The sequence below is a fragment of the Morganella morganii H1r genome (assembly GCF_000633515.1).
Classification (GTDB): Bacteria; Pseudomonadota; Gammaproteobacteria; order Enterobacterales; family Enterobacteriaceae; genus Morganella; species Morganella morganii_B.
The window spans coordinates 115,344-219,181 of the sequence record NZ_AYMP01000023.1 but is presented as its reverse complement, the minus strand read 5'-3'; the positions used below and the strand labels follow the sequence as shown (position 1 = coordinate 219,181).

Annotated in this window: 88 protein-coding genes, 2 tRNA genes and 1 other annotated feature (1 of these 91 only partly in view); of the genes, 66 read left to right on the top strand and 24 right to left on the bottom strand. The window is 51.9% G+C overall.

From position 1 onward, the window contains the following. Positions 1-300: 300 nt before the first annotated feature. Complete coding sequence (locus tag U868_RS0114360; protein ID WP_025153893.1) at positions 301-2,181, bottom strand: glycoside hydrolase family 3 protein; 1,881 nt, start codon at positions 2,179-2,181, stop codon at positions 301-303. A gap of 273 nt (positions 2,182-2,454) precedes the next feature. On the opposite strand from U868_RS0114360, the gene U868_RS0114355 reads away from it, so the two are divergent. Further along, complete coding sequence (locus U868_RS0114355) at positions 2,455-4,500, top strand: autotransporter outer membrane beta-barrel domain-containing protein (RefSeq protein WP_162817238.1); 2,046 nt, start codon at positions 2,455-2,457, stop codon at positions 4,498-4,500. Positions 4,501-4,560: 60 nt separating this feature from the next. Here U868_RS0114355 and U868_RS0114350 read toward each other — a convergent pair whose 3' ends face one another. Continuing rightward, positions 4,561-5,007: a PACE efflux transporter gene (locus U868_RS0114350; protein ID WP_025153891.1), complete on the bottom strand. Its 447-nt coding sequence runs from the start codon at positions 5,005-5,007 to the stop codon at positions 4,561-4,563. Positions 5,008-5,116: 109 nt separating this feature from the next. Here U868_RS0114350 and U868_RS0114345 point away from each other — a divergent pair, with 109 nt between their 5' ends. The 7 genes from U868_RS0114345 (at position 5,117) to U868_RS0114310 (ending at position 12,805) form a co-directional block, all read left to right on the top strand. Further along, a complete protein-coding gene (locus U868_RS0114345) occupies positions 5,117-6,013 on the top strand; it encodes a LysR family transcriptional regulator (RefSeq protein ID WP_025153890.1) in 897 nt (298 codons plus the stop codon). Positions 6,014-6,054: 41 nt separating this feature from the next. After that, positions 6,055-6,681 carry an ATP-binding cassette domain-containing protein gene (locus U868_RS0114340; protein WP_025153889.1) on the top strand — a complete coding sequence of 209 codons (627 nt, stop codon included), beginning with the start codon at positions 6,055-6,057 and terminating at the stop codon, positions 6,679-6,681. A 79-nt stretch (positions 6,682-6,760) separates the two neighbouring features. Beyond that, positions 6,761-8,341, top strand: coding sequence for an alpha/beta hydrolase-fold protein (locus U868_RS0114335; protein WP_025153888.1), 1,581 nt, complete (start codon positions 6,761-6,763; stop codon positions 8,339-8,341). An 83-nt stretch (positions 8,342-8,424) separates the two neighbouring features. After that, on the top strand, positions 8,425-9,861 hold the full coding sequence (gene phoA, locus U868_RS0114330) for an alkaline phosphatase (RefSeq protein ID WP_025153887.1): 1,437 nt from the start codon (positions 8,425-8,427) through the stop codon (positions 9,859-9,861). Positions 9,862-10,189: 328 nt separating this feature from the next. After that, positions 10,190-11,845, top strand: a complete 1,656-nt coding sequence (locus U868_RS0114320; RefSeq protein WP_025153886.1) for a Na/Pi cotransporter family protein — start codon at positions 10,190-10,192, stop codon at positions 11,843-11,845. Continuing rightward, a complete protein-coding gene (locus tag U868_RS0114315; RefSeq protein WP_240182722.1) occupies positions 11,817-12,365 on the top strand; it encodes a GNAT family N-acetyltransferase in 549 nt (182 codons plus the stop codon). The genes U868_RS0114320 and U868_RS0114315 overlap by 29 nt, the downstream gene beginning before the upstream one ends. Positions 12,366-12,544: 179 nt before the next feature. Beyond that, positions 12,545-12,805: a DUF1435 family protein gene (locus U868_RS0114310; RefSeq protein WP_004237051.1), complete on the top strand. Its 261-nt coding sequence runs from the start codon at positions 12,545-12,547 to the stop codon at positions 12,803-12,805. Positions 12,806-12,846: 41 nt separating this feature from the next. Here the strand turns inward: U868_RS0114310 and U868_RS0114305 are convergent. From U868_RS0114305 to rsmC, 3 genes are all read right to left on the bottom strand, one after another. After that, positions 12,847-12,933: transfer RNA gene (locus U868_RS0114305), tRNA-Leu, on the bottom strand. A 48-nt stretch (positions 12,934-12,981) separates the two neighbouring features. Continuing rightward, a tRNA-Leu gene (locus U868_RS0114300) sits at positions 12,982-13,068 on the bottom strand. A 102-nt stretch (positions 13,069-13,170) separates the two neighbouring features. After that, the gene (gene rsmC, locus U868_RS0114295) at positions 13,171-14,184 is read right to left on the bottom strand and encodes a 16S rRNA (guanine(1207)-N(2))-methyltransferase RsmC (RefSeq protein WP_025153884.1); all 1,014 of its coding nucleotides are present in this window, start codon (positions 14,182-14,184) and stop codon (positions 13,171-13,173) included. A gap of 91 nt (positions 14,185-14,275) precedes the next feature. On the opposite strand from rsmC, the gene U868_RS0114290 reads away from it, so the two are divergent. The 12 genes from U868_RS0114290 to deoD all read left to right on the top strand — a co-directional run bounded on the left by U868_RS0114290 (position 14,276) and on the right by deoD (position 26,903). After that, positions 14,276-14,686, top strand: coding sequence for a DNA polymerase III subunit psi (locus U868_RS0114290; protein WP_036411891.1), 411 nt, complete (start codon positions 14,276-14,278; stop codon positions 14,684-14,686). Then, entirely contained in the window at positions 14,655-15,107 is a 453-nt protein-coding gene (gene rimI / locus U868_RS0114285) for a ribosomal protein S18-alanine N-acetyltransferase (protein ID WP_025153882.1), read from the top strand. Before U868_RS0114290 ends, rimI begins: the two co-directional genes overlap by 32 nt. A gap of 100 nt (positions 15,108-15,207) precedes the next feature. Continuing rightward, positions 15,208-16,440 carry a flagellin lysine-N-methylase gene (gene fliB, locus U868_RS0114280; RefSeq protein ID WP_025153881.1) on the top strand — a complete coding sequence of 411 codons (1,233 nt, stop codon included), beginning with the start codon at positions 15,208-15,210 and terminating at the stop codon, positions 16,438-16,440. 124 nt (positions 16,441-16,564) lie between these two features. Continuing rightward, positions 16,565-18,154: a peptide chain release factor 3 gene (gene prfC, locus U868_RS0114275; protein ID WP_025153880.1), complete on the top strand. Its 1,590-nt coding sequence runs from the start codon at positions 16,565-16,567 to the stop codon at positions 18,152-18,154. Between the two features lie 101 nt (positions 18,155-18,255). Continuing rightward, on the top strand, positions 18,256-18,660 hold the full coding sequence (locus U868_RS0114270) for a BON domain-containing protein (RefSeq protein WP_029991189.1): 405 nt from the start codon (positions 18,256-18,258) through the stop codon (positions 18,658-18,660). A 32-nt stretch (positions 18,661-18,692) separates the two neighbouring features. Next, positions 18,693-19,757, top strand: a complete 1,065-nt coding sequence (locus U868_RS0114265) for a patatin-like phospholipase family protein (protein ID WP_025153878.1) — start codon at positions 18,693-18,695, stop codon at positions 19,755-19,757. A 4-nt stretch (positions 19,758-19,761) separates the two neighbouring features. Continuing rightward, positions 19,762-20,544, top strand: a complete 783-nt coding sequence (locus tag U868_RS0114260; RefSeq protein ID WP_029991187.1) for a TatD family hydrolase — start codon at positions 19,762-19,764, stop codon at positions 20,542-20,544. A gap of 359 nt (positions 20,545-20,903) precedes the next feature. Continuing rightward, a complete protein-coding gene (locus U868_RS0114255) occupies positions 20,904-22,187 on the top strand; it encodes a NupC/NupG family nucleoside CNT transporter (protein WP_029991185.1) in 1,284 nt (427 codons plus the stop codon). 447 nt (positions 22,188-22,634) lie between these two features. Further along, the gene (gene deoC / locus U868_RS0114250) at positions 22,635-23,414 is read left to right on the top strand and encodes a deoxyribose-phosphate aldolase (protein WP_025153876.1); all 780 of its coding nucleotides are present in this window, start codon (positions 22,635-22,637) and stop codon (positions 23,412-23,414) included. Positions 23,415-23,506: 92 nt separating this feature from the next. Then, complete coding sequence (gene deoA, locus U868_RS0114245) at positions 23,507-24,829, top strand: thymidine phosphorylase (protein WP_029991183.1); 1,323 nt, start codon at positions 23,507-23,509, stop codon at positions 24,827-24,829. Positions 24,830-24,891: 62 nt separating this feature from the next. Further along, a complete protein-coding gene (gene deoB, locus U868_RS0114240; RefSeq protein WP_025153874.1) occupies positions 24,892-26,115 on the top strand; it encodes a phosphopentomutase in 1,224 nt (407 codons plus the stop codon). Between the two features lie 68 nt (positions 26,116-26,183). Beyond that, positions 26,184-26,903, top strand: a complete 720-nt coding sequence (deoD, locus tag U868_RS0114235; RefSeq protein WP_025153873.1) for a purine-nucleoside phosphorylase — start codon at positions 26,184-26,186, stop codon at positions 26,901-26,903. A gap of 291 nt (positions 26,904-27,194) precedes the next feature. Here the strand turns inward: deoD and U868_RS0114230 are convergent, their stop codons facing one another. From U868_RS0114230 to U868_RS0114210, 5 genes are all read right to left on the bottom strand, one after another. Continuing rightward, a complete protein-coding gene (locus U868_RS0114230; RefSeq protein ID WP_025153872.1) occupies positions 27,195-29,981 on the bottom strand; it encodes a M16 family metallopeptidase in 2,787 nt (928 codons plus the stop codon). Then, on the bottom strand, positions 29,971-31,671 hold the full coding sequence (locus U868_RS0114225; protein ID WP_025153871.1) for an ABC transporter ATP-binding protein/permease: 1,701 nt from the start codon (positions 31,669-31,671) through the stop codon (positions 29,971-29,973). Before U868_RS0114225 ends, U868_RS0114230 begins: the two co-directional genes overlap by 11 nt. 42 nt (positions 31,672-31,713) lie before the next feature. Then, positions 31,714-34,485 (bottom strand): secretin and TonB N-terminal domain-containing protein, encoded by a 2,772-nt coding sequence (locus U868_RS0114220; RefSeq protein WP_080694366.1) that lies wholly within the window; start codon positions 34,483-34,485, stop codon positions 31,714-31,716. A 68-nt stretch (positions 34,486-34,553) separates the two neighbouring features. Then, complete coding sequence (locus U868_RS0114215; protein ID WP_025153869.1) at positions 34,554-35,513, bottom strand: FecR family protein; 960 nt, start codon at positions 35,511-35,513, stop codon at positions 34,554-34,556. After that, positions 35,510-36,052: an RNA polymerase sigma factor gene (locus U868_RS0114210; protein WP_025153868.1), complete on the bottom strand. Its 543-nt coding sequence runs from the start codon at positions 36,050-36,052 to the stop codon at positions 35,510-35,512. The genes U868_RS0114215 and U868_RS0114210 overlap by 4 nt, the downstream gene beginning before the upstream one ends. Before the next feature lie 191 nt (positions 36,053-36,243). Between U868_RS0114210 and U868_RS0114205 the strand changes: the two genes are divergently transcribed. From U868_RS0114205 to U868_RS0114120, 18 genes are all read left to right on the top strand, one after another. Next, entirely contained in the window at positions 36,244-37,020 is a 777-nt protein-coding gene (locus tag U868_RS0114205) for an energy transducer TonB family protein (RefSeq protein WP_025153867.1), read from the top strand. Between the two features lie 669 nt (positions 37,021-37,689). Further along, the gene (locus tag U868_RS0114200) at positions 37,690-39,285 is read left to right on the top strand and encodes an ABC transporter substrate-binding protein (protein ID WP_025153866.1); all 1,596 of its coding nucleotides are present in this window, start codon (positions 37,690-37,692) and stop codon (positions 39,283-39,285) included. Then, positions 39,285-40,253, top strand: a complete 969-nt coding sequence (locus tag U868_RS0114195; protein WP_025153865.1) for an ABC transporter permease — start codon at positions 39,285-39,287, stop codon at positions 40,251-40,253. Before U868_RS0114200 ends, U868_RS0114195 begins: the two co-directional genes overlap by 1 nt. After that, on the top strand, positions 40,250-41,056 hold the full coding sequence (locus U868_RS0114190; RefSeq protein WP_025153864.1) for an ABC transporter permease: 807 nt from the start codon (positions 40,250-40,252) through the stop codon (positions 41,054-41,056). The genes U868_RS0114195 and U868_RS0114190 overlap by 4 nt, the downstream gene beginning before the upstream one ends. Beyond that, entirely contained in the window at positions 41,056-41,844 is a 789-nt protein-coding gene (locus U868_RS0114185; protein ID WP_025153863.1) for an ATP-binding cassette domain-containing protein, read from the top strand. Before U868_RS0114190 ends, U868_RS0114185 begins: the two co-directional genes overlap by 1 nt. Positions 41,845-42,243: 399 nt before the next feature. After that, a complete protein-coding gene (locus tag U868_RS0114180; protein ID WP_025153862.1) occupies positions 42,244-42,546 on the top strand; it encodes an urease subunit gamma in 303 nt (100 codons plus the stop codon). A gap of 29 nt (positions 42,547-42,575) precedes the next feature. Further along, a complete protein-coding gene (locus U868_RS0114175; RefSeq protein ID WP_025153861.1) occupies positions 42,576-42,998 on the top strand; it encodes an urease subunit beta in 423 nt (140 codons plus the stop codon). 67 nt (positions 42,999-43,065) lie between these two features. After that, positions 43,066-44,784, top strand: a complete 1,719-nt coding sequence (locus U868_RS0114170; protein WP_025153860.1) for an urease subunit alpha — start codon at positions 43,066-43,068, stop codon at positions 44,782-44,784. Between the two features lie 87 nt (positions 44,785-44,871). Beyond that, positions 44,872-45,555: an urease accessory protein UreE gene (gene ureE, locus U868_RS0114165; protein ID WP_025153859.1), complete on the top strand. Its 684-nt coding sequence runs from the start codon at positions 44,872-44,874 to the stop codon at positions 45,553-45,555. A gap of 24 nt (positions 45,556-45,579) precedes the next feature. Then, entirely contained in the window at positions 45,580-46,266 is a 687-nt protein-coding gene (locus U868_RS0114160; protein ID WP_004237086.1) for an urease accessory protein UreF, read from the top strand. Positions 46,267-46,299: 33 nt separating this feature from the next. After that, positions 46,300-46,935, top strand: a complete 636-nt coding sequence (ureG, locus tag U868_RS0114155) for an urease accessory protein UreG (RefSeq protein ID WP_004237089.1) — start codon at positions 46,300-46,302, stop codon at positions 46,933-46,935. Continuing rightward, complete coding sequence (locus U868_RS0114150; RefSeq protein WP_025153858.1) at positions 46,932-47,897, top strand: urease accessory protein UreD; 966 nt, start codon at positions 46,932-46,934, stop codon at positions 47,895-47,897. The genes ureG and U868_RS0114150 overlap by 4 nt, the downstream gene beginning before the upstream one ends. Positions 47,898-47,990: 93 nt before the next feature. Beyond that, the gene (gene yut, locus U868_RS0114145; protein ID WP_025153857.1) at positions 47,991-48,983 is read left to right on the top strand and encodes an urea transporter; all 993 of its coding nucleotides are present in this window, start codon (positions 47,991-47,993) and stop codon (positions 48,981-48,983) included. 12 nt (positions 48,984-48,995) lie between these two features. Beyond that, the gene (locus U868_RS0114140) at positions 48,996-50,162 is read left to right on the top strand and encodes an NAD-binding protein (protein ID WP_025153856.1); all 1,167 of its coding nucleotides are present in this window, start codon (positions 48,996-48,998) and stop codon (positions 50,160-50,162) included. Positions 50,163-50,174: 12 nt separating this feature from the next. Continuing rightward, positions 50,175-51,257 (top strand): FUSC family protein, encoded by a 1,083-nt coding sequence (locus tag U868_RS0114135; RefSeq protein ID WP_025153855.1) that lies wholly within the window; start codon positions 50,175-50,177, stop codon positions 51,255-51,257. 40 nt (positions 51,258-51,297) lie between these two features. Next, entirely contained in the window at positions 51,298-51,681 is a 384-nt protein-coding gene (gene crcB / locus U868_RS0114130) for a fluoride efflux transporter CrcB (protein ID WP_025153854.1), read from the top strand. A 173-nt stretch (positions 51,682-51,854) separates the two neighbouring features. Then, positions 51,855-52,292, top strand: coding sequence for a hypothetical protein (locus U868_RS0114125; protein ID WP_025153853.1), 438 nt, complete (start codon positions 51,855-51,857; stop codon positions 52,290-52,292). 4 nt (positions 52,293-52,296) lie between these two features. Beyond that, the gene (locus U868_RS0114120) at positions 52,297-52,869 is read left to right on the top strand and encodes a hypothetical protein (protein WP_025153852.1); all 573 of its coding nucleotides are present in this window, start codon (positions 52,297-52,299) and stop codon (positions 52,867-52,869) included. A 149-nt stretch (positions 52,870-53,018) separates the two neighbouring features. On the opposite strand, the gene U868_RS0114115 is transcribed toward U868_RS0114120, so the two are convergent. Further along, positions 53,019-53,687 carry a YtjB family periplasmic protein gene (locus U868_RS0114115; protein WP_025153851.1) on the bottom strand — a complete coding sequence of 223 codons (669 nt, stop codon included), beginning with the start codon at positions 53,685-53,687 and terminating at the stop codon, positions 53,019-53,021. 101 nt (positions 53,688-53,788) lie between these two features. Here U868_RS0114115 and serB point away from each other — a divergent pair, with 101 nt between their 5' ends. The 3 genes from serB to nadR are packed head-to-tail and all read left to right on the top strand — an operon-like array spanning position 53,789 to position 57,455. Further along, a complete protein-coding gene (gene serB / locus U868_RS0114110; protein WP_025153850.1) occupies positions 53,789-54,766 on the top strand; it encodes a phosphoserine phosphatase in 978 nt (325 codons plus the stop codon). A 25-nt stretch (positions 54,767-54,791) separates the two neighbouring features. Continuing rightward, the gene (radA, locus tag U868_RS0114105) at positions 54,792-56,180 is read left to right on the top strand and encodes a DNA repair protein RadA (RefSeq protein ID WP_025153849.1); all 1,389 of its coding nucleotides are present in this window, start codon (positions 54,792-54,794) and stop codon (positions 56,178-56,180) included. Positions 56,181-56,192: 12 nt separating this feature from the next. Further along, on the top strand, positions 56,193-57,455 hold the full coding sequence (gene nadR / locus U868_RS0114100) for a multifunctional transcriptional regulator/nicotinamide-nucleotide adenylyltransferase/ribosylnicotinamide kinase NadR (RefSeq protein ID WP_025153848.1): 1,263 nt from the start codon (positions 56,193-56,195) through the stop codon (positions 57,453-57,455). Positions 57,456-57,799: 344 nt separating this feature from the next. Here the strand turns inward: nadR and ettA are convergent, their stop codons facing one another. Then, on the bottom strand, positions 57,800-59,467 hold the full coding sequence (ettA, locus tag U868_RS0114095; RefSeq protein ID WP_036411887.1) for an energy-dependent translational throttle protein EttA: 1,668 nt from the start codon (positions 59,465-59,467) through the stop codon (positions 57,800-57,802). A gap of 578 nt (positions 59,468-60,045) precedes the next feature. Between ettA and sltY the strand changes: the two genes are divergently transcribed. Both sltY and trpR read left to right on the top strand, forming a co-directional pair. Then, positions 60,046-61,971: a murein transglycosylase gene (sltY, locus tag U868_RS0114090; RefSeq protein ID WP_025153846.1), complete on the top strand. Its 1,926-nt coding sequence runs from the start codon at positions 60,046-60,048 to the stop codon at positions 61,969-61,971. A gap of 110 nt (positions 61,972-62,081) precedes the next feature. Then, a complete protein-coding gene (gene trpR / locus U868_RS0114085; protein ID WP_025153845.1) occupies positions 62,082-62,387 on the top strand; it encodes a trp operon repressor in 306 nt (101 codons plus the stop codon). 1 nt (position 62,388) lies between these two features. On the opposite strand, the gene U868_RS0114080 is transcribed toward trpR, so the two are convergent. Continuing rightward, positions 62,389-63,252, bottom strand: coding sequence for a helix-turn-helix domain-containing protein (locus tag U868_RS0114080; RefSeq protein WP_025153844.1), 864 nt, complete (start codon positions 63,250-63,252; stop codon positions 62,389-62,391). Between the two features lie 169 nt (positions 63,253-63,421). On the opposite strand from U868_RS0114080, the gene U868_RS0114075 reads away from it, so the two are divergent. Continuing rightward, complete coding sequence (locus U868_RS0114075) at positions 63,422-63,964, top strand: GNAT family N-acetyltransferase (protein WP_025153843.1); 543 nt, start codon at positions 63,422-63,424, stop codon at positions 63,962-63,964. A gap of 50 nt (positions 63,965-64,014) precedes the next feature. On the opposite strand, the gene yjjX is transcribed toward U868_RS0114075, so the two are convergent. Beyond that, positions 64,015-64,551 carry an inosine/xanthosine triphosphatase gene (yjjX, locus tag U868_RS0114070; protein WP_004237108.1) on the bottom strand — a complete coding sequence of 179 codons (537 nt, stop codon included), beginning with the start codon at positions 64,549-64,551 and terminating at the stop codon, positions 64,015-64,017. 189 nt (positions 64,552-64,740) lie between these two features. On the opposite strand from yjjX, the gene gpmB reads away from it, so the two are divergent. Further along, the gene (gene gpmB, locus U868_RS0114065) at positions 64,741-65,388 is read left to right on the top strand and encodes a 2,3-diphosphoglycerate-dependent phosphoglycerate mutase GpmB (RefSeq protein ID WP_004237109.1); all 648 of its coding nucleotides are present in this window, start codon (positions 64,741-64,743) and stop codon (positions 65,386-65,388) included. A 73-nt stretch (positions 65,389-65,461) separates the two neighbouring features. Here the strand turns inward: gpmB and robA are convergent, their stop codons facing one another. After that, complete coding sequence (gene robA / locus U868_RS0114060) at positions 65,462-66,382, bottom strand: MDR efflux pump AcrAB transcriptional activator RobA (protein WP_025153842.1); 921 nt, start codon at positions 66,380-66,382, stop codon at positions 65,462-65,464. Positions 66,383-66,592: 210 nt separating this feature from the next. Here robA and creA point away from each other — a divergent pair, with 210 nt between their 5' ends. Further along, on the top strand, positions 66,593-67,084 hold the full coding sequence (gene creA / locus U868_RS0114055; protein ID WP_029991177.1) for a protein CreA: 492 nt from the start codon (positions 66,593-66,595) through the stop codon (positions 67,082-67,084). 79 nt (positions 67,085-67,163) lie between these two features. Here the strand turns inward: creA and arcA are convergent, their stop codons facing one another. Beyond that, complete coding sequence (gene arcA / locus U868_RS0114050; protein ID WP_004237112.1) at positions 67,164-67,880, bottom strand: two-component system response regulator ArcA; 717 nt, start codon at positions 67,878-67,880, stop codon at positions 67,164-67,166. A 652-nt stretch (positions 67,881-68,532) separates the two neighbouring features. Then, positions 68,533-68,644: a sequence feature (Thr leader region), on the top strand. Positions 68,645-68,673: 29 nt separating this feature from the next. On the opposite strand from arcA, the gene thrA reads away from it, so the two are divergent. From thrA to thrC, 3 genes are read left to right on the top strand one after another with little or no spacing between them, the layout of a single operon-like run. Beyond that, positions 68,674-71,133 carry a bifunctional aspartate kinase/homoserine dehydrogenase I gene (gene thrA, locus U868_RS0114040; protein WP_025153840.1) on the top strand — a complete coding sequence of 820 codons (2,460 nt, stop codon included), beginning with the start codon at positions 68,674-68,676 and terminating at the stop codon, positions 71,131-71,133. A 3-nt stretch (positions 71,134-71,136) separates the two neighbouring features. After that, positions 71,137-72,069: a homoserine kinase gene (gene thrB, locus U868_RS25075; RefSeq protein WP_025153839.1), complete on the top strand. Its 933-nt coding sequence runs from the start codon at positions 71,137-71,139 to the stop codon at positions 72,067-72,069. Between the two features lie 9 nt (positions 72,070-72,078). Continuing rightward, a complete protein-coding gene (gene thrC, locus U868_RS0114030) occupies positions 72,079-73,371 on the top strand; it encodes a threonine synthase (protein WP_025153838.1) in 1,293 nt (430 codons plus the stop codon). 88 nt (positions 73,372-73,459) lie between these two features. Here thrC and U868_RS0114025 read toward each other — a convergent pair whose 3' ends face one another. The 3 genes from U868_RS0114025 to yaaA are packed head-to-tail and all read right to left on the bottom strand — an operon-like array spanning position 73,460 to position 76,349. Beyond that, positions 73,460-74,242, bottom strand: a complete 783-nt coding sequence (locus U868_RS0114025) for a hypothetical protein (RefSeq protein WP_025153837.1) — start codon at positions 74,240-74,242, stop codon at positions 73,460-73,462. After that, positions 74,239-75,510: an AAA family ATPase gene (locus U868_RS0114020; protein WP_025153836.1), complete on the bottom strand. Its 1,272-nt coding sequence runs from the start codon at positions 75,508-75,510 to the stop codon at positions 74,239-74,241. The genes U868_RS0114025 and U868_RS0114020 overlap by 4 nt, the downstream gene beginning before the upstream one ends. 47 nt (positions 75,511-75,557) lie before the next feature. Then, positions 75,558-76,349 (bottom strand): peroxide stress protein YaaA, encoded by a 792-nt coding sequence (gene yaaA / locus U868_RS0114015; RefSeq protein ID WP_025153835.1) that lies wholly within the window; start codon positions 76,347-76,349, stop codon positions 75,558-75,560. Positions 76,350-76,670: 321 nt separating this feature from the next. Here yaaA and tal point away from each other — a divergent pair, with 321 nt between their 5' ends. From tal to U868_RS0113980, 6 genes are all read left to right on the top strand, one after another. Next, a complete protein-coding gene (tal, locus tag U868_RS0114005; RefSeq protein WP_004237118.1) occupies positions 76,671-77,624 on the top strand; it encodes a transaldolase in 954 nt (317 codons plus the stop codon). 106 nt (positions 77,625-77,730) lie between these two features. After that, a complete protein-coding gene (gene mog, locus U868_RS0114000) occupies positions 77,731-78,315 on the top strand; it encodes a molybdopterin adenylyltransferase (RefSeq protein WP_025153833.1) in 585 nt (194 codons plus the stop codon). Between the two features lie 121 nt (positions 78,316-78,436). After that, positions 78,437-79,735, top strand: a complete 1,299-nt coding sequence (locus U868_RS0113995; RefSeq protein ID WP_025153832.1) for an MFS transporter — start codon at positions 78,437-78,439, stop codon at positions 79,733-79,735. A gap of 312 nt (positions 79,736-80,047) precedes the next feature. Further along, entirely contained in the window at positions 80,048-81,970 is a 1,923-nt protein-coding gene (gene dnaK, locus U868_RS0113990) for a molecular chaperone DnaK (RefSeq protein WP_025153831.1), read from the top strand. A gap of 102 nt (positions 81,971-82,072) precedes the next feature. Further along, positions 82,073-83,218, top strand: coding sequence for a molecular chaperone DnaJ (gene dnaJ, locus U868_RS0113985; protein WP_025153830.1), 1,146 nt, complete (start codon positions 82,073-82,075; stop codon positions 83,216-83,218). A gap of 131 nt (positions 83,219-83,349) precedes the next feature. Beyond that, positions 83,350-83,970, top strand: a complete 621-nt coding sequence (locus U868_RS0113980; RefSeq protein WP_025153829.1) for a hypothetical protein — start codon at positions 83,350-83,352, stop codon at positions 83,968-83,970. A 30-nt stretch (positions 83,971-84,000) separates the two neighbouring features. On the opposite strand, the gene U868_RS0113975 is transcribed toward U868_RS0113980, so the two are convergent. Next, positions 84,001-84,843 carry a DMT family transporter gene (locus U868_RS0113975; RefSeq protein ID WP_025153828.1) on the bottom strand — a complete coding sequence of 281 codons (843 nt, stop codon included), beginning with the start codon at positions 84,841-84,843 and terminating at the stop codon, positions 84,001-84,003. A gap of 258 nt (positions 84,844-85,101) precedes the next feature. Here U868_RS0113975 and nhaA point away from each other — a divergent pair, with 258 nt between their 5' ends. Together nhaA and nhaR are read left to right on the top strand one after the other, a co-directional pair. Then, entirely contained in the window at positions 85,102-86,280 is a 1,179-nt protein-coding gene (gene nhaA, locus U868_RS0113970; RefSeq protein WP_025153827.1) for a Na+/H+ antiporter NhaA, read from the top strand. A gap of 90 nt (positions 86,281-86,370) precedes the next feature. After that, entirely contained in the window at positions 86,371-87,300 is a 930-nt protein-coding gene (gene nhaR / locus U868_RS0113965; protein ID WP_025153826.1) for a transcriptional activator NhaR, read from the top strand. A gap of 61 nt (positions 87,301-87,361) precedes the next feature. Here the strand turns inward: nhaR and rpsT are convergent, their stop codons facing one another. Further along, a complete protein-coding gene (rpsT, locus tag U868_RS0113960; RefSeq protein WP_015422441.1) occupies positions 87,362-87,622 on the bottom strand; it encodes a 30S ribosomal protein S20 in 261 nt (86 codons plus the stop codon). A 351-nt stretch (positions 87,623-87,973) separates the two neighbouring features. On the opposite strand from rpsT, the gene ribF reads away from it, so the two are divergent. The 9 genes from ribF (at position 87,974) to U868_RS24130 (ending at position 101,099) form a co-directional block, all read left to right on the top strand. Next, the gene (ribF, locus tag U868_RS0113955; protein WP_036411881.1) at positions 87,974-88,918 is read left to right on the top strand and encodes a bifunctional riboflavin kinase/FAD synthetase; all 945 of its coding nucleotides are present in this window, start codon (positions 87,974-87,976) and stop codon (positions 88,916-88,918) included. A 27-nt stretch (positions 88,919-88,945) separates the two neighbouring features. Continuing rightward, positions 88,946-91,759, top strand: a complete 2,814-nt coding sequence (gene ileS / locus U868_RS0113950) for an isoleucine--tRNA ligase (RefSeq protein WP_025153824.1) — start codon at positions 88,946-88,948, stop codon at positions 91,757-91,759. Between the two features lie 3 nt (positions 91,760-91,762). Beyond that, positions 91,763-92,284: a signal peptidase II gene (gene lspA, locus U868_RS0113945; protein ID WP_025153823.1), complete on the top strand. Its 522-nt coding sequence runs from the start codon at positions 91,763-91,765 to the stop codon at positions 92,282-92,284. Between the two features lie 60 nt (positions 92,285-92,344). Continuing rightward, entirely contained in the window at positions 92,345-92,776 is a 432-nt protein-coding gene (gene fkpB, locus U868_RS0113940) for an FKBP-type peptidyl-prolyl cis-trans isomerase (RefSeq protein WP_025153822.1), read from the top strand. Between the two features lie 112 nt (positions 92,777-92,888). Beyond that, complete coding sequence (gene ispH, locus U868_RS0113935) at positions 92,889-93,839, top strand: 4-hydroxy-3-methylbut-2-enyl diphosphate reductase (protein ID WP_025153821.1); 951 nt, start codon at positions 92,889-92,891, stop codon at positions 93,837-93,839. A gap of 177 nt (positions 93,840-94,016) precedes the next feature. Beyond that, positions 94,017-94,832, top strand: coding sequence for a 4-hydroxy-tetrahydrodipicolinate reductase (gene dapB / locus U868_RS0113925; protein WP_025153819.1), 816 nt, complete (start codon positions 94,017-94,019; stop codon positions 94,830-94,832). 435 nt (positions 94,833-95,267) lie between these two features. Continuing rightward, complete coding sequence (gene carA, locus U868_RS0113920; RefSeq protein ID WP_025153818.1) at positions 95,268-96,407, top strand: glutamine-hydrolyzing carbamoyl-phosphate synthase small subunit; 1,140 nt, start codon at positions 95,268-95,270, stop codon at positions 96,405-96,407. Positions 96,408-96,421: 14 nt separating this feature from the next. Then, positions 96,422-99,649: a carbamoyl-phosphate synthase large subunit gene (carB, locus tag U868_RS0113915; protein ID WP_025153817.1), complete on the top strand. Its 3,228-nt coding sequence runs from the start codon at positions 96,422-96,424 to the stop codon at positions 99,647-99,649. 205 nt (positions 99,650-99,854) lie between these two features. After that, complete coding sequence (locus U868_RS24130; RefSeq protein ID WP_025153816.1) at positions 99,855-101,099, top strand: YadA-like family protein; 1,245 nt, start codon at positions 99,855-99,857, stop codon at positions 101,097-101,099. Between the two features lie 313 nt (positions 101,100-101,412). On the opposite strand, the gene dkgA is transcribed toward U868_RS24130, so the two are convergent. From dkgA to U868_RS0113895, 3 genes are all read right to left on the bottom strand, one after another. Next, positions 101,413-102,237: a 2,5-didehydrogluconate reductase DkgA gene (gene dkgA, locus U868_RS0113905; RefSeq protein WP_025153815.1), complete on the bottom strand. Its 825-nt coding sequence runs from the start codon at positions 102,235-102,237 to the stop codon at positions 101,413-101,415. Positions 102,238-102,265: 28 nt separating this feature from the next. Continuing rightward, the gene (gene yqhD / locus U868_RS0113900) at positions 102,266-103,423 is read right to left on the bottom strand and encodes an alcohol dehydrogenase (RefSeq protein ID WP_025153814.1); all 1,158 of its coding nucleotides are present in this window, start codon (positions 103,421-103,423) and stop codon (positions 102,266-102,268) included. Positions 103,424-103,556: 133 nt separating this feature from the next. After that, positions 103,557-103,838, bottom strand: partial view of a DedA family protein gene (locus U868_RS0113895; RefSeq protein WP_025153813.1) — the 3' end only. Its footprint extends 417 nt past the window's final position; only the last 282 of its 699 coding nucleotides appear in the window; the start codon falls outside the window, past its right edge; its stop codon occupies positions 103,557-103,559.

The following is a 103,838-nucleotide window of genomic DNA, read 5'->3' as shown; positions in this document are numbered from 1 at the left end:
CCAGGTTATTATTAAGTGAAAAAGCCACCCTTTGGGTGGCTTTTTTGCGTTTGGGCAAAAGAAAAAAGCACAGTCTGTGCTCATTTTTCGGATAATGAATTAACAACCGGCAATTCTCATCGTTAAATGCGTATGATACTCCGAACCTGAATAAATCATAATGAATCTTCCGCCACTGTATAGCAGAAAAACTGATGCTCAGACCGGCGATATCCGGTATTACAGCAGTACGGGATAAATTCATTTTTTGCTTTTTATTTCAATGCTGCCGGTTACAGAGGGAATTCAGCCGGTATCTTTTTAATCCTGCTTATCATAGGTTTCCCCTGTGCCATAAGGATATAAAATAATACCACTTTCCGGATCTTTAATATCCACGGGTAAACGTCCGCCGGGATAATTAAGCGGACGGGTATTTTTACCGGAAAACAATGTTCTCAGCCCGCTCCGGATATTGGTTTCTAATGCATTACGCTGACCATTTGTGATATCAAACCCGGTAATACCATAGATGGCAATATTGGCTTTTACATTGCCCAGACGCGCAATATCGTATGGATCCCGTGACGATATCACGACTACAGGAATGTCCGCATTATTGGCGGAGTCGATGATAATTTGTGCATTTGTATCGCGACTCCGCAGGTTGTAGGTCACCAGTAAAATAACATCCTGCCCGTTGATCATAGTGCTTACTCTCTTTTCAGAGAGTGTTTTCTTATCTGTTTTTATTTTTTGTGTAGTGACATGAATACGGGTTTCTGTTTCCTGTGCAATATCATTCAGATGTTTTTTAATTAACTGATTACGGGGATATTCATCAGAAATCACCAGAATTTTATTATCCGGTTTCAGTTGATAAGGCAGTATACCGTCATTTTTTATAATGGTAACAGCCTGTTCTGAAATCTTATTTTCCTGATTTTTATGTTCTGCTGATGCAACAATTCCTTGTGCTTTTACCGGATCCGCAGGTGCCCCGCTGAGGGCTTTATTCAGCTTGATCAGAACTACCCGTTTTGCTGATTCATCAATACGTTGCTGCAGTTCCGGTTTTTTTTGTGCCTGTTCATCCAGGTAGCGGTATAAATTATCAAGGCGCTTAACCGCGTCTTCATCCCACATTTTTACCGGCATCAGGATAATATCTGCGCCTGCGGACAGAGCGTGCTCAACGGCAAAATTGAGCTCAAAGTTATCAGTGATGGCTTTCATATCCATGGCATCCGTAATTATCAGCCCCTGAAAGTGAAGTTCATTGCGTAATATCCCGGTCAGGATAGGTTTGGATAATGTGGCGGGTGTACCCGCTTCTGAACCGTCACGGGTTTTAATTTTTGTGTCATCCAGCGCCGGTACAATAATATGTGCAGTCATAACTGCATCTGCACCATGTTGCAGTGCATAGATAAATGGCGGTAATTCTGTCTGCCGCCAGCTTTTTTCATCTGATGTGACAACCGGAAGAGCGACATGGGAATCTGCGGAGACATTGCCGTGGCCGGGAAAATGTTTCAGAGCAGAGATTAGCCCGTACTGATGAATACCACGGATATAGGCGGCTGACAGGATTTCTGTCAGCTCTTTTCTGTCAGAATAAGCCCGTACACCAATAACGGGGTTATTTTGATTATTATTGATGTCCACGACCGGGCCAAAATTCATGTTAAATCCCAGTGCGGATAACTCACTGCCGTGAATTTCACCGGTTAATCTTGCTGATTCCGGATCACGGGCAGCACCCAGAGCCATATTTCCCGGCATTTCTGTGCCGACCCGCAGCCGGGTGACATATCCGCCTTCCTGGTCGGTGCTGATAAATAACGGAAGACGATAACGGGATGATTGAATATCATTGATCAATTTTACTGTTTGCGGAGTATCAATTAAATTTTCCCTGAATAATACAACGCCGCCTAACCGGTAATGACAGATAATATCTTTGATATCGTTATTTATATTAATGACAGGGATAGAGACAGGACTCCGGAACATATCCCGGTAGCGAAAATCAAGCATCATCAGTTGACCGATTTTTTCTGTCCTGCTCATTGATGCAACAATTTCTTCAGCTGCCTGATCAGGATTTTTTATCAATATATTTAACTCCTGCGGTGTCAGGGGAGCAGCAATTCCTCTGAAACTAAATAGTATTGTAAATAACAGGATTGATTTTTTCATAATGACATCCTTTTCATGATGTTATTTCAATTATTTATTATTGCCGTTTATTTTTATTTTCTGAATTATCAGACTGCTAATAATTCCTTTTATCCTGATAGCGCTATCCGGCGAATTTTTGTTCTAATTTCTGTTTGTCAGCAGGATATAACGGATGAATAAGGAAATCAAAAAATGATGCAAAAGACAGTATTGGCAAATACAATCTGCGGTGTACTTTTAGTGAATTCAATGACTGCTTCGGCGGCGATAACCTATCAATATGAAAAGGACGTGACGAATAAGACCGTTATTGATAATCAGGTTGGCATTAAGCCGGGGACTGCTGATGACGGGAGGCAGACGATTGGTCAGGGCGGAAAGTCAATCAACAGCTGGATTTTTGATAGCGGCAGTGTTGATGTGGATGATGGCGGTATCCTGGATAAAGCTAAAGTGGGTGCCCCGAGAACGGCTTCTGAACTGAATAGTGAAAGTCGTTCAGACATATACAGTCCGGCACGCCGTGATGGTCAGGTTGATGTGTACAGCGGCGGAAAAGCGACAGATACGCAGATCATTGGTCAGGGAATTGTTAATGTTCATGAAAAAGGTGTTGTCAGTAATACATCTGTCAGGGATTTAGGGGTTCTGCGTTTTCATATCGGCGGTGAAAGTCGCAGTGCATTAAATGTTGAACGTAAAGCATCAGTCATTCTGGATAATAATCCGTATTATGGTTCAGGCAAAAATACATTTATAGAGCAGATGAATCTTGCCGGTACTCTCTATATTCAGGATATATCTACAGTAATAACAAACGATAACTCACCATTGAGATGGGAAGGGCGGGATATCGATGTTGATCCTGATAGTTATTTTCAGGTTTCAGAGATTAATAAACTTCATTTGGATCACGGCTCAGTTTACCTTAAACCATCTCTGGATAAGAAAAATGCAACGTTTAATCAGTTAGTGGTAAAGGATCTCAGCGGAGAGGGAACGTTTTCATTCCATTCTCAGATTGCTGATGATGTCAGTGATAAATTAGTGGTAACTAATAAAGCAACAGGGAAATTTAAAGTCAATGTTTATGATACCGGAAAGGATATAGCTGATCCGGATGAGACTGTTGAGCTGATTGAAATTAATAAAGGTAATGCGAGTTTTAAATTAGCCGGAAGGAATGGTGTGGTTGATCTGGGGATTTATAAATACCGGCTGATTAAAGGTATAAAGAGTAACGGGAAATCAACCTGGTATTTAGCGACAAAAGCAGACCATATTCCGTACCCGGATATTGATCCCGGCGGAGAAGTTCAGGGCGAACCGGATATTGATAAAAACGATGAGTATGTTCAGGAAATTGATGCGAAAACCGGAAAAAATGTTACTAATGATACCAGTACGCCTGAATTGCGGGAGGTATTATCTAATAGTGCGCTGGCCGGATTGTCGATGGCATCAGTGAATCGTCAGATACTGCGCAGTGAGAACATGTCCGGGCCGTCGCGACGCCATATTACAGACAGTTTGTCAGATAAAAAATACGGTGTATGGGCAAATTACCGCTATGACAATGCAAAGTTCAGTGACAGTGAAAGCCGTGCGTTCAGAAATCACCTGAATATTCTGGAAATCGGTTACGACAAGGTCAATAAAGCGCGTTACGGGGATATTGCATTCGGTTTATTTACCAGCGCAGGCAAAACCCGATCGACATTTGATTATACACCGGGACAGGGAAATACCGACAGTTTCGCTATCGGCGGATATACCCACTGGCAATATCAGGATTGGTATACCGCCGGCATGCTGAAAGGGTCACATTTTAAAAATCGTGTTAATACTCAAAGCAGTGGTGGCGGAGCAGTTGACGGTTCATTTAAGCAAAATGCGCTGACCGTCAGTGCGGAAGCCGGAAAAAAACTGCACATTACACCGGAAATCAGTCTGACGCCATACGGACGGATAGATTACAGCCGTTTCAGTGAGGCAAAATATCAGTTATCGAACGGAATGGATATTCATGAACATAACAGTGACAGTGTGAGAGGGGAATTGGGGTCACGCCTCAGTATGGATACACACATTGATGATATTAAAATCAGTCCTTTTGTGAATATTGGTGTTTCACATGAGTTTGTGAAAAATAATAAAGTGACACTGAATAAAAAAGATTTTTCCGCCGTAAATGAAACCACTACCGGTAAATATCAGATGGGGGCAACGATTGAACTGACACCGGATACCCGGATAACCGGCAGCCTGGGTTATCGGCATGGTGATAAAAATGAATCACCGGTCAGTGCTTATATCGGATTGAAAGTCAGTTTCTGATGTTTATTTTTATCAGATAAACAGCCATACCGTTTCTCCGGTATGGCTTTTTTAATATCGTTACTGATGTGTGGCGGTCTCTTCCCGGGGTAATGCGGAAACCGGCACCCCGAAAAGTTTGTCAAATGCCCAGTTAAAGAAAAATGTGTAAATCGGGATAAAAATAATCAGGGCAAAATCCAGCAGAAAAGCCTGTATTAAGCTGACCGATAACCACCATGCAATCAGCGGGATAAGGAAAACCACCAGTGTCAGCTGAAACAGAACGGCATGCACCAGTCTGCGGCGGAATGTCCGGATGCGGGACACCTGCCGGGATTCCCAGAACTCGAACAGCGTATTAAAGATAAAGTTCCAGCTGACGGCGATGGTGGTGATCACCAGTGCCAGCGGTCCGGTCACCCCGGCTGAATTACCGGAAAGTAACGCCAGTCCTAAGGATGAGATGATCCAGCCGATAATCTCATAAGTGGTGATAAAGACCAGTTTTCGTTTTAAACCCTGCATATTTGTATCCTGAGTGTATCGCTGAAATAGAGAAGGCTGGAAAGGTAAATCAATAGAGATGATAATAAAAGTCAGCTACTATCAGATTTTCTGACAGGAAGGAGGGGGAATGCCGTTTAACAGTGATAATTTACAGCTTTTTCTGACCGTGCTGGAGAAAGGCTCATTTTCAGCTGCCGCAAGGGCACTGCACCGGGTGCCGTCAGCGGTCAGTATGGCGGTCAGTAATCTGGAAGCGGAGCTGGGGTTTGCACTGTTTGAACGTTCTGGCAGAGCGCCGGTACCGACAGAAAGAGCCCTGGCGCTGGCACCGTATGCCAGAGAGATAACCGATAAAATTCATCAGCTGAATGTGTTTACCCGTGAACTGACACAGGGTGTGGAGAGTACACTGGCTGTCGGTGTGGCAACGGATGTGAACCCGGCGTGCCTGTTTGCTGCACTGCAGATCATTAATCAGCGTTATCCGTTGCTGAAAACGGAGATTTTGTCCGCACCGCAGGATGATATCCTGCCCTTGCTGCATCAGGGGCGGATCCAGCTGGCGCTGGTGTTCGGCGGGCTGCATGTGGATCCGCGTGAGCAGTTTCACTGTATCGGCTATGAATCCCTGGTGGCGACTATTTCAGCCACACATCCTTCACTTTCGCAGCAACAATCTGTTTATATTGAGGATTTGGTACAGATAAAACAAGTTGTGATTGCCAGCCATCACCATTCTCTCAGTGATGTCCGTTCTCAGGTGGCGACAAAAACCTGGCAGACCGATAATTTTTCGATGGCGCTGGGACTGGTTAAAGCGGGTATCGGCTGGGGGAATCTGCCGGAATCGATGATCCGGGCGGAAGTGGCGTCCGGGACACTGAAGGTGCTGTCATTCCGCAATACCCGCAACGGTCTGGTGCTGCCGGTGCATATTGTCAGCCGGAAAGGGGATGTGCTTAAACGTGGCGCGCAGGAGTGTATCGGGCTGCTGACGGAAAGCCGTGTGTCTGCGGGAAATTAGTTGTTATGATAACGGGATAAATCAGCAGAGAGGAAAAGCGTATGTTTGAAATCCGCGATTTACAGGTTATTCAGGGCGGAAGAACATTGTGGGACGGCCTTTCTTTCCGGCTGAATGCCGGTGAGCGTCTGGGGATCTCCGCACCCAGCGGGTTCGGGAAAACAACGCTGGGGCGGATCCTGGCACAGTGGCAGCAGCCGCATGCCGGGGAACTGCTGCTCGACGGCAAGCCGGTACCGAAAACCGGCTATTGTCCGGTACAACTGGTGCCGCAGCATCCTGAGAAGTGTTTTAATCCGTACCGTACGACCGGTGCAGGGTTATATGATGCCTGGAAACCGGATGCGGAATGGCTGGAAAAGCTCAGCATTGAGCCTCACTGGCTGGAACGCCGTCCGGATGAATTGTCCGGCGGGGAACTGGCGAGAATCGCGCTGCTGCGGGCGTTAGATCCGCGCACCCGTTTCCTGATCGCCGATGAAGTGACCGCGCAGCTGGATGCACATATTCAGGCGCAAATCTGGCAGGTGCTGATTGAAGAATCAGAGAAACGGCCGCTCGGGCTGGTGGTGTTCAGCCACAATAAGGCGCTGCTGGACAAGGTCTGCACATCGGTATGGGTTGCCGGGGAGCCGGAGGATAGCCTGCTGTCTGATGTGGCGGTTTGACTTTTCCGTCCTGTGGCATAAAAATACGAAGCTGATAAATAATAATGATAATTATTACTGATTTTGAAGGATCAGCGACGTGAAAAAAACTCTGCTCTGCTGCGCGGCATTCTCTGCATTTTCTGCGCAGGCCTCTGCTTCCTGCCAGTCGCTCTCAGCCCCGGATGAGAAACGGACGATGATGATTACCGGTACGTTTGATCACAACGGACAGGCTTGTGTACAGTTGCCGCTGTCTGAAAAACAGGTTGTGATCGCGGAAAGTGAGAATATCCGTGATTTGTCACTCTATGACAGTCAGATGACACCCCGCCGGGCGCTGCTTACCGACAATCCTGTCACAGAAATGCAATCTGTGACATTCACATTACCGTTTGATGACACCTGGACACTGACCTCACAGGGTGTACCCGGCTCTGAATGGAAGTTGGCGCTTACTAACTATCCGTATCAGCCGCTGGTTGAAAACATCTCTCTGCCGGTGGACAGTGTTCGCCTGCAGCAGCTGATAACGCTGGTTAGCGGGGGAGATACCTCGGCTTTCTGGCAGGCGGTGACAGAAACTCCGCTGGTTGAGGAGTATGACGAGCATCACAAACGGATCACTTTCCTCTGGCGAGGTGCGAAAGTGAATGCTTACATACTTGGCGCGCCTTCCGGACAGCATGACCCGATGGCCAGACTGAATGATACCGATATCTGGTATCGCTCCTACATTGTTCCCGCAGAGACTGTCAGCCAGTATAAAATCGCCCCGGATATTCCGCAGCTTGACCGTTCCGTTGAAGGTGCCCGCCGCAAAGCGCTGCTGAGCACTGCACAGGCAGATCCGCGTAACCCGCTGAGTGCGGGTGCAGACGGCGCGGATGAATTCAACCGCCATTCCATTATCGCGTTAGATAACAACAGAGTGTGTGATTTCCGGACGCCCGGACAACAACCGGTTTTTGGTACGGTGGCACTGCATCAGCTGCACAGCGATATCCTGAATAACCAGCGGGAAATGGCAGTGTATACCCCGCCGGAGCCGGGTGCTGATCCCTGGTTGCTGGTGCTGTTTGACGGGCAGATATACCGCAAAAACTATCATATCGTCACATTTATTGATCAGTGGGTGAAACGCAGGGAAATCCCGCCGCTGTATGTCGTGATGGTGGACAGTATCAGCAGTGAGCAGCGCGGCAAAGAACTGCCGCCGAATGAGCTGTTCCCGCAGTTTCTGGATAAAGAGCTGATGCCGTGGCTGGCACAGCAGGGTATTAATATCCCTGCAGCGCGGACCATTGTTTCCGGCAGCAGTTATGGTGGTCTTGCGTCTTCCTGGAATGCGATGAAATTACCTCACCGTTTTGGCAATGTGCTGAGTATGTCCGGTTCTTACTGGTGGTCACCGGAGGGAGAGCCGCCGGAATGGCTGATTCGCGAGTTTGCAGGTACTCACAAACTTCCGCTGCGGTTTTTTCTTGAGGCCGGTGTGTTTGAAACCCGTGCCGGTGCCGGCGGGATTTTGTATAACAACCGGGCGCTTCATCAGGTTTTACAGGAAAAAGGTTATGACGTCAGCCGTGAGGAGCGTCCGGGCGGACATGACTATGTCTCATGGTGCGAAACCCTGCATTCCGGACTGGTGCACCTGACTGACATAAAGAGGTCACAATAGTGTCACGCTGATGTCATAAGAGCAGATTAGGCTGTCCTGCGTTGATAACTGACTACGTTTTATTAATGACAAGGATTCTGCTCATGCTTCATGCGACGATGAAAACACGGGTTGCAGCAGCCGTTCTGGCACTGCTGACGGGCTCTGCATTACCGGCAGTTGCTGCGGGGAATGCAGATGCGATTCTGGCACAGGATCGCGCCGCCAAAGGCAATATCACGGAGTTCGGCGGTGCGCGCCGTTTGTCATCCGATCAGACTGAGGCGCTGAAAGCGGCTATCGGTCAGACCAAAGCAAAAAATGTGATTTTGTTTATCGGCGACGGGATGGGTGATTCCGAAATTACCGTGGCGCGTAACTATGCAGAAGGCGCGGGCGGCGTGTTTAAAGGGATTGATGCCCTGCCGCTGACTGGTCAGTACACCACGTATGCACTCGATAAAAAAACACAGAAACCGAATTATGTTACTGACTCCGCTGCCTCTGCGACGGCCTGGGCTTCCGGAGTGAAAACCTATAATGGCGCGCTGGGTATTGATGTTACCGGCAAACCGCACACCACCATTCTCGAGCTGGCAAAGAAAAACGGCAAAGCGACCGGGAATGTCACCACATCTGAAATTCAGGATGCCACACCGGCAGCCCTGATCTCACATATCAGCCAGCGTAAATGCTACGGCCCGGAAGAAACCGCAGAGCGCTGCAGCGCCGATGCACTGGAAAACGGCGGGCCGGGTTCCATCAGTGAGCAGTTGCTGAATGCCCGTGCCGATGTCACGCTCGGCGGCGGCGCGAAGAGTTTCCGCCAGACAGCCAAAGCCGGGGACTATGCAGGGAAAACCCTGGAAGAGCAGGCAGCGGCACGCGGTTATCTGGTTGTGAAAGATGCCAAATCGCTGGCGGATGTGAAAGCGGCAAATCAGGATAAACCGGTGCTCGGATTATTCAGTGACGGCAATATGGAAGTGGCGTGGGAAGGCCCGAAAGCCTCCTATCGTGGCAACCTCGATAAACCTGTCGTGGAGTGTAAACCAAGTTCAAAACTGGATCCGAATGCCCCGACACTGGCTCAGATGACTGAAAAAGCCATTGATCTGCTTAAAGATCATGAAAACGGCTTCTTCTTACAGGTGGAAAGTGCCTCTATTGATAAACAGGATCACGCGGCAAACGCCTGCGGCCAGATCGGCGAAACTGTTGCGCTGGATGAAGCTGTGCAGATCGGTATGGAATACGCGAAAACACACGGTGATACGCTGGTGATTGTGACCGCTGACCATGCTCATTCCAGCCAGATTATTGAAGCGGATGTGGTCTCACCGGGGCTGACTCAGGCACTGCTGACCAAAGACGGCAGCGTGATGGCAGTTAACTACGGTAACTCGGAATCAGATTCGCAGGAGCATACCGGTGCTCAGCTGCGTGTGGCGGCATACGGTCCGGGGGCGGCGAATGTGGTGGGTCTGACGGATCAGACCGATTTGTTCTTCACCATGCGGGACGCGATGGAACTGAAGTAATCTGCGGTACCTGATATTCACACTGTTCTGAAGTGCTTTTCTTCATGTTGATTGCATCATTTTGCTGATTTCAGCAGTGGCTGCCGCCGGTACTCTGTGCCGGCGGTTTTTTATTATTTTTTGTAACATGATGATTTTTGAAATATATTTACCATAAGGTATACTTATCCGATGTCCCGGCTCCGGGACAGATATCCTGTATTCCGTAAAACTGTGTGTTTTATGCGATTTTTTTCTTCTGATGGCGGCGGTGTTTATTACCATTATCACATTGCGGCACAGTGCCTGTGTGATATACCGTTGATCTGATCGTTTTAACGGGACCCTTATGCTGACATTACTCCATCTTCTTTCATCAGTTGCACTGCTGGTCTGGGGAACACACATTGTCCGGACCGGAATTATGCGTGTCTTCGGCGCGGATTTGCGGCGTCTTCTCGGAAAAAGCATCCGGAAAACCTCACGGGCATTTCTCGCCGGTCTGGGGGTAACTGCGCTGGTGCAGAGCAGTAATGCCACCGCATTGCTGGTGATCTCGTTTGTGGCGCAGGGCATGATAGCACTGCCGCCCGCCCTGGTGATTATGCTGGGGGCGGATGTCGGGACGGCGCTGATGGCACGGGTGCTGACGTTTAATCTCTCCTGGCTCTCACCACTGCTGATCCTGGCGGGGGTCACTACGTTTCTCAGTCAGAAAAAGAGCCGGACAGGGCAGCTCGGGCGGGTTGGTATCGGGCTGGGTCTGATTATTCTGGCACTTCAGCTGATAGTGTCCTCCGCAGAGCCGATTACACAGGCATCTGCGGTTCAGGCTATTTTCACGTCACTGAGCGGGGATGCAGTGCTGGCGCTGCTGGTGGGGGCGCTGTTTGCCATGATCAGTTACTCCAGCCTGGCGGCGGTGCTTCTGACGGCTACCCTGAGTGCCACCGGTCTGGTGCCGCTGCATATCAGTCTGGCGATCGTCATCGGCTCCAATCTCGGCAGCGGGTTCCTGGCCATGCTGAGCAGCCGTGGTCAGAATGCGGTTGCGCGTCAGGTGGTGCTCGGCAGTATGCTGTTTAAGCTGATTGGCTGTGTGCTGGTGCTGCCGTGGGTGAAACCGCTGGCGCTCTGGATCGGCCAGTACAATCTGCCGGCGGCGGAAGTCGTTATTTATTTCCATGTGGTCTACAACCTGGTCCGCTGTGTGCTGATGCTGGCGCTGGTAAAACCGATGGCGCGGCTGTGTCAGCGGCTGATCGCCGAACCGGAGGCGGAAGAGGGCAGCGCTGCCCCCCGTTATCTGGATCAGAGCGCGCTGGATACCCCGTCTCTTGCGCTGGCTAATGCGGTACGGGAAACCCTGCGGCTGGGGGATGTGATTGAGCAGATGCTTCAGCGTTTTGACAGCCAGCTCGCGGGTAAAGGTGAGCAGAAACGGCTGATCGGGCACCTGGAAGAAGAAGCGGAGCTGCTGCACAGCAGTATCAAGCTCTATCTGGCACAGTTACAGCAAACCGAACTGGGGGAAAGCGATTCCCGGCGCTGGGCGGAGGTGATTGATACCGCGATGTCGCTTCAGCAGTCTTCCCTGATTATCGGGCGGATGTCCCATGATGTGGCGAACCAGACAGCCGATCCGCAGCGTATCTTCTCGAAAGACGGCTACGGTGAACTGACCACCATGATGTCGCGGTTGCAGAATAACCTCAATCTGGCGATGTCAGTGTTTGTGTCCGGCGATGTGGATAATGCACGGCGTCTGCGCCGGGCAAAACACCGTTTCCGTCTGCTGAATCAGCGTTACTCTTTTGCTCATGTTGAGCGGCTGCATGTCAATAATCTTCAGAGCATCGGCAGCAGCCGGTTACATATCGGGCTGCTGGGGGATATGAAGCGTCTGAACTCTCTGTTTTGCTCTGTGGCTTATCATGTGTTAGAAGGTGTCGCAGAGATAAAAACAGAGACAACAAATGATGACACTTCTCACGAGACAGCTTGAACGGCAGGAAATACCGCAGGTCTGGTCAATCGACCGGACCGAACTGATTGAACACCTGTACCTGCATCAGCACGGGGAGCTGGTACTCTCCGCGCAGCGCTTTGATATGCGTGACTGGCCGGAGGGCGAGGCGGAGCATTACACGCCGATCCTGCTGGACAGTTTTGATCGCGGCGCGCCATTCTTCGGGGTGTTTGACGGAGAGATGCTGGCGGCAGCCGCCAGTGTTGATCCGCGTCCGGTGGCATTTGAGGAAGATGAAACGGCGCTGCGCCAGCTCTCCTTCCTGCATATCAGCAAGGCGTACCGTGGCAGAGGGATCGGCCGTCAGCTCTTTGCCTGCTGTGAAACGGCGGCAAAAGCGATGGGTGCAAAGGGATTTTATGTTTCCTCCATCCCGTCAGAAAATACCGTGCATTTTTATCAGCATCTGGGATGTGAACTGATCGCAAAGCCGGACCCGGCACTGTTTGCCCTTGAACCGGAAGATATTCATTTTGTGTTTCTTTTCCGGAACTGATCATTTAACACATTAATATCCGTTCAATTTATAGACGCATTAATTATAGGTGTATGATTTTCAGGTATATAATCATGCGCCTTTTTTGCATTTTATGCGAAAAAGCGGTTGCAACAGGCGGCAGATTATTTATGATAACAGGAATGATTCTCATTTCGTTATTGTAAGGAGTGGCTGTGATGCAAATCAAACACCCGCTTTCATCGTTTTTCTGGCAGCAGTTAACCGGGGTCGGTGGCATGATGCTGGCGCTGATACCGGTCGTGTTGTTTTTATCACAGGGGCATGAACAGGATGCTGCGCGTATTGCGTTAGCTGTGGTGATTCTGCTGACAATGCCGATGCTGTATAACCGCGTATTGCGCCATTTCCTGCTGATTCCGGCAGGTATTGCATTTGTTCTGGGAAGTCTGCTCTGGTTTGAGCATCTGAGGATGTGATATCCGGAAGTGAAAATTATTGCAGAAGATTGTCATAACAGTGGTGCGAAGGGGGGGACTTGAACCCCCACGTCCGTAAGAACACTAACACCTGAAGCTAGCGCGTCTACCAATTCCGCCACCCTCGCAGGTACTGTCATTCAATCTGCTGTCAGTTTTGTGTGATAAGATCTGACTGGTGCGAAGGGGGGGACTTGAACCCCCACGTCCGTAAGGACACTAACACCTGAAGCTAGCGCGTCTACCAATTCCGCCACCCTCGCAATTCAGAACTATCTTGTCACTGATAGCATGGAGGCGGATTTTAGCGGTTTTATCCGCGCCGTCAATAATTTTTTATCAAAATTGGTGACTTCGCTTACTTATTAGGCATTTGTGGCCAGGTAGACCTTAAATTTGCCGGTTTGCGCCAGAACCTGATGCCGGCCGAACGTGCTGTCCAGCAGATCCGGATACGGTAAAAAGGCGTTCGCCACGATGCACAATTTTCCGCCGCGGTTCAGGCGGGCTTTGGCACCGGAAATAAGGCGTTGTGCGGCACTGTAGCTGGTGTTTAGTCCGTCATGGAACGGCGGGTTGGCAACAATCCAGTCATAGCGGTCGCTGATATCCGAATACACGTCACTGGCGATCACACGGCCTTCCAGCTGGTTGCGGGCCAGGGTTTCGCGTCCGGCTTCAAGAGCGGCGGCAGAGACATCACTGAGCGTCAGGGTCAGCCCCGGATTACGTTTGGCCAGTACGGTCGCGATAACGCCACTGCCGCAGGCAATATCCAGCAGTGACCCGGTCACCGGCTGGTTCAGTGATTCCAGCAGCAGTGCACTGCCGGCATCAATATTGTCCCGGCTGAATACCCCCGGCAGCGTCACGATTTGCGTACCTTCCGCTGTATAACTGCCGATCCAGTCCTGCAGGGCAAAGTGTGCCGGGGTGGTCAGTTCGCCGTAATAGAGACCGCAGCGGCGTGCGCTGTCAATTTTGCGCAGTGCGGTGAACGGTTCTGTCATTTTTTCCGCGCTGCGGACACCACTGCGGTTTTCACCGGCAATAAAAATATTGCTGCCGACCGGCAGACAGGAAAAAATCTGCGTCAGCTGGAACAGCGCTTCCTGTTTACTCTTCGGCCAGAAATAGATCAGTGTGTCGCACTGTGCGGCGGCTTCCGGGCTGACGGTCAGCGCGAATGCGGCGCGATCACCCAGCGGGGCACGCAGAGCCTGCCACTGATGATACTGGCTGGTGCTGACATACACTGACTGCGCGGAAAGTTGTGCGGCGAGGGAGTCCTGAATGTCTCCGGCAAGCAGGACACGGCTCCCGGTAAATTCGTCTGCATGACGTAAAATCACTTCACTGGCCGGGGTAAGCATGGACATCCGTTAACTCCTGTAAATCATAATTCGGCAGCATTGGCGCGGGCAGCGCGCTTTGCTAAGATAGTGTCGTTTGTTATTTCAGGGATACATTATGACGCGACGAGACAGAATGCTGGCTCAGATGGGGATCACCCAATGGACGCTGCGTCAGCCGCAGCGCCTGAAAGGGGAACTGTCTGTACAGATCCCGGCTTCGGCACGTCTGCTGATCATAACCGATGAGCAGGCAGATCTCACCTGTGATTTACTCAGCGATATATTCCGCAGCCTGAATATTACGGCAGAGGATGTGTACTGCATCACCCCGGACAATGTACAAAGTATCCCGGCGCAGACAAACTGCCTGTGCTGGCTGCCCGGAACGGAAGCTGAACTGCCGCATTCACTGCCTTCATTACACTCGCCCCGTCTTGCCGACCTGTATCAGGATGCACAGGCAAAACGCGGGTTATGGACACAAATTTATCATTATGACCAGACTGTCACCGCTGCTTCCCGCTGATTTTGCCGCCGCATTCCGTATTGAGCAGGCCGCTCACGCTTATCCCTGGAGTGAAGCCACATTCCGCAGCAATCACGGCGAACGTTACCATAACCTGAAACTGGAAGCAGACGGGGAACTGGCCGGCTTCGCTATCAACCAGACCGTACTGGATGAAGCAACGCTGTTTAATATTGCGGTTTCGCCTGAGCATCAGGGGAAAGGTTATGGCCGTCAGTTGCTGGAAAAAGTGATTGAAGACCTGACAGCAAAAGCGATTGCGACACTCTGGCTGGAAGTCAGGGCATCAAACCGCCCGGCGATTGCGCTGTATGAATCGCTTGGTTTTAATGAGGTCTCGGTGCGGAAGAACTATTATCCGGCGGCACAGGGTAAAGAGGATGCACTGATTATGGCGCTTTATCTGAGTTTCGGAATGTAATAGCACGATAAGTCAGATAAAACGGTGTTTTTTCATCCATTTCCCGGATTTCTTTCCATGCTATTGTGATAATATACTTTTATCACAGGCGCTCTCCGTCATGTTTATCCATAAAATTATCACACCAATGTTTATCCGGCGCTTTGAATGCGTTGGTTCTGAGTGCTTGTCACACTGTTGCCAGGATTGGTTTATCAGTATTGATAAAAAAACGTATAAAAAATATCACAGTTCAGACAGTATTGAAATTAAACAAATTTCACAGGATTATGTACTAAAATCAGACCGCCCCGGGGCATACGCTTATGTCCGGCTGACGGAAAAAAAATTGTGTCCGTTTCTGACGGAAAAACGGCTGTGCGGGATTTACAGCAAACTCGGTCCTTCGGCAATGAGTCATACCTGCCGGGAATATCCGCGCAGTGCAGTAAAATATCAGAATGCAACGTTTAAACGTCTGTCACTCTCCTGTCCGGAGGTCGTCCGTCAGCTGCTGTTTTCCGCCGATGCCATGCAGTTAACAGAAGAAGATCAGTTCCTGAAAAAAATACCACAGGATGCGGCGCTGACTGACCCGAAATACCTGGTGTATCTCTGGTGTATGAATCTGGTGCAGGCACCGTCACCGGAGTTTGAGGATAATCTCTATGCCGTCATGCAGTTACTGACGTTTATCAGCAAACTCAACTATGATATTGAGACGAATTTTGATCGTATTCAGGGTGTGTATGAATTCCTGCTCAATGCAACGGAAAACGGGGAACTGACTGCAGAACGCAGAGCACTGCCGCATCCGGTCAGTTTTCAGACGGGGGTATTGAGTGTGTATGGCAAATTTATTCCGAAATTATCCCGTAACGGCCCTTTTTTGATTTCAGCCTATATCAACACGCTGAAACAGCTGGGGCTGGACGAGCAGCAGACGACAGCCCGCACGGAAGAGAATATGGCCCGTCTGCGGGCCGAATGGAAAGTGCAGCAGCAGGACAGTTGTCTGAGTGAATCGTACACGCTGCGCAATCTGTTTTCTTATCTGCTGTATCACAGTCAGTTTCCGCACGCGGATAATTTTGGCGGTGATGCTGCCGGTACCGATAATGCATTGTCTCACTTCAGTCTGCTGGTCATGGATTATTTCTATCTGCGCACCAATCTGGCAGCACTGGCGATAACGGAAAAACGGCTTCTGACTGAACGTGATGTTCAGCTTTTACTGGCAGCGTATTTTTCACTGAAAATGCATATGCGTGATATTAATACGGATTTACTGACACTGATGGAGAGTTGCCGGATGAGTGATGCACTCGCCTGTATCTGCCTGCTGGACAACTGACAGCGCCCGATTTTCAAGCTTTTGTTGTTTCACGGGGCAAACCGGGCGAAAATAAGCCCTATTAATGAGAAATCAGAGGCGGAAACCGGGTGTTTCTGCCTCACAGCCCCAGAAGAACGCTCAGATGTCAAATAATGCATTTTTACAGGAAGTGGCCAAGCGCCGCACCTTTGCGATCATTTCGCACCCCGATGCCGGTAAAACCACCATTACCGAAAAAGTCCTGCTGTTCGGACAGGCTATCCAGAAAGCCGGGACAGTCAAAGGGCGCGGCTCTAACCAGCACGCCAAATCTGACTGGATGGAGATGGAAAAACAGCGCGGGATCTCAATCACCACATCTGTGATGCAATTCCCGTATCACGATGCGCTGGTGAATCTGCTGGATACCCCCGGGCACGAAGACTTCTCCGAAGATACCTACCGTACCCTGACGGCGGTGGACTGCTGCCTGATGGTGATCGATGCGGCAAAAGGGGTGGAGGATCGTACCCGTAAGCTGATGGAAGTTACCCGTCTGCGTGACACGCCGATTCTGACCTTTATGAACAAACTTGACCGCGACATCCGTGACCCGATGGAGTTACTGGATGAAGTGGAAAACGAGCTGAAAATTGCCTGTTCGCCGATTACCTGGCCTATCGGCTGCGGTAAGCTGTTCAAAGGGGTGTATCACTTATACCGTGATGAGACCTATCTGTATCAGACCGGCAAGGGACACACCATCCAGGAGGTCCGTACTGTAAAAGGGCTGAATAACCCGGATCTGGATGCCGCTGTCGGTGAAGAACTGGCAGCACAGCTGCGTGATGAGCTGGAGCTGGTACAGGGTGCATCCCATGAATTTGATGAGGAACTGTTCCTCGCCGGTGAACTGACGCCGGTTTTCTTCGGCACCGCGCTGGGGAATTTCGGGGTGGATCATATGCTGGATGGCCTGGTTTCCTGGGCACCGGCACCGATGCCGCGTCAGACGGATGTCCGCGAAGTGACAGCAAAAGAAGATAAATTCACTGGTTTTGTCTTTAAAATTCAGGCGAATATGGATCCCAAACACCGTGACCGCGTGGCGTTCCTGCGCATTGTCTCCGGTGTGTATGAAAAAGGCATGAAACTGCATCAGGTACGTCTCAAAAAAGATGTGGTGATTTCTGATGCGCTGACCTTTATGGCCGGTGACCGTGCGCATGTGGATTGCGCCTATCCCGGCGATATTATCGGGCTGCATAACCACGGTACCATTCAGATTGGTGATACCTTCACTCAGGGTGAAATTCTGAAATTCACCGGCATCCCTAACTTTGCACCGGAACTGTTCCGCCGTATCCGTCTGCGTGATCCGCTGAAACAGAAACAGCTGCTCAAAGGGCTGGTTCAGCTGTCTGAAGAGGGGGCTGTGCAGGTTTTCCGTCCGCTGGCTAACAATGACCTGATTGTCGGGGCGGTGGGTGTGCTTCAGTTTGATGTGGTGGTTGCCCGTCTGAAAAGCGAATACAACGTCGAAGCGATTTATGAGGCTGTTAACGTCTCTACCGCCCGCTGGGTGGAGTGTAACGATGTGAAGAAACTGGAAGAGTTCAAACGTAAAAATGAACTGCATCTGGCACTCGACGGCGGCGATAACCTCTCTTATATCGCACCGACCATGGTGAACCTGAATCTCACTGCGGAACGTTATCCGGATGTGAGTTTCCACAAAACCCGCGAACACTGACAGAAAAATAACGCGCCGCCGGGCGCGTTTTTTTTATGGCGGAGTTAAGATACACTGACGGACAGATGATGTTCATCATGAAAATAAAGAAGGGGATGAGAATGCGTAATACCATGAAATCACTGGCTGTTCTGCTGGTCAGCGGCACACTGTTCAGTGCATCCGCCATGGCGGAGGAATCTCTGAGTCAGAAAGCAGGGCAGGCGTGGGACAGTGCTTCTCAGTCTGCGGAAGATCTTGGTAAGCAGGCAGAGCAGAAATTTGACGGCGCGGTAAAAGATGCCTCACTGCTGGTGGATGATAGCACCATTACCGCGAAAATCCGTGGTCAGTTGTTAAGTGCAAATGATATTGACAGCAATGATATCGCTGTAAAAACCATTAACGGTACTGTGTATCTTTCCGGGTTTGTCACCACTGATGCTCAGCGTACAAAAATCATCGATATTGCCAAAGGCATCCCCGGCGTCCGCGCGGTGGAAGTCAGTATCGGGCAATATAAATAACCGGCAGATAATCTGCGCCGGGGGAAGACAGGATGGGAACGTATATCCCGGTAACGCCCGGGAAAATCGCACCGCTGGCCTGGTTGCCTGATCCGCTTCAGGCACCCGGTAAACTGGCACTGGTCTGTGAAGGTGGCGGTCAGCGCGGGATTTTTACCGCCGGGGTGCTGGATGAATTTCTCAAAGCCGGGTTTAACCCGTTTGATTTACTGATAGGCACTTCTGCGGGAGCGCAGAACCTGTCGGCCTATCTGTGCGGTCAGCGCGGCTACGCCCGTCATGTCATTACCCGTTACACCACAGACAAACAATTCTTTAATCCGCTGCGTTTTATCCGCGGCGGAAATCTTATCGACCTCGACTGGCTTATTTCTTCAACCTCTGCAGAATGTCCGCTGGATATTGCGTATGCACTGCGGCGCTTTGAGAAGGGGCAGGAATTTTATATGTGCGCCAGCCGGGCGGATAATCTGAATGCCGCGTATTTCAGCCCGCAGGCGGAAGACTGGCTGGAATATATCAAAGCCTCCAGCGCCATCCCGGGATTCTACCGTGAAGGGGTGGAGATTGACGGTATCACATATCATGACGGCGGCATCAGTGATGCCGTACCGGTTATTGAGGCATGGCGGCGCGGTGCCACCCGGATTGTGGTGATCCGGACAGTGCCGTCACAGCTCTATTACACCCCGGAATGGATAAAACGGATGGAACGCTGGCTGGAAAAAAGCCATCTGAAACGGATGGTTGCCATGATGAAACAGCACGCCAAAAGTTATTACCGGACACAAAAGTTTATTCAGTCACCGCCGCCCGGGGTTGAAATTGCTGAAATTTATCCGAATGCACCACTGGCGAGTAATGCGCTCGGCAGCCGGGTTAAAACCCTGATGCAGGATTACCGGCTGGGCCGCCGCAGCGGGCGCTATTTTCTGGCAACGCTCGGTGAGCGCTGGGCATCATATCAGCCGGTACGACGTTCCGTACTGAGGGTGCCGCCCGCATCCAACGACAGCGATTCTCAGTTGCCCGTCACTGACGGCACCGCCGCTGTATTGCATTCACCGGAACGCTCACCGGAAAAGACGGCGGACTGAATAAATGCCATTTATTGATACCCACTGCCATTTTGATTTTCCGTTTTTTACGGATGATCTTACCCGCCACAAAGCCGCAGCGGCACAGGCCGGGCTGACTGATATTATTATCCCGGCGGTCAGTCATTGGAATCTCAGCACGGTGGCCGGGCTGTGCCGGTCATCCGGCGATACCTTTCCCCGCCTGCACGCAGCGTTTGGTCTGCATCCGCTTTATATTGCAGAACACACCCCTGAACATCTGGAACAGCTTGAGTCCCTTATCACCGGAAGCGGGGCAGAGTGTGTGGGGGTAGGAGAGATCGGGCTGGATCGCTATATGGCGGAGCCGCAGTGGGATAAGCAGCTGGATTTTTTTATTGCTCAGCTGAAACTGGCCGCGCGGACAGATAAACCGGTTATTCTGCATTCCCGCAAAACCCATGACACGCTTGCTGCGGTTCTGCGCCGTCATCCGGTGCCCTGCCGTGGAGTGGTTCACGGTTTTTCGGGCAGTTTTGCCCAGGCGGATGCCTTTGTGAAGCTGGGTTATTACATCGGGGTCGGCGGGACGATTACTTACGACCGGGCGCAGAAGACCCGGCGGGCAATCGCGCAACTTCCGCTCTCTGCGTTACTGCTGGAAACGGATGCCCCGGATATGCCGCTCAGCGGTTTTCAGGGTGAGCCGAACCGGCCGGAGCAGATTGTCCGCACTTTTGAGGTGCTTTGTTCACTGCGCAGTGAGTCTCCGGAGGAGATTGCTGTTCAGATTTATCGCAACAGCTGTACACTTTTTTCCCTGTAATCATCTGATTAAGATTCCTGAATCGATTTTTCCGAGATTTTGTCCTGTGCGGCCTGCATTCTGTGTGCCAAATCACCTGAAATCACTTACAATTGTAAGCGGATGTTATTTCATGTTCGTCATCTGGTTAAATACCCGCCAATTCCCGGTCTGTCAGCGAATTTTTCAGGGTAAAACAGTTGAATAATGTGATTATCATCATGTTTTTGTATTTTTTGTTACTTTTTTCAGTCGTTATTTGTGACGCAAGTTGATTGTTGACCGGACTGACCGGGTATAATCAGCGCCACAGGGTCCTGCTCTGAGCTGCATGCGGAACAGGACTATTACTCTACATTATCGTGAACAGGGATACTTCCATGCAACTCCTTATGAGTCTGGTCGGGATGGCAGTGCTGATCTTTATCGCAGTGCTGTTTTCAAGTGATCGCCGGGCAATCAAACTGCGGACTGTCACCGGTGCCTTTATTATTCAGGTGCTGATCGGGGCATTGGTACTTTACTGGGATCCGGGCCGTGATGCATTAATCTCCGTTTCAAACGGTGTCGCTAACGTGATTGATTACGGTCAGAAAGGGATGGACTTCATTTTTGGTGCTTTGGTATCAAATGAAAAAATGGAGCATGCATTTGGTAAGAACAATGGTTTTGTCTTTGCCCTGCGCGTTCTGCCGGTTATTGTCTTCTTCTCCTCGCTGATTGCTGTTCTGTATTATCTCGGCATTATGCAGCTTGTGATTAAAATTCTCGGCGGCGGCTTACAGAAGCTGCTGGGTACCTCCCGTACCGAATCCCTGTCTGCGACAGCCAACATCTTTGTGGGACAAACTGAAGCCCCGCTGGTGGTGCGCCCGTATATTTCAGGAATGACCAACTCAGAACTGTTTGCGGTGATGTGTGGTGGTCTGGCATCCGTGGCCGGTTCTGTTCTCGCCGGGTATGCGCAGATGGGGGTACCGCTGGAGTACCTGATTGCGGCATCCTTTATGGCGGCGCCGGGCGGCCTGCTGTTTGCGAAACTGATGGTACCGGAAACCGAGCATTTCGATGATCGCCGTGAAGCCATGGCCGGTATGGCAGAAGAAGAACGCCCTGCCAACATCATTGATGCGGCGGCAAGCGGTGCGTCTTCCGGTATGCAGCTGGCACTGAACGTGGGTGCAATGCTGCTGGCGTTTATCGCGCTGATCGCCTTAATCAACGGGATCTTAAGTGGTGTCGGTGGCTGGTTTGATTATCCGCAGCTGTCACTGGAACTGCTCCTCGGCTGGATCTTCTCACCAATCGCCTTCCTGATCGGTGTTCCGTGGAGTGAAGCAATGACGGCCGGTTCCTTTATCGGCCAGAAAATTGTGGTGAATGAGTTTGTCGCCTATATGAATTTCGGTGAATACCTGAAGCCGGATACGCAGGTGATTGCTGCCGGTTTACAGCCGCTGTCTGATCACACCAAAGCGATTATCTCCTTTGCCCTGTGCGGTTTTGCTAACCTGTCCTCCGTTGCTATCCTGCTGGGTGGCCTGGGCGGTATGGCACCTAACCGCCGTAAAGACGTGGCACGTCTGGGCATGAAAGCGGTGATGGCCGGTACTCTCTCCAACCTGATGAGTGCAACTATCGCCGGTTTCTTCCTGGCACTGTAAAGCGCTTTCTGCACAGGTGAACCCGGTTCACCTGTGCATTTTACTGATTCAGTGTACTTGTCTTTCTGTCTCTCCCTGTTTATCCCTTTCCTGCGTTATACTATGCCGTGAATATATGCTGTCATTTTGCGCATATCGGGCTATTAACGTGATTTTTATCACATAATCATATGTATTGATGTAAATGCTGTTATATAAACGTGATGAAAGGCACGTATTATAGCGCCGGGACATGCTCAAATACGGCATGGATACCCTGTAACGGATTCGGTGATTCTGTTTGTCAGGTCACCTGTATGACAGCGCGGTGAGAAGGATCTCAGCGTTAACTCTTATCTCAAGAGAAACAACGTCTTCACGGAACCAAGTCCCGCTCGCCAACACATTTTGCATCGTTCAGATATTGCGTCTGCCCGGTAACGGCGCAGGCATACGTTGGAGAGTTTTATGACCGATTTAACCGCCGCAGCGCAGCGCGCGCTGTCCTTAATGGATTTAACCACCCTGAATGATGATGATACTGACGCGAAAGTCACTGCGTTGTGTCACCAGGCGAAAAGCCCGGCCGGCCAGACTGCGGCTGTCTGCATTTACCCGCGTTTTATCCCGCTGGCCCGTAAAGTTCTTCGTGAGCAGGGTACGCCGGACGTGCGTATCGCGACAGTCACCAACTTCCCGTACGGTAATGATGATATTGAGATTGCACTGGCTGAAACCAATGCGGCGATTGCTTACGGCGCAGATGATGTGGATGTGGTGTTCCCGTACCGTGCGCTGATGGCCGGTAATACACAGGTGGGTTTTGATATGGTAAAAGCCTGCAAAGATGCCTGTGCGAAACACAATGTGCTGCTGAAAGTGATCATCGAAAGCGGTGAGCTGAAAGATCCGGCGTTAATTCGTCAGGCATCTGAAATCGCCATCAAAGCCGGTGCTGATTTTATTAAAACCTCCACCGGTAAAGTGCCGGTCAATGCCACGCCGGAAACCGCGGAAATCATGATGACCGTGATCCGTGATATGGGCGTTGGTAAAACCGTTGGTTTCAAACCGGCCGGTGGTGTCCGTACTGCGGAAGAAGCCGCACTGTATCTGGCGATGGCTGACCGTATCATGGGCGAAGGCTGGGCTGACTCCCGTCACTTCCGTTTTGGCGCATCCAGCCTGTTAGCCAGCCTGCTTAACGCACTGGGCTACGCAGACGCCAAATCTGACAGCAAGTATTAATCACGCTTTCCGGGCTGTTTTTGCCGCCCGGTGTTCTGATTAACCCCGCACCTCCGGTGCCGGGACGGATCCGGTATTTTAAGGAGATCACCGTGTTTCTGGCTCAGGAAATCATTCGCAAAAAACGGGACGGACACCCGCTCTCTGATGAGGAAATTCGTTTCTTTATTAACGGTGTGCGTGATAACTCAGTCTCTGAGGGACAAATTGCCGCGCTGGCGATGACGATATATTTCCATGATATGAACCCGCAGGAGCGTGTCTCGCTGACACTGGCGATGCGCGATTCCGGCTCGGTGCTGGACTGGAAAAACCTTGATTTACCGGGCCCGGTTGTGGATAAACACTCCACCGGCGGCGTGGGGGATGTGACCTCCCTGATGCTCGGCCCGATGGTGGCTGCCTGTGGCGGCTATATCCCGATGATCTCCGGCCGCGGGCTGGGACATACCGGCGGCACGCTCGACAAACTGGAAGCGATTCCGGGCTTTGATATTTTCCCGGATGATGAAACCTTCCGCCGTATTATTAAAGAGACCGGTGTGGCGATTATCGGCCAGACCAACTCACTGGCACCGGCGGACAAACGTTTCTACGCGACCCGCGACATTACGGCAACCGTGGATTCCATTCCGCTGATCACCGCCTCTATCCTCGGCAAAAAACTGGCTGAAGGACTGGATGCGCTGGTAATGGATGTGAAAGTCGGTTCCGGGGCATTTATGCCGACTTATGAATTATCGGAGCAACTGGCGCAGGCGATCGTGCAGGTTGCCAACGGCGCGGGCTGCCGGACAACGGCACTGCTGACTGATATGAATCAGGTGCTGGCATCCAGTGCCGGTAATGCGGTGGAAGTACGTGAAGCGGTGCGTTTCCTGACCGGTGAATACCGCAATCCGCGCCTGTATGAAGTCACTATGGCGCTGTGCAAAGAGATGCTGGTTTCCGGCGGACTGGCGGCTGACCGCACAGAGGCGGAAGCAAAATTACAGCGCGTGCTGGATAATGGTAAAGCGGCGGAAATCTTCGGCCGGATGGTCGCCGCACAGCGCGGACCGGCTGATTTTATCGAACGTTATCCGCACTATTTGCCATCGGCAGTGCTCAGTAAACCGGTCTATGCTGAGACAGAAGGGATTGTGGCCGCGATGGATACCCGCGCACTGGGGATGGCGGTTGTCTCGCTGGGCGGCGGACGCCGTAAGGCCAGCGATCCGATCGACTACAGTGTCGGATTAAGTGATATCGCCCCGATCAACAGTATGGCTGACGGACAGATGCCGCTGGCGATGATCCATGCCAACAATGAAGATGCGTGGAATGAAGCGGCTCAGGCAGTGCGTCAGGCGGTCACACTCAGTGAGAACCCGGTTACAGATACCCCGCTGATTTACCGCCGGATCAGCGAATAAGAACAATTTTGTTATTCACGCGGAGCCCTGCATCCTGACGTGATCTGACACAGGAGAGAAGTATGAAACGTACATTTATTATGGTGCTGGATTCATTCGGTATCGGTGCTGCACATGATGCCGCTGATTTCGGCGACACCGGTGCTGACACGTTAGGTCATATCGCACAGGCCTGTGCCTGCGGTGAAGCAGACAAAGGCCGTAAAGGGCCGCTGCATCTGCCGAATCTGTCCCGTCTGGGGCTGGGTAAAGCCGCTGAGGAATCCACCGGACACTTCCCGGAAGGTCTGGATAAGAATGCGGAGATTATCGGCGCATACGGCTATGCCGGGGAGTTATCCTCCGGTAAAGATACCCCGTCCGGCCACTGGGAAATTGCCGGTGTTCCGGTTCTGTTTGACTGGGGCTATTTCAGCGATCATGAAAACAGTTTCCCGCAGGAATTACTGGATATCCTTGTTAAACGCGCCAATCTGCCGGGATACCTCGGTAACTGCCACTCATCCGGTACTGTGATTCTGGATCAGCTCGGCGAAGAGCATATGAAAACCGGCAAACCGATTTTCTATACCTCTGCGGACTCCGTTTTCCAGATTGCCTGCCACGAAGAAACGTACGGCCTGGAAAAACTGTATGAGCTGTGTGAAATCGCCCGTGAAGAACTGACCAAAGGCGGTTACAACATCGGCCGTGTGATTGCCCGTCCGTTTACCGGCGAAAAAGCCGGTTCATTTGAACGTACCGGTAACCGTCACGACTACGCGGTAGAGCCGCCGTCAGCGACCATGCTGCAGAAGCTGGTGGAAGAGAAGCAGGGCGAAGTGGTCTCCATCGGTAAAATCGCGGATATCTATGCTCATGTCGGTATCACCAAAAAAGTGAAAGCGACCGGCATTGATGCGCTGTTTGATGCATCACTGGAAGAGATGAAACTGGCCGGTGATAATACCATCGTGTTTACCAACTTTGTTGATTTCGACTCCTCCTACGGCCACCGCCGTGATGTGGCGGGCTACGCTGCTGCACTGGAACTGTTTGACCGCCGTCTGCCGGAGATGCTGAAACTGGTGAAAGAGGACGATATTCTGATCCTGACTGCTGACCACGGCTGTGACCCGACCTGGCCGGGTACCGATCATACCCGCGAACATATCCCTGTGCTGGTGTACGGGCCGAAAGTCAAACCGGGCTCACTGGGCTACCGTGAAACCTTCGCGGATATCGGGCAGACTGTTGCATCCTATTTTAATTTATCCCCGATGGATTACGGCAAAAACATGCTGTAATGTGTCTCTTTTTTCGGGCAGGCTTTCAGTCTGCCCTTTCCCTTTGGATTGACTGAAAGGATTTTTTTATGGCTACCCCTCACATTAATGCCGAACGCGGTGATTTTGCTGATGTTGTTCTGATGCCCGGCGACCCGCTGCGTGCGAAATACATTGCAGAAAATTTTCTGGAAGACATTAAACAAGTCAACAATGTGCGTGGCATGCTGGGTTTTACCGGAACCTATAAAGGCCGCCGTATCTCTGTGATGGGCCACGGTATGGGGATCCCGTCCTGCTCTATTTACGCCAAAGAGCTGATTACGGAGTTTGACGTGAAAACCATTATCCGCGTCGGTTCCTGCGGGGCTATCAGCCCTGATGTCAAACTGCGTGATGTGGTTATCGGCATGGGTGCGAGCACGGATTCCAAAGTGAACCGCCTGCGTTTCAAAGATAACGATTTCGCGGCTATCGCGGACTTCGGGCTGGTACGTAATGCGGTTGAAGCGGCAGAAAACGCCGGGATCCCGGCTCGGGTCGGTAATATCTTTTCTGCGGATTTATTCTATACACCGGATCCGCAAATGTTTGACGTGATGGAAAAATACGGCATTCTGGGCGTGGAAATGGAAGCCGCCGGTATTTATGGCGTGGCTGCTGAATTCGGTGCGAAAGCACTGACTATCTGCACCGTTTCTGACCACATCCGTACCGGTGAAAACTTACCGGCAGAAGAACGTCAGACGACTTTTAATGAAATGATCACTATCGCGCTGGAATCTGTTTTACTGGGCGATAAAAAGTAATTTATTTCAGTCATTATAAAAACCGCTGCCGGTATTATTTTCCGGCAGCGGTTTATGTTGAAAAACGTAACCGGGGCTTTCTTCTGTCCGGAACAGGGAAAATATAGCCTGATCCGGACAGAATCAGGCACCCGCAGAAAATATAACAACTGTGTTTCTCCTTATCTCTGCCTCATTCGGGTGATAATACGGAGATATATCACAAAATATATTTTCACTCTCCGTTAATACAATGATCGTTATTTTCTGGACGGCTAAAAAATAAAGCCGCTGTTAAACGGCTTTATTTTGTTATGGCGGAGTGAGCATAAATAATTTTTCATTCTCACCGCTGTAGCGGGATAATGCCCGGTTTATATCCTCTGCGGTAATCTGATTAATTAACGCCTCTTCTGCGGTTATCCGGGTAAATTCATTATCGTCCCCGGCAATCTGAGCCAGTGATTCTGTCCAGAACGCGGCACTCTGGTAAACCTGCTGTTTTTCCAGTAACCAGTTGGCTCTGGCTTCATTCAGGGCATTATCACTGATACCGTCTGTTTTCAGGGTTTTCAGCACATTCCGGCTCAGTGCCGTCATCTCTGCGGCGCGCTGAGGATCGGTGGTGAAATTCAGCCGGGCGCTGTAATACGGTGACGGCAGTTTTGCCAGCATAGAGGAGAAACTCAGAGCATAAATACCGCCCGCCTGTTCCCGTAATGCACCGCGTAACTGTTTGCTGATGATGCTGTCGGCCAGTTGCAGTGTCAGGCTTTCTTTCTGTGACCACTGTGCCGGGGCGGCATACTGAATACTCACCATGGTTTTATCAGAGCTGGCTATCGGGTAAGTCCGGCTGAAGGATTGCATTTTGGGTGCGATAGCCGGATCCCGCCACTGCAGGCGCTGCCCGGAAGCAGGAAGGGTGGCGATCCACTTCTCAACTGCCTGTTTTATCTGTTTTTTATCTGCCGCACCACTGATCACCAGTGTCATATCCTGTACCGGGCTGACCAGGAGACGGTGATTTTGCTGTAACTGCGCGGCAGTAAACTGACGCCAGCCGCCGTTTTCATTTATTACCAGACGTTCGCCGTGAGTATGGCTTTCGCGGTTAATGGCATCCAGGAAGCGGCGCTCCACCGGGGTGCTGTTCAGGCTTTCCAGCGTCAGCTGCTGATTGCGGAGTAATTTTTCGCCGCTGAACTGTGGCTGTGTGATCTTCAGATGCAGCAGTTTCAGCAGGGTGTCCAGTTCTTCCGGCGGTGCTTCACCCCGGAATCCGTGGTTCAGCAGTTCGCTGTACGGGCGCAGGCTGAGACTGTGCTGTTTACTGAATAAGGCCAGCTCACGGGCGCTCAGCTCACCGTAGCCGCTGCTTTCCGGCAGTTTCAGTGCCCAGTCGGTCAGTCCTTCCTGTCCGGCAGGCTCCAGTGAACGACCGCCCGGAATGCGCAGATTGACCTGAATATTATCTTTCAGGCTTTTATCCTGATGCACAATCACCCGCAAACCGTTGGATAATTGCCACGATTCAGTGGACGGCAGCGGCAATGGCTGCTCCTGAACAATAGTACCGGCTGCTGCCGGGGTAACATTCAGCGCAACCTGCCGCACGGTCAGGGAAAACGGCCCGGGATCGGACTGCCGGATCTGCTGCCAGCGGTCAGTGAACGCTTTTTCATCAAAACGGGTCTGTTCGCTGTCCGGCCCGAGCAGGGCCAGCCGTGGTGAGGCCTGATTCAGGAATCCGTTCACATGGGTTTTCAGTGTATCCGGCGTGACCGGTTTAAGCAGTTCCCATGCCGTGGTGAGCTGCTGGCGTTTGTCCTGAACCGGCATCCGGTATTCCAGTGCGGTGGTGATGGTATCGGCGAGATAATCATTGCCGTAGCGGGATTCCCCGGCAGCCTGCTGACTGAGTTTCGCCAGCAGACTCTGCCGGGCATCGTCCAGCTCTGCCTGTGTGACGGGCTGTGTCGCCAGGCGCTGAATCTCTGTCCACAACAGGGTGATGCTGCCGAGATAATCGCCACCCTGAGGATGCACTATCATCAGTTGCTGAAGACGGCGGCTGTCCAGCATAGCTCCCTGCGGGTTGATACTGGCGGCAGGCAGTTGCCCGTTATCCACCAGTGCAGTCAGGCGCTGATTGAGAATTGTCACCCAGAGATTATCCAGCAGGTCGTCATACTGTCCGTCACGGGTGTTGAGCGGGGCACGGATATCTCTCTGCAGCGCGAACTGCATAATGCGCTGTCCCTGCTCTTTATCGAAAACAGGTTTTACCAGCAGTCCCGGCTGCGGGGCAAAACGCTGACGGGCAGGATCATCCTGTGCGGCGTCTTTTTTGGCAGGCTGATTAAAATACGCTTCCGCCAGATTGCTGACATCGTGGCGGTTAAACTGCCCGATAACCACCAGACTCATCCGCTGCGGCTGATACCAGGTCTGATAATAGTCTTTTGCTGTGCTGACCGGCGCATGGCGGATCACATCCAATAACCCGATCGGGTCACGTTCCGCATAGAGACTGCCCGCATAGCGCAGCTGCTCAAGGGCATTATTGATACGGAAACCGATGCCCTGGCGCAGCCGCCACTCCTCAATAATCACGGAGCGTTCTTTATCAAACGCAACAGGGTCAAAGGTCATGCCCTGTGCCCAGTCGGCGAGCACCTGTAAACCGGTCCGGATCTGTTCCGGGGTGGCCTGCGGCAGTGACAGTTTATAGACAGTGGAATTGAGGCTGGTGGCGGCATTGACATGGCTGCCGAGATTCAGCCCCTGTTTTTCCAGTTGTTTGAAACTCTGTGTGTCCGGGAAATGCGTGGTGCCTTTAAAGGCCATATGTTCGGTGAAATGCGCCAGGCCGCGCTGCTCTTCTGTTTCCTGCAGTGAACCGCTTTCCACCAGCAGGCGCAGCTCTGCGCCGGGCTGCGGGCGTGACAGAAGATACACATTCATGCCGTTTGCCAGGCGGATGTGCTGTAAATCACTGCGCTGCGGCAGCGGACGATTATCTGTGCCGCTTGTGCTGACAGCGGTACAGCCGGTGAGGATCAGCACCACACCGGCAAAGGTCAGTTTATAATGCATATCGGACTCCTGATGTGCAGGTGGCGGCAGGAGCGGACAGGGCGATCACGCGATCTGCCTCCTGCTGAAGAAAACGCTGGTGGCTGACCAGCAGAAGCGTGCTGTCCGGCAGACGCTGGCGGAGCAGACGGATCATACAGACCGCATTGTCATCATCCAGTGCGGAGGTAATTTCATCGAGCAGCATCAGCTTCGGCTGACTGAGCAGCAGACGGGCGATCAGCAACCGCTGCTGTTCACCACCGGACAGGCGCTGACGCCAGTCGGCATCGGTATCCAGCTGTGGTATCAGTGCGGTAAGCCCGGTGGCGTCCAGCACCTCGCGGTAAGCTTCCGGCGTGAACTGTGCGGCGGTATGCGGATAGGCGAGCAGGGATTTCAGTGTTCCGGATGGCAGATAAAGTGATTGCGGCACCCACATCACATCCTGTTCACGGCTGATATTGCCCCGGTAATAAGGCCAGTGGCCGCTGAGTGCGCGCAGCAGGGTCGATTTCCCCAGCCCGGAGCGGCCGCTGATAATGGCAAATTCCCCGGCGTGCAGAGAGAGTGAAAAACCCTCCAGCAGCGGACGGTTATCCGGCAGCAAAATATCGGCGCAAACATCCAGGCGCACTGCGGACTGGCGGGTTTCGGTGACATCAGACACCGCGTCATTTTCCAGCAGGCGGACGAAATGGTACAGACGGGTTACCGTCGCCTGCCAGGCGGCAATCTCTTTATAGGCAAAAATAAACCAGCCAAGTGACGTCGCGACACTGCTAAAGGCCTGACGCAGTTGCATTAATCCGCCCAGCATCAGTTCACCGGCGAGGAATTTCGGCAGGGCGAACAGGATCGGTGCCAGCGCGGTCACCTGCTGATAACCCACGGTATAAAAGGATAAATTCCGCTCGCAGCGGATCAGCTGATTCCAGTTGGCCGCCACCCGGGCAAATCGGGCCAGCAATTGCTGTTTATCCTGCAACTCCCCCCGCTGCCCGGCAATGGCATCACCGTGCTGTCTGCGGGTGATCAGTGCCGCACGGTAATCCGCCTCACGCTGCTGTTTTTCCATATTCAGTTTACGCAGCGGCCCGCCGATGAGCTGTGTCAGCGCGATACCCACGAGGGTGTAGGCGATACAGGCCCAGAACATATAGCCGTCGATGCGCCAGTCAGTACCGGCGGCAGAGAGCATAATACTGCCGGAAAGCTGCCAGAGGATGGCGGCAAAGGAAACCAGGGTCAGCAGCGAATGCAGGAAAGTGATCAGCAGACTGAGGGTGGATTCCACCAGCAGACGGACATCCTCGGCAATCCGCTGATCCGGGTTATCCGGCTCGCTGGCGGCCAGGCGCAGCAGGTAATGGCGGCTCTGCGGCGACAGCCAGCGGCTGAGGATCTGTTCTGTCATCCCCTCCCGCCAGCGGATAGCCAGTTTCTGCCGGAACCAGGTACCGAGTACCACCACCAGAATCAGCCCGCTGACCAGCACGACGAAAAATTTGATCAGCTGATACAGTGCCGCGCCGTCCAGCTTTTGCAGTGCATTATAAAAATCCCCGTTCCACTGGTTCATGCGGATATTGAACCAGACGGAGGAGAGTGTCAGCCCGAGAGACAACAACAGTAAGAACCAGCAAAACAGGGCGGCGCGCCGCCCCCAGAACGGCTTCACCAGCCAGAAAAATTGTTTTATCGTTTTCATTGATTATTCATAACGTTAAGAGACATTGCTCACATGCTCAGATTAAAAATCGTAATTCAGCTGTAACCAGAACTGACGGCCCGGATCATAGGCAATCACCTTGTTACCGGCATAGATAAAGGTATCCGCGACATTTTTGTTATTCAGGACGTTATTTACTTCCAGCGAGACAGACGCGCCGTAAGCAAATTCCGGTTTCCAGTTCACGCGGGTATCCCAGGTGAATTTGGATGCGAAATGTTCTTTCTGATAGACACGTAACTCGCCGTACTGCGGATCACGGACCACTTCGTTGTCATGACGGACAGCCTGATTACGTGCCCCCCACCATTGCAGGCGGTTGTACCAGGAAATATTGTAATTATCCCAGTCACTGGTCAGCTCGACGTTCAGCTTCAGCGGCGAGTTAAAGTTACTGGCAGGCAGATCACTGACGTCGATTACTTTGCCGCCGTACATTACTTTGTCGGAGTTAATGGCAGTGCCCGGCTCAAAGAAGGCATAGCCCTGGTCAGACGGGAAGTTGGTTTTGGTATCCTGCCAGACGATTGAGGAGGTAAAGACATGGCTTGCCTGCCCCCATTCCCACGGCTGACTGTTACTGACGGCCAGGGTGACGGAGTCATGTTTGCTGCGTCCGGCATTATCAAAGGTGCGGATGTTGCCTTTGTCGGAGTATTTGTCCGGGCCGGTCAGGTTGGTATATTTGGTGCGGCTGCGGACTTCATCGTAACCTTCACGGTGGACATAGGTCAGACGCCACGTTGTGCTGAGAATTTCCTGTTGCAGGCCGAGGGAAATTTCATCGTTATACGGCGTTTTCAGTGAATCCAGACCTTCAAAATCATTGCTCGGGATCCAGTTTTCTCCCCAGTTACACATATAGCATTTTTCCAGCCCGGCATTCTGTGCACCGTACAGGGCGTAGGTCAGCATGGAGCGGCCGTAATAACGGTTGGCACCGGCGATCAGCAGCGTTTCTTTATTGCCGAACAGATCATAAGTGGCGGCCAGGCGTGGTGCGACATTGGTGCGCTGAACAAAATCATCCCGATCCACGCGGATACCCGGACGCAGTGTCAGACGGCCAATCTCAATATTGTCATCGGCAAACAGCGCGTAGTTGTTATAACTGACTGAGGCGGTTCCCGGCAGGAAACGGTGGATATTGGTCATCTCCATGCCCATATCCGCATAAGTGGCTTTGTCATCACTGGTGTGATAATGCGATTTATCGCGGATATAGCGGCCTTTGGTATGGGTGGATTCCATCCCGAGTGTCGGGCGGTGTGTGATCCCGAAGCCTTCTGACGGCAGGAAACGGGCAACGGCTTTGGTGGTGACATTGTCCTGCTCTGTCCGCAGATCACCCAGTCCGCCCATTTTGGTGTTAATAATCGTTTTACCGTCCGGTAACCTGTCTTTCAGCTCATAAAAATGCTGCTCGTCATTCACGCGGTTATCTTTCAGTTTCTGATAACCCAGGGTGAATTCCAGATCAGCCAGGCTGGTCTGGTGCTTCAGAACACCGGTTACGCCTAATCCTTTGTGGTTATTGTCATAACCTGAGTTGGCAATATTGGAGGCGAATAAACGTGCTTTGTAATCGGAGTAATTCAGGGAAATATCCGCCGTGGTGACCGGCGAGAGATCCATTGCATACTTCACGAACAGGTTGTCTGAGGTACGTTTCTGGTTGCGTTTGCGCTTATCAAACTCATAACCGACCAGTTCTTCACCTTCCATCACCGCCATCAGTACTGAGGTATTGGCCGGAATGGTGGAGGTACGGCGGGAGGCAGATACCGTCAGGCCGCTGTTTTCGGTTACACCGACTTCAAACCAGCCGCCGAAATCGTGTTTGTTATATTCATTCTGGAAACGGGCCGGGTGGCTGATATCATTTTTGGATGAGTCGATCGGCTGTGAAGAATCCTCAAACAGATGATTCCAGGCGGAGCGGGTGGTGCGGTAATACATATGACCGCTGTTTTCGCCGTTCCAGCGGCGGCTGGTGACATCCACACTGCCGCCGGTAAAGCCGCCGAATTCCACCGGGATGTTGTTATCGTAAACCGTCACGCTGTCGATCAGACGGCTGTCGATATACATGCCCTGGTCGCCGCTGTCCAGACGGGTGGAGGTTTCTCCCAGGGTATCTTTTGCCGGGTCGAAATCGTTGTTAAAGCTGATGCCGTCGAGTTTATAGGCGTTCTGGAAACTGGATGCGCCGTGAATGGAAATCCGCGACGGTTTGATTTCGCCCTGGTTGAGGGACGAACTGTCATTACCGGCAAACTGTACGGCAGGGTTGGTACGCAGCAGTTCCGTGACGTTGCCGTCACCGGTATTGCGCTGGCGGATCTCCTCTGCGGTAATGTATTGCGGGGCCGACATGACATCGGTGGCCGGATGGTAAGCCAGTTCACCCTGAACCCGGGTTTCCGGGATTAAAATGGTTTCCGCTTCAGTGCTCAGCGGACGGATAACATAGCTGCTGCCCTGCTGTACCAGTGTCAGGCCGGAGCCTGCCAGCAGGGTCTGAATGGCGGTCTGCGCGGAATAGCTGCCGTGCAGAGCCGGTGCCCGCAGTGCGCCGAGTTGTCCGGCATCATACAGTAACTGGATTTGTCCCTGCTGTGCGATGGTGTTCAGCGAACGGCTCAGTGCCTGTTCCGGCAGATCAAGAGTGAGATCCGCGGCCCCTGCCGGTAGCGCTGTCAGCCCGAATGCCAGCACAATGGCTGAACTGACCGCCCTGATGCTGAATGGTGATGGTTTTATTGTCATTTTTATCATTTCCGGAAGTGTCATAGTTATCCCCTGTATCAGAAGACGCGGAAATGAGAACTATCCTCACCTGATAATTATTCTTTTTTTCATTAATTTTTATTTTTCTTCACAATCAACAGGCTGCCGTCATGCAGTTCTGTGACCTCAACCGGTAACAGCAGCGGCAGTGCGGTGAAAAAGGCATCGGTTTCGGAAAGGGTGACCCGGCCGGAGACGGTCAGATCCGCCGCATTGGCGGCAAGTGAGACGGGGCGGTTGCCGTATGGTGCGAGGCGGGTAATAACATCACGCAGCGGTGTATCGGTGAGGGTGATTTGTCCGTTGCGCCACTCCCCGGCCTGTTCCGGCGGGATGTGGCTGAGCAGCAGAGCCGCTCCCGGCGCCGGGCTGACGGCTTTATCCCCGGCACGCAGATACACCGGTTTTTCATCCGGCGCATCCCGCAGGGCGACAATCCCGTTTGCCACCGAGACCGCCACTTCCGTTCCCCGGCGGCTGACATCAAATTCCGTGCCGACAACGGTTATCTCTCTGCCGTCCGCGCGGATAACAAACGGCCGCCACGGGTTGGATTTCACCTGAAAAAAGGCGGTACCGCGCACGAGAGTGATGCGGCGGTGTGTCTGTTCATAGGCAATATCCGCTTCGCTGTCACGGCTGAGAAAAATACGGCTGCCGTCCGGCAGGATCATGGATTTGCTCTCTGCGGCGGTGGCGAGTGTCAGGTTATCCATCAGCAGGGCGGGTAACTGACTGTAGGGCAGAAACAGCATCACCAGGATAAACAGCCCGGCGAGGGTATGGCGCAGCGGACGCAGAAGCGGAAAAGCCCGTACGGGTACGGTCTCCGTGATTTCCGGGCGCGGCAGAGCCGACATCTCCTGCCACAGCAGCGCCATATCATCAAACGCCTGCCGGTTTTCCGGGCAGGCCGCCAGCCATGTCTGTAATTCCCGCTGCTGCTGTGCCGTCATGCTCTGGCTGTGCCAGCGCGTAAACCATAATGCGGCGGCGTCTTCCCGTTCGTCCTGCTCCCGCCGGTCTGTCATTCCCCGTCCTTCTGTTCTGCGGCATTCATGGCGCGTTTACATTGCAGCAGGGCACGGGCGATATGCTTTTCCACCATACTGACAGAAATATCCATCCGTTCTGCAATGTCACTTTGCGAAAGTCCGTCAAACCGGTAAAGCACAAAGGCTTCCCGCTGACGGGGCGGCAGTGCATTCAGCACGTGATACAGCCTGTCCAGGCGCTGCCGGTGTTCGAGCTGTACCTGAGGATCGGCTTCCTCCTGTGCCACGTCCGCCGCCGGTGAATCATCCCACTCACTGACACGGTCACGTCCCTTCCGCCGGCTGTGGCGCCAGTGATCGGTCAGCACATTATTGGCGATCTTAAACAGGAACGCGCGGGTTTCCTGCACAGATGTCTCGTTGCCGCCTTTGAGCCAGCGGGCAAACACATCCTGCGACAAATCCCGAGCATCCTGACTGTTGCCCAGCCGCTTATGGAAGAAGCGGACAAGCTGATGGTAGGTTGAGTGATAAGCGCCGGCGATAAGCCTGCTTACCGATTTTTCAGTCGTCATTTTTCTGGTGTGTGCCGAAGTCATCGTAATTGAAGGAGTCATTACGCATTGCTTAGAAAAATCCAAAAAATCTCATTGTTGTTATTTGAATTATTATTTAATAATAAAAAGAAATATCATTTGCGTTATCATTATGCCTGTAATTTTACAAATTGAAATACGTGAATAACGATTAAAAAGTGAGTTGAGTGATGTTGAATATGGCTGCGGCCTGTTGTCAGAACAGGCGATATTCAGTCTGCGGCACGGCTGCCAGTGTGGGTGCTCACGCGCTGCTGCTGGCATTGTTTCTGGGCTGGCTGAGCTTTTCAGCGGATGAGCCTAAAGGTATGCTGCCCCCGGCGTTTGTGCTGACAGCGGGCGTTTATCAGCTGGAAAGTGCACCGCCGGAAAAAGCGGAAGGCGTCAGACAGGTGATGTCACAACCGGCACCACAGCCGGTGGCTGAGCCGGAGCGGGAATCTGCTGTCGATAAACTGGCGGTTTCTGATCAGGGCACCTGGACGCGGAAAGCGGAGAAACCAAAGAAAAAAGCGGAACAAAAGCCGCTGACGGAAATCAAAATGCCGGAAACGGATAACCCGTCCCCGGTACTGGCAGAAAGCACTTCTGCGCCGCATCAGGGCGACAGTTCCGCGAGCCGCGCGGATTTTACCAGTCATGCACCGCAGCCGGTCAGCGGCAGCACCGGCTGGGAAAGCGCAGTACATTCGCACCTGGCGAAATACAAACGTTATCCGCGTGCGCTGCTGCGTTATAAGTCCACCGGTGTTTCTCATGTGAAAGTAACACTGAACATGCAGGGAAATGTCATCTCTGCGGAGCTGGTCAATTCATCCGGCACAAAATTGCTTGATAAAGAAGCACTTGCCACCGTGCAACGGGCATCCCCTTTTCCGCTGCCGCCAAAGGAACGCGGCAGAAACGGCCATATTGAGATAGTCACCCCCATCGGTTTTTACCTGTAACCAGCAGACAATTCCCGAAATTTCATTTTTATTACCAGGAATTGTCTGTATTTTCCGTGTTTTTATTTCTTATGTGATCTTTTCCCTGTTCAATATTTCGGTTTTTATATGGGTTTTCTTAATTTATCTGAATGAGTTTCAGCCACTCATATTGTAACAGGCACAGTAAAGCCTGTTCAGACCTGGATAAAATGCTGTTATGACGTATGCCGATATTATTTTCAAAATGAAAATAGTTAATTTAATTAACCTATTTTGCTGCGGGAAATTCAACCGTCATTCTCAAAAAGAGTGTGCTACACTGCAAAAAAAGGGGCAGCGGTGGTGCTGATAATACTCCCCCGGAGCTCATGTGTAATAAGTATAATATCTTGGTAAATCATCAATTTTGGTCTGTTTATGGGTAATGTGTTACAAAATATTTCATTTGTGAATTATCAGAGAAACATGAAATAGCGTTATTATTCAGCAGCAATATTGAATAAAAGAATTTAATATATGAGAAATCCGATTTTTACCACGATTCATTAGTATGCATCATTTCCGGACGTGATTTTAGTGGCATAAACTCTGTTTTCTTTGGTAGATTAATTTTTACAGGTGATTTTTCGTAATACCGGATTAACTTAAAATTAAATAATGAAAATTTTAGTTAGGTAAGGATGAATAATGACTAAAAAGTCAGTTTTTGCAAGAACACTCGTCTCTCTGCTGTTAGGTACAGCAATCAGTGCTTCAGCGCTGGCTGCGGCAGAAAATACCGGTCATACATTGCGGCTGGCCATCGGTGCAGAACCGACAGAAGGGTTTGACCCGATGCTCGGCTGGAGCCACGGCAGTTATCTGTTACTGCACAGCCCGCTGCTCAAACAAAAGGCCGATCTTTCCTGGCACAGCTATCTGCTGGACAGCTACGACCATAATGCCGACGGCAAAGAGTGGACACTGAAGCTGAAAAAAGACCTGAAATTCTCAGACGGCTCCCCGCTGACCGCCAAAGATGTGGCGTTCACTTATAACAATGCCGCCGCCGGCGGCGGCAAAATCGATATGGGTAACTTTGCCAAAGCGGAGGAAATTGACCCGCTGACAGTGAAAATCACCCTGTCCGAACCACAGAGTACCTTTATCAACGTGCTCGGCTCTCTCGGGATTGTGTCCGCTGATAAATACGATGCCAGACAGTATGCCCAAAAACCGGTGGGTGCCGGGCCGTATCGTCTGGTGGCTTTCCAGCCGGGACAGCAGCTGATTGTTGAGGCTAACCCGTATTATGCCGGGCCGAAAAATGACTTTAACAAGCTGGTGTTTGTCTTCCTGGATGAAGATTCTGCCTTTGCTGCCGCACAGAGCCGTCAGCTTGAGGTTGTCCGCATTCCGCCGGTGATCGCTGCGACTGCCGGTGATGTCAAAGGAATGAAACTGGTGGAGCGTGCCAGCGTGGAAAACCGCGGTATTGTCTTCCCGATTCCGAAAGCCGGTGAAAAAGACGCACAGGGTTATCCGATCGGTAACGATATCACTGCCGATATCGCCATCCGTAAAGCCATCAACTACGCGATTGACCGCAAACTGCTGTCTGAACAGGTGATGGAAGGGTACGCCGTACCGGCCTTTACCGGTGTTCACGGGCTGCCGTGGAACAATCCGGAAGCCGCCTTTAAAGATGGTGATGCGGAAAAAGCCAAACAGATTCTGGAAGAAGCCGGCTGGAAACTGAATAAAGACGGGCTGCGTGAGAAAGACGGCAAAGTCGCCAGACTGACGCTGTGGTACACCAGCGGGGATACCACCCGCCGTGACCTGGCACAGGCTATCCGCGCCTTCCTGAAACCCATCGGCATTGAACTGGATTTACAGTCCGGCAGCTGGGAAACCGTCGAGCGCCATATGCACGCCAACCCGACCCTGTTCGGCTGGGGCAGTCTGGATCCGATGGAGTTAGTCCATCACTACAGCAGCAAAGCAGCGGGTGTGGAATTCTACAACCCGGGCTATTACAAAAATCCGCAGGTGGATGCCATCCTTGAGAAAGCCATGAGTGCGCCGGATCAGGAAGCGGCTATTCCTGTCTGGCAGCAGGTGGACTGGAACGGCAAAACCGGTACCGGGATTAAAGGGGATGCCGCCTGGGCGTGGCTGCTGAATGTGCAGCATACCTATGTGGTGAGTGATTGTGTTGATTTGGGCAAGGGTGCACCGGAGATCCACGGATCATGGTCACTGCTCAACAGTGTGGATGACTGGGCCTGGACCTGTAAATAATGCGCAGTGCCCTGTTCCTTTTCGTGCGGTTTGTTTGTTTGCTGACGGTCACGGCGGCGGGGGTGTTTATCCTCCTCAGTTATTCGCCGATAGACCCGATCAGAGCCTATATCGGAAATGATCTGCTGCATGTACCGCCGGAGCAATATCCGGCGATTGCAGCCCGCTGGGGACTGGATCAGCCGCTGTGGCAGCGGTTCTGGATTTGGTTCTCACAGATGCTGCGGGGCGACCTCGGTTACTCCATGCTGTATAACGCGCCGGTGTCAGAGGTGATTTCGGCACGGCTCGGGCCGTCACTGGCACTGCTTATCAGCGCCTGGCTGCTCTCGGGTATTGCCGGGCTGCTGCTGGGGCTGGTGGCCGGGCGTTACCTGAACCGCTGGCCGGACAAAATGATTTCGGCGCTGTCGTATCTGCTGGCTTCGATACCGACATTCTGGATAGGGTTGCTGCTGTTGTCGCTGTTTGCGGTCACCCTGAACTGGGCACCAATCTGTTGTGCCTGGCCGATGGGCGAGGATGCGGATACAGCAACCTTCGGGCAGAAAATTCATCACCTGATTCTGCCGGTGCTGGCGCTGGGCTTACTCGGTGTCGGTAATATTGCCCTGCACACACGGGCAAAAGTGGCGGAAGTGATGGGGACCGAATTTATCCGTTATGCGAAAGCGCAGGGGGATAAAGGCTGGCCGATGATTAAATTTCATGTGCTGCGTCACGCCATTACCCCGGCACTCTGTTTACAGTTTGCCTCTGTGGGGGAACTGCTGAGCGGTTCGCTGCTGGCGGAGAAAGTGTTCGCCTATCCGGGACTGGGACAGGCGACGATAGACGCGGGGCTGCGGGGGGATATCCCGCTGCTGATGGGCATTGTAATGTTTTGCGCGATCCTGATTTTTATCGGTAACAGCACGGCGGATATTTTACTGCGCCGCGTGAATCAGGGAGTGATCCGCGAATCATGACGCATAACCCGAACCGCGCGCTGTTAAAACTGACGGGCACATTACTGATGCTGATCCTGCTGGGCGTGTATGCCATCTGGATCACACACACTGATATTGATATGGATTTCCTGGCGCGGCGGCAGGCACCGTCTGTCGCGCACTGGTTCGGCACTGACAGCCTGGGGCGTGATCTGTGGGATCGTACCTTTCAGGGGATGGCAACCAGTCTGCAGATCGGGCTGATTTCCGCCCTGACCAGCGGGCTGGTGGCGCTGACGATGGCCGGGTTATCAACAATTAACAAAGGGACAGATTATCTGGTGCGCGGGGTGATTGATGCACTGCTGGCACTGCCGCACCTGCTGCTGCTGATTTTAATCTGTTTCACTCTGGGCGGCGGAAAATCCGGCGTGATCTGGGCGGTAGCGCTGACACACTGGCCGAAACTGACGCTGATCCTGCGCTCAGAAATTTTGCGGGTACGGGAAACGGATTATGTGATGCTGGCGCAGCGTATGGGAAATTCACGGTTGTATTGCTGGCGTCATCATTATCTGCCAATGTTATTACCGCAGTGGATTGTCGGCACACTGCTGATGTTCCCGCATTCGGTACTGCACAGTGCGGCGCTCAGTTTTCTGGGCTTCGGGCTTGCGCCGCATGAGGCATCACTGGGGATCCTGCTGTCAGATGCACTGCGCTATCTCAGTACCGGTGCCTGGTGGCTGGCATTTTTCCCGGGACTGGTGCTGGTCGGACTGGTGTTACTGTTTGATCAGTTTGCGAAAGCCTTACAACAGCTCTGGCTGAGGATCGCATAATGCTGAAATTTGACCGGCTTGCCATTGATGTCGCGCAGTTCAGCTGGCTGCGGAAAAAACGCTGGCAGCCGCTGCTGACAGATATTTCCCTGGCGGTTCAGCCCGGTGAGCTGGTGGCGCTGGTCGGCAGCAGCGGGGAAGGCAAAAGTCTGCTGCTGCAGAGTGCGCTGGGGCTGCTGCCGGACAATATGCGCTGCCGGGGCGCTATTTCGCTGGCGGGGGAAACCCTGACGGAAGAGAGTAAGCAGCTGCACCGCGGCAACACCCTGTGTTATGTGCCGCAGGGGGTGAGCGCGCTCAATCCGCTGGTGCGGGTCGGCCCGCAGCTGGAACGCGCAGCCACGCTCAGCGGCATGCATGTGAAGATGCACGATGTGGCGCGTCAGCTGCAACGTTATAACCTCCGGCCTGAGCTGACGGGCGCCTTTCCGAACCGGCTCTCAGGCGGGATGGCCAAACGGGTGCTGACCTGTGGCGCGACCCTGACCGGGGCGCAGTATATTCTGGCGGATGAAATTACCTCCTGGCTGGATGATGAACACGCAGGGCAGATACTCGCACACCTGAAAGTGCTGTGTGCGGACGGGCGCGGTGTATTGTGGGTCACGCATGATCTGGCAATGGCAGCCCGCTTTGCTGACCGGATTGCGGTGTTGCGTCACGGGGTTTTACAGGAAACACTGACATCGCAGGCGTTACTGAACGGGAAAGGCAGCCCGTGGCTGCAGTCACTGTGGGATGCATTGCCGGAGCACCGCTTTTTGTCCGGGCAGAATAAACTCAGATGATAATCCGTTTTATTTAGTCTTTATCTGAGTATTTATTATTTATTTACTGAAAATCAGTATGGTGATTGATTTTATATTTAAACACAGTAGCAGATATTAATTCATCTATATGCGGTAACGGAAACACTGCATAGTCATCAAGGGATCTGAACATCGTTTTCTTATTCAGGAGAACAGCGGTGAATGATTTATTTTTTTATGGCTGATTAACAGCTTACATTTTTCACACTTTAGTATTTCCGGGTGTGCGCCTGCGCATGTCCGGCGGTCAGTGGCGGATTGTGTCTGCATTCAGCGGATGCGCCACTGAAATAAAAACTGAAATCACGGTGACCCGGAAACCGAAAATTCCCGGATTGCTGTCTGATGACTCTGGTTTCATTCAATTGTGGAGGCGTTATGCAATTAACCCCGAGAGAAGTTGAAAAGCTGATGATATACACCCTGGCGGATGTCGCACAGCGACGCCGTGACAGAGGGGTAAAACTGAACTACCCGGAAGCGGTCGCGATTATCACGGTAACAGCACTGGAAGGCGCCCGTGACGGCAAAACAGTGGAAGATGTGATGAAAGAAGCCGCTACTGTGCTGACCAAAGCCGATGTGATGGAAGGGGTGGATGATTTAATCCCGAATGTGCAGGTTGAGGCGATTTTCACAGACGGCAGCCGTCTGGTGACGGTTCATAACCCAATCAAATAAACGTACAGCAAAAAGGTGAGGTTCTGATTATGAGCAATACAAAACAACCCACGCCGTTAGGCGGAGTCATTTTTGCGGATACCCCGATTGAATTTAATGCCGGTAAGCCGGAAACCAAAATTAAAGTCCGTAATACCGGGGATCGCCCGATTCAGATCGGTTCGCATTTTCACTTTTTTGAAGTGAACCATGCCCTGGAATTCGATCGTGAAGCGGCTTACGGCAAACGCCTGAATATTTCATCCACGACTGCCATCCGTTTTGAGCCGGGCGATGAAACTGAAGTTTCTCTTATTCCTTACGGCGGCAAACAGACAGTGTACGGGTTTAACAACCTGGTGGACGGCTGGGCCGGTAATAATGTGGCCATCAGCGAACGTCCGGCAAAAGCGATTGCCCTGAACGAGGCAATTGCCCGCGGTTTCAGCCATAAAGCAGAAGCGAATAAGTAATTCTCCGTCCTGACACGATTTTCCGGCAGTGATGCACAGGCATCCTGAACGAAATAAGGAACACGTTATGCCACAGATTTCCAGACAAGAATATTGCGGCCTGTTCGGGCCGACCACCGGAGACAAAATCCGTCTTGGTGATACTGATCTCTATATCGAAATTGAAAAAGACTTACGCGGTTACGGTGAAGAATCTGTTTACGGCGGCGGGAAATCCCTCCGTGACGGGATGGGTGCGAACAACACACTGACCAGCGATAACGGTGTGCTCGACCTGGTGATCACCAACGTTACTATCGTCGATGCCAAATTAGGCGTTATCAAAGCGGACGTGGGTGTGAAGGACGGTAAAATCGTCGGTATCGGTAAGAGCGGTAACCCGAATCTCCAGGACGGTATCACCCCGGGAATGGTTGCCGGGGTATCGACTGATGCTATCTCCGGTGAGCATCTGATCCTGACAGCGGCGGGTATTGATACCCATATTCACCTGATTTCACCACAGCAGGCTTATGCGGCGCTGTCCAACGGTGTCACCACCTTCTTCGGCGGTGGTATCGGGCCGACAGACGGCACCAACGGGACAACCGTTACCGCCGGTCCGTGGAACATCCGCGCGATGCTGCGTTCACTGGAAGGTTTACCGGTTAACGTCGGTATGCTCGGGAAAGGTAACTCTTTTGCCCGCGATCCGCTGGTTGAACAGATCATTGCCGGTGTTGCCGGTCTGAAAGTCCACGAAGACTGGGGTGCAACTTCCAACGCCATCCGTCATGCCCTGCGTGTGGCAGATGACTATGATATCCAGGTTGCGGTACACACTGACAGTCTGAACGAAGGCGGGTATGTGGAAGATACCATCGAAGCCTTTGAAGGCCGTACTATCCATACTTACCACACCGAAGGTGCGGGCGGTGGTCATGCGCCGGACATCATCAAAGTGGTCAGCCAGCCGAACGTGCTGCCGAGCTCCACCAACCCGACCCTGCCGTACGGCATCAACAGCCAGGCAGAACTGTTCGACATGATCATGGTATGTCACAACCTGAACCCGAATGTGCCGGCTGACGTTTCCTTCGCGGAAAGCCGTGTGCGTCCGGAAACCATCGCAGCGGAAAACGTGCTGCATGATATGGGTGCAATCTCCATGTTCTCCAGTGACTCCCAGGCGATGGGTCGTGTCGGTGAGAACTGGCTGCGTGTGATCCAGACCGCTAACGCCATGAAAGCGGCGCGCGGCAAACTGCCGGAAGATGCGGCGGGTAACGATAACTTCCGTGTTCTGCGTTACGTGGCAAAAATCACCATTAACCCGGCGATTGCCCAGGGTATCAGCCATGTTCTCGGCTCAGTCGAAGTCGGCAAAATGGCTGACCTGGTTCTGTGGGATCCGCGTTTCTTCGGCGCGAAACCAAAACTGGTTATCAAAGGCGGCATGATCAACTGGGCAGCGATGGGTGACCCTAACGCTTCCCTGCCGACACCGCAGCCGGTCTTCTATCGTCCGATGTTTGGTGCGATGGGTAAAACCCTGCAGGATACCTGTGTGACTTTCGTGTCTCAGGCAGCACTGGAAGATGGTGTGAAAGAGAAAGCCGGTCTGGAGCGCGAAGTTGTCGCGGTGCAGGGCATGCGCACCACCACCAAACGCGACCTGGTCCGTAACGGCGAAACCCCGGATATCGAAGTGGATCCGGAAACCTTCGCGGTGAAAGTTAACGGGGAACACGCGACCTGCCAGCCAATCTCGGTAGCGGCAATGAACCAGCGTTATTTCTTTGGTTAACAGAATCCGGGGCTGAAAGGTCCCGGGTTAACTGACTTCCCCGGCGGGTGTTGTTCAGCCCGCCGGGCATAACAAAAAGGTAATTCCATGATCCTCATTGAGCACATTCTCGGCAACGTCAGAAAAGATCAGGCGTGGGCTGATAAAGCGAACGACATGACGGTGGATATGCTGATCCTCGATCAGCGGGAAGCCCAGAAAAGCCGCTGCCGTAAACACACCCAAAACGGGCTGGATATCGGGATCGCGCTGGATCGCAACGTGCTGTTGTCTGACGGAGATGTGATCCACACCGATGATGCCGCTAATACCATGGTTGTCGTCCAGATCGATCTGCGTGATGTCATGGTTGTTGATCTCAAACGTCTTCAGGGCAGCACGCCGGAAGAGCAGATCCGCATCAGTTTTGAACTGGGTCATGCGCTCGGTAACCAGCACTGGAAAGCCGTTATCAAAGAAAACAAGGTGTATGTCCCGCTGACCGTCAGTGAAAAAGTGATGGAATCGGTGATGCGCACTCACGGCTTCGGCAATGATACGTTTGCTTTCGTCAAAGGCGAAACCATTCTGCCGATCCTGACCAACTCAGAATCCCGTCTGCTGTTCGGCGGCGCGGAAGAGACAGATACTCACGTGCATGTGGCACATAACCACGGGCACTCACATTCACATGGCCACGATCACGGGCACAGCCATGACCATGACCACAGTCACGACCACGGTCACAGTCATGATCATCACCACGATCACGACCATGATCACAAACACTGACAGACCGGAACGGGAGAACGTGTGATGAAAGCGGCTGATCTTATCCGGATCATGCAGTTTGGTGATTCGGCACTTCCCGTCGGCGCCTTTACTTTCTCAAACGGTGTGGAATCGGCGATTCAGACGGGCGTGGTACATGATGCCGAAACCCTGAAAGGCTTTGTCCGCACCGCACTGAAGCAGGCGGCGAGCGGTGACGGTATTGCCGTTGTCGCGGCACACCGCGCAGTACTTGCCGGTGACAATGATGCCATTCTGCGGGTCGACCGGGCGGTGAATAACCGTAAACTGAATGAAGAAGCCCGCCTGATGGCGACACGGATGGGGAAAAAACTGGCGGAAATTTCCGTTCATATTTTTGACGATCCGCTCGTGGCCTGGTGGCTGGCACAAATTAAAAGCGGGGACACCCCGGGCACCCAGCCTGTCACTCAGGCTATTGTGATGGCGGTACAGGGTATCGGCGAGCGTGAAGTCGTGGTTATGCATCAGTACGGGATCGCAATGACGATCCTCAGCGCCGCCATGCGCCTGATGCGGATCACGCACTTTGAAACACAGCACATTTTATTTGAACTGAACAACGACATTGAAACCTTCTGCGATATCGCAGCCTGCGGCGACATTGAACAGATGTCTTCCTATGTGCCGGTGATCGACGTCCTTGCGGCAGTTCATACCAAATCTTTTGTCCGCCTGTTTATGAACTGACCGGCGGCTGACTTATTTTCCGGGAGTATACTGATGAAAAAAATGACACGGATCGGCATCGGCGGCCCTGTTGGCTCAGGCAAAACAGCGATCATTGAAGTGATCACTCCGATCCTGATTGAGCGCGGGATCAAGCCGTTAATCATCACCAATGACATCGTGACCACCGAAGATGCAAAACAGGTCAAACGTACCCTGAAAGGGATCCTCGACGAAGAGAAAATCCTCGGTGTTGAAACCGGTGCCTGCCCGCACACTGCTGTGCGCGAAGACCCGAGCATGAACATTGCTGCCGTGGAAGATATGGAAGAGCGCTTCCCGGACAGCGATGTCATCATGATCGAAAGCGGCGGCGATAACCTGACGCTGACTTTCAGCCCGGCGCTTGCTGACTTCTATATCTACGTCATCGATGTGGCGGAAGGGGAAAAAATCCCGCGTAAAAACGGTCCGGGCCTGGTGCAGGCGGATATCCTGGTGATCAACAAAATCGACCTCGCACCGTATGTCGGTGCCAGCCTGGAAGTCATGGAAAGTGACACCAAAGTGGTGCGCGGCAACCGTCCGTATGTCATGACCAACTGCAAAACCGGCGAAGGCGTGGTGGAGCTGGTGGATATGATCATGGATAAATTCCTGTTCACCCACCAGGCGGGAGCAAAAGCATGACACAACTGAGGGCTGAGATCGCGGGGACGCCGACACGTCTCCGGGCTCATCTCTTAGGGGAAAAGGCGCCGGAAATGGCGCCTTACCAGGATGAGCCAAAACAGATGCAAAGTGGTGCCATCGGGAAAAGCGGCTATCTGAAACTGCGGTTTGCCAAACGGGAATACCGCAGTGAAATGGTGGAAATGGAGCGCCGTGTGCCCTCTCTGGTGCAGCGCGCGCTGTACTGGGATGAAATGATGCCGCAGATGCCGTGTGTCACTATGATTTCCACCTCCGGCTGCCTGTTACAGGGCGACCGCCAGGCACTGGATTTGATTGTGGAAGAAGGGGCGTGCGCCCATGTCACCACACAGTCCGCCACCAAAATCCACATGATGGAGGCGAACTACGCCACGCAGTACCAGAATGTGGTGGTGGAAGCAGGCGGTTATCTGGAGTTTATGCCGGATCCGATTATCCCGCACCGTAATGCCCGTTTTTTAACGGACACACAGATAACGATTGATCCGACGGCCACGATGATCTATTCCGAGATCCTGATGTCGGGACGGAAATATCACCATCCGGATGAACAGTTCGGATTTGATATTTTTTCATCAAAGATCAGGGCGGAAGATAATGAGGGGAAAGAATTATTTGTTGAAAAATACATTCTGGAACCGAAAAAAGAAGCCCTGAATGTGGTCGGCGTGATGGGGGGATTTGATGTCTTCGGTAATGTGATTTTACTGACACCGAAAGAGCATCATGCCCGTATCCTGGAGCGCCTGGAAGCCCGTTATGACACGGATGAAGAGGTTGCATTCGGGGCAACGCAGTTGCCGAACGAATGTGGTCTGGTCTTCAAAGTGCTGGGAATCGACAGCCCGAAAACCAAAGAAGCTGTCCGTTATTTCTGGCAAATCGCCCGGGAAGAAATCCTCGGCATCACATTGCAAAAACCGTTCCTGTGGCGCTGATGCGCTGCAGGATAACACCGGTGGTTACTCAGGGGACTGGTTATTATCAGCATAATCAGTCCCTTTATCCGGTTTACCTTCAGGGGAAAGACGATGGCAACTTCAACAGTCAGTCAGAACGGCTGGAATAAACTGGCCGGATCCAATCCTGTCATACACTTTATTGATATCACACTGCGCGGCTGTGCACAGGTGATGTTTCAGAACAACCCGCTGACCGGGCTGTTCTTTTTCGCCGCTATTTTTATTGGTGCATACAGTGAAGGCATTCCGGCAGTCGGCTGGGGCTGTCTGCTCGGTACCGTGGTATCCACGCTGACCGCGTATGTCAGCAAAATGGATGTCACCTCACTGCGTGCCGGGCTGTACGGTTATAACGGCTGTCTGGTCGGTGTGGCGCTGCCGACCTTTCTGAATAACACACCGTTTATGTGGGCGGCCATTGTGCTCGGCAGTATCGTGGCGGTGATCGCCACCATTTCACTGACCGATTTCCTGAAAAACTGGAAAGTGGCGGCGCTGACCGCGCCTTTCGTGCTGGTGACCTGGACTATCCTGCTGGCCAGCTACAGTTTCTTCGGCATCAAGGGCGTCAGCCTGCCGGGACCGGCACTGCCGGATCAGTATGTGGCACCGATCGCAGGGATCCCGTATTCCGATCTGATCCCGGATATTTTCCGCGGTGTGTCAGAGGTCTTCCTGCTGAGCAGTATCACGGTGGGCATTCTGTTTGTGATCGGTCTGGCGGTCAGCTCGGTGTGGGCGGCGGTCTTTGCGGTGCTCGGCTCACTGCTGGCTTTTGGGGTGGCATCTTTCCTGAAAGCGGATTTCGGCAGTGTGCATACCGGACTGTATTCCTTCAGCGCCGTGTTAACCGCAATCGCGCTGGGCTCCACATTTAACAAACCGAGCTTCAAAGTGCTGGTGTATACCGTTGTGGGTGTGATTTTCACGGTGTTTGTCCAGGGCGCGCTGGATGTGGTGGTATCGCCGTTCGGCATTCCGACACTGACCATGCCGTTCGTTCTGGCTTCCTGGCTGTTCCTGGTACCGAATCAGGACATCATGCCGGAACACCGTCAGTAAAAGGGGAGAAATATGCAGACTAATCTGCTGAAAACCGGGTTACATGAATTACTGAGTCTGCGGGTGATCCTGTCGGTACTGCTGTTTATTGACGGGGTGATGATCCTGTCGCCGGTGCTGTTTTCCTATACCGGGGATATTGCCTGGCAGGACGGCGGTTTCACTGCGTGGTTACAGTCGCTCGGGTTTATCAAACTGCTGGATATTCCCCGCTTTATGCTGGGGTTACTGCTGGCACTGCTGGCGTTGCTGATGCTGACCGGCGCACGTATCGCCTGGCTGTTCTCCCTGTTTATCCTGCTCACGATGGTGCTGATGGATCTGGGGCTGGCCCGGGAATACTCGCTGCAGGGGCTGTTCTCGCTGGCGCTGCTGATTGCGGCCGGCTGTCTGTGGCGGCAGTTCCCGCATCACAGCCTGACCAGTGCCGGGGTGGTGGCGGTCAGCAGTATTATCCTGCTGGTGGTGTATTCCGTCTTCGGCACCCTGTATCTCGGTAATGAGTTCCAGCCGCATGTCACCGATATCTCAGCGGCGTTCTATTTTGCCCTGGTCTGTATGACCACAGTCGGCTTCGGGGATATCATCCCGATCAGTGTGGAAGCACGGATGTTTACCCTGACGGTGGTGGTGTTCGGTATCACGATTTTCACCACATCCATTGTGTACATTGTGGGTGTCGTCCTGCGCGGCACACGCGAGATTGTCAAAAAGAGGTTGTTACACATGAAAGAGCATTATGTTGTTATCGGCGCGAATCCGCTGGCGGTCAGTATTTATAAGGGACTGAAAAAACGCGGTTTGCAGGTGGTGGTGATCTGTTCTGATGAGGACAAAGCACACTTCCCTGACGGCACCGTGACCGTTGCCGGTGACAGTGCCGATGCTGTAACCCTGAATGAAGCCAATGTCAAAGATGCCCGCTGTGTGATGGCTATCAGTGATAATGACGCGGATAACACCTTTGCGCTGCTGGCGGTGAAACAGCTGGCCGGTGAAGGCGTGAAAACCGTGACCGTGGTGAATCAGGAAGAGAACCGCGACAAAATGCGCCTGCTGCATGCGGATATGACCTTCTCCCTGTCACAACTCGGCAGTGAAGTGCTGATGAAAATGCTGTGCGGCGAGAACATCAATAACAGCGTCATGGCTGACATCTTATTAGCCAAAGCGCCATAAGCAGGGCCGGTTGTGAAGCATAAAGAAAAAAAAATAAATCTGAGCCACGGGATCACCCGGGCTCAGTCATTCTTTTATTCCCGGTTTAAACAGCTGCACGGCATCCGCATTGCACTGGCATTCACACTGACGTTTATGGTGTTCCGGGAATTACACAGCGATAAGCTCGATTACATTATCATGACACTTATCTCTATCCTGATGCCGATGCCGTACTGGGGAAATGTGCTGATCCGCTCGATGCAGCGCACCCTCGGCACCGTTATCGGCTCGCTGATAGGGATGCTGCTGCTGTACACGGAAACCCACTCTTTCCCGCTGATGCTGGCGCTGGCGACGATTGCGATGTTTGTCTGCGGTCTGATCGCGCTGGGTAAAAACATGTATGTCGGGATGCTGATCGGGATGACCATCAGTATCGTTGCCACCGCACCGGTCGGGGATATGGACTCCGCGCTTATCCGTTCGGCGCAGACCGTGGGCGGCTCGATTCTGGCACTGGTGTTCTCGGCTATTCTGCCGCTGAAAGGATTTGTGTTCTGGCGGATGAACATCAGCACCATTCTGCGCGATATTGCCAGATTATATGATGAGCACATCATGAAACTGAGCAGTACCGACCCGGAGCGGTGGGATAATCAGCTGAAAGACACATTATCCACACTGCTGACCTGCAATACCTACATTGCACCGGCTGTCAAAGAGACTCATGTTCCGGCTGCCACCTTTACGGCCATCCACGGGCGCATCCGGCGGCTGGTGGCGATTCTGGAACTGCTGACCGATACCTTCAGTAAAAACTACTTCGCTCATGCGCTGAACACCGAGAACCCGTACATTGTTCAGCTGCAGAAAAGTAACAGTGAGATCATGAAACTGCTCTCTGATATCTTTGTGCAGGGGAAAGACGATGACACCATGAATAAGCTCCAGGCACTGCGTGCCAGCACACATGAGCTGCATCAGAAGATCAATGCACAGCCGGAAAGTAACTCGGCGGATGCCATGATGGTCGGGATGAGTGTGGAAGTGATCAAACTGCTGGATGAAGTGTGCGGGCTTGTTCAGGTTGACATTTTAAAGAAATGCGCATAAACACAGAAACATTGAAACAAACATGAAGTAAGGTTTTTCTATGTTAAATGTGATCCTCAGCATTTCCGCAGGATCAGTGCTCGGCGGCCTCGGCCGCTGGGTGTTGAGTAATAAATTCAACCCGGTGCTGGCAATGATGCCGCTGGGGACGTATCTCGCCAATATTATTGCCGGTTATATTATCGGGCTGGCGGTGGCGTTTTTCTCTTCTCACCCGACACTCCCTGCAGAATGGCGGCTGTTTATTGTCACCGGGTTCTGCGGCGCGTTATCGACGTTCTCGACCTTTTCACTCGAGATTGTGCAGGCATTTCAGGCCGGGCGTATCCACCACGGTATGGCAGAGATCACCCTGCATGTACTCAGCTCCCTGCTGATGACCTGGCTCGGCCTGCTGACCTGGCAGGTATTGCAGCACCGGTAAAAGAAATATTTAAAGATAAGGGGTGGCCGGGAGAGATTTTCCGGCCTTTAATCTCACCTCTGCTATTAATACGATAATTATTTTAGTTTAGGATAAATCACCCTGTTAATGATTTTAATTTATATTTATAATTTTATTATGGTCTATTTCTATGTCATTAATAAGGATTTTATATGGCTATTAAAAGATTTTATTTCTCTCAGCTTGCTGACTTAAGAATAGAAGGTGTTGGTATTCATGCCAGTTACGGAATCACACTAATAGTCAATGAAGAAGATAATAATAGCGGAAAGAGAATAAGAGTGTCAGCATTAGGTAAAAGTAATGCGGCGAAAGCAGCAGGTTCCGGTAAAATATTATTCTGGTGTGTAATAACAAATAATTTAAATCATAATAAGTATATTCTGGAAATGAAAAAAGGTGAATCATGGGCAATGGGTGTAGATGATATACCTATTGGTAGTGTTGACTTTGATTTCATAAAATCAGCGATAACACCGGAACTAACAGTTGAATTTGGTTACGTCTATGACGCAGGGTATGCCGGTAATGTCGTTCCTTTCCCAAGAAGTTCAACAAAAACGATAAAATTAAATAAATTTAAATGGTGACAATATGATTTTGATAAAATCAAAATGGATAATTCTGGTATTCTCATTATTTATATTATCAATGAATATAAATAAATCATTGGCAAATGAAAGTGATAATAATGGTGTGAAAGTTGCATCTGATTTAATCATGAAGTTAACATTTGCAGATAGCATCGATAAAAAGAATGAAATTTTAAATGAAATAAAAAAAATAAAAGAAGAGAATAAAACAGATATGAATGTGGCTAACATTTATATCAGTGGGCTGGTCGGTGAAAAACAATATGATCTCGCATTATCAGAAATAAATGAAATTAGTAATGATGATAAAGAAGGTCGGTTTTTTTTGTTAAAGTGCATGTTAATGGACAGGCTGGAAAAAAAAGAAGTGGCTGACTGTTATACATCATATATAGAAACCAAAAACAAAAAGAAAGAAAAAGATATTGATTATATAATGGCTCTGTATTTATCGGGGAGTCCGAAGTATCAAACGGAAAAAGAAGAGTATATAAAAAACAGTAAGTTTGCAGATGATCTTCAACCATTGGATACAAAAAGTAAAAGAGACGTTTTATCAGAACTATTCCCGTAAAGATCTGTACTGGCGGGATTATCGTGGTTTAATTATTCCGGACGATATTTTATTTTTCGGATTTCGCAGACTCAGTGAGTACGCCGGATACTAGCGTACTCACTGAACAATCATATCTTTCCGGGCCTTCACGCCCGCTTTTGGGGAAATTATTCCCCTTTTTCTTTCTCTTCTGTTTTCTTCCCCGGCTTCTCATCTTCATTTTTCAGATTGGCGGTCAGCAGATACAGGGATTGCTGCCAGCGGCTCGGGGTCAGCTGCAGCAGGTTATTGGCGAGCACAAAGCCGATACCGAGGGCGAGAAGTAACATCACCCGCAGCAGATTGGTGGTGTTATCCACCTGGGTGGATTCTGTGGCCAGCCGGTGGGTATCAATGGTCAGGCGCAGAAAGCCTTTCGGGACTTTTTTCCCGGGAATGGCGGCGACAATCTGATGATTAAAATAACTGCCGGCTTTTTGCCCGTCCAGTGCCAGCCGGTCGCGGACCGTGATACTCTCGCCGCTGCCGGCTATCTGTACCCCGTCATCCTGATATACTGTGGCATCGAGAATGCGGCTGTTGGTGGTCAGCTGCGCTAAATTTGCCGTAATTTGTTTCTTATTGAGCACTTTCCCGTTATCGTCTATAGCATCGGAAAGGTTAAACGCCACCTGTTGTGCCAGCGAATAGGCCAGTTCATTAAACTGATCCATTGACGACTGCTGGTGGACGCGGCTGAAATAAGAGACACCCTGTAACAGACACACCATCAGGGCGAGACAAATCAGAATAATGGCTGTTTTATGCAGCCGGAATGTTAACTTCGTTTTGGCCATTGTTTATCCGTTTTTCCGTTGTCGCCACCATATTGCCAGAAGCGGAAATTTTTATCTGCTACCATCATGAATATTATCAGGGATTATAGGAGTATCTGTTGATGTCGACGAGTCTGACCTACTGTTATTTGCCGAATGAAATCCATAAGTGGCCGGGCCTTCCTCTTTCCCTGAGCGGTGATGAAGTGATGCCGCTGGATTACCGGGCGGGTGACAGCGGCTGGCTGCTGTACGGGCGCGGGCTGGATAAGGCGCGGATCAGCGATTTCCAGCACCGGCTGGGGGCGGCAATTGTGGTGGTCTCGTCATGGCGGATTGATGACTATCAGGTGGTGCGGATCGCAGGCAGCCTGACCGGTCGCATCAAACGGGTGGCGGATGAGTTTCAGATGGATGTGGTGCCGCTGGGGAACATTCCGAAATTGCGCTCTCCCGGATTATTGATGATGGATATGGATTCCACCGCAATCCAAATCGAATGTATCGATGAAATCGCCCGGCTGGCGGGTGTCGGTGATGAAGTTGCGGAAGTGACAGAAAGAGCGATGCAGGGCGAGCTGGATTTCAGCGAAAGCCTGAAAGCGCGTGTCGGCCTGCTGGCCGGGGCGGATGCCGCCATTTTACAGCAGGTGCTGGATACGCTGCCGCTGATGCCGGGGCTGACCAGCCTGGTGCGCAAACTCCAGGCGATGGACTGGCATGTCGCGATTGCCTCCGGCGGATTTACTTTCTACGCCAATTATTTAAAAGATTCTCTGCGCCTGATTGCCGTCTATGCCAATCAGCTGGAAATCAAAGACGGCAAACTGACCGGTAAAGTCAAGGGCCCGGTGGTGGATGCCAAATACAAAGCGCAGGCGCTGGTGAAACTGGCGGAATTTCTCAATATTCCTTTAGAGCAGACCGTGGCGATCGGTGATGGTGCCAATGACCTGAAAATGCTGAAAAAAGCCGGCCTCGGTATCGCATTTCACGCCAAACCGAAAGTGTATGCGCGGGCAAAAGTGGCTATCCGCCACGCCGACCTGATGGGGGTGATGTGCACCCTCAGCGGTGGTCTGAAACACGAAGAACGTTAATTTATCAGTTATTACGGGGTCACGAGTGGCAAAACCAGCAAAACGCGCCTTTGTCTGTAACGAGTGCGGGGCGGATTATCCCCGCTGGCAGGGGCAGTGTACCGCGTGTCAGGCGTGGAATACCATCACGGAAGTCCGGCTGGCTTCTGTTTCATCTTCGGCGGCGCGCAGTGACCGTCTCAGCGGTTATGCCGGACAGAGCGGTGTCAGCAAAGTACAGAAACTGTCGGAAATCAGTCTTGAGGAACTGCCGCGTTTCTCTACCGGTTTCAAAGAATTTGACCGCGTGCTGGGCGGCGGCGTGGTACCGGGCAGCGCTATTCTGATCGGCGGTAACCCGGGTGCCGGGAAAAGTACCCTGCTGTTACAGACCATGTGCCAGCTCGCCGCGCAGATGAAAACACTGTATGTCACGGGGGAGGAATCCTTGCAGCAGGTAGCGATGCGGGCCCACCGCCTCGGGCTGCCGATGGATAACCTCAATATGCTGTCGGAAACGGCGATTGAGCAGATTTGCCTGATCGCAGAGCAGGAACAGCCGAAGCTGATGGTGATTGACTCCATCCAGGTGATGCACATGGCGGATATTCAGTCTTCGCCGGGCAGTGTGGCACAGGTGCGCGAAACCGCCGCCTATCTGACCCGCTTTGCCAAAACCCGGGGTGTGGCGATCATTATGGTCGGCCACGTCACCAAAGACGGCTCTCTGGCGGGGCCGAAAGTACTTGAACACTGTATTGACTGCTCGGTCATGCTCGACGGCGAGGCCGATTCCCGTTTCCGTACACTGCGCAGCCATAAAAACCGCTTTGGTGCGGTGAATGAGCTGGGCGTGTTTGCGATGACGGAGCAGGGGCTGCGCGAGGTGAGCAACCCGTCCGCCATTTTCCTGAGCCGCGGGGATGAAATCACGTCCGGCAGTTCGGTGATGGTGGTCTGGGAAGGCACACGTCCGCTGCTGGTGGAAATCCAGGCGCTGGTGGATCATTCGATGATGTCGAACCCGCGCCGGGTGGCGGTCGGGCTGGAGCAAAACCGGCTGGCTATCCTCCTGGCGGTACTGCATCGTCACGGCGGACTGCAGATGTCGGATCAGGATGTATTCGTCAACGTGGTCGGCGGGGTGAAAGTCACCGAAACCAGTGCGGATCTGGCGCTGCTGCTCTCGCTGGTTTCCAGTTTCCGTGACCGGCCGATCCCGCGTGATGTGGTGATCTTCGGCGAAGTCGGGCTGGCGGGAGAGATCCGTCCGGTGCCGAGCGGCCAGGAGCGGATCTCGGAAGCGGCCAAACACGGTTTTAAACGGGCGATTGTGCCGAATGCCAACCGCCCGAAAAATCCGCCGCCGGGTATGCAGGTGTTCGGGGTGAAAAAACTGTCAGATGCCCTGTCTGTACTGGATGAACTGGAATAAGTGAGGCAGAGAATGACCGATTTTTCCTATCTGAAACAAGCCATTAAGCAGGCAGGTGTCACACTCCAGCAACTGGCGGATCAGTGCGGGGTGACCAAAGGGTATCTCAGCCAGCTGATCAACAACAAAATCAAAAGCCCCGGCGGTCAGAAGCTGGCCGGGCTGCACAGTGCGCTGGGGCTGGATTACCCGCTGAAGCAAAAAATTACCGGGGTGGTATTCGGGAAATTTTATCCGCTGCACACCGGCCATATTTATCTGATCCAGCGGGCGTGCAGCCAGGTGGATGAGCTGCATGTGATCCTCTGTCACGATGAACCGCGTGATAAGGCGCTGTTTATCAACAGTTCGATGTCTCAGCAGCCGACTGTCAGTGATCGCCTGCGCTGGCTTCTGCAAACCTTTAAATATCAGAAAAATATCCGCATTCACTCATTTGATGAGCATGCTTATGATCCGTATCCGCACGGCTGGGAACACTGGAGTCAGGGCGTGTGCCAGTTTATGCGGGAAAAAGGGATCTCACCGGATTTTATCTATTCAGGCGAAAAAGCGGATGTGCCGCGCTACCGTGAATCGTTCGGCATTGAAACGGTGCTTATCGACCCGGAGCGTACCTTTATGAATATCAGCGGACGGCAGATCCGTCAGGCACCGTTCCGCTACTGGGACTACATTCCGACCGAGGTTAAACCGTTCTTTGTGCGGACGGTGGCGGTGCTCGGCGGGGAGTCCAGCGGCAAATCCACACTCGTCAATAAACTGGCGAATATGTTCAATACCACCAGCGCCTGGGAATACGGACGCGATTATGTGTTTTCCCACCTGGGCGGTGATGAAATGGCACTGCAATATTCCGACTATGACAAAATCGCACTGGGGCATGCTCAGTATATTGATTTTGCAGTGAAATATGCCAATAAAGTTGCCTTTGTGGATACCGATTTTGTCACGACCCAGGCTTTCTGCAAACGGTATGAGGGTAAAGAGCATCCGTTTGTGCAGGCGCTGATTGCGGAATACCGCTTTGACCTGGTGATCCTGCTGGAAAATAATACACCGTGGGTGGCAGACGGACTGCGCAGCCTCGGCAGTGACAATGACCGCAAAGCGTTTCAGGATCTGCTGATCGATATGCTGCGGGAAAACGGCATTAAGTTTGTCCATGTGACATCGGCGGATTACGACACCCGTTTTCTCGAGTGTGTCGGCCTGGTTCAGCGTCTGCTGATGCTGGATGCCCCTGAAATTCGTGACGGGGATCAGCAAAAATAAAGAATGTTGTGAGAATCGGAAAATAATCGGGTAATTCCGTGAGAAATTATTTTTCTCTTCTATACTGAAAGAACAAGGACAATACACAGCGTCCGGCAGAATTCAGGGCAACAAAGGGAGGAACGATGAAGAGTAAAGGATCCCTTTACTGATGGTGTTAACTGATTGATAGTTTGTCAGTTTTAAGTGTTATAAAAGCGGTAAATATGAAGTGGTAAGTCAGCTTCGGTTGTACCTTAAGTACCAGGTTCAATGTAATACCCGTAACAAAAGACACTCTTTTATCCATCCAACCAAAAAATGCCGCGTGGTTCCTCACTACGCGGCATTTTCCGTTATATGACCTATTTGGTCATACGTTTGTACTTGATGCGGTGTGGCTCCAGTGCGGCCTCGCCGAGGGTCCGTTTCTTGTAATCTTCATATTCACTGAAGTTACCTTCGAAGAACTCCACTTTCCCCTCATCCTGATAGTCGATGATATGGGTGGCGATACGGTCGAGGAACCAGCGGTCATGGGAAATGACCATGGCGCAGCCCGGGAATTCCAGCAAGGCGTTTTCCAGTGCGCGCAGGGTTTCGATATCCAGGTCGTTGGTCGGTTCATCGAGCAGCAGCATGTTGCCGCCGACCTGCAGCAGTTTGGCCAGATGCAGGCGGCCGCGCTCACCACCGGATAACTCACCGACACGTTTGCCCTGGTCAACGCCTTTGAAGTTAAAGCGTCCGACATAAGCACGGCTCGGGATTTCAGTGGTGCCGATACGCATGATATCCTGCCCGCCGGAGACTTCTTCCCAGACGGTTTTCTTATCATCCATGGAATCACGGAACTGATCAACAGACGCGATAGTGACGGTATCACCGAGAGTGATAGTACCGGAATCCGGCTGTTCTTTACCGCTGATCATGCGGAACAGCGTGGATTTACCCGCACCGTTCGGCCCGATAATCCCGACAATCGCCCCTTTCGGCAGGGAGAAACTCAGGTTATCGATCAGGGTGCGGCCATCGTAGGATTTGGTCAGGTTTTCCACTTCCAGCACTTTGTCACCCAGACGCGGACCAGGCGGAATAAAGAGTTCGTTGGTCTCGTTGCGTTTCTGGTACTCGACACTGTTCAGTTCCTCAAAGCGGGCCAGACGGGCCTTGCCCTTGGACTGACGGCCTTTCGGATTCTGACGGATCCACTCCAGCTCTTTCTCGATAGACTTGCGGCGGGCCGCTTCAGAAGACGCTTCCTGTGCCAGACGGGCATCTTTCTGCTCCAGCCAGCTGGAGTAGTTCCCTTCCCACGGAATACCTTCACCGCGGTCAAGTTCGAGGATCCAGCCGGCGACGTTATCAAGGAAGTAACGGTCATGGGTGATCGCCACAACGGTACCTTCGTAGTCGTGCAGGAAGCGTTCCAGCCAGGCGACCGATTCCGCATCCAGGTGGTTGGTCGGTTCATCGAGCAGCAGCATATCCGGTTTTTCCAGCAGCAGGCGGCAGATAGCCACACGGCGGCGCTCACCTCCGGACAGATTACCGATTTTGGCATCCCAGGCCGGTAAACGCAGGGCATCTGCCGCCCGTTCCAGCTGGTTATCCAGGTTATGGCCGTCATGAGACTGGATAATCGCTTCCAGTTCACCCTGCTCTTTGGCGAGTTTGTCAAAGTCCGCATCCGGATCGGCGTACAGCGCGTACACTTCATCCAGACGGGTCAGGGCTTGTTTTACTTCGGCAACGGCTTCTTCAACCGCTTCACGGACAGTGTGCTCCGGATTCAGTTTCGGTTCCTGCGGCAGATAGCCGATGTTCAGGCCGGGTTGCGGACGTGCTTCACCTTCAATGTCGGTATCCACACCTGCCATGATGCGCAGCAGGGTTGATTTACCGGCACCATTCAGGCCGAGAACACCGATTTTGGCGCCCGGGAAGAAACTCAGAGAGATATTTTTCAGTATATGACGCTTCGGCGGCACAATTTTGCCGACACGGTGCATCGAATAAACGTATTGAGCCAATGTAGTATACCTTTTGAAAAATAAGAAAATTATTTAACAACTTTTCGTTTATGGGGCATCTGGGTGGCATTATGACTGAGTTTTTCGTTTAGTTAAAGCGACTCCGGCTGCGGGATGTCCCGGCGGCGGATGTCCCCGGCCGGAAAAAGCGGCGGACATTCTGATCGTCGTTGTATTGTCCGGGGGGATTCACCCGGTTTAAAAAAAAAGACGACCGGAGTCGTCTGAAATATATTCACTACTTATAGAGTTATTGGTAGTGCTCAGAACCCCGTTTACGGCGGTAACCGGACTCCTGAATTGTTATCATTTTAATTTTAAATTAAATTTTACTATATAGTAAAAATCTAGGTAATACCAGATGATATCACTATGAATTAGTTGATAAACCATCATTTACGGCAAAGGGAATACACAATAAGAATAATCAGACATATATTCTGAATAATCCGATTTTGGGTATCGGGTTATCCGGTACCACAGTATGATTTGTGTCTGCATGACAGGGCACTTACACTGTGTATCAGGGTCTGAGGTATTGTGCAGATAAACGGGAATTTAGGAGACTGGAGCAGATCATGAGGAAATGTATATGGCCGGGCGTGGCAGCCCTCAGCATGCTGATGTTTTCAGCACTGGCGTCAGCGGATTCACTGAGTGAGCAGCGTCAGCGCTATCAGGATGTCAAATCCGCATGGGATGCCAATAATATGGCGGAAGTGGAACGCCTGATGCCGTCACTGCGGGACTATCCGCTCTATCCTTATCTGGAATACCGTGAACTGACACAGGACATGAGCCTGCTGACAGCCGGTCAGGTGAAAAATTTTACGGATACCCATCCGAATCTGCCGTCAGCGGCAAGTCTGAAAAATAAATTTATCAGTGAACTGGCCAAACGTAATGACTGGCAGGGGCTGGTCAGCTACAGCACCACTGTGCCGAAACCGGTCAGTGCGAAGTGCGACTATTATTATGCCAACTGGCAGACCGGAAACCGTCAGGTGGCGCTGGACGGGGCGAAATCTGTCTGGCTGGCGGGAAACTCTCTGCCGTCCTCCTGTGATAAATTATTTGATGTCTGGGAACAGTCCGGTGGCCTGACACCGGAGCGCGTTCTTGAACGTATCAGCCTGGCACTGAAAAATGGCAATTCCTCTCTGGTCAGTTATCTGGCAAAACGTCTGCCCGCCTCTTATCAGACCATCAGCAATGGCCTGATTAATTTACAGAAAAACCCGGCATCAGTGGTGACATTTGCCCGACTGAGCCCGACCGATTTCACCCGCCAGGCCACAATATCCGCTTTCTCCGCCTATGCCCGCAAATCACCGGATGCGGCACGGGCTGACCTGAACAGTGTGGCGCGCGCCCAAAAAATGAATGACAGCGAGCGTCAGCAACTGAAAGATGCCATCGCATGGCAGTATATGGGGGGCGACGTGACAGATGAGCAGGCGGCCTGGCGTGACGAGGTGATTCAGGAAACCGATTCTGTCACCCTGCGCGAGCGCCGCGTGCGTCTGGCGCTGAGTAACGCAGATGACCGTGATTTGGATCGCTGGCTGACCCGGTTACCGGCGGACGCTCAGCAGAAAGAAGAATGGCAGTACTGGCGCGCGGTATTGCTGGAAAAAGGCGGCAATAAAGCGGCAGCAGATGCCATTCTGGAAAAAATCAGTCAGGGGCGCGGGTTCTATCCGATGGTGGCGGCACAGCGCCTGGGGAAACCGTATATCATGATGATCAATGCGGCGGATAAACCGGATAACAGCATCAGCAATCTGCCGGAAATTCAGCGCATCCGTGAGCTGCTGTACTGGCAGATGGAAGGGCTGGCCCGTACCGAGTGGCTGAATCTGGTCAGCAGCCAGACACCGGCACGCAAAGCGCAGCTGGCGCGTTATGCGCTGGAGCAGGGCTGGGCGGATCTGAGTGTGCAGGCGACGATCAACGGCAAGTTGTGGGATCATCTGGAAGAGCGCTTCCCGCTGGCCTGGCAGAGTGAGTTTGATGAGTTCACGCAGAATAAAAATATCAGCAAAAGCTATGCGATGGCGATAGCCCGTCAGGAAAGTGCCTGGAACCCGCAGGCACGTTCACCGGTCGGCGCGACCGGGCTGATGCAGCTGATGCCGGCAACGGCAACCCAGACGGTCCGCGACAACGGTATTGCGGATTACAGCAACAGTGCGCAGCTGGTTAATCCGCGCAAAAATATCGAGATAGGCACCGCGTATCTCAACGGCGTGTATAACCAGTTCGGTCAGAACCGGATCCTGGCGAGTGCCGCGTATAATGCGGGCCCTAACCGTGTGACCCGCTGGCTGAGCAACAGCGGCGGACGGCTCGATGCGGTTGCCTTTGTGGAAACTATTCCGTTTGCGGAAACCCGGGGTTATGTGAAGAATGTGCTGGCGTTTGATGTCTTTTATCAGAACTTCCTGAAAGGGCAGCGCCCGGCAGATGTGCTGACACCTTCCGAGCAATCAATGCGTTACTGATTCTTCCCTTCCGGCCCGGTTCAGCAGAAGACAGCTGCACCGGGCTTGTGTTATCCTTGGTGTACTAGTTAACGGGTACTTTTTGTACTCCTGATCCGATGGGGTGACATATGACGACAAACCAACTTCAGGACAGCGACTGGCAGCGTTTTGTCAGCCTGCTGCGCAACGCCTATTCACAGGATATTGAATCCCACCTTTTTCAGCTGCTTTTTACCCCGGATGAGCGCACGGCGCTGGGCACACGTGTGCGGATCGTCGAGGAACTGCTGCGCGGTAAGATGAGCCAGCGTGAGCTGAAAAGTGAGCTGGGGGTCGGCATTGCGACCATCACCCGCGGATCCAACAGCCTGAAATATGCTCCGGAAGAGGTGAAAGCCTGGCTGGAGCAGGAGCTCCTCAGCGGCAAAAAATAACTCAGCGGCTCTGCCGCCGGTACGTTGTCAGGGAAACGCCGGTCTCCCGTCTGAAATAGCGGCACAGATAGGACGGGTCATCAAAGTGCAGTTTATCTGCGATCTGCTCCACTGACAGCGTACTGTAACGCAGGAGTGTCTTGATTTCAGGGATAACCCGGCGGTTGATCAGTGATTTGGGTGAATGATTGAAAAACGTTCCGGTCAGCTGTGACAGATAAAACGGCGTAATATTTAACTGCCGCGCATAGTACTGCACATCCCTGTGTTCCCGGCTGTGGCGGCAGATAAGTTCCCAGAACCGCCAGCACAGCGCCTCTTTCCGGCTGTATTTTTGTGTGGTTGCCGGGGCATCCGGCGGCATTCTTTCCGCTATCCGCAAAAACAGATTCTGTAAATGATTACGCTGCATAATATGCCGGTAAACCGGGCTGTTGCGGGTGATATCCTGCATGTGTGCCAGCCACATTGTCAGCAGCGGTTTTTCTTCCGGCAGCGGAATGCAGCGGGGATATTCATGCAGAAACAGAAACAGCGGGTTAGGCAGAACATAAGCGATTTCGGCAGAGAAAGAGGCCGGGATCAGACAAAAAAACACACGGAATCCCCGCGAGCGCTTTTTCAGCAGCGCGATCGTATCTTCCGCCAGCACCAGAATATCCCCCGCCCGTACAGCCTGAGATTTAACATTCAGTGTCATATGCGCGTATCCCGCCCGGCAGATCATCAGGGTGAGATACGCATTTCCGAAGGTCAGCGGCATGCCGTTGTGATCGGCCAGTGTGCTTTCCCCTGTCAGTAATGTGTCAGCGTCTTCCGTTAACAGCGGAATCTGATCTGTCAGCGTAATATCATGAGTTGTCATTTTTACTGTCTCTGAGCCGGTATAAGAGAAAATTTATCACAATAGTTTTCAAAAGTACCGAAAGTGCGGAGGTTTGTTGCTTACCGCCGGTTTGCCGTCAGGCTACACTTCCCGTCATCACAGAGAGAGCCGCTGAGGCTGAATGTATAACTGAAGTAAGGTAAGCAGTATGATATTAGAAACAGAACGTATGATTTTGCGCCCGTGGGCAGAAACCGATGCCGCCGATTTATATGAAGTGGCAAAAGATGACCGGGTCGGCCCGATCGCTGGCTGGCCGCCGCACAGCTGCGTTGAGGAAAGTGCTGATGTTATCCGCACCGTTTTTAATCTCGGTGAGGTCTATGCCACTGAACTGAAAGCGAACGGGCGGGCGGTGGGGTGTATCGGGATTCTGATCGGTGAAAACAGCAACTTTGACATCAGTCAGCGGGAAGGGGAAATCGCCTACTGGATTGGTGTGCCGTACCAGGGACAGGGGCTGATTCCGGAAGCGGTCAGGGAAGTGATGCGCCATGCATTTGAAACCCCGGGGCTGGATGCGCTGTGGTGCGGCTATTTTGAAAATAATGAACAGTCACAACGCGCTCAGGCCAAGTGCGGGTTCCGTCATCATCATACCGAAGAAAATAAATTCAATCCGTTCCTGAATGATTACCGGACTGAACATATCAGCCGCATTACGCGGGACGAGTGGCTGGCACAGCAGTAAATGTGCCGGGAAAGTCACCGGGCCGGTTATCACCGGTCCGGTTTTTCAGATCAGGATTCTTTGGTATTCAGGGATTTATAAATTTCATGCTGAATAGGTACCAGCGCCAGGATAATCGCCTGCTCATAGACACTGGTCCGGGTCAGCGCGCCGCCGGTGAAGAAACCGATCGCACCGCCTTTCTGTTTGATATCTTCCACTCCGGTCAGGTCGGCCATTTCATCACCCAGTTCGCGGCCTTCGCGGATCCCCGCGAGAATTTTTTCCGGCAGCATCAGGCTGGCAGAACGGGATTCCCCGCGCAGCTGGCGGTGCTCGATAACAATCCAGGCAAACGTCATATCGCCTTCAATTCCTGCCTCAACACCAACCCAGAAATCGGCTTCCGGTCTGACCTGACGGGCGGCATTGACGCGCTGACGGGCGCCGGTACGGGTTTCGGTGTTCCCGATAGGCTGCTGCGGCACACTGCTGTCCACATTCACATCTTCAATATCAAAATTGCCGTTACCCAGTACCACTTCAAAAGCGGAACGGATAGCCTGAATTTTGGCCGGATTAGTCGTTGCTGCGATAATATGAAACATGATAATTAAACTATCCACGTAATTTTGTTTGCCGCAGTATAGCGAATATTGGCGGCTTTCCGCAGATTTTTTTAGACAGTGCTGTGCGGTGAAAGAGTTTCAGGGATAAAGCGTGATCCCGGGAATGTTTTTACGGTATGGTAACGGGGTAATCAGACTTTCACACAGTAAAAGCAGAGATTGATAGTTATGTCACAGGTATTTCTTGTCCGTCACGGTGAAACTGAATGGAACGTTCAGCGCCGTATCCAGGGTCATTCTGACAGCCCGTTAACCCAAAGTGGTATCGATCAGGCGAAGCAGGTTGCCGCGCGTCTGAAAAATGAAGGGATCACCCATATTATTGCCAGTGATCTGGGCCGCACACAGCAGACCGCGAAACTGATCGCAGAAGCCTGCGGTTGTGAGATTATTGCGGATCCGCGTCTGCGGGAGCTCAATATGGGCGTGCTGGAAAAGCGTCAGATCCATACCCTGACCGCAGAAGAAGAGGGCTGGCGTAAAAGCCTGCTTAACGGCGCGGAAGACGGGCGGATCCCGGAAGGGGAATCGCTTGCTGAGCTGGAAAGCCGCATGCGGGCGGCGCTGGAAAGCACCCTGGATCTGCCGGAGGGCAGCAAAGTTCTGCTGGTCAGTCACGGTATTGCGCTGGGATGTCTGATTGGTTCTGTGCTGGGACTGCCGGCGTATGCGGAACGCCGTCTGCGTCTGCGTAACTGCTCGTTATCCGTTCTGGAGTATCAGGAAAGCCCGTGGCTGGCGGATGGCTGGGTGGTTGAGACGGCCGGTGACACCACACATCTGAGTCTTCCGGCGCTGGATGAAGTACAGCGCTGAGTAAACCGCTGAATCAGACACCGCCCGGGTGAACAAGACACCACCGGCGGCGGTGTTTGTTCTGCGGCAGTGATTACTGCGGATTGCGTCTGACAGGAATATAGTATTTAAATTCCTCGATGTGATGGCGCGGATCGGTATCATCCACATCAGCCACATCCGGATAACGGATGTCGGCGCCTTTCTTCAGCTTATAGCGCTCAATATCATAACCACGGCGGCGGGTGATCCCCAGACGCGGTACACACTGGCCGTAAATGGTGAACAGGAAATCCTGTATGGCACTGCGGTAAGGAATACCGCTGAAGGTAAAGCAGAGGTATTCCCCGCCCGGCATCTCCATTTCGCGGACATTTTCCTCTGTTGTGAAGGCGGCGGTGTCTTTTTTCACTGCAGTGGTATATGTCACCGTCTGCTCATCTTCTTTATCCGGGTTACGGGTGGTGCGGTACAGCCCGTAAACATAATCAGGAATGGTTTTCGCCACGGAAATATGATGCAGCCAGAACTCCTGACGCATATGGGTACAAGCGGTAGCCCAGTCTTCCAGGCGATGGGAACAGCTGTGCTCAATACCGGCAACGGTAATCGGCGGCAGTGTGACAAACTCATGCTCCGGCATCGGGGTATCATCGAGCAGAATCGCGGAACAAATTCCGTCAGAGCACCATTCGTCAAGACGGCGGTACAGTGCCGGTGTTTTATTAAACTGTTTCTTGAATGCGCGGGTAAAGGTTTGCTGAGAATCGAAACGATACTGTAATGCGATATCTAAAATAGGACGGGCAGTCAGCCGCAGTGCAATGGCTGCGCGTGACAATCGGCGGGCGCGGATGTAAGCGCCGATGGCTTCACCGGTAACGTCCTTGAACATACGTTGTAAATGCCACTTGGAGTAGCCTGCCTTCGCAGCGACGTTATCGAGGGAAAGTGGCTGATCCAAATGCTCATCTAACCAACGGAGTAAATCGCGAATGATGCTGGTCTGATCCATACATCTCCCTTATTGGATTGATGAAGTTCTGAAAGAGATATAACGAATTTATATTCTAACCTGAGTGATTATCAACGAGATAATCATTTACCAATTCTTACTTTTGGCCGGAAAAATGTTTTAAGAACAGGGCGACTGTCATAAACTGGTAACATGGATTATCTTTAAAATCATACAATTTTCAAATGGTTTTCTTGGGCTATTAATATTATGAATCAGACTCACCGGTCTATACTGGGAATTATTACAGCTATTTCATTGAGTTCGTTATCCTTTTTGAGCCATGCTGAAGAAATCGGCTCTGTGGATACGGTATTCAAAATTCTGGGGCCGGATCACAAGATTGTGGTGGAAGCCTTTGATGATCCGGATGTGGAAAATATTACCTGCTACCTGAGCCGGGCAAAAACCGGCGGGATAAAAGGCGGGCTGGGTCTGGCGGAAGATACCTCCGATGCCGCGATTTCCTGTCAGCAGGTCGGCCCGGTCACGGTCAGTGATAAAGTGAAAAAAGGCCGCAAAGATAAAGGCCAGGTGGTGTTCCAGAAGCGGACATCCATGGTATTCAAAAAGTTACAGGTGGTTCGTTTCTATGATGAGAAACGTCACGCGCTGATTTATCTGACTTATTCAGACAAAGTGGTCGACGGCTCGCCGAAGAATGCGCTGAGTGCGGTGCCGATCATGCCGTGGAACAAATAACCGGATAACAGCAACAACAAATCCCCGGTGGTGCTCGGCATCACCGGGGATTTCGTCTGTGTGTTACCGCAGCGGAAGATTACTCTTCGAGATCGCCGCAGAACCGGTAACCTTCGCCGTGAATGGTGGCGATGATTTCCGGCGTATCCGGTGTGGACTCGAAATGCTTGCGGATACGGCGGATGGTGACATCCACTGTACGGTCATGCGGTTTCAGTTCACGGCCGGTCATTTTCTTGAGCAGTTCAGCACGGGTCTGAATCTTGCCCGGATTCTCACAGAAGTGCAGCATTGCACGGAACTCACTGCGCGGCAGCTTGTACTGCTCGCCGGTTGGTCCGATTAATGAGCGGCTGTTGATATCCAGTTCCCAGCCGTTGAACTTGTAACTTTCCACACTGCGGCGCTCTTCGCTGCCACCGGCCAGATTCATGGTCCGTGACAGTAAGTTGCGTGCGCGGATAGTCAGTTCACGCGGGTTAAACGGCTTGGTGATGTAGTCATCAGCACCGATTTCCAGACCGAGGATTTTATCCACTTCATTATCACGGCCGGTTAAGAACATCAGTGCCACGTTTGCCTGTTCGCGGAGCTCACGCGCCAGCAACAGACCATTTTTTCCCGGGAGGTTGATGTCCATGATAACCAAATTGATATCATGGTCTGACAGCACATTGTGCATCTCTGCACCATCAGTGGCTTCATGTACCACGTAACCCTCTGCTTCGAAAATACTTTTCAGGGTGTTACGGGTGACGATCTCATCTTCAACAATTAAAATATGCGGGGTTTGCATAGTCGCTACCTAAATTACTTAGAATAATAAGAAATCTGATTATCTGCCCGTGTAACCTGTGCCGGTATCGTTGTGGTTATGTCCGGCACATCACCACAGACAGAAAAAAATCTTGTTCAGACCGCATTTTAACAATCACTCAACTCAGAACGTAAGGAATTGAAACGATTCGTACCAATATTAGTCTATTAACACCAATATAACAGCAACCCAATCATTTACCATCCGGAAATCTAACCTTTGTTGATACATATCAAAATCAATTGTAGCACGTTAACACAATTTTCAATTGTTAATTGCTGGTTTTAATGATTGTCAAATAAATAGAAATACAATGTTAAGCATTATATCTGACTTGTCTGATTATTGTACATTTTTCTGCCGGGTAAACAGCGAAAAACGCAACCTGTATGATAAAAGTGAAAAAATACAGAAACTCCTGGTTCTGTAAAATTAAATGCCGGTTGATGAGATGATAACGGCGTTAATTTGCCGTAATTTCTTTTTATACTGATATGTGATCAAATTCAAATTGTCTGATTCTGCGGGCAAATCTGAAGAATAATTTGACATCAACCGGTCTTTCCTTTAACCGTAATAGGGTTAACCAGACAAATGACAGACAGGAACCCCATGCGTAATCACAGCCTGACCATGATTATTATTACCACCACCACCACCACCATTACCACCGGCGGTGCGGGCTGACGCATATCTGAAATCACGAAAAAAGCCCGCACAATGACTGTGCGGGCTTTTTTTTTGGACTAAAAACGGCAGGAGCAGGTGACACATGCGTGTACTTAAATTTGGCGGCACATCCGTGGCAAACGCGGATCGTATACTGAACATCGCAGGCATCGCGGAGAAAAAACTCGCGCAGGGACAGCTCGCCATGGTGCTTTCCGCACCGGCGAAAATCACTAATTACTTAGTGGCGATGGTGGAGCAGACCGTCAGCGGGCAGGAAGCAAACACCCTGGTACACGATGCCGCTGCGATCCTCGGGGCGATTCTGGACGGGCTGCGTGATGCGGTGCCCGGTTTTGAATATGACCGGCTGAAGCATGAAACGGAGCAGGAAATCAGCCGGATCCGCCGGGTATTGCACGGCGTGTCACTGCTGGGACAGTGTCCGGACGGCATCAATGCCAATATGATCAGCTGCGGTGAGCGTTTTTCTGTCGCAGTGATGGCATCACTGCTGAAAGCCCGCGGCCATAAAGTGACGGTGATTGACCCGGTGGTCAATCTGCTGGCGTTCGGTGGTTATCTGGAATCCACTGTTGATATAAATGAATCAACAAAACGCATTGCAGCACTGAATATTCCGTCTGACCACATTATTTTGATGGCGGGATTCACCGCCGGTAATGAAAACGGCGAGCTGGTGGTGCTGGGACGTAACGGCTCTGATTATTCTGCGGCGGTACTGGCGGCGTGTCTGCGCGCGGCCTGCTGTGAAATCTGGACTGATGTGGACGGCGTGTATACCTGTGACCCGCGTTTTGTCCCGGATGCCCGTCTGCTGAAAGGTATGTCGTATCAGGAAGCGATGGAGCTCTCCTATTTCGGGGCAAAAGTCCTGCATCCGCGCACTATCGCACCGATTGCCCAGTTCCAGATCCCGTGCCTGATTAAAAACACCCTCAATCCGGACGCACCGGGCACGCTGATCGGTGACGGTCAGCGGGATGACAGCCTGCCGGTGAAAGGGATCACCAACCTGAATAATATGGCGATGTTTAATGTCTCCGGCCCGGGCATGAAAGGGATGGTCGGGATGGCGGCGCGGGTGTTTACGGTGATGTCGCGGCGTAATATCTCTGTCGTGCTGATTACACAGTCATCTTCCGAATACAGCATCAGTTTTTGTGTGGCGCAGAAAGATAAGACCCGCACTCAGCAGGCGCTGGAAGAAGAGTTCTATCTGGAGCTGAAAGAGGGGGTGCTGGATCCGCTTGACGTGCTGGATAACCTGGCGATTGTTTCCGTGGTCGGGGATGGTATGCGGACACTCAAAGGTATTTCCGCGCGGTTCTTCTCGGCACTGACCCGCGCCAACATCAATATCATTGCGATCGCGCAGGGTTCATCCGAGCGTTCCATTTCTGCGGTGGTGGATAATGACCTCGCGGCGGCCGGCGTGCGCCTGTGTCACCAGATGCTGTTTAACACTGACCGCATCGTGGAGGTGTTTGTGGTGGGTACCGGCGGGGTCGGCAGTGCGTTGCTGGAGCAGATCTGCCGCCAGCAGGCGTGGCTGAAAGCCCGGAACATTGATCTGCGTGTGTGCGGTATCGCCAACTCAAAAGCGATGCTGACCAATATGCGCGGCATTGATTTACAGGACTGGCATCAGTCGCTGGCGCAGGCCAAAGAGCCGTTCAGCCTCAGCCGTCTGATCCGCCTGGAAAAAGAATATCACTTCCTCAACCCGGTGATTGTGGATTGTACATCGAATGAGGAAATCGCCCTGCAATATGCGGATTTCCTGAAGGACGGTTTCAACGTGGTGACGCCGAATAAAAAAGCCAACACCCTGTCGATGGATTATTACCATGAACTGCGCAGTGCGGCGGCATCGTCAAAACGTCAGTTCCGTTATGACACCAACGTCGGTGCCGGGCTGCCGGTGATCGAAAACCTGCAAAACCTGCTCAATGCGGGGGATGAGCTGGTGCAGTTCAGCGGTATTCTGTCCGGTTCGCTCTCCTTTATTTTCGGTATGCTGGATGAAGGGATGTCACTGTCTGAGGCAACAGCGGCGGCGAAAGCCAAAGGCTTTACCGAGCCGGATCCGCGTGATGATCTCTCCGGGATGGATGTGGCGCGTAAGCTGCTGATCCTGGCCCGTGAAGCGGGGCTCTCCCTTGAATTAGCGGATATTGAGGTGGATTCTGTGCTGCCGCCGGACTTTGATGCTTCCGGTGATGTGAATACCTTTATGGCGAATCTGCCATCACTGGATGCGGCCTTTGCCGCGCGTGTGGCGAAAGCCGCAGAAGCAGGCCGCGTTTTGCGTTATGTTGGCATCATCGATCGCGGCCGCTGTCAGGTAAAAATCACTGAGGCAGACGGTAACGATCCGCTGTATAAAGTGAAAAACGGCGAGAACGCCCTGGCGTTTTATACCCGCTATTATCAGCCTATCCCGCTGGTACTGCGCGGTTACGGCGCGGGGAATGATGTGACAGCGGCAGGGGTGTTTGCGGATGTGCTGCGGACAATGTCATGGAAACTGGGAGTGTAAAACGTGATAAAAATTTATGCACCGGCGTCAATCGGGAATGTGAGTGTGGGGTTCGATGTGCTGGGTGCGGCAGTATCTCCGGCCAGCGGGGCACTGCTCGGCGACTGTGTGTCCATCGCGAAGGCAGAGACGTTTTCACTCAGAAACCGCGGGCGTTTTGCCGGGAAGCTGCCGGTGAACCCGAAGCACAATATTGTGTATCAGTGCCGTGAACGGTTCAGTGAGATCATTCATGATGATCTGCCGGTCGCCATGGTACTGGAAAAAAATATGCCGGTGGGCTCGGGGCTGGGCTCCAGCGCCTGTTCGGTGGTGGCCGCGCTGGTGGCACTGAACGAATACACCGGCAGGCCGCTGGATGAAATGACGCTGCTGCGTCTGATGGGGGAGATGGAAGGGCGTATCTCCGGCAGTGTGCATTATGACAATGTCGCACCTTGTTTCCTGGGCGGATTACAGCTCAATATTGAAACCGGTGGCAGCGTCAGCCAGACGGTACCGGGCTTTGAACACTGGTACTGGGTGATGGCGTATCCGGGTATTAAAGTCTCCACGGCGCAGGCACGGGCGATTTTACCGGCTACCTATTCACGGGCGGATATTGTCAGCCACGGGCGCAACCTGGCCGGGTTTATCCACGCCTGTCACACCGGACAGGCGGATCTGGCGGCGGCGATGATCCGTGATGTGGTGGCAGAGCCGTACCGCCGTGAATTATTACCGAATTTTGATGCGGTCCGTGAGCAGGTGCTTGCACACGGCGCGAAGGCATGCGGTATCTCCGGCTCGGGGCCGACACTGTTTGCGGTTTGTGACAGCAAATCAGCGGCAGAGCAGGTGGCGGATGTCTTTAACACACAGTATTTGCAGAACAGCGAAGGGTTTGTCCATCTGTGCCGTCTCGATCTCAAAGGCGCACGTCAGATAAGTGCATAAAGGTAAAAAATGGAACTGTACAATTTAAAAGATGAGAGTGAAAAAGTCAGTTTTGCACAGGCGGTAAAACAGGGGCTGGGACGCGGGCAGGGACTGTTCTTCCCGTGTGAGATCCCGTTTTTTGAACCGGCTGAAATGGATAAGCTGCTGGCGATGGATTTTGTCAGCCGCAGCACCGCCATTCTGCATGCACTGATTGGTGATGAAATTCCGGAAGCTGAGCTGGCCGCGCGTGTCCGTGCCGCCTTTGCCTTCCCGGCACCGCTCAGTCCGGTGGAGCCGGATGTGGCCTGTCTGGAACTGTTTCACGGCCCGACGCTGGCATTCAAAGATTTTGGCGGACGTTTTATGGCCCAGGCGCTGGCCGCCGTTGCCGGTGACAAGCCCGTCACTATTCTGACCGCGACTTCCGGGGATACCGGCGCTGCCGTCGCACATGCCTTTTACGGCCTGAAAAACGTGCAGGTGGTGATCCTCTATCCGCAGGGGAAAATCAGTCCGTTACAGGAAAAACTGTTCTGTACCCTCGGCGGCAATATTCATACCGTGGCGGTGCAGGATGATTTCGATGCTTGTCAGGCACTGGTGAAACAGGCATTTGATGATGAGGAACTGAAACAGACGCTGCATCTGAACTCGGCAAACTCCATTAATATCAGCCGTCTGCTGGCACAAATCTGTTATTACTTTGAAGCGGTGGCACAGGTTCCGGCGGAAAAACGCGGTGAACTGGTGTTCTCGGTGCCGAGCGGCAACTTCGGTGACCTGACCGCCGGGGTGCTGGCGAAAGCGATGGGGCTGCCGGTGAAACGCTTTATCGCCGCGACCAATGCCAACGACACGGTGCCGCGCTATCTGGCGGACGGGCAGTGGAAACCGGCAGCAACGGTGGCAACGTTATCCAATGCCATGGATGTCAGCCAGCCGAACAACTGGCCGCGTATTGAGGCGCTGTTTGCACGTGAGGGCTGGTCTCTGAAAGATCTGCGTTCCGGTGCGGTAAGTGATGATGAAACCCGTGAAACCCTGCGTGATCTGGCTGCGAAAGGCTATATTTCCGAGCCGCATGCCGCGATTGCCTATCGTCTGCTGCGCAGTGATTTGCAGCCGGGTGAGTACGGTATTTTCCTCGGCACAGCGCATCCGGCCAAATTTCTGGAGAGTGTGGAAGCGATTCTGGGCAGTAAACTGCCGTTACCGGCAGAACTGGCGGAGCGCGCTGATTTGCCGCTGCTGTCATCGGTATTACCGGCGGATTTTGCGGCGCTGCGGGACTATTTGCTGAAGACGGTGAAGCCGTAATATAAAGAAGGCTGCGCCACGGATGGCGCGGCTGAGAATAGAACCGGTAATTCAACCTGATCTGATCCGTAATTTACCGGTGGCAAAGTCATTTCCTGCGTTGTGCTACTATTCTGCTGGCACGGCGCTCGAGTTTATCCGCATGTTTTAGTGCCACCTGATGAATAGCAACACAAAACTCACGCAACCGGCCATCCGGCGAAGGTTGCAATACATCGTTCGCGAGACGGCGTGCATCTGCGGCAGAAATGGGATCGCGATGAAGGCCCTTTGGGTAAATGGCACCGGTTATCACTGATTTCCGCCGGAGGCAAAGTTCGGTGTGATCGAGCTGCAATGCACGTATTGTTTCCTGTCCTTTTTCCGTTGGACTGTCAATATGCCCTTTATCAGAAAACGTAAAATGTGACTCGACTCCGGGCTCCAGTGGTGAGAGAAAATCCGGGTGGTCATAAGGGTCATAATCACCTTTGTAGTGCGCACCATATCCACAATGTATCTTGCTTATACTCGGGGGATAACATGCGACCATATTATGAAAGTTGATATCTTCACCAGCAGTGAAATTGATGACCTCTCTTACCTCATCCCCGTTACGTTGTTCTTTGATTAATTTTCCGCGGGTTTGCGGCAGAATATGTTCAATATGACAACTTTCACGCGTTTGGTTATTCGTATCGCACTCTTCCGGTTTTTTGAGCCGGATTAATGTATAGGCACACAAATAATATTGCTGTGCTAACAGTGCCCGACGGACAGCTTCTGCCGGAAAGCTGGCCTTGCCATACTCCAGATTTTCTGGTGTTAATCTGTTATCCGACTTCCAGTCTAACAACTCACGTGGTTCGGTTTTGTTATTCAATGACCTCATTCGTTGTCACCGTTGAGTAAAAAATCGAGTGTTTCGATACTGCTATCTAACCGCATGACATCCGGTGTGGATCCTATTTGTTTTTTCAACTGAGCTAATTGGTGACGGGCTTTTTCAATATAATCATCATCCAGACTGGCTTCAATATTCTCAATTTGTTGTTTAATCTCAGGATTTCTTGCATCACCTTCCATGATTAATTCCAGTACTTCATTACTGCTTAAACCTCGTGCCGAAGACGGATTTCCTAAAATGTTGCCGTCACGAACCAGAAGTACATTTTCAGGTGGAATTTCCCCGATGATCTGCGGAGAATGTGTGGAAACAATAAATTGGCAATTCGGAAAGGTTTCAGCGAAGTTTTTTAGTATGTTGCGTTGCCATTTCGGATGAAGGTGGAGATCAATCTCATCAATCAGAACAATAGCGTCACCAAGTAGCGGATTTGATGACAGCGGATTTACCAGTGCCAGGCGGCGCGCCAGATCACCCACCAGTGCCAGCAGGCATTTTTCACCGTTGGATAATTGGTTTACACTGAATTCCAGATCTTTTTTTCTCACTACCATACGTAGCGGGGTTTTTCGGTCGATATGAAGATCGCAAAAACCGGTAAAGGTTTCTATTGCGCTGCGTACTGCATCAAGTTTAGGATCCGTGTAACTATGGTCACGGCGGATATTCTGATTTTCGCGATCTTCTTCATTGCGGTACCAGTTAAAGAAGCGTTTGAAATCTGCACCACCATTCGTTAATGCATCTTCATTGCCCTCAGCGGGTGTATTCTTCAATTTTTCTCTGACGCGGAGCGGTATGTCCATCACAGCACGATGGACATCATAATAGATAGCCAGTGGTAAACTTATTGCGGTCGCTTCGTTTTCCCGGTAATTTTTATTTTTAGCCGCCAGGGGCTGTATAACGGAATTGAGTAAATCAAAATCACTGGATCGTTCTTTCGGATGTTTAGCTGCCCGTTTATTTAAGGCCAGGGCAAACTCTATTGTCTGCTGTTCGAGTTCCATACCGACAACGGCACGTGTGTAGTCAGCAGATATGAAAATATCATCCGGGGAAAAACTGCGTGCTTTTTGTGCAGACTCATAAATACGGCTTGTGACCTGTGAAAGTGTAATGGCTAGCGCATCAAGAAGTGTTGTTTTACCGGCTCCGTTTACACCAACAATCACTGTCAGCCTGTCTGTGAATGTGATATCCGCCTTCTGTATACCACGAAAATTTGTCAGAGAAATCTTTCTGATCTTCATATGGGTACCTTTTTTAGGTAAATTTACACGATCTTGTAATATAACATTTATTTGTTATCAGAACCGGTACCTTCCGGTCGTGTAAACACCAGTTCCCGCTCACCGGACTGGCTCTCATCAAAACGGTAACCGTCGAGGTTAAATTCCGTCAGCTGAGACGGTTGTGTCAGGCGGTTCTGAATAATAAACCGGCTCATCAGACCGCGCGCTTTCTTCGCATAGAAACTGATCACTTTATACTTGCCGTTTTTCTCATCGAGGAAAACCGGTTTGATAATCACCGCATTCAGCTTCTCCGGCTTCACCGCTTTAAAGTATTCATCAGAGGCCAGATTGACCAGCACATTATCACCCTGTGCAGCCAGCGCCTGATTCAGATTGTCCGTAATAATATCCCCCCAGAACGTATACAGATCGTTGCCGCGCGGATTGGCGAGTTTTGTCCCCATTTCCAGACGGTAGGGCTGCATCAGATCCAGCGGGCGCAGCACGCCGTACAGGCCGGAGAGCATACGCAGATGCTGCTGGGCGAAATCAAAATCAGCTTCACTGAAGGTTTCTGCCTGCATCCCGGTATACACATCCCCTTTAAATGCCAGAATGGCCTGGCGGGCATTGTCCGGCGTGAAATCCGGGTGCCACTCCCCGAAACGGGCGGCATTCAGACCCGCCAGTTTGTCACTGATATGCATCAGCGAGCCGATATCCGCAGGGGTCAGTTTGCGGCAGGTTTCCATCAGCATTTCTGACTGCGCCAGCAGCTCAGGCTGAGTATGGCGCTCAGTGGCTAACGGGCTGTCATAGTCGAGGGTTTTGGCAGGGGAAATAGTCAGCAGCATGGTCGGCTCCGGTCTGATATTGTCATTATTAACGGTACTCTACCAAAAAAAAGCACAGAGCGGGCAAATCACTGTAATCGGTGACAGGCACAAAACAGGTGACACTCCGGATTACCGCAGAATAACGGCGGATCACCGGTGCGGCACCGGATTTTCACTGCTTGCGCGGCGGGCTGTCCGTGATATTATCAGGTGCAGTTGCGGCATATTGCCATCTGTACTCGTTATACTTCAGGGTTACCGGGTGTTGACTACGCAAAGTTCACCGGCAGGCATCCCGAATTATTCCGGGTATCTTCTGACATAAGATGAGAGACGAAAATGACCGATAAATTAACTTCCCTGCGTAATCTGACCACGGTCGTGGCCGATACCGGTGACATCGAAGCGATGAAGCTGTACAAACCACAGGATGCCACCACCAACCCTTCTCTGATCCTCAATGCGGCGCAGATTCCGGAGTACCGTAAGTTAATTGATGATGCGGTGACCTGGGCGCGTGCGCAGAGCGATTCACGTGAACAGCAGATTATCGATGCCGGTGACAAACTGGCGGTGAATATCGGTCTGGAAATCCTGAAACTGATTCCGGGCCGCATCTCCACAGAAGTGGATGCCCGTCTCTCTTATGACACGCAGGCAAGTATCGCCAAAGCAAAACGTCTCATCAAACTGTATAACGATGCCGGTATCAGCAACGATCGTATCCTGATCAAACTGGCCTCCACCTGGCAGGGTATCCGTGCTGCGGAACAGCTGGAAAAAGAAGGCATCAACTGTAACCTGACACTGCTGTTCTCCTTTGCTCAGGCACGTGCCTGCGCGGAAGCAGGTGTATACCTGATTTCGCCGTTTGTCGGCCGTATCCTCGACTGGTACAAAGCAAACAGCGACAAGAAAGAGTTCGCACCGGCAGAAGATCCGGGCGTGATTTCAGTGACTGAAATCTACAACTACTACAAAGAGCACGGCTATAAAACCGTGGTTATGGGCGCAAGCTTCCGTAACTCCGGTGAGATCCTGGAACTGGCCGGTTGTGACCGCCTGACCATCGCCCCTGCACTGCTGAAAGAGCTGTCAGAAGCGACCGGTGCGGTTGAACGCAAACTGGAATACAAAGGCGAAGTGAAAGCGCGTCCTGCACCGCTGACAGAAGCTGAGTTCTACTGGGGCCACCACAGTGATGCAATGGCGACCGAGAAACTGGCGGACGGTATCCGTAAGTTTGCGGTAGACCAGGGCAAACTGGAAAAAATGATCGCCGATCTGCTGTAATCGTTATAATACAGTCAGATTCTGAAGGCAGCCGGGAGGCTGCCTTTTTTGTTTCCGGCGGCAATGCTATGCTGTGCCCCGGAGTCAAAATGACGTTGAGGTGACTATGAACAATGTGTTGCGCATCGGTCTTGTCTCGGTTTCTGACCGCGCATCCGGTGGTATTTATGAAGATAAAGGCATTCCGGCCTTACAGGCATGGCTGGAAAAAACCATCACCACGCCTTTTCAGACAGAAACCCGCCTGATCCCGGATGAAGAAGCGATGATCAGCCAGACGCTGTGCGAGCTGGTGGATGAATTCGGCTGCCATCTGGTGCTGACAACCGGCGGAACCGGCCCGGCGCGGCGTGATGTGACTCCGGACGCAACACTGGCGGTGGCGGATCGTGAAATGCCGGGCTTCGGCGAGCAGATGCGCCAGATCAGCCTGAAATTTGTGCCGACTGCCATTTTATCCCGCCAGGTAGGGGTGATCCGCAATCAGTCGCTGATCCTCAATCTGCCGGGTCAGCCGAAAGCTATCGCTGAGACCCTGGAAGGGCTGAAAGATGAAAATGGCAACGTGATGGTTTCCGGTATTTTTGCAAGTGTACCGTATTGTATACAGTTGCTGGACGGGCCTTACATTGAAACTGACCCTGAAATTGTCGCGGCGTTTCGTCCGAAATCAGCAATAAAGCCGCAGTAATACTGCGTTTTCAGCATAAAATAAAAAACATTCCCCCGGACACCTTTCTTGTCCTATGATGCGGTTATCCGTTTATGTAAAGTAAAGATAACAGCAATGTAAAGACAGGAAAGGTGAACCCATGGCACAGACCATTCCCCGGACACTCAACCGGCAGGATTATAAAACACTCTCTCTCGCGGCCCTGGGCGGCGCACTCGAATTCTACGACTTTATTATTTTCATCTTTTTTGCCGTCACTATCGGCAAACTATTCTTCCCGCCGGATATCCCTGCGTGGCTGGTGCAGATGCAGACCTTCGGGATCTTTGCTGCCGGTTATCTGGTGCGCCCGCTGGGCGGTATTGTAATGGCACATTTCGGTGACCTGGTCGGGCGTAAAAAAATGTTCTCCCTCAGTATCCTGCTGATGGCGGTGCCGACACTCTGTATCGGCCTGCTGCCGACCTATGAATCTATCGGTATTGCCGCGCCGTTACTGCTTTTATTAATGCGGGTGATGCAGGGGGCTGCGATCGGCGGGGAAGTGCCGGGCGCCTGGGTATTTGTCTCCGAGCATGTGCCGAAGCACCGTATCGGCATTGCCTGCGGTACGCTGACGGCGGGGCTGACGGTCGGTATTCTGCTCGGCTCGCTGGTGGCCATGATGATGGCAACCCTCTTTACTGAAGCACAGCAGCTTGCCTGGGGCTGGCGTGTGCCGTTCTTCCTCGGGGGGATTTTCGGGTTTGTGGCGCTTTATCTGCGCCGCTGGCTGGCGGAGACGCCGATCTTTCAGGAGATGAAACAGCAAAAAGCACTGGCGAAAGAGCTGCCGCTGAAAACCGTGGTGGTGAATCACAAAGAAGCGATTGTTATCTCCATGCTGCTGACCTGGCTGCTCTCCGCCGGGGTTGTGGTGGTGATCCTGCTGACACCGGCCTATTTACAGACGGAGTTCGGCCTGGCAAAAGCGGTGGTGTCTGTCGCCAATATGACCGCGATCCTGGCACTGTGCGCCGGGTGTCTGGTGGCGGGTTATCTGTGTGACAAACTGGGTGCTTCCGTGGTCTTTACCGTCGGCAGTCTGCTGCTGGCGGTCTGCACCGGCTATTTCTATCTGACCGCCGGTGAGCCGGGTACGCCGCTGTCGCTGACTTACGGGCTGGCCGGATTCAGTGTCGGCGTGGTGGGAGCGGTGCCGTTTGTAATGGTGAACAGCTATCCGGCGGAGATCCGTTTCAGCGGTATTTCGTTCTCCTACAATCTTTCTTATGCCATTTTCGGCGGACTGACGCCGGTGGTGGTCACGCTGTTCCTGAAATGGACACCGCTGGCACCGGCGTATTATATGCTGGGGCTTTCGCTGATCGGCCTGCTGCTGGGGCTGTATATGGGGAAAGCGGCGGTACGTCAGCGGATGATGGTGTTCAGCTCCTGATATCCCCTGCATTGTGCTGTGTGAATGCCGTGTTGATATGACTGTCAGCGCGGCATTTTTCAGTGTTTCATCATTTTCTTTTAAATAATCCGTTTTTTTTTCATTTTCCCCTTGATGAATGTATTTATGGCCCCATCTACTTGTCATCGGAAACTGAAACTCAGTTGAATCCCCTTTAACGCTGCGGGTGTCCGGTACCGCCGGAAAGGTTCCGGGTAACGGGTGAGTGAAAAATTTTTTCTTGAAAAGTGAAAATTGAACCTCATATACATGGGTAGCGTAAGACGAACAGAATTATTCGGAGGCCTTTAGATGGGTAAAATTATTGGTATCGACTTAGGTACAACCAACTCTTGTGTTGCTGTAATGGATGGTAATCAGGCACGTGTCCTGGAGAACGCAGAAGGCGACCGCACAACGCCGTCAATTATTGCGTATACACAGGATGGTGAAATCCTGGTCGGTCAGCCGGCAAAACGTCAGGCTGTTACCAATCCGCAGAACACACTGTTTGCAATCAAACGTTTGATTGGTCGTCGTTTTGACGATGAAGAAGTGCGCCGCGATATGAACATCATGCCGTACAAAATTGTCAGCTCTGATAACGGCGACGCATGGGTGGAAGCAAAAGGCCAGAAAATGGCACCACCACAGGTTTCTGCTGAAGTCCTGAAAAAAATGAAGAAAACCGCCGAAGATTATCTCGGCGAGCCGGTAACCGAAGCGGTTATCACCGTACCTGCTTACTTTAACGATGCTCAGCGTCAGGCAACCAAAGACGCCGGCCGTATTGCAGGTCTGGATGTAAAACGTATTATCAACGAACCGACTGCTGCGGCACTGGCTTACGGCCTGGATCGTGAAGTGGGTAACCGTACTATCGCGGTCTTCGACCTCGGTGGTGGTACTTTCGATATCTCCATCATCGAAATCGATGAAGTTGACGGCGAAAAAACTTATGAAGTGCTGGCAACGAACGGCGACACCCACTTAGGGGGTGAAGACTTCGACAGCCGCATGATCAACTATCTGGTTGAAGAATTTAAGAAAGAACAGGGTATAGATCTGCGTAACGACCCGCTGGCAATGCAGCGTCTGAAAGAAGCTGCCGAGAAAGCAAAAATTGAGCTTTCTTCCGCACAGCAGACTGACGTTAACCTGCCGTACATCACGGCGGACGCGACCGGTCCTAAACACATGAACATCAAAGTGACCCGTGCGAAACTGGAATCACTGGTTGAAGATCTGGTTAAACGCTCTATGGATCCGGTCAAAGTTGCATTACAGGATGCCGGCCTGTCAGTGAATGATATCAATGATGTTATCCTGGTCGGTGGTCAGACCCGTATGCCGCTGGTTCAGAAAACCGTTGCTGATTTCTTCGGTAAAGAGCCGCGTAAAGACGTGAACCCGGACGAAGCGGTAGCCGTTGGTGCTGCGGTTCAGGGTGGTGTGTTAGGTGGTGATGTTAAAGACGTGCTGCTGCTGGACGTTACCCCGCTGTCTCTGGGTATCGAAACCATGGGCGGCGTGATGACTCCGCTGATCGCGAAGAACACCACTATCCCGACCAAACACAGCCAGGTGTTCTCCACAGCGGAAGACAACCAGTCTGCGGTAACTATCCATGTTCTGCAGGGTGAGCGTAAACGTTCCGGTGACAACAAATCGCTGGGTCAGTTTAACCTGGATGGTATTCAGGCTGCTCCGCGCGGTATGCCGCAAATCGAAGTGACTTTTGACATCGATGCCGACGGTATCCTGCATGTGTCCGCGAAAGACAAAAACAGCGGCCGTGAGCAGAACATCACCATCAAGGCCTCTTCCGGTCTGAACGAGGAAGAGATCCAGAAAATGGTACGTGATGCGGAAGCGAACGCCGAAGCTGACCGTAAGTTCGAAGAACTGGTACAGGTCCGTAACCAGGCCGATCAGCTGGTTCACGCCACCCGTAAACAGATCGAAGAAGCGGGCGACAAACTGCCGGGCGACGATAAAGTGAAAATCGAGCAGGCGGTGAGTGAGCTGGAAATTGCAGCGAAAGGTGAAGATAAAGCGGCTATCGAAGAGAAAACGAAAGCCCTGATCGACGTTTCTGCCAAACTGATGGAAATTGCCCAGCAGCAGGCGCAGGCAGGTGCAGCAGGTGCTGATGCCGCGCAGGATGCAGGTAAAAATGATGATGTTGTTGATGCTGAATTCGAAGAAGTTGACGACAGCAAAGACAAAAAATAAGGCCCTTAGCGGGCGCGGTGATGACTGTTATTAATCACTGAAAACCGGCACGGGCGTTGAGGAAACTCTGCGCCCGTGTCTGTGTGTTAAGGGACAAAACGGATGGCAAAAAAAGATTACTATGAGGTGTTGGGCGTCTCGAAATCTGCGGATGACAAAGAGATTAAAAAAGCCTACAAACGCCTTGCGATGAAATATCACCCTGACCGTAATCAGGGCGATAAAGACGCGGAAGATAAATTCAAAGAAGTAAAAGAAGCATACGAGATCCTCACCGACGCACAGAAACGTGCGGCTTATGACCAGTACGGCCACGCGGCATTTGAGCAGGGCGGTATGGGCGGCGGCGGCGGATTTGGCGGCGGCGGTTTCGGCGGTGCTGACTTCGGTGATATCTTTGGTGACGTCTTCGGTGATATTTTTGGTGGTGGTCGCCGTCAGCAACGCGCGGCACGCGGAGCAGACCTGCGTTACAACATCGAACTGACCCTTGAAGAAGCGGTTCGTGGTGTGACCAAAGAGATCCGTATTCCGACCCTGGAAACCTGTGATAAATGTCACGGCAGCGGGGCGAAAGAAGGTACTGAGCCGCAGGAGTGTCCGACCTGTCACGGTATGGGCCAGGTGCAGATGCGCCAGGGCTTCTTTGCGGTGCAGCAGGCGTGTCCGACCTGTCATGGTCGCGGCAAAATCATCAAAGATCCGTGCAGCAAATGTCATGGTCACGGGCGTGTTGAACGCTATAAAACCCTGTCAGTCAAAATTCCGGCAGGGATGGACAGCGGTGACCGTATCCGTCTGACCGGCGAAGGTGAAGCAGGCGAAATGGGGGCTCCGGCAGGCGATCTGTATGTTGAGGTTCATGTCCGCCAGCACAACATCTTCGAACGTGACGGCAGCAATCTCTACTGTGAAGTGCCGATTGGCTTTACGGTTGCGGCGCTGGGCGGTGAGATTGAAGTACCGACACTCGACGGGCGCGTTAAGCTGAAGATTCCGGCAGAAACCCAGACCGGCAAAATGTTCCGTATGAAAGGCAAAGGTGTCAGACCGGCGCGCGGCGGAATACAGGGCGACCTGATGTGCCGTGTGGTGGTGGAAACCCCGGTGAAACTGAGCGAAAAACAGAAAGAACTGTTACGTGAGTTCGGTGAATCCGTTGATGGCCAGAGCGGTCACAATAACACCCCGAAAGCAAAACGCTTCTTTGACGGCGTGAAAAAATTCTTTGATGACCTGACCAAATAAGTCACTGTCAGATAAGTTATATCAAAACCGGCCGGGAAAATGTTCCCGGCCGGTTTTTTTGTGTATTTTTTGCAGGTTATCCGGAAGCATTACTTTATTATTTTTTATAAATTCATCATAAGGATAATGATATGTATACATCTGCTCTTGCCTCATCGTCTTCTGCGTCACAGGATATTTCTGTTTCCCGGTTTCTCAATAGTACGGCAGATGGTGACAGTGATCTGCTGATTGGTCTGCTGATTTTCAGTGTACAGAATACTGTTGAAGAATCATTCAGATGCAATGGTGATCAGGCGTTACTCATTTACCGGGGGGATGCATCTGCTGTTTCCGATGCGGGTCATATTGATATTCCGGTGGTTGATACCACGCCACTGGAAAACTTGTCTGCGTATATCAGCCTGATGAAGTTGCAGGGGAATGTGTCTGCGGACAGCTATCTGAACAAGGTTCAGAATAATTGTGAACGGGCAATTGAACAGCAGCATATAACGCAACCGGCTTCCGGCTTTAGTCGGTATCTTCCTGCCGGCAGTCTTACGGTAACACCAGATATGGCGTTTGATCAGGTAGTCACAGACGCTCACCGGCAGCAGAATACCAGACTGGCGGAGACACTGACGCGACTGAAATTCAGTAAAGATCAGATTCAGATGACGGGACAGGTACACAAAATGGTAGAAAACCATGCAAAACCATTTCTCAAAGTACCAGTGAAAATCACCAATGGTGAAATAAATTTTTCCTGATTCAGGCCGGTTGTATGATAAAAAACCGGACTAACCGCCCAGTTTTGTCACAATCACCCCGGCCACAATAATACAGGCGGCCAGAATCCGGGTGGGTGTCAGTTTTTCTTTCAGGAAATACGCGGAGAGCAGCAGTGCGAACAGCACGCTGGTCTCCCGTAACGCTGCGACAATCATAATCGGTGCCTGTCCCATCGCCCATATCACAATGCCGTAGCTGAAGATTTGCAGGATGCCGCCGGTCAGCCCGGGCTTGCTGTAGCGCAGAAAATCACGGGTGAAATGGTGGCGGTAACGGGCAAAACCCATCACGACCATCACCAGCCCGTTCAGGGCGAACAACCAGAAAATATAAGTCAGTGAGTCTGTACTGCTGCGGGCACCGAAGCCGTCGGAGAGTGTGTAACAGGCGGTAAAAAAGGCGGTGATCACCGCATAGACCAGCCCGCTGCGGGCATGTCCGGACGTCCGGTGTTTCAGTGCGGGAAGGATAACCCCGGTGATAATCAGCAGAATACCGGCTAAAGAGAGCCACGGCAGATGCTCACCAAACAGAAGTACCGCAAAAAGGGTAGTCAGCAGCGGGGCACAACCCCGGGAAACCGGGTAAATCTGGCTGAGATCGCCCTTTGAATACGCTTTGCTCAGGCAGATGACATAACCGATATGAAACAGGGCGGACAGCAGCAGCCACTTTACCGCTGCTGTATCCGGCAGACCCAGCCAGAACAGGGCGGGAACTGAGACCACGCCGGACCAGATGGTCATCACCGCGATACCCAGAAAGCGATCCTGACCGAATTTAATCACCGCATTCCAGGATGCATGGAAAAAAGCAGCAAACAGTACAGCAATAAACAGCGTGGCGGACATGAGATAACCTGTTTTAATTCAGTGAACGGTGGCAACAATAGCAGAATATCCGCCGGTATGAGGGGCCATACGATACACTTCACAGAAACCAAAATGTTAATGTAAGGTTAATTTTGGGGTGTTTGTCAGGAAATTCTGTGATGTAAACCCTTATTGATCAGAAATATCCGAGTTATTATTGCTGAATAATCTGCTTTTTTCGAGTTAATTGTTTGCATAATATTAACGCCGACCCGACAGTCTCAAAGGAGTTAACCCATGACCGCAATTATCCGACAGTTCTTAAAACTCGAAGCCGCAGGCGGCATACTGCTCATTATCGCCGCATTGATTGCGCTGGTAATGGCAAATACACCGCTGTCTGCGCTGTATCAGTCGTTTCTTGATATTCCTGTTGCTGTAAAATTTGCGGCACTGGAAATTGATAAACCCTTGTTATTATGGATTAATGACGCTCTGATGGCGATATTTTTCCTGGTCGTCGGGCTGGAAGTAAAAAGGGAGCTGATGACCGGTTCTCTGGCCGGACGCGACAAAGCGATGTTTCCGGCAATTGCCGCACTCGGCGGTATGATAGCCCCGGCGCTGGTCTATCTGCTGTTTAACAGCGGGGATGCCGCTGCCGCACAGGGCTGGGCGATCCCGGCCGCAACCGATATTGCGTTTGCCCTCGGTGTGATGGCACTGCTGGGCAAAAGAGTGCCGACAGAGCTGAAAGTCTTTCTGCTGGCACTGGCGATTATTGATGACCTCGGGGTTATCGTCATTATCGCGTTGTTTTACACCAAAACCGTCTCGCTGACAGCGCTGCTGCTGGCGGCACTGATGGTGGTGGTATTGTGTGTGATGAACTGGCGTAATGTCAGTAATACCGCCGCGTACATGATTGCCGGGCTGATATTATGGGTGTGTATCCTGAAATCCGGTGTACACGCGACACTGGCCGGGGTGATCGTCGGGTTCCTGATCCCGCTGCGCAGTAAAGATGGTGAGCACTCACCGTCAGAGGAGCTGGAACACGTGCTGCATCCGTGGGTGGCGTTTCTGATCCTGCCGCTGTTTGCCTTCGCCAATGCGGGTGTCAGTGTTCAGGGTATTTCCTTTGATGCGCTGATGGGCACACTGCCGCTCGGGATCCTGCTCGGCCTGTTTATCGGTAAACCCCTGGGGATTTTCACTGCATGTCTGATTTCGGTAAAACTGGGCTTTGCAAAATTGCCGGAGAGGATTACTCTTAATCAGATATTCGCTGTATCGGTGTTATGCGGGATCGGTTTTACAATGTCTATCTTTATCGCGGGGCTGGCATTTACCGGGCTTCCGGAAGCATTTAACACCTACTCCAAGCTGGGAATTCTGATTGGTTCCACCATGGCGGCAGTCACCGGGTTGTTCCTGCTCCATTCCGTGTTACCGAAGAAAACAGTCCGGCAGTAACCCGCTGTTCACCGGCCTTCCGGGCCGGTGAATACAACAGAATTTCCGAGTTAATCACTAAAAAAGATAAGGCATGTACCGGGAAAAACTATGCGAGTCTCCCATTTAAACTACAATCACCTCTATTATTTCTGGCACGTCTGCAAAGAAGGATCGGTGGTGGGGGCGGCAGAAGCACTCTATCTGACCCCGCAGACCATTACCGGTCAAATCAAGGCGCTGGAAGAGCGTCTGGACGGTAAGCTGTTCAAACGTCAGGGACGCGGCCTGGTGCCGTCAGAGCTGGGCCAGCTGGTGTTCCGCTATGCGGACAAAATGTTTATGCTGAGCCAGGAGATGCTGGATATTGTCACTTACAGCCGCGAATCCAATCTGTTGTTTGATGTCGGGGTCGCGGACGCACTGTCAAAACGTCTGGTCAGTAAAGTGCTGGAAACGGCGGTGATGGAGCATGAGCAAATTCACCTGCGCTGTTTTGAATCCACACACGAAATGCTGCTGGAACAGCTCAGCCAGCACAAACTGGACATGATCCTCTCGGACTGCCCGGTGGATTCGACTCAGCAGGAAGGGCTGTTCTCCGTGAAACTCGGGGAGTGCAGTATGAGTTTTTACTGCCGCGAGCCCGCGCCGCAGAAGCCGTTTCCGGAATGTCTGGAAGAGCGCCGTCTGCTGGTACCCGGCCGCCGTTCAATGCTCGGTCGTCAGTTACTGACCTGGATCCGCAATAAAAATCTGGAAGTGGAAATTCTGGGTGAATTCGATGATGCGGCGCTGATGAAAGCATTCGGAATGTATCACAATGCGATTTTTGTGGCGCCGTCGCTCTACAGCAAAGGTATTTTTGCGGACAGTGATGTTGTCGAACTGGGAACGGTGGATACCATCAAAGAAGAGTATTATGTGATTTTTGCCGAGCGTATGATCCAGCATCCGGCGGTTCAGCGGGTGTGTAACAAGGATTTCTCTGCATTGTTCAGTGGTTCGCAGTCGTCTGCGGATATCGGTCTGCCGGACTGAGGCGAAAAAAGGACATAAAAAAACCGGCGGATGCCGGTTTTTTTATGTCTGCACAATCAGATTACATTGCTTTGATCTGAGCAGCCAGGTTCGCCTTATGACGGGCAGCCTTGTTCTTATGGATCAGGCCTTTTGCAGCGTGACGATCCACAAGTGGTTGCATGTCATTAAATGCGTTCTGAGCAGCTTCTTTGTCGCCGGCAGCGATAGCAGCGTAAACCTTCTTGATAAAGGTGCGCACCATAGAACGACGGCTAGCATTGTGCTGGCGACGTTTTTCAGACTGAATGGCGCGTTTCTTAGCTGATTTGATATTAGCCAAGGTCCAACTCCCAAATATATTCTTCGAGGACAATACAAAGGTGGAGGAATATGCCTGCTCCGCTTTATTTTGTCAATGGATTTGTGCAAATATGCGTCGTTGTACAGCGACGCAAATGTACGTTGTGATGGGCGGGGATTTTATCAGTTTACGCAGCGGGAATACAGCCCTTACACGGAAAAAAGTCACCGGAATGGTAAGATTCTGACGAAAAAAATAATTTTTCACTTTCCGCAGAGGGGGATGCTCCGCTTTTTGTACAGAGAATTCGCTATTCAGCCGCATTAGTGGGTTAACCTGACGCGGCGGACAAGGTATAATCGGACTAATTTTGACTGTATTGAGCCGGCTATGGAGCTAATTCGCGGTACTCACAATATTCGTGCGCGTCACCATGGTTGCGTGCTGACTATCGGTAATTTTGATGGCGTTCATCGCGGACATCAGGCATTACTGTCACATCTGGCGCAGGAAGGTAAACGCCTGGGGCTGCCGTCGGTCGTCATGATCTTCGAGCCGCAGCCGCTGGAATTTTTTGCCCCGGATAAAGCGCCGGCACGCCTGACCCGGCTGCGCGATAAGGTAAAATATCTTGCGCAGTACGGTGCGGACTACTTATTGTGTGTTAAATTCAGCAAACAATTTGCATCACTGACACCGGATGCCTTTATCTCACACCTGCTGGTTGAACAGCTCGGGGTGAAATTTCTGGTGGTCGGGGATGATTTTCGTTTCGGAAAAAATCGTCAGGGCGATTTTAACGGGTTGTGTGAGGCGGGGAAACAGTATGGTTTCACAGTCCGCAGCACGGAAAGTTTTTGTGATAACGGCAAACGGATCAGCAGCACGGCCATCCGCCGCGCGCTGGAAAACGATGATCTGGCGCAGGCTGAGGCGCTGCTCGGGCATCCTTACCGCATCAGCGGGCGTGTGGTGCACGGCAATGAACTCGGGCGCACCATCGGTTTTCCGACCGCCAATATTCCCCTGAAACGCCTGGCAGCACCGGTACACGGTGTGTACGCTGTGGACGTTTACGGCCTCGGGCCGCATCCGCTGCCGGGTGTGGCCAATATCGGCTCCCGCCCGACGGTACAGGGCAAGGGCCAGCAACTGGAAGTTCATCTGATTGATGCGGCCATGGATTTATACGGGCAGCATCCGGATGTGGTACTGCGCAAGAAATTGCGAAATGAACAGCGGTTTGCCTCACTTGATGAGCTGAAAGCGCAAATTGCACGGGATGAGATTGCGGCAAGGGAATTTTTACAATCCAACCCCTCGTTATGTGTTTAACGGAATAATATTGGAACTGAGAATCGAATGAGTGACTATAAAAATACCCTGAATCTCCCGGAGACAGGGTTCCCTATGCGCGGGGACTTAGCAAAGCGCGAACCTGATATGCTGAAACGCTGGTACAAAGAAGGTCTGTACCAGGCGATCCGTAAAGCCAAAACCGGTAAAAAAACCTTTATCCTGCATGACGGCCCTCCGTATGCAAACGGCAGCATTCACATTGGTCACTCAGTCAATAAAATTCTCAAAGATATTATTATTAAATCCAAAGGCATGGCCGGTTTCGACTCCCCGTATATTCCGGGCTGGGACTGCCACGGCTTACCGATTGAACACAAAGTTGAACAGGTGATTGGCAAACCGGGTGATAAAGTCACACCGGCTGAGTTCCGTGCCGCCTGCCGCGAATACGCAAAAGAGCAGATTGAAGGCCAGAAGGAAGACTTTATCCGTCTGGGCGTGCTGGGTGACTGGGATCATCCGTATCTGACCATGGACTTCAAAACCGAAGCTCACATTATCCGAGCACTGGCAAAAGTGATTGCCAACGGCCATCTGGTCAAAGGGGCAAAACCGGTTCACTGGTGTACCTCCTGTGCCTCTTCCCTGGCGGAAGCGGAAGTGGAATATTACGACAAAACGTCTCCGTCCATTGACGTGCGTTTCACCGCTGCGGACGCGGATGTGGTTTACAGCAAATTCGGCGTAAGAAATGACGGGCTGCCGGTCTCTCTGGTTATCTGGACCACCACGCCGTGGACCTTACCGGCGAACCGTGCGATTTCCCTGAATCCGGAATTTGATTATCAGTTAGTCCGCGTAAACGACGAGCGCCTGATTCTGGCCGCTGACCTGGTGGAAAGCGTGATGAAACGCGCCGGTATCACCAGCTGGATCGTGGAAAATGACTGCAAAGGCAGCGACCTGGAACTGCTGCGTTTTAATCATCCGTTTATGGGCTTTGATGTCCCGGCTATCCTCGGCGATCACGTCACCCTGGATGCGGGGACCGGTGCGGTGCATACCGCACCGGGTCACGGTCCGGACGACTATGTGATCGGCCAGAAATACGGCCTGGAAACCGCCAACCCGGTTGGTCCGAACGGCTGTTATGTCAGCGGCACCTATCCGTCACTGGATGGGGTGTTTGTGCTGAAAGCCAATGACATCATTCTGGAACTGCTGAAAGAGAAAGGCGCGCTGCTGCACAGCGAAAATATTTCGCACAGCTATCCGTGCTGCTGGCGTCACAAAACGCCGGTCATTTTCCGTGCCACACCGCAGTGGTTTATCGGGATGGATGTGAACGGTCTGCGTCCGCAGTCTCTGAATGAAATCAAAGGCGTGAAGTGGATCCCGGGCTGGGGCGAAGCGCGTATCACCGCGATGGTGGAAAATCGTCCGGACTGGTGTATCTCCCGTCAGCGCACCTGGGGCACACCGATGTCTCTGTTTGTCCATAAAGAGACCCAGGAACTGCATCCGCGTACCCTGGAGCTGATGGAAGAGGTTGCCAAACGTGTGGAAGAGCACGGTATTCAGGCATGGTGGGATCTCGACCCGCGTGACCTGCTGGGTGATGATGCCGATATCTATGAAAAAGTGCCGGATACCCTGGATGTCTGGTTTGACTCCGGATCCACCCACTTTGCTGTTGTCGATGCCCGCCCTGAGTTCCATGGCAATTCTGCGGACATGTATCTGGAAGGTTCTGACCAGCACCGCGGCTGGTTTATGTCCTCACTGATGCTGTCCACCGCGATGAAAGGCAAAGCGCCTTACCGCGAAGTACTGACTCACGGCTTTACCGTCGATGGTCAGGGACGCAAAATGTCCAAATCGCTGGGCAACACCATCAGCCCGCAGGATGTGATGAACAAACTCGGTGCGGATATCCTGCGTCTGTGGGTTGCTTCTACTGACTACTCGGGTGAGATCGCCGTTTCGGATGAAATCCTGAAACGCTCTGCGGATTCTTACCGCCGTATCCGTAACACCGCGCGTTTCCTGCTGGCGAACCTCAATGGTTTCAACCCGGAAACCGATATGGTGAAACCGGAAGAGATGATTGTGGCAGACCGCTGGGCTGTCGGCCGCGCGCTGGCGGCACAGGCTGATATCCTGAAATCGTATGAAGCCTATGATTTCCATGAAGTGGTGCAGCGTCTGATGCAGTTCTGCTCAGTGGAAATGGGTTCTTTCTACCTGGATATCATCAAAGATCGTCAGTACACCGCGAAAAGCGATGGCCTGGCGCGCCGCAGTTGCCAGACCGCACTGTTCCATATCGCGGAAGCGCTGGTTCGCTGGATGGCACCGATCATGTCCTTCACCGCCGATGAAATCTGGAATGTTATGCCGGGCAAACGTCCTCAGTACGTCTTCACTGAAGAGTGGTATGACGGCCTGTTCGGGCTGAATGCTCAGGACAGCATGAACGATGATTACTGGGCAACGCTGCTGGCGGTGCGTGGTGAAGTCAACAAGGTACTGGAGCAGGCACGTGCCGATAAACTGATCGGCGGATCACTGGAAGCAGCGGTGACTCTGTATGCGGATGATGCCCTGGCGGCACAGCTGAACAGACTGGGTAATGAACTGCGCTTCGTGCTGCTGACCTCTCAGGCAGATGTGAAACCGCTGTCTGCGGCACCGGAAAGTGCGGTAAACAGTGAGCTGGACGGCCTGCGCATCGGCTTCGGCAAAGCGGAAGGCAGTAAGTGTCCGCGTTGCTGGCATTATGCGACCGACATCGGTCAGGACAGTGAACATGCTGAACTGTGCGGCCGTTGTGTGACAAACGTAGCCGGAAACGGTGAAGAACGTAAGTTTGCCTGATAAATGAAAAAACCACTGTGTTCGACCGGATTACGCTGGCTGTGGCTGGCGGTCCTGGTACTGGTACTGGATGCGATTTCAAAGCAGCTGATTTTAGCCAATTACGGGCTGCATGAATCCACATCACTGATACCGTACTTTAATCTGACCTATGTGCGGAATTACGGTGCCGCATTCAGCTTCCTCGCATCTCAGGGCGGCTGGCAGCGCTGGTTCTTCACAGCGGTGGCTATCGGTATCTCCGTGACATTATTAGTGATGATGTACCGCACCAGTGCGCGCAATAAACTCAGTAATATTGCCTATGCACTGATTATCGGCGGGGCGATCGGTAACCTGCTTGATCGCCTGATGCACGGTTTTGTGGTGGATTACATCGACTTTTATGTCGGTGACTGGCACTGGCCGACGTTCAACCTGGCGGACAGCTGGATCATCATCGGGGCGGGGCTTATCATTATTGAAAGCTTTATCCCTGACGGTAAGAAAAGCGATCAGCCGGAGAACAAGACATCATCAGACTGATGACCCGAATATCCGCCGCCAGGCGGATATTTTTTATCTGATACAGAGAGTAATAATCATATGCAGGTTGCAGAACATCACAGCGTATTACTGGATTACACCTTAACACTGTCTGACGGCTCGGTGGCGGATTCCACAGAAGCACAGGGCAAACCTGCACTGTTCCGTTTCGGTGACGGCAGTTTGTCTGACGCACTGGAGCAGGAGCTGCTGGGCTTATCCGCCGGGGATAAAAAAACCTTCACACTGCCCGGTGAAGCGGTATTCGGCAAGCCGAGCCCGGATCTGATTCAGTTTTTCTCTGCCGCTGATTTTCTGGAAGCCGGGCTGCCGGAAACCGGTACGATCATGCTGTTTACCGCCATGAACGGCAGCGAAATGCCGGGAATTATCAAATCTGTTACCGAAGATTCTGTCGAGGTGGATTTCAACCATCCGCTGTGCGGGCAGGATGTAACGTTTGATATCAGTGTCCGTGATGTCACTGCATAATACACAGAGCAATAATTAGCATTACGGTCAGGGGGACGGCTCTGGTATAGTAGCGCGCAAATGTTGAATTTTTGTTTTACTGCCCGTCCGGGCGATGGTTTGGAGGCTGAACGTGCGTATTTTACTGGCTAACCCGCGGGGGTTCTGTGCAGGTGTTGACCGGGCAATCAGTATTGTGGAGCGGGCGCTGGAGTTATACGGTGCGCCTATCTACGTCCGTCATGAAGTCGTGCACAACCGCTATGTGGTCAATGATCTGCGTGAGCGCGGCGCGATTTTTATTGAGGAAATCGCTGAAGTGCCGGATAACGCCATTCTGATCTTCTCCGCCCACGGTGTCTCACAGGCGATCCGTCAGGAAGCGCGTTCCCGTAATCTCACCATGCTGTTTGATGCCACCTGTCCGCTGGTCACCAAAGTGCATATGGAAGTCGCCCGCGCCAGCCGCAAAGGCAAAGAAGCCATTCTGATCGGCCACGCCGGGCATCCGGAAGTGGAAGGGACGATGGGGCAGTACAACAACCCGGAAGGCGGCATGTATCTGGTGGAATCCCCGGAGGATGTGTGGAAACTGACAGTCAAAGATGAGGAAAACCTCAGCTTTATGACGCAGACCACATTATCTGTTGATGATACCTCTGAAGTTATTGATGCCCTGAATGCCCGTTTCCCGAAAATTATCGGGCCGCGCAAAGATGATATCTGCTATGCCACCACCAACCGTCAGGAAGCGGTACGGGATCTGGCGGGTCAGGCAGATCTGGTGCTGGTGGTCGGCTCTAAAAACTCATCCAACTCCAACCGGCTGGCGGAACTGGCGCAGCGGGTCGGAAAACCGTCTTATCTGATTGATTCTGCCGATGACATTAATCCTGCCTGGCTGAGCGATGTGGATACTATCGGCCTGACGGCCGGGGCATCCGCGCCGGATGTGCTGGTACAGCAGGTGATCAGCCGTCTTCAGGAACTGGGGGCGGATGAGATCAGTCAGCTCGAGGGGCGTGAGGAAAATATTATCTTTGAAGTCCCGAAAGAGTTACGGGTGGATATCAAAGAAGTCTGACACAGCAAAGCAGAACGCAGGTTCTGCTTTTTTTTGTCTGCAGCACGGTGAATACAGTTTTACTGATAATCGGCGGGCTGTATTGTGATTTTCTGATGATAGCTGCAGGTAACTGGTAATCCGGCCGGACAGCCGTTAATCTGCTGACATACAGACAGAAAACTGAGGATAACAAATATGGGTAAGTTACGGCTCGCGGTTGCGGGTGCCGGTGGCCGCATGGGACGCCAGCTGATTCAGGCGATTGCACAGAATGATGATGTGGTGCTGGGGGCGGCATTTGAGCGCGAAGGCTCCTCACTCACCGGAACTGATGCCGGTGAACTGGCTGGTACCGGCCGCAATGGCGTGATCCTGACGGCTGATCTGAACAGTCAGAAAGACAATTTCGATATCCTGATTGATTTCACCCGTCCGGAAGGCACCCTGACACATCTGGCGTTCTGTACCGCTAACGGCAAAGGGATGATTATCGGCACCACCGGGTTTGATGACGCCGGAAAAGCCGCTATTGCACAGGCTGCACAACACATTCCTGTGGTTTTTGCGGCGAATTTCAGTGTTGGTGTCAATCTGGTGCTGAAACTGCTGGAAAAGGCCGCCAAAGTGATGGGCGACTATACTGATATTGAAATTATTGAAGCGCACCATCGTCATAAAGTGGATGCACCGTCCGGAACGGCGCTGGCAATGGGAGAATCTATTGCCGGGGCACTGGGGGGTGACCTGAAGGATTGCGCGGTGTACTGCCGTGAAGGTTATACCGGGGAGCGGGAGCGGAACACTATCGGGTTTGCCACTGTGCGTGCCGGGGATATTGTGGGCGAACATACCGCGATGTTTGCGGATATCGGCGAGCGTGTTGAAATCAGCCACAAGGCTTCAAGCAGGATGACATTTGCAAATGGCGCGGTTAAGGCTGCAGCCTGGCTGAGTGATAAAAAGAACGGTTTATTTACCATGAAGGATGTGCTTGATCTGGAAAATTTATAATAAAATATAAATCACAACATATTGATAAGGCAGTGATATTTTAATATATCACTGCTTTAAATATTCTTTTTTTATAATTTCATGTCTGATGTCTTTTTTTTATCATTATTATCGCAATCGATCTCCTTTTTATCGCTGTTTTTGCCTTTTTCATCTTTTTTTCCGGTTGTGAGCCTTTTTTTCAGTCATCTCATCAAAAATTCAGTATAAAGCTGACAATGACACGGTTTTATCCCTATCAGCCCGCCTGTTTTGATCATGATGAGTAAAAAAATATAAAAAAGTCGATTTTTTCTGGACAACTGCCCGTTCGATCTTTAGAATGCGCCGCAATTTGTCAAAATTTGGTTAAATTTCTATTTTGGCATTGCTTTATAGCCCTAAATCTGAATTAATATGCACTAATTGTGATTTATTATTCCTCCGGAGGGTGTTGTGTTTAAGTCAGCAATCCTGGTTCTGCAAGACGGAACCACATTTCACGGACGCGCCATCGGCGCAGAGGGTGCCGTTACCGGCGAAGTCGTTTTTAATACCTCGATGACGGGGTATCAGGAAATTCTCACCGACCCCTCTTATTCCCGCCAGATAGTCACTCTCACTTATCCCCATATTGGTAATACCGGCACGAACAGTGCTGATGAAGAATCCCCGGATGTCTATGCGCAAGGCCTCGTTATCCGCGACCTGCCGCTGACCACCAGTAATTTCCGCAGTGAAGAAAGCCTCTCCGAATACCTGAAACGCCGCAACGTTGTGGCTATCGCCGATATTGATACCCGCAAACTGACCCGTTTACTGCGCGAGAAAGGCGCTCAGAACGGCTGCATCATCGCCGGTGAACACCCGGATGCGGCACTGGCCCTGAAAAATGCGCAGAGCTTCAGCGGGCTGAACGGACTGGATCTGGCGAAAGAAGTCACCACCGCACAGCCATACAGCTGGACGCAGGGTTCATGGACACTGGACGGCGGCTTACCGGCGGATAAAACAGCAGAAGAGCTGCCGTTTCATGTGGTGGCGTATGACTTTGGTGCCAAGCGTAACATTCTGCGCATGCTGGTTGATCGCGGCTGCCGTCTGACCGTCGTCCCGGCACAGACCCCGGCGGAAGAGGTGCTGAAAATGGCCCCGGACGGCATTTTCCTCTCCAATGGCCCGGGTGACCCGGCACCGTGTGATTATGCGATTAAGGCTATCACCCGTTTTCTGGAAACCGATATCCCGCTGTTCGGCATCTGCCTGGGGCACCAGTTACTGGCACTTGCCAGCGGTGCAAAGACCATCAAAATGAAATTCGGTCACCATGGCGGCAACCATCCGGTTAAAGACATTGAAAATGATGTGGTGATGATCACCGCGCAGAACCACGGTTTTGCGGTGGATGAGGCGACGCTGCCCGCGACACTGTGCGTCACGCATAAGTCACTGTTTGACGGCACATTGCAGGGTATTCACCGTAATGATAAACCCGCATTCAGCTTCCAGGGACACCCTGAAGCCAGCCCGGGCCCGCACGATGCCGCCCCGCTGTTCGACCACTTTATTGAACTGATGAAAAACGCCCGTCACTGATCAGGAGCAGAAAAATGGCAAAACGTACAGATATCAGCAGCATCCTGATTTTAGGCGCCGGTCCGATTGTTATCGGTCAGGCCTGTGAATTTGACTACTCCGGCGCCCAGGCGTGTAAAGCGCTGCGCGAAGAGGGTTACCGCGTTATCCTCGTCAACTCCAACCCGGCAACCATTATGACCGACCCGGAAATGGCGGATGCGACTTACATCGAGCCGATTCACTGGGAAGTGGTGCGCAAAATCATCGAAAAAGAGCGCCCGGATGCCGTTCTGCCGACTATGGGCGGACAAACCGCGCTGAACTGTGCGCTGGATCTGGAACGCCACGGCGTGCTGGCGGAGTTCGGTGTCGAAATGATTGGCGCGACAGCCGATGCGATTGATAAAGCCGAAGATCGCCGCCGTTTCGATATCGCGATGAAAAAAATCGGTCTGGATACAGCCCGTTCCGGTATCGCACACACCATGGAAGAAGCGTTTGCGGTCGCTGATGATGTCGGCTTCCCGTGCATTATCCGCCCGTCATTCACCATGGGCGGCACCGGCGGCGGTATCGCGTATAACCGTGAAGAATTTGAGGAAATCTGTACCCGCGGCCTGGATCTCTCCCCGACCAATGAACTGCTGATTGATGAATCGCTGATTGGCTGGAAAGAGTATGAAATGGAAGTAGTGCGGGACAAAAAGGATAACTGCATTATTGTCTGCTCCATCGAAAACTTCGACGCCATGGGGATCCACACCGGTGATTCCATCACTGTTGCTCCGGCACAGACCCTGACTGACAAAGAATACCAAATCATGCGTAACGCCTCGATGGCGGTACTGCGTGAAATCGGCGTGGAAACCGGCGGCTCCAACGTACAGTTCTCGGTGAACCCGAAAACCGGTCGCCTGATTGTTATCGAGATGAACCCGCGTGTATCACGCTCCTCTGCGCTGGCCTCCAAAGCGACCGGCTTCCCGATTGCCAAAATTGCCGCCAAACTGGCGGTCGGTTATACCCTGGATGAACTGTCAAACGACATCACCGGCGGCCTGACACCGGCTTCTTTTGAGCCGTCCATCGACTATGTTGTGACAAAAATTCCGCGCTTTAACTTTGAAAAATTCGCCGGTACCAATGACCGGCTGACCACACAGATGAAATCCGTCGGTGAAGTGATGGCTATCGGACGCACTCAGCAGGAATCGCTGCAAAAAGCGCTGCGCGGCCTCGAAGTGGGTGCGACCGGTTTTGACCCGAAAGTCAATTTGGATGACCCGGATGCACTGACCCGTATCCGCCGTGAGCTGAAAGAAGCAGGCGGTGAGCGGATCTGGTATATCGCGGATGCATTCCGCGCCGGGCTGTCAGTTGATGGCGTATTTAACCTGACCAACATTGACCGCTGGTTCCTGGTGCAGATTGAAGAACTGGTGCGTCTGGAAGAGCAGGTGGCGGAAGTCGGAATTAACGGCCTGACCCCGGAATTCCTGCGTCACCTGAAACGCAAAGGCTTTGCGGATGCGCGGCTGGCAAAACTGGTCGGTGTGGCGGAAGCTGAAATCCGCAAACTGCGTGACAGCTACCAGTTATGGCCGGTTTACAAGCGTGTGGATACCTGCGCGGCGGAATTTGCCACCGACACCGCCTATCTCTACTCTACCTATGAAGAAGAGTGTGAAGCGCAGCCGAACAACGATAAACCGAAAATCATGGTGCTCGGCGGCGGGCCGAACCGTATCGGCCAGGGCATTGAATTTGACTACTGCTGCGTACACGCGGCGATGGCGCTGCGTGAAGACGGCTACGAAACCATTATGGTTAACTGCAACCCGGAAACCGTTTCCACTGACTACGACACCTCTGACCGCCTCTATTTCGAACCGGTAACACTGGAAGATGTACTGGAAATCGTGCGTGTCGAGAAACCGGCCGGTGTGATTGTCCAGTACGGCGGTCAGACCCCGCTGAAACTGGCGCGCAGCCTGGAAGCCGCCGGTGTGCCGGTTATCGGTACCAGCCCGGATGCGATTGACCGCGCGGAAGACCGCGAGCGTTTCCAGCAGGCGGTTGTCCGCCTCGGCCTGAAACAACCGGCAAACGCCACAGTATCCAATATTGAGCAGGCGGTTGAACGGGCAAAAGAGATTGGTTATCCGCTGGTGGTGCGTCCTTCTTATGTGCTGGGCGGCCGTGCGATGGAAATCGTCTACGACGAAACAGACCTGCGCCGTTACTTCCAGAACGCGGTCAGCGTCTCCAATGACGCACCAGTGCTGCTCGACCGCTTCCTCGATGATGCGATTGAAGTGGATGTCGATGCTATCTGTGACGGTGAGCAGGTGCTGATTGGCGGCATTATGGAGCACATCGAACAGGCGGGGGTTCACTCCGGCGATTCTGCCTGCTCGTTACCGGCTTACACGCTGAGTCAGGAAATTCAGGACGTGATGCGCGACCAGGTGAGAAAACTGGCGATGGAACTGCGCGTGCGCGGCCTGATGAACACCCAGTTCGCGGTCAAAGATAACGAAGTGTATCTGATTGAAGTCAACCCGCGTGCGGCGCGTACAGTGCCTTTTGTCTCCAAAGCCACCGGGGTGCCGCTGGCGAAAGTCGCAGCCCGTGTGATGGCCGGACAGACCCTGGCGCAGCAGGGCATGACAAAAGAAGTTATCCCGCCGTACTACTCGGTGAAAGAAGTGGTGCTGCCGTTCAACAAATTCCCGGGCGTTGACCCGATTTTAGGGCCGGAAATGCGCTCAACCGGGGAAGTGATGGGCGTGGGGCGCACCTTTGCGGAAGCCTTTGCCAAAGCGATGCTCGGCAGCTCTTCCTCACTGAAGAAAAAAGGCCGTGCGCTGCTCTCTGTCCGTGAAGGGGATAAAGCACGGGTGGTGGATCTGGCGGCAAAACTGCTGAAACAGGGTTTTGAGCTGGATGCCACACACGGTACTGCGATTGTGCTGGGTGAGGCCGGTATTAACCCGCGTCTGGTGAATAAGGTACATGAAGGTCGCCCACATATTCAGGACAGAATTAAAAATGGTGAATACGATTACATTGTGAATACCACCGCCGGACGTCAGGCGATTGAGGATTCCAAAGTGATCCGCCGCAGTGCCCTGCAATATAAAGTGCATTACGACACCACCATGAACGGCGGCTTTGCCACCACGCTGTCTCTGAATATGGATCCGACAGAGAGAGTGATTTCAGTGCAGGAAATGCACAGCCTGATTACGGATAAATAAGGTGATTAATTAGTATAAAAAATCCGCTGCGGCGGATTTTTTTATATCTTTATATATAAGTGAGAATTAAAAATAAATTCAATAAGAATGATATCTTAATTATGTTTTTTGCTTTTTTTTGTGTTTACTTTTTGTTTATTCTTTTTTCGGGTGGTTGTCAGTATATTTTCGGCAGATTGATTTTAACTGTTATCAGGATAACCCCATGAAAAAAAGTATATTAGCTTTAATTATTTCACCTTTATTTATACACACAGCAAATGCACAGTCATTTACAGAGGTTACACCTCATGGTCTTGGCTCAGGTACTTTATTTGAATTCGCCGGAGAAAAAGCAGACGGTGATCGTGCAGTTGGTGTTTCTGAAATAGAGCAGGTTACACAAAGTCTTGGTCAATTTATTTTAGAGAACTATGAGTATGTGGATGATGTCCGGAAAGACTCATCGAAAAAAGCAGCAGAACTGGATGGCAGAGTCACACAGATACATCAGACAGTGACTGACACCAGCGGACGGGTTAATACATTAGAAGAACAGAATGAGTTTTTAGAAAATAAAACGCAGGCGATGGATGCTCAACTGGATATTACCGCCAGAAAAGCGGAGCACAACAATACACTTATCGGTACCCTTCCTGCGTTAATAAAACAAGAAGTTGAGAAGGAATCTGAAGCACACCAGAGGTATGTTGATAAACGGATTATACCGCTGGAACATGTTCTGTATTCAAATGAGTACTTATTACTCGAAGAACAGAATCACGCTAAATCGGCCAAGGTCGTCACTCAGTCACTTCTCAGTGCAACAGAAGAACTGGAAACTGACGTTGACAAACTGAAAAATAAAGTCCGGGCAGTGGAGCTGCAGGCCGGTTTTGCAAAACATTCGGCGTATACCAGTGAGAAAGATATCCGCGAAAACAAGAACCAACTCGGCGTACAGTCCCGGGATATCGCAAAAAACAAAAAATTGCTCGAATCCGCTAAAGTGGTGACCTCCGCTATCACTGATGCCACGTTAGCGCTGGAAGCGGATGTGGCGAAGATGGATACCCGTATCAGCAACGCATCGAAAAAAGCCGGTACGGCCACAAATATTGCTAATCAAAACACACGGCATATTGCTGAACAGAAAGTGAAAGTTGAGAAAAACACGCTGGATATCCTGAAAAACCGCCAGGATCTGCGTTCCCTGGAAAAGGATTTACGTGAAACCAACGAGCGTCTTGATAACGGCCTGGCGGCCAGCGCGGCACTGAATGGTTTATTCCAGCCGTACGGTGTCGGCAAACTGAATATCACTGCGGCTGTGGGCGGATACCAGTCCACTCAGGCAGTTGCAGTGGGAACCGGTTACCGGTTCAACGAGAACATCGCCGTGAAGACCGGTATGGCATACACCGGTTCGAACGACGTGATGTACAACATGGCGGTTAACCTTGAATGGTAACGCTATGTTATTGTGACTGAAAGGTCATGTTTCATATACTCCTCCTTTCATATCGACGTTTGAATTTATTTTTAATAAATAGTGAATTAATTATATTAATGACAGTAAGACTGAAATTCAGATAATTAATCCTGCTATATTTGCCATGCTTTGGGAAATGCATATTGCGTTCGTGTATTTCCCCTTTTTTATTTTCCGGTAATATTTTTTTCATGAGACTATATAAAAATAGTTTTTTGTATGATGGTTATCAGATAAATAAAAACCACCTGTATAATTTATACAGATGGCTTTCAGACAGTAACTAACTAAATTAATTAAATTCTTTTGGATCCGGTCCTAAGCGGGTATCAGAATCCAGAGACTGAATGTGTGAGAGTTCTTCTTTCTCCAGACGGAAATCAAAGACATCAAAGTTTTCCTGAATCCGTGAAGGCGTGACTGATTTTGGTATCACAATCAATCCGCGATCCAGATGCCAGCGAATCACTATCTGCGCCGGGGTTTTCTGATATTTTGCCGCTAATGCCTGAATGACATCAGTATCAAAAACACCTTCCCCCCCCTGTGCCAGCGGGCTCCAGGATTCAGTATGAATAGAATGGGTCGCATTCCAGGCCTGCAGTTCACGTTGTTGCAGCAGCGGGTGAAGCTCAATCTGATTGAGTACCGGTGCCACGCCGGTTTTGTGGATAATGCGCTGCAAATGCCCGATATCAAAATTACAGACGCCGATACTGCGGGTCAGTCCGGATTTCTGTAATTCAATCAGCTGCTCCCAGGCGGAAACATAATGGTCTTCTGCCGGTGCGGGCCAGTGGATCAAATACAGATCCACATAATCGAGCTGTAACTTTTTCAGGCTCTCTTCCAGCGCTTTACCGGCGTGCTGCTGATCGCTGTTCCACAGTTTGGTGGTGATAAACAACTCGTCGCGGGGAACGGTGGTCGCTTTCAGTGCTTCACCGACACCTTCCTCGTTCTGATAAATCGCGGCAGTATCAATCAGACGGTAACCGGTTTCCAGTGCGGCCTGCACCGCAGCGCCAACCACGTCGTTTCCGGCTTTCCAGACACCCAGCCCCAGTTGCGGCATTAAGTGTCCGTCAGATAAGGTAACTAATGCAGGTTTGTTCATGTGGCCTCCAATCAGTATTTATAGTGTATCAGACGGCAGCCCGGTAGATCCGTTCACTGACTTCCGGTGTGATGTCCTGGTGTTCACCCAGGGCGGTCTGGCCGTGTTCGGTGAGTTTGGCAACCAGTTTGGGAATGCCGCTGTCATCAATCTGATAATCAGAGAAGCGGGTTTTTACGCCCAGATCTTCAAAGAAAACGCGGGTTGCTTCAATGGCGCACTCAATCCGGCTTTCTTCGGAACCGTCTGTCAGATGCCAGACGCGCTCAGCGTACTGTAATAATTTTTCGCGTTTGGTTTTGCGTTTTTCCCGCAGCAGTGCCGGTAATACAATAGCCAGAGTTTGCGCGTGATCTAATCCGTACAGCGCGGTAATTTCATGGCCCAGTGCGTGTGTTGCCCAGTCCTGCGGCACACCGGCGCCAATCAGCCCGCTCAGTGCCTGGGTGGCTGCCCACATCACATTGGCGCGGCTGTCATAATCTTCCGGATTAGCGAGTACTTTCGGGCCTTCCTCAATCAGCGTCAGCAGAATGCCTTCTGCAAACCGGTCCTGAATTTTGGCATTCACCGGATACGTCAGATACTGCTCGAGAGTGTGAATAAAGGCATCGATCACGCCGTTGGCTGTCTGGCGCGGCGGCAGAGTGTACGTAGTCTGCGGATCAAGAATCGCGCATTTCGGATGCACCAGCGGGTGACCGAATGATTGCTTGTCACCGGTTTCACGGCGGCTGACCACAGAAAAACAGTTGGTTTCAGAGCCGGTGGCCGGCAGTGTCAGCACACAGGCAATCGGCAGTGCACTGCGGATATTGCGGCCTCCGGTAGTGATGATGTCCCACGGATCGCCCGGATAATCCACGGCAGCGGCAATAAACTTGGTGCCGTCGATAACGGAGCCGCCGCCGACTGCCAGCAGGTAACTGATGTCATGCTCACGGATATATACGATCGCTTTTACCAGTGTTTCATAGGCCGGGTTCGGCTCGATACCTGAAAATTCATGGACATCATAACCATCCAGGGCAGTCAGTACCTGTTCGTAAACACCGTTACGCTTAATACTGCCGCCGCCGTACAGCATCAAAACGTTGGCATCTTTCGGGATTTCACTACTGAGTTTGGCGATTTGTCCTTTGCCGAAACGGATTTTTGTCGGGGTGAAAAGCGTGAAATTGTTCATTATTTCTCCGGGTAAGATTAGGAAAAATGAAGCGGATAACCATTAAGTGTAGTGTAAATCAGGGCGGGTGTGGTGGCGAACCGTATTGTGCTGTCCGGCAGGCAGCAAAAAGGCACCCTCAGGTGCCCTTAGCTTACTTCTTATGAACGCGGTGACGTCTGCGGTTAAGCAGGGCACGGCGTCTGCGGTAGTGGCGGATCAACAAATACAGGGATGCCCCGACACCGACAATCAGGAAAAAGACCGGGATCAGCAGCAGCGCGGTCATTACGGTTTTTTCATGTGCTTTGACAAACGGGATCTGATTGAGCACATACCCGAAGGTGGTAATAATCGCCACCCAGAGGAATCCGCTCAGCCAGTTAAAGAACTGAAAACGGCGGGCCGGCAGTGAGGAAAGACCTGCCAGCATCGG

Excerpts from the sequence above, each read along its gene's own strand:
- U868_RS0114360 (WP_025153893.1), bottom strand. The coding sequence starts at position 2,181 with ATGAAAAAATCAATCCTGTTATTTACAATACTATTTAGTTTCAGAGGA.
- U868_RS0114350 (WP_025153891.1), bottom strand. The coding sequence starts at position 5,007 with ATGCAGGGTTTAAAACGAAAACTGGTCTTTATCACCACTTATGAGATT.
- U868_RS0114345 (WP_025153890.1), top strand. The coding sequence starts at position 5,117 with ATGCCGTTTAACAGTGATAATTTACAGCTTTTTCTGACCGTGCTGGAG.
- U868_RS0114340 (WP_025153889.1), top strand. The coding sequence starts at position 6,055 with ATGTTTGAAATCCGCGATTTACAGGTTATTCAGGGCGGAAGAACATTG.
- phoA (WP_025153887.1), top strand. The coding sequence starts at position 8,425 with ATGCTTCATGCGACGATGAAAACACGGGTTGCAGCAGCCGTTCTGGCA.
- U868_RS0114320 (WP_025153886.1), top strand. The coding sequence starts at position 10,190 with ATGCTGACATTACTCCATCTTCTTTCATCAGTTGCACTGCTGGTCTGG.
- U868_RS0114315 (WP_240182722.1), top strand. The coding sequence starts at position 11,817 with ATGATGACACTTCTCACGAGACAGCTTGAACGGCAGGAAATACCGCAG.
- U868_RS0114310 (WP_004237051.1), top strand. The coding sequence starts at position 12,545 with ATGCAAATCAAACACCCGCTTTCATCGTTTTTCTGGCAGCAGTTAACC.
- rsmC (WP_025153884.1), bottom strand. The coding sequence starts at position 14,184 with ATGTCCATGCTTACCCCGGCCAGTGAAGTGATTTTACGTCATGCAGAC.
- U868_RS0114290 (WP_036411891.1), top strand. The coding sequence starts at position 14,276 with ATGACGCGACGAGACAGAATGCTGGCTCAGATGGGGATCACCCAATGG.
- rimI (WP_025153882.1), top strand. The coding sequence starts at position 14,655 with ATGACCAGACTGTCACCGCTGCTTCCCGCTGATTTTGCCGCCGCATTC.
- fliB (WP_025153881.1), top strand. The coding sequence starts at position 15,208 with ATGTTTATCCATAAAATTATCACACCAATGTTTATCCGGCGCTTTGAA.
- prfC (WP_025153880.1), top strand. The coding sequence starts at position 16,565 with ATGTCAAATAATGCATTTTTACAGGAAGTGGCCAAGCGCCGCACCTTT.
- U868_RS0114270 (WP_029991189.1), top strand. The coding sequence starts at position 18,256 with ATGCGTAATACCATGAAATCACTGGCTGTTCTGCTGGTCAGCGGCACA.
- U868_RS0114265 (WP_025153878.1), top strand. The coding sequence starts at position 18,693 with ATGGGAACGTATATCCCGGTAACGCCCGGGAAAATCGCACCGCTGGCC.
- U868_RS0114260 (WP_029991187.1), top strand. The coding sequence starts at position 19,762 with ATGCCATTTATTGATACCCACTGCCATTTTGATTTTCCGTTTTTTACG.
- U868_RS0114255 (WP_029991185.1), top strand. The coding sequence starts at position 20,904 with ATGCAACTCCTTATGAGTCTGGTCGGGATGGCAGTGCTGATCTTTATC.
- deoC (WP_025153876.1), top strand. The coding sequence starts at position 22,635 with ATGACCGATTTAACCGCCGCAGCGCAGCGCGCGCTGTCCTTAATGGAT.
- deoB (WP_025153874.1), top strand. The coding sequence starts at position 24,892 with ATGAAACGTACATTTATTATGGTGCTGGATTCATTCGGTATCGGTGCT.
- deoD (WP_025153873.1), top strand. The coding sequence starts at position 26,184 with ATGGCTACCCCTCACATTAATGCCGAACGCGGTGATTTTGCTGATGTT.
- U868_RS0114230 (WP_025153872.1), bottom strand. The coding sequence starts at position 29,981 with ATGCATTATAAACTGACCTTTGCCGGTGTGGTGCTGATCCTCACCGGC.
- U868_RS0114225 (WP_025153871.1), bottom strand. The coding sequence starts at position 31,671 with ATGAAAACGATAAAACAATTTTTCTGGCTGGTGAAGCCGTTCTGGGGG.
- U868_RS0114220 (WP_080694366.1), bottom strand. The coding sequence starts at position 34,485 with ATGACACTTCCGGAAATGATAAAAATGACAATAAAACCATCACCATTC.
- U868_RS0114215 (WP_025153869.1), bottom strand. The coding sequence starts at position 35,513 with ATGACAGACCGGCGGGAGCAGGACGAACGGGAAGACGCCGCCGCATTA.
- U868_RS0114210 (WP_025153868.1), bottom strand. The coding sequence starts at position 36,052 with ATGACGACTGAAAAATCGGTAAGCAGGCTTATCGCCGGCGCTTATCAC.
- U868_RS0114205 (WP_025153867.1), top strand. The coding sequence starts at position 36,244 with ATGTTGAATATGGCTGCGGCCTGTTGTCAGAACAGGCGATATTCAGTC.
- U868_RS0114200 (WP_025153866.1), top strand. The coding sequence starts at position 37,690 with ATGACTAAAAAGTCAGTTTTTGCAAGAACACTCGTCTCTCTGCTGTTA.
- U868_RS0114195 (WP_025153865.1), top strand. The coding sequence starts at position 39,285 with ATGCGCAGTGCCCTGTTCCTTTTCGTGCGGTTTGTTTGTTTGCTGACG.
- U868_RS0114190 (WP_025153864.1), top strand. The coding sequence starts at position 40,250 with ATGACGCATAACCCGAACCGCGCGCTGTTAAAACTGACGGGCACATTA.
- U868_RS0114185 (WP_025153863.1), top strand. The coding sequence starts at position 41,056 with ATGCTGAAATTTGACCGGCTTGCCATTGATGTCGCGCAGTTCAGCTGG.
- U868_RS0114180 (WP_025153862.1), top strand. The coding sequence starts at position 42,244 with ATGCAATTAACCCCGAGAGAAGTTGAAAAGCTGATGATATACACCCTG.
- U868_RS0114175 (WP_025153861.1), top strand. The coding sequence starts at position 42,576 with ATGAGCAATACAAAACAACCCACGCCGTTAGGCGGAGTCATTTTTGCG.
- U868_RS0114170 (WP_025153860.1), top strand. The coding sequence starts at position 43,066 with ATGCCACAGATTTCCAGACAAGAATATTGCGGCCTGTTCGGGCCGACC.
- ureE (WP_025153859.1), top strand. The coding sequence starts at position 44,872 with ATGATCCTCATTGAGCACATTCTCGGCAACGTCAGAAAAGATCAGGCG.
- U868_RS0114160 (WP_004237086.1), top strand. The coding sequence starts at position 45,580 with ATGAAAGCGGCTGATCTTATCCGGATCATGCAGTTTGGTGATTCGGCA.
- ureG (WP_004237089.1), top strand. The coding sequence starts at position 46,300 with ATGAAAAAAATGACACGGATCGGCATCGGCGGCCCTGTTGGCTCAGGC.
- U868_RS0114150 (WP_025153858.1), top strand. The coding sequence starts at position 46,932 with ATGACACAACTGAGGGCTGAGATCGCGGGGACGCCGACACGTCTCCGG.
- yut (WP_025153857.1), top strand. The coding sequence starts at position 47,991 with ATGGCAACTTCAACAGTCAGTCAGAACGGCTGGAATAAACTGGCCGGA.
- U868_RS0114140 (WP_025153856.1), top strand. The coding sequence starts at position 48,996 with ATGCAGACTAATCTGCTGAAAACCGGGTTACATGAATTACTGAGTCTG.
- crcB (WP_025153854.1), top strand. The coding sequence starts at position 51,298 with ATGTTAAATGTGATCCTCAGCATTTCCGCAGGATCAGTGCTCGGCGGC.
- U868_RS0114125 (WP_025153853.1), top strand. The coding sequence starts at position 51,855 with ATGGCTATTAAAAGATTTTATTTCTCTCAGCTTGCTGACTTAAGAATA.
- U868_RS0114120 (WP_025153852.1), top strand. The coding sequence starts at position 52,297 with ATGATTTTGATAAAATCAAAATGGATAATTCTGGTATTCTCATTATTT.
- U868_RS0114115 (WP_025153851.1), bottom strand. The coding sequence starts at position 53,687 with ATGGCCAAAACGAAGTTAACATTCCGGCTGCATAAAACAGCCATTATT.
- serB (WP_025153850.1), top strand. The coding sequence starts at position 53,789 with ATGTCGACGAGTCTGACCTACTGTTATTTGCCGAATGAAATCCATAAG.
- nadR (WP_025153848.1), top strand. The coding sequence starts at position 56,193 with ATGACCGATTTTTCCTATCTGAAACAAGCCATTAAGCAGGCAGGTGTC.
- sltY (WP_025153846.1), top strand. The coding sequence starts at position 60,046 with ATGAGGAAATGTATATGGCCGGGCGTGGCAGCCCTCAGCATGCTGATG.
- trpR (WP_025153845.1), top strand. The coding sequence starts at position 62,082 with ATGACGACAAACCAACTTCAGGACAGCGACTGGCAGCGTTTTGTCAGC.
- U868_RS0114080 (WP_025153844.1), bottom strand. The coding sequence starts at position 63,252 with ATGACAACTCATGATATTACGCTGACAGATCAGATTCCGCTGTTAACG.
- U868_RS0114075 (WP_025153843.1), top strand. The coding sequence starts at position 63,422 with ATGATATTAGAAACAGAACGTATGATTTTGCGCCCGTGGGCAGAAACC.
- yjjX (WP_004237108.1), bottom strand. The coding sequence starts at position 64,551 with ATGTTTCATATTATCGCAGCAACGACTAATCCGGCCAAAATTCAGGCT.
- gpmB (WP_004237109.1), top strand. The coding sequence starts at position 64,741 with ATGTCACAGGTATTTCTTGTCCGTCACGGTGAAACTGAATGGAACGTT.
- robA (WP_025153842.1), bottom strand. The coding sequence starts at position 66,382 with ATGGATCAGACCAGCATCATTCGCGATTTACTCCGTTGGTTAGATGAG.
- creA (WP_029991177.1), top strand. The coding sequence starts at position 66,593 with ATGAATCAGACTCACCGGTCTATACTGGGAATTATTACAGCTATTTCA.
- arcA (WP_004237112.1), bottom strand. The coding sequence starts at position 67,880 with ATGCAAACCCCGCATATTTTAATTGTTGAAGATGAGATCGTCACCCGT.
- thrA (WP_025153840.1), top strand. The coding sequence starts at position 68,674 with ATGCGTGTACTTAAATTTGGCGGCACATCCGTGGCAAACGCGGATCGT.
- thrC (WP_025153838.1), top strand. The coding sequence starts at position 72,079 with ATGGAACTGTACAATTTAAAAGATGAGAGTGAAAAAGTCAGTTTTGCA.
- U868_RS0114025 (WP_025153837.1), bottom strand. The coding sequence starts at position 74,242 with ATGAGGTCATTGAATAACAAAACCGAACCACGTGAGTTGTTAGACTGG.
- U868_RS0114020 (WP_025153836.1), bottom strand. The coding sequence starts at position 75,510 with ATGAAGATCAGAAAGATTTCTCTGACAAATTTTCGTGGTATACAGAAG.
- yaaA (WP_025153835.1), bottom strand. The coding sequence starts at position 76,349 with ATGCTGCTGACTATTTCCCCTGCCAAAACCCTCGACTATGACAGCCCG.
- tal (WP_004237118.1), top strand. The coding sequence starts at position 76,671 with ATGACCGATAAATTAACTTCCCTGCGTAATCTGACCACGGTCGTGGCC.
- mog (WP_025153833.1), top strand. The coding sequence starts at position 77,731 with ATGAACAATGTGTTGCGCATCGGTCTTGTCTCGGTTTCTGACCGCGCA.
- U868_RS0113995 (WP_025153832.1), top strand. The coding sequence starts at position 78,437 with ATGGCACAGACCATTCCCCGGACACTCAACCGGCAGGATTATAAAACA.
- dnaK (WP_025153831.1), top strand. The coding sequence starts at position 80,048 with ATGGGTAAAATTATTGGTATCGACTTAGGTACAACCAACTCTTGTGTT.
- dnaJ (WP_025153830.1), top strand. The coding sequence starts at position 82,073 with ATGGCAAAAAAAGATTACTATGAGGTGTTGGGCGTCTCGAAATCTGCG.
- U868_RS0113980 (WP_025153829.1), top strand. The coding sequence starts at position 83,350 with ATGTATACATCTGCTCTTGCCTCATCGTCTTCTGCGTCACAGGATATT.
- U868_RS0113975 (WP_025153828.1), bottom strand. The coding sequence starts at position 84,843 with ATGTCCGCCACGCTGTTTATTGCTGTACTGTTTGCTGCTTTTTTCCAT.
- nhaA (WP_025153827.1), top strand. The coding sequence starts at position 85,102 with ATGACCGCAATTATCCGACAGTTCTTAAAACTCGAAGCCGCAGGCGGC.
- nhaR (WP_025153826.1), top strand. The coding sequence starts at position 86,371 with ATGCGAGTCTCCCATTTAAACTACAATCACCTCTATTATTTCTGGCAC.
- ribF (WP_036411881.1), top strand. The coding sequence starts at position 87,974 with ATGGAGCTAATTCGCGGTACTCACAATATTCGTGCGCGTCACCATGGT.
- ileS (WP_025153824.1), top strand. The coding sequence starts at position 88,946 with ATGAGTGACTATAAAAATACCCTGAATCTCCCGGAGACAGGGTTCCCT.
- lspA (WP_025153823.1), top strand. The coding sequence starts at position 91,763 with ATGAAAAAACCACTGTGTTCGACCGGATTACGCTGGCTGTGGCTGGCG.
- fkpB (WP_025153822.1), top strand. The coding sequence starts at position 92,345 with ATGCAGGTTGCAGAACATCACAGCGTATTACTGGATTACACCTTAACA.
- dapB (WP_025153819.1), top strand. The coding sequence starts at position 94,017 with ATGGGTAAGTTACGGCTCGCGGTTGCGGGTGCCGGTGGCCGCATGGGA.
- carB (WP_025153817.1), top strand. The coding sequence starts at position 96,422 with ATGGCAAAACGTACAGATATCAGCAGCATCCTGATTTTAGGCGCCGGT.
- U868_RS24130 (WP_025153816.1), top strand. The coding sequence starts at position 99,855 with ATGAAAAAAAGTATATTAGCTTTAATTATTTCACCTTTATTTATACAC.
- dkgA (WP_025153815.1), bottom strand. The coding sequence starts at position 102,237 with ATGAACAAACCTGCATTAGTTACCTTATCTGACGGACACTTAATGCCG.
- yqhD (WP_025153814.1), bottom strand. The coding sequence starts at position 103,423 with ATGAACAATTTCACGCTTTTCACCCCGACAAAAATCCGTTTCGGCAAA.